At 48.6% G+C, this 115,343-nt stretch carries 94 protein-coding genes and 2 tRNA genes (2 of these 96 running past the window's edge); 85 read left to right on the forward strand and 11 right to left on the reverse strand.

Annotation, left to right across the window (positions count from 1 at the left end; translation table 11 throughout):
- The 6 genes from DXD92_RS05190 to DXD92_RS05215 form a co-directional block, all read left to right on the forward strand.
- On the forward strand, positions 1–195 hold the 3' portion of the coding sequence (locus tag DXD92_RS05190; RefSeq protein ID WP_118595171.1) for a ribulose-phosphate 3-epimerase. The gene continues 477 nt to the left of window position 1, outside the view; the window shows 195 of its 672 coding nt (coding positions 478–672); the start codon falls outside the window, past its left edge; the stop codon is at positions 193–195.
- An 80-nt stretch (positions 196–275) separates the two neighbouring features.
- A complete protein-coding gene (locus tag DXD92_RS05195) occupies positions 276–836 on the forward strand; it encodes a manganese efflux pump (RefSeq protein WP_055219426.1) in 561 nt (186 codons plus the stop codon).
- A gap of 139 nt (positions 837–975) precedes the next feature.
- The gene (locus DXD92_RS05200; RefSeq protein ID WP_117804423.1) at positions 976–1,740 is read left to right on the forward strand and encodes a glycosyltransferase family 2 protein; all 765 of its coding nucleotides are present in this window, start codon (positions 976–978) and stop codon (positions 1,738–1,740) included.
- A complete protein-coding gene (locus DXD92_RS05205) occupies positions 1,740–3,137 on the forward strand; it encodes a sugar transferase (protein WP_118595172.1) in 1,398 nt (465 codons plus the stop codon). Before DXD92_RS05200 ends, DXD92_RS05205 begins: the two co-directional genes overlap by 1 nt.
- Positions 3,130–4,005, forward strand: a complete 876-nt coding sequence (locus tag DXD92_RS05210) for a LicD family protein (RefSeq protein WP_118595173.1) — start codon at positions 3,130–3,132, stop codon at positions 4,003–4,005. The genes DXD92_RS05205 and DXD92_RS05210 overlap by 8 nt, the downstream gene beginning before the upstream one ends.
- A 17-nt stretch (positions 4,006–4,022) precedes the next feature.
- On the forward strand, positions 4,023–5,003 hold the full coding sequence (locus DXD92_RS05215) for a glycosyltransferase family 2 protein (protein WP_055219419.1): 981 nt from the start codon (positions 4,023–4,025) through the stop codon (positions 5,001–5,003).
- A gap of 58 nt (positions 5,004–5,061) precedes the next feature.
- Here the strand turns inward: DXD92_RS05215 and DXD92_RS05220 are convergent, their stop codons facing one another.
- The gene (locus DXD92_RS05220; RefSeq protein WP_158581769.1) at positions 5,062–7,308 is read right to left on the reverse strand and encodes a hypothetical protein; all 2,247 of its coding nucleotides are present in this window, start codon (positions 7,306–7,308) and stop codon (positions 5,062–5,064) included.
- A gap of 199 nt (positions 7,309–7,507) precedes the next feature.
- Between DXD92_RS05220 and DXD92_RS05225 the strand changes: the two genes are divergently transcribed.
- The 5 genes from DXD92_RS05225 to DXD92_RS05245 all read left to right on the forward strand — a co-directional run bounded on the left by DXD92_RS05225 (position 7,508) and on the right by DXD92_RS05245 (position 11,348).
- Positions 7,508–8,575 carry a DUF6077 domain-containing protein gene (locus DXD92_RS05225; protein ID WP_118640228.1) on the forward strand — a complete coding sequence of 356 codons (1,068 nt, stop codon included), beginning with the start codon at positions 7,508–7,510 and terminating at the stop codon, positions 8,573–8,575.
- 12 nt (positions 8,576–8,587) lie between these two features.
- Positions 8,588–9,424, forward strand: a complete 837-nt coding sequence (locus tag DXD92_RS05230) for a hypothetical protein (protein ID WP_055227571.1) — start codon at positions 8,588–8,590, stop codon at positions 9,422–9,424.
- Positions 9,425–9,440: 16 nt separating this feature from the next.
- Complete coding sequence (locus DXD92_RS05235; RefSeq protein ID WP_118600534.1) at positions 9,441–9,791, forward strand: EamA family transporter; 351 nt, start codon at positions 9,441–9,443, stop codon at positions 9,789–9,791.
- Positions 9,784–10,122 (forward strand): EamA family transporter, encoded by a 339-nt coding sequence (locus DXD92_RS05240; RefSeq protein WP_022462983.1) that lies wholly within the window; start codon positions 9,784–9,786, stop codon positions 10,120–10,122. Before DXD92_RS05235 ends, DXD92_RS05240 begins: the two co-directional genes overlap by 8 nt.
- A gap of 95 nt (positions 10,123–10,217) precedes the next feature.
- Entirely contained in the window at positions 10,218–11,348 is a 1,131-nt protein-coding gene (locus tag DXD92_RS05245; protein WP_055227568.1) for an acyltransferase family protein, read from the forward strand.
- Positions 11,349–11,465: 117 nt separating this feature from the next.
- Here DXD92_RS05245 and DXD92_RS05250 read toward each other — a convergent pair whose 3' ends face one another.
- Positions 11,466–13,415: a sulfatase-like hydrolase/transferase gene (locus DXD92_RS05250; RefSeq protein ID WP_243001857.1), complete on the reverse strand. Its 1,950-nt coding sequence runs from the start codon at positions 13,413–13,415 to the stop codon at positions 11,466–11,468.
- Between the two features lie 305 nt (positions 13,416–13,720).
- Here DXD92_RS05250 and rfbC point away from each other — a divergent pair, with 305 nt between their 5' ends.
- Genes rfbC through DXD92_RS05295 form a run of 9 tightly spaced genes read left to right on the forward strand, consistent with a single transcriptional unit; the run spans position 13,721 to position 24,655 of the window.
- Positions 13,721–14,281 carry a dTDP-4-dehydrorhamnose 3,5-epimerase gene (gene rfbC, locus DXD92_RS05255; RefSeq protein ID WP_022462980.1) on the forward strand — a complete coding sequence of 187 codons (561 nt, stop codon included), beginning with the start codon at positions 13,721–13,723 and terminating at the stop codon, positions 14,279–14,281.
- Positions 14,282–14,297: 16 nt separating this feature from the next.
- Positions 14,298–15,098, forward strand: coding sequence for an ABC transporter permease (locus tag DXD92_RS05260; protein ID WP_055219413.1), 801 nt, complete (start codon positions 14,298–14,300; stop codon positions 15,096–15,098).
- A 9-nt stretch (positions 15,099–15,107) separates the two neighbouring features.
- Positions 15,108–16,439 (forward strand): ABC transporter ATP-binding protein, encoded by a 1,332-nt coding sequence (locus DXD92_RS05265; RefSeq protein WP_117801715.1) that lies wholly within the window; start codon positions 15,108–15,110, stop codon positions 16,437–16,439.
- A 28-nt stretch (positions 16,440–16,467) separates the two neighbouring features.
- Positions 16,468–17,391, forward strand: a complete 924-nt coding sequence (locus DXD92_RS05270; RefSeq protein ID WP_117804382.1) for a class I SAM-dependent methyltransferase — start codon at positions 16,468–16,470, stop codon at positions 17,389–17,391.
- 4 nt (positions 17,392–17,395) lie between these two features.
- Positions 17,396–18,772: a hypothetical protein gene (locus DXD92_RS05275; protein ID WP_118600532.1), complete on the forward strand. Its 1,377-nt coding sequence runs from the start codon at positions 17,396–17,398 to the stop codon at positions 18,770–18,772.
- A gap of 2 nt (positions 18,773–18,774) precedes the next feature.
- A complete protein-coding gene (locus DXD92_RS05280) occupies positions 18,775–19,746 on the forward strand; it encodes a glycosyltransferase family 2 protein (RefSeq protein WP_022462975.1) in 972 nt (323 codons plus the stop codon).
- An 18-nt stretch (positions 19,747–19,764) separates the two neighbouring features.
- Positions 19,765–21,006 carry a rhamnosyltransferase WsaF family glycosyltransferase gene (locus DXD92_RS05285; protein WP_227093573.1) on the forward strand — a complete coding sequence of 414 codons (1,242 nt, stop codon included), beginning with the start codon at positions 19,765–19,767 and terminating at the stop codon, positions 21,004–21,006.
- Positions 20,987–22,420: an ArnT family glycosyltransferase gene (locus DXD92_RS05290; RefSeq protein WP_118640229.1), complete on the forward strand. Its 1,434-nt coding sequence runs from the start codon at positions 20,987–20,989 to the stop codon at positions 22,418–22,420. The genes DXD92_RS05285 and DXD92_RS05290 overlap by 20 nt, the downstream gene beginning before the upstream one ends.
- A gap of 21 nt (positions 22,421–22,441) precedes the next feature.
- On the forward strand, positions 22,442–24,655 hold the full coding sequence (locus DXD92_RS05295; protein ID WP_416388055.1) for a glycosyltransferase: 2,214 nt from the start codon (positions 22,442–22,444) through the stop codon (positions 24,653–24,655).
- Positions 24,656–24,849: 194 nt separating this feature from the next.
- On the opposite strand, the gene DXD92_RS05300 is transcribed toward DXD92_RS05295, so the two are convergent.
- Positions 24,850–26,157: a D-alanyl-D-alanine carboxypeptidase family protein gene (locus tag DXD92_RS05300; protein ID WP_118640230.1), complete on the reverse strand. Its 1,308-nt coding sequence runs from the start codon at positions 26,155–26,157 to the stop codon at positions 24,850–24,852.
- A 251-nt stretch (positions 26,158–26,408) separates the two neighbouring features.
- Here DXD92_RS05300 and DXD92_RS05305 point away from each other — a divergent pair, with 251 nt between their 5' ends.
- The 23 genes from DXD92_RS05305 to DXD92_RS05415 all read left to right on the forward strand — a co-directional run bounded on the left by DXD92_RS05305 (position 26,409) and on the right by DXD92_RS05415 (position 58,052).
- Positions 26,409–28,244 (forward strand): glycosyltransferase family 2 protein, encoded by a 1,836-nt coding sequence (locus tag DXD92_RS05305; protein ID WP_055219403.1) that lies wholly within the window; start codon positions 26,409–26,411, stop codon positions 28,242–28,244.
- Positions 28,232–29,206, forward strand: coding sequence for a glycosyltransferase family 2 protein (locus DXD92_RS05310; protein ID WP_117509227.1), 975 nt, complete (start codon positions 28,232–28,234; stop codon positions 29,204–29,206). The genes DXD92_RS05305 and DXD92_RS05310 overlap by 13 nt, the downstream gene beginning before the upstream one ends.
- A gap of 150 nt (positions 29,207–29,356) precedes the next feature.
- A complete protein-coding gene (locus DXD92_RS05315; RefSeq protein ID WP_117509226.1) occupies positions 29,357–30,766 on the forward strand; it encodes an undecaprenyl-phosphate glucose phosphotransferase in 1,410 nt (469 codons plus the stop codon).
- Between the two features lie 18 nt (positions 30,767–30,784).
- On the forward strand, positions 30,785–31,981 hold the full coding sequence (locus DXD92_RS05320; RefSeq protein WP_118640231.1) for an LCP family protein: 1,197 nt from the start codon (positions 30,785–30,787) through the stop codon (positions 31,979–31,981).
- A 21-nt stretch (positions 31,982–32,002) separates the two neighbouring features.
- Positions 32,003–32,956, forward strand: coding sequence for a glycosyltransferase family 2 protein (locus DXD92_RS05325; RefSeq protein ID WP_055219399.1), 954 nt, complete (start codon positions 32,003–32,005; stop codon positions 32,954–32,956).
- 173 nt (positions 32,957–33,129) lie between these two features.
- Positions 33,130–34,956: a glutamine--fructose-6-phosphate transaminase (isomerizing) gene (gene glmS, locus DXD92_RS05330; protein ID WP_118640232.1), complete on the forward strand. Its 1,827-nt coding sequence runs from the start codon at positions 33,130–33,132 to the stop codon at positions 34,954–34,956.
- A gap of 145 nt (positions 34,957–35,101) precedes the next feature.
- On the forward strand, positions 35,102–36,823 hold the full coding sequence (locus DXD92_RS05335) for a S1C family serine protease (RefSeq protein WP_118600516.1): 1,722 nt from the start codon (positions 35,102–35,104) through the stop codon (positions 36,821–36,823).
- A gap of 225 nt (positions 36,824–37,048) precedes the next feature.
- Positions 37,049–38,485 (forward strand): ATP-dependent Clp protease ATP-binding subunit ClpX, encoded by a 1,437-nt coding sequence (clpX, locus tag DXD92_RS05340; protein ID WP_022462962.1) that lies wholly within the window; start codon positions 37,049–37,051, stop codon positions 38,483–38,485.
- A gap of 80 nt (positions 38,486–38,565) precedes the next feature.
- On the forward strand, positions 38,566–39,057 hold the full coding sequence (locus DXD92_RS05345; protein ID WP_118640233.1) for a zinc-ribbon domain-containing protein: 492 nt from the start codon (positions 38,566–38,568) through the stop codon (positions 39,055–39,057).
- Positions 39,054–39,512, forward strand: a complete 459-nt coding sequence (locus DXD92_RS05350; protein WP_022462960.1) for a signal peptidase II — start codon at positions 39,054–39,056, stop codon at positions 39,510–39,512. The genes DXD92_RS05345 and DXD92_RS05350 overlap by 4 nt, the downstream gene beginning before the upstream one ends.
- A 162-nt stretch (positions 39,513–39,674) precedes the next feature.
- Positions 39,675–39,758 (forward strand) — tRNA-Leu (locus DXD92_RS05355).
- A gap of 260 nt (positions 39,759–40,018) precedes the next feature.
- Positions 40,019–40,102 (forward strand) — tRNA-Leu (locus DXD92_RS05360).
- Between the two features lie 301 nt (positions 40,103–40,403).
- Positions 40,404–41,477 carry a carbamoyl phosphate synthase small subunit gene (locus DXD92_RS05365; RefSeq protein ID WP_118640264.1) on the forward strand — a complete coding sequence of 358 codons (1,074 nt, stop codon included), beginning with the start codon at positions 40,404–40,406 and terminating at the stop codon, positions 41,475–41,477.
- A complete protein-coding gene (gene carB, locus DXD92_RS05370; protein ID WP_022462958.1) occupies positions 41,477–44,683 on the forward strand; it encodes a carbamoyl-phosphate synthase large subunit in 3,207 nt (1,068 codons plus the stop codon). The genes DXD92_RS05365 and carB overlap by 1 nt, the downstream gene beginning before the upstream one ends.
- A gap of 199 nt (positions 44,684–44,882) precedes the next feature.
- Positions 44,883–45,794, forward strand: a complete 912-nt coding sequence (locus DXD92_RS05375; RefSeq protein ID WP_117760874.1) for an undecaprenyl-diphosphate phosphatase — start codon at positions 44,883–44,885, stop codon at positions 45,792–45,794.
- A gap of 510 nt (positions 45,795–46,304) precedes the next feature.
- The gene (gene ppdK / locus DXD92_RS05380; RefSeq protein WP_118595188.1) at positions 46,305–48,935 is read left to right on the forward strand and encodes a pyruvate, phosphate dikinase; all 2,631 of its coding nucleotides are present in this window, start codon (positions 46,305–46,307) and stop codon (positions 48,933–48,935) included.
- A 145-nt stretch (positions 48,936–49,080) separates the two neighbouring features.
- A complete protein-coding gene (locus tag DXD92_RS05385) occupies positions 49,081–49,674 on the forward strand; it encodes an NUDIX hydrolase (protein ID WP_022462955.1) in 594 nt (197 codons plus the stop codon).
- Positions 49,675–49,776: 102 nt separating this feature from the next.
- Positions 49,777–51,108 carry an MATE family efflux transporter gene (locus DXD92_RS05390; RefSeq protein WP_117814222.1) on the forward strand — a complete coding sequence of 444 codons (1,332 nt, stop codon included), beginning with the start codon at positions 49,777–49,779 and terminating at the stop codon, positions 51,106–51,108.
- Between the two features lie 223 nt (positions 51,109–51,331).
- Positions 51,332–51,988 carry an IS607 family transposase gene (locus tag DXD92_RS05395; RefSeq protein ID WP_199669522.1) on the forward strand — a complete coding sequence of 219 codons (657 nt, stop codon included), beginning with the start codon at positions 51,332–51,334 and terminating at the stop codon, positions 51,986–51,988.
- Entirely contained in the window at positions 51,927–53,081 is a 1,155-nt protein-coding gene (locus DXD92_RS05400) for an RNA-guided endonuclease InsQ/TnpB family protein (protein WP_118640234.1), read from the forward strand. Before DXD92_RS05395 ends, DXD92_RS05400 begins: the two co-directional genes overlap by 62 nt.
- Positions 53,082–53,289: 208 nt before the next feature.
- Positions 53,290–55,029: an ABC transporter ATP-binding protein gene (locus DXD92_RS05405; RefSeq protein ID WP_334294900.1), complete on the forward strand. Its 1,740-nt coding sequence runs from the start codon at positions 53,290–53,292 to the stop codon at positions 55,027–55,029.
- Positions 55,010–56,854 carry an ABC transporter ATP-binding protein gene (locus tag DXD92_RS05410; RefSeq protein ID WP_118640235.1) on the forward strand — a complete coding sequence of 615 codons (1,845 nt, stop codon included), beginning with the start codon at positions 55,010–55,012 and terminating at the stop codon, positions 56,852–56,854. The genes DXD92_RS05405 and DXD92_RS05410 overlap by 20 nt, the downstream gene beginning before the upstream one ends.
- 19 nt (positions 56,855–56,873) lie before the next feature.
- Positions 56,874–58,052: a phosphopentomutase gene (locus tag DXD92_RS05415; RefSeq protein ID WP_055219378.1), complete on the forward strand. Its 1,179-nt coding sequence runs from the start codon at positions 56,874–56,876 to the stop codon at positions 58,050–58,052.
- Between the two features lie 16 nt (positions 58,053–58,068).
- Here the strand turns inward: DXD92_RS05415 and DXD92_RS05420 are convergent, their stop codons facing one another.
- Positions 58,069–58,686, reverse strand: coding sequence for a hypothetical protein (locus tag DXD92_RS05420; protein ID WP_055219376.1), 618 nt, complete (start codon positions 58,684–58,686; stop codon positions 58,069–58,071).
- Between the two features lie 168 nt (positions 58,687–58,854).
- On the opposite strand from DXD92_RS05420, the gene DXD92_RS05425 reads away from it, so the two are divergent.
- The 23 genes from DXD92_RS05425 (at position 58,855) to DXD92_RS05530 (ending at position 81,709) form a co-directional block, all read left to right on the forward strand.
- Entirely contained in the window at positions 58,855–60,186 is a 1,332-nt protein-coding gene (locus DXD92_RS05425) for an MATE family efflux transporter (protein WP_117509215.1), read from the forward strand.
- Positions 60,159–60,461 (forward strand): hypothetical protein, encoded by a 303-nt coding sequence (locus DXD92_RS18360; RefSeq protein ID WP_147326094.1) that lies wholly within the window; start codon positions 60,159–60,161, stop codon positions 60,459–60,461. The genes DXD92_RS05425 and DXD92_RS18360 overlap by 28 nt, the downstream gene beginning before the upstream one ends.
- Entirely contained in the window at positions 60,437–61,804 is a 1,368-nt protein-coding gene (locus tag DXD92_RS05430) for an MATE family efflux transporter (RefSeq protein ID WP_055219374.1), read from the forward strand. The genes DXD92_RS18360 and DXD92_RS05430 overlap by 25 nt, the downstream gene beginning before the upstream one ends.
- A 101-nt stretch (positions 61,805–61,905) precedes the next feature.
- Positions 61,906–63,456 (forward strand): Mur ligase family protein, encoded by a 1,551-nt coding sequence (locus DXD92_RS05435; RefSeq protein ID WP_055219372.1) that lies wholly within the window; start codon positions 61,906–61,908, stop codon positions 63,454–63,456.
- Positions 63,457–63,959: 503 nt separating this feature from the next.
- Complete coding sequence (locus tag DXD92_RS05440; RefSeq protein ID WP_055219369.1) at positions 63,960–64,907, forward strand: L-lactate dehydrogenase; 948 nt, start codon at positions 63,960–63,962, stop codon at positions 64,905–64,907.
- 206 nt (positions 64,908–65,113) lie between these two features.
- Positions 65,114–65,911 (forward strand): CoB--CoM heterodisulfide reductase iron-sulfur subunit B family protein, encoded by a 798-nt coding sequence (locus DXD92_RS05445; protein ID WP_022461168.1) that lies wholly within the window; start codon positions 65,114–65,116, stop codon positions 65,909–65,911.
- Complete coding sequence (locus DXD92_RS05450) at positions 65,908–66,291, forward strand: 4Fe-4S dicluster domain-containing protein (protein ID WP_055219367.1); 384 nt, start codon at positions 65,908–65,910, stop codon at positions 66,289–66,291. The genes DXD92_RS05445 and DXD92_RS05450 overlap by 4 nt, the downstream gene beginning before the upstream one ends.
- A 33-nt stretch (positions 66,292–66,324) precedes the next feature.
- The gene (locus DXD92_RS05455; RefSeq protein ID WP_055265381.1) at positions 66,325–68,313 is read left to right on the forward strand and encodes a CoB--CoM heterodisulfide reductase iron-sulfur subunit A family protein; all 1,989 of its coding nucleotides are present in this window, start codon (positions 66,325–66,327) and stop codon (positions 68,311–68,313) included.
- Positions 68,304–68,756 (forward strand): hydrogenase iron-sulfur subunit, encoded by a 453-nt coding sequence (locus DXD92_RS05460; protein ID WP_055265382.1) that lies wholly within the window; start codon positions 68,304–68,306, stop codon positions 68,754–68,756. Before DXD92_RS05455 ends, DXD92_RS05460 begins: the two co-directional genes overlap by 10 nt.
- Positions 68,741–69,709: a 4Fe-4S dicluster domain-containing protein gene (locus DXD92_RS05465; protein ID WP_055265384.1), complete on the forward strand. Its 969-nt coding sequence runs from the start codon at positions 68,741–68,743 to the stop codon at positions 69,707–69,709. The genes DXD92_RS05460 and DXD92_RS05465 overlap by 16 nt, the downstream gene beginning before the upstream one ends.
- A gap of 3 nt (positions 69,710–69,712) precedes the next feature.
- A complete protein-coding gene (locus DXD92_RS05470; protein ID WP_117801696.1) occupies positions 69,713–70,738 on the forward strand; it encodes a 4Fe-4S dicluster domain-containing protein in 1,026 nt (341 codons plus the stop codon).
- The gene (locus DXD92_RS05475) at positions 70,739–71,593 is read left to right on the forward strand and encodes an FAD/NAD(P)-binding protein (protein WP_022461174.1); all 855 of its coding nucleotides are present in this window, start codon (positions 70,739–70,741) and stop codon (positions 71,591–71,593) included.
- A 16-nt stretch (positions 71,594–71,609) separates the two neighbouring features.
- On the forward strand, positions 71,610–72,284 hold the full coding sequence (locus tag DXD92_RS05480) for a 2Fe-2S iron-sulfur cluster binding domain-containing protein (protein ID WP_055265389.1): 675 nt from the start codon (positions 71,610–71,612) through the stop codon (positions 72,282–72,284).
- Positions 72,285–72,298: 14 nt separating this feature from the next.
- Positions 72,299–73,909 (forward strand): FAD-binding protein, encoded by a 1,611-nt coding sequence (locus DXD92_RS05485; RefSeq protein WP_055265391.1) that lies wholly within the window; start codon positions 72,299–72,301, stop codon positions 73,907–73,909.
- A 126-nt stretch (positions 73,910–74,035) separates the two neighbouring features.
- Positions 74,036–74,878, forward strand: coding sequence for a fumarate hydratase (locus DXD92_RS05490; RefSeq protein WP_055265393.1), 843 nt, complete (start codon positions 74,036–74,038; stop codon positions 74,876–74,878).
- A gap of 2 nt (positions 74,879–74,880) precedes the next feature.
- On the forward strand, positions 74,881–75,444 hold the full coding sequence (locus tag DXD92_RS05495; protein ID WP_118640236.1) for a Fe-S-containing hydro-lyase: 564 nt from the start codon (positions 74,881–74,883) through the stop codon (positions 75,442–75,444).
- Between the two features lie 174 nt (positions 75,445–75,618).
- A complete protein-coding gene (locus DXD92_RS05500) occupies positions 75,619–75,939 on the forward strand; it encodes a hypothetical protein (RefSeq protein WP_022461179.1) in 321 nt (106 codons plus the stop codon).
- Positions 75,940–76,120: 181 nt separating this feature from the next.
- Positions 76,121–77,080, forward strand: coding sequence for a hypothetical protein (locus DXD92_RS05505; protein ID WP_118640237.1), 960 nt, complete (start codon positions 76,121–76,123; stop codon positions 77,078–77,080).
- 222 nt (positions 77,081–77,302) lie between these two features.
- Complete coding sequence (larB, locus tag DXD92_RS05510) at positions 77,303–78,055, forward strand: nickel pincer cofactor biosynthesis protein LarB (protein WP_118640265.1); 753 nt, start codon at positions 77,303–77,305, stop codon at positions 78,053–78,055.
- On the forward strand, positions 78,048–79,394 hold the full coding sequence (gene larC / locus DXD92_RS05515) for a nickel pincer cofactor biosynthesis protein LarC (RefSeq protein WP_118640238.1): 1,347 nt from the start codon (positions 78,048–78,050) through the stop codon (positions 79,392–79,394). The genes larB and larC overlap by 8 nt, the downstream gene beginning before the upstream one ends.
- A gap of 5 nt (positions 79,395–79,399) precedes the next feature.
- Positions 79,400–80,581, forward strand: coding sequence for a flagellin lysine-N-methylase (gene fliB / locus DXD92_RS05520; protein ID WP_118640239.1), 1,182 nt, complete (start codon positions 79,400–79,402; stop codon positions 80,579–80,581).
- A gap of 40 nt (positions 80,582–80,621) precedes the next feature.
- Complete coding sequence (locus DXD92_RS05525) at positions 80,622–81,086, forward strand: hypothetical protein (RefSeq protein WP_118640240.1); 465 nt, start codon at positions 80,622–80,624, stop codon at positions 81,084–81,086.
- Positions 81,087–81,223: 137 nt separating this feature from the next.
- On the forward strand, positions 81,224–81,709 hold the full coding sequence (locus DXD92_RS05530) for a cytidylate kinase-like family protein (protein WP_118640241.1): 486 nt from the start codon (positions 81,224–81,226) through the stop codon (positions 81,707–81,709).
- Between the two features lie 79 nt (positions 81,710–81,788).
- Here DXD92_RS05530 and DXD92_RS05535 read toward each other — a convergent pair whose 3' ends face one another.
- Complete coding sequence (locus DXD92_RS05535; protein WP_118640242.1) at positions 81,789–82,577, reverse strand: DUF975 family protein; 789 nt, start codon at positions 82,575–82,577, stop codon at positions 81,789–81,791.
- A 295-nt stretch (positions 82,578–82,872) separates the two neighbouring features.
- On the opposite strand from DXD92_RS05535, the gene DXD92_RS05540 reads away from it, so the two are divergent.
- From DXD92_RS05540 to DXD92_RS05555, 4 genes are all read left to right on the forward strand, one after another.
- Positions 82,873–83,784, forward strand: a complete 912-nt coding sequence (locus DXD92_RS05540) for a RelA/SpoT domain-containing protein (RefSeq protein WP_243104844.1) — start codon at positions 82,873–82,875, stop codon at positions 83,782–83,784.
- A gap of 32 nt (positions 83,785–83,816) precedes the next feature.
- A complete protein-coding gene (locus DXD92_RS05545; protein WP_118640243.1) occupies positions 83,817–84,044 on the forward strand; it encodes a hypothetical protein in 228 nt (75 codons plus the stop codon).
- Positions 84,041–84,595, forward strand: a complete 555-nt coding sequence (locus DXD92_RS05550; protein ID WP_022461914.1) for a hypothetical protein — start codon at positions 84,041–84,043, stop codon at positions 84,593–84,595. The genes DXD92_RS05545 and DXD92_RS05550 overlap by 4 nt, the downstream gene beginning before the upstream one ends.
- 139 nt (positions 84,596–84,734) lie before the next feature.
- Entirely contained in the window at positions 84,735–86,174 is a 1,440-nt protein-coding gene (locus tag DXD92_RS05555; RefSeq protein ID WP_118640244.1) for an alanine/glycine:cation symporter family protein, read from the forward strand.
- 10 nt (positions 86,175–86,184) lie between these two features.
- On the opposite strand, the gene DXD92_RS05560 is transcribed toward DXD92_RS05555, so the two are convergent.
- Positions 86,185–87,078, reverse strand: coding sequence for a polysaccharide deacetylase family protein (locus tag DXD92_RS05560; protein ID WP_243104846.1), 894 nt, complete (start codon positions 87,076–87,078; stop codon positions 86,185–86,187).
- Positions 87,079–87,214: 136 nt separating this feature from the next.
- Here DXD92_RS05560 and recQ point away from each other — a divergent pair, with 136 nt between their 5' ends.
- From recQ to DXD92_RS05575, 3 genes are all read left to right on the forward strand, one after another.
- Positions 87,215–89,050: a DNA helicase RecQ gene (gene recQ / locus DXD92_RS05565; RefSeq protein WP_118640268.1), complete on the forward strand. Its 1,836-nt coding sequence runs from the start codon at positions 87,215–87,217 to the stop codon at positions 89,048–89,050.
- Between the two features lie 52 nt (positions 89,051–89,102).
- A complete protein-coding gene (locus DXD92_RS05570) occupies positions 89,103–89,984 on the forward strand; it encodes a hypothetical protein (RefSeq protein WP_118640245.1) in 882 nt (293 codons plus the stop codon).
- A gap of 137 nt (positions 89,985–90,121) precedes the next feature.
- On the forward strand, positions 90,122–90,460 hold the full coding sequence (locus DXD92_RS05575) for a cyclic-di-AMP receptor (RefSeq protein WP_055227503.1): 339 nt from the start codon (positions 90,122–90,124) through the stop codon (positions 90,458–90,460).
- Between the two features lie 4 nt (positions 90,461–90,464).
- Here the strand turns inward: DXD92_RS05575 and DXD92_RS05580 are convergent, their stop codons facing one another.
- The 3 genes from DXD92_RS05580 to DXD92_RS05590 form a co-directional block, all read right to left on the reverse strand.
- The gene (locus tag DXD92_RS05580; protein WP_118640246.1) at positions 90,465–91,232 is read right to left on the reverse strand and encodes a TIGR03915 family putative DNA repair protein; all 768 of its coding nucleotides are present in this window, start codon (positions 91,230–91,232) and stop codon (positions 90,465–90,467) included.
- 99 nt (positions 91,233–91,331) lie between these two features.
- Positions 91,332–92,771: a putative DNA modification/repair radical SAM protein gene (locus DXD92_RS05585; protein ID WP_118640247.1), complete on the reverse strand. Its 1,440-nt coding sequence runs from the start codon at positions 92,769–92,771 to the stop codon at positions 91,332–91,334.
- Positions 92,772–93,093: 322 nt separating this feature from the next.
- Positions 93,094–93,573, reverse strand: coding sequence for a COG2426 family protein (locus DXD92_RS05590; protein ID WP_117814485.1), 480 nt, complete (start codon positions 93,571–93,573; stop codon positions 93,094–93,096).
- A gap of 278 nt (positions 93,574–93,851) precedes the next feature.
- On the opposite strand from DXD92_RS05590, the gene hisH reads away from it, so the two are divergent.
- Genes hisH through DXD92_RS05610 form a run of 4 tightly spaced genes read left to right on the forward strand, consistent with a single transcriptional unit; the run spans position 93,852 to position 97,565 of the window.
- Entirely contained in the window at positions 93,852–94,469 is a 618-nt protein-coding gene (gene hisH / locus DXD92_RS05595; protein WP_118640248.1) for an imidazole glycerol phosphate synthase subunit HisH, read from the forward strand.
- Positions 94,470–94,472: 3 nt separating this feature from the next.
- The gene (hisF, locus tag DXD92_RS05600; RefSeq protein ID WP_118640249.1) at positions 94,473–95,234 is read left to right on the forward strand and encodes an imidazole glycerol phosphate synthase subunit HisF; all 762 of its coding nucleotides are present in this window, start codon (positions 94,473–94,475) and stop codon (positions 95,232–95,234) included.
- Between the two features lie 19 nt (positions 95,235–95,253).
- Positions 95,254–95,946, forward strand: a complete 693-nt coding sequence (locus DXD92_RS05605; RefSeq protein ID WP_117509201.1) for a uracil-DNA glycosylase — start codon at positions 95,254–95,256, stop codon at positions 95,944–95,946.
- Positions 95,943–97,565, forward strand: coding sequence for a putative polysaccharide biosynthesis protein (locus tag DXD92_RS05610; RefSeq protein ID WP_118640250.1), 1,623 nt, complete (start codon positions 95,943–95,945; stop codon positions 97,563–97,565). The genes DXD92_RS05605 and DXD92_RS05610 overlap by 4 nt, the downstream gene beginning before the upstream one ends.
- A gap of 104 nt (positions 97,566–97,669) precedes the next feature.
- Here DXD92_RS05610 and DXD92_RS05615 read toward each other — a convergent pair whose 3' ends face one another.
- Positions 97,670–101,923: a 2-hydroxyacyl-CoA dehydratase gene (locus DXD92_RS05615; protein ID WP_118640251.1), complete on the reverse strand. Its 4,254-nt coding sequence runs from the start codon at positions 101,921–101,923 to the stop codon at positions 97,670–97,672.
- A 257-nt stretch (positions 101,924–102,180) separates the two neighbouring features.
- Between DXD92_RS05615 and tgt the strand changes: the two genes are divergently transcribed.
- From tgt to DXD92_RS05655, 7 genes are all read left to right on the forward strand, one after another.
- Entirely contained in the window at positions 102,181–103,317 is a 1,137-nt protein-coding gene (gene tgt / locus DXD92_RS05620) for a tRNA guanosine(34) transglycosylase Tgt (protein ID WP_118640252.1), read from the forward strand.
- Positions 103,318–103,440: 123 nt separating this feature from the next.
- Positions 103,441–103,785 (forward strand): preprotein translocase subunit YajC, encoded by a 345-nt coding sequence (gene yajC, locus DXD92_RS05625; RefSeq protein WP_117509198.1) that lies wholly within the window; start codon positions 103,441–103,443, stop codon positions 103,783–103,785.
- Positions 103,786–104,068: 283 nt separating this feature from the next.
- The gene (gene leuB / locus DXD92_RS05635) at positions 104,069–105,154 is read left to right on the forward strand and encodes a 3-isopropylmalate dehydrogenase (RefSeq protein ID WP_117801683.1); all 1,086 of its coding nucleotides are present in this window, start codon (positions 104,069–104,071) and stop codon (positions 105,152–105,154) included.
- 30 nt (positions 105,155–105,184) lie between these two features.
- The gene (ilvD, locus tag DXD92_RS05640; RefSeq protein WP_117801682.1) at positions 105,185–106,846 is read left to right on the forward strand and encodes a dihydroxy-acid dehydratase; all 1,662 of its coding nucleotides are present in this window, start codon (positions 105,185–105,187) and stop codon (positions 106,844–106,846) included.
- Between the two features lie 95 nt (positions 106,847–106,941).
- Positions 106,942–108,630, forward strand: coding sequence for a biosynthetic-type acetolactate synthase large subunit (gene ilvB / locus DXD92_RS05645; RefSeq protein WP_118640253.1), 1,689 nt, complete (start codon positions 106,942–106,944; stop codon positions 108,628–108,630).
- A 183-nt stretch (positions 108,631–108,813) separates the two neighbouring features.
- Positions 108,814–109,896: a 3-phosphoserine/phosphohydroxythreonine transaminase gene (serC, locus tag DXD92_RS05650; RefSeq protein ID WP_118640254.1), complete on the forward strand. Its 1,083-nt coding sequence runs from the start codon at positions 108,814–108,816 to the stop codon at positions 109,894–109,896.
- Positions 109,896–111,059, forward strand: coding sequence for a phosphoglycerate dehydrogenase (locus DXD92_RS05655; RefSeq protein ID WP_118640255.1), 1,164 nt, complete (start codon positions 109,896–109,898; stop codon positions 111,057–111,059). The genes serC and DXD92_RS05655 overlap by 1 nt, the downstream gene beginning before the upstream one ends.
- 282 nt (positions 111,060–111,341) lie before the next feature.
- On the opposite strand, the gene cysS is transcribed toward DXD92_RS05655, so the two are convergent.
- Positions 111,342–112,790 (reverse strand): cysteine--tRNA ligase, encoded by a 1,449-nt coding sequence (gene cysS / locus DXD92_RS05660; RefSeq protein WP_118640256.1) that lies wholly within the window; start codon positions 112,788–112,790, stop codon positions 111,342–111,344.
- A 984-nt stretch (positions 112,791–113,774) separates the two neighbouring features.
- On the opposite strand from cysS, the gene DXD92_RS05665 reads away from it, so the two are divergent.
- Positions 113,775–115,343, forward strand: the 5' portion of a protein-coding gene (locus DXD92_RS05665) for an ABC transporter substrate-binding protein (RefSeq protein ID WP_117509191.1). It continues 645 nt past the right edge of the window; 1,569 of the gene's 2,214 nt are visible here — the first part of the coding sequence; the start codon lies at positions 113,775–113,777; the stop codon falls past the right edge of the window.

The raw sequence follows: 115,343 nt of genomic DNA on the forward strand, positions 1-115,343 counted from the left end.
CTGCAGAAATTTCTGCAGGAGATGCACCGGGAGGACATCATTTTAGAAGTGGACGGAAACATTACGAAGGAGCACGGCGCGACGCTGCGTTCCTTTGGAGCCAGCATTTTTGTGGCGGGAACTTCGAGCATTTTCTGCACCAATGTATCGCACTTCGGAGAAAAAATCCGGGAATTCCGGAAAGCAGTGGAATAAGAAAAAGAACTGCCTTCCCGGGATGCACGGTTTGAAAAACAGACGAATACTGTAAAGTGAGAAATGACGGAGCGTGTCATATGGTAGAATTGCTTCTGCTTGCTGCGGCGCTCTCAGCCGATAACTTTGCAGTAAGCATCGGATATGGAAGCAGCAATACGAGAATTTCACCCGGCATGACGGCGCTGCTGAATCTGTTTTGCAGTGCTGCCCTGGTTGCTTCCGCGCAGTTTGGAAAAAGATTTCTGCAGTCCGCAGGACCGGAATGGGGAACCAGAGTGGGTGCGGGCTGCTTTTTTCTTATGGGAACGCTGAAAATTTTCGAAGAACTGAGAAAACGCAGAAGAAAAAAGCAGGGAAAACCAGAAGCAAGACTGGAACATCTGGAAAAACAGCTCCACCCACTGGAATTTGGCCTGCTGGCGGTTTCGATGTCGGTGGATGGAATTGTCTCCGGCGTCTTTGCCGCGGATCTTCCGGTGACAGGAGGACAGATCTTTTTTGCCTCCTTCGCGGTCGGAATGGCGGCGATGTATGCCGGAACTGCCATCGGAAAAAAGACGGGGCAGAAAAACGGCGGAAACGGAGCACTGTTCGGAGGAATTCTGTTCTATTTACTGGCGTTTTTAAAGCTCACATAGAATTACATGTAAGAAAGAAAAACCAGCAGATCCCGGCGTAAAATTGACAAGCCCGTGCAGATATGCTATAAAAGTAGGAGGTTTGCTGCTGGAAAATTTAAAAAACAGATGCAGCAGACAAAGTAAGAGAGGAAAATACATGATTTCAGTAGTAATCCCTTCGTACAACGGTGCAGAAACACTGTTTCAGGCAATCGACTCAGTCCTTTGCCAGACAACAAAAACCCCGCTGGAAATCCTGGTGATCGACGACCATTCCACGGACGATACGATGGAAAAGATGGGGCGTTACGGAGAAAATGACCGGGTACGGTATATCCGGAATGAGACAAACAAAGGAGCATCCGCATCCAGAAACCGCGGTGTACAGCTCGCAAAGGGCGATTACATTGCCTTTCTGGACGCGGATGATTACTGGGATCCCGAAAAACTGGAAAAGCAGGAAAAAGCCCTTGCAAAGACCGGTGATGTGCTCTGCTGTACGGGTCGGGAGCTGATTTACGATCAGGAACCGGAAAAGCAGAAGATTTTTTCTGTCCCGGAGCGGATCACCTACAAAATGCTACTGCGCGGCAACGTGATCGGCTGCTCGTCGGTACTGGCCAAAAGAAGCGTTCTGCTGGAATTCCCGATGGAAAAGGACGAGTGCCACGAGGATTATCTGGACTGGCTGCGGATCCTGAAAAAATACGGGACAGCCTGCGGTGTGGATGAGCCTTTGCTGAAATACCGGCTGTCCAGCACAGGAAAATCGGGGAATAAACTGCATTCTGCAGGAATGACTTACCGTGTTTACCGCGAGCTGGGAATGGGAACGTTCCGCTCCCTGTACTGTTTTGCGTGCTATGCCGTAAACGGTGTGCGGAAGTATTACGGTAAGGGCAAAAAGAGAGGAAGAGATTGATGAACTATAAAAACAGGGAACAGTACAAACATCTGATGCGTGTCCTGGCGGTCGCGGCGATTGTGCTTCTGGAATGCGCTGTTTTTTCTGTGTTCTGGGACAGATACTATGCGAGCCACCTGTGGCTGGAGCCGTTCTGGGATAAGGGAAATCAGATTATCGTCGTGATCTACGGCATTTTTCTTCTGGTTTTCATGTACATTTACGGCGGCATGAAGATCGGCTACATGAAGGGAAGCAGCATCATCTATTCCCAGATGATGACGGCATTCTGTGCCAATGCGCTGATGTATCTGCAGATTATCCTGCTGTGGCGCCACCTGCCGTACATTCTGCCGATGGTCGGCATGACACTCGTGGACTTTGCGCTGGCAGGCATTGTATCCTGGCTTTTTGAGAAGACGTTTGCGCGTCTCTTTCCGCCAAGAGAGGTGCTTCTGATTTACGGTGAATACCCGATGGAAAGCCTGGAGCTGAAGATGAACCAGCGGCCGGACAAGTATATTGTAGCACATAAGGTGAGCGTGGAAGTGGGAGAGAAAGAGCTCTGCCGCCAGATTGACGCATACGGTCAGGAGGGCGTGATCCTGGGCGATCTTCATTCGGAGCTGCGCAACCGTCTGCTGAAATATTGCTATGCGAAAGAAATCCGTGTCTATCTGACGCCGAAGCTGTCGGATATTATGGTACGGAAAGCGGAAGCGCTCCATATTTTCGATACACCGCTTCTGCTCGCGCGAAACAGTGGTCTTTCGTTTGATCAGAGATTCTGCAAGCGCCTGCTGGATCTGCTCGTATCGACGATTCTTCTTGTGATCACGTCGCCGATTATGCTGATCGCAGCGCTCTGCATCAAGCTGTATGACCATGGCCCAGTGTTCTTTAAACAGAAACGTCTCACGATCGGCGGAAAAAAATTCTATGTCTACAAATTCCGAAGCATGATCGTGGATGCCGAAAAAGACGGCGTAGCCCGTCTGGCAACGAAGAACGACAGCCGCATTACGCCGGTCGGAAAGGTGATCCGCGCGACGAGAATTGATGAGCTGCCGCAGCTTCTGAACATTTTCAAGGGCGATATGAGCGTCGTCGGACCGCGCCCGGAGCGGCCGGAGATTGCAAAGGAATATGAGGAATCGATTCCGGAGTTTGCTTACCGTCTGAAAGTAAAGGCAGGCCTTACCGGCTACGCCCAGATTTACGGAAAGTACAACACGACCGCATACGACAAGTTGAAGCTGGATCTGATGTACATAGAGAGCTATTCGATTTTAGAGGATCTGAAGCTGATTCTTGCAACCTTTAAGATTGTCTTCACAAAGGAGAGCACAGAAGGGCTCGAGGAAGGACAGACGATCAGCCTGAACGCGAAGGAAGAGGAGAAAAAAGATGTTTAATACCGAGGACGAAATTCTGCGCCGGCTGCAGGAAAAAAATCTGGAAATGGCCGTTATGTTTTACCACTGGTGCCAGAGAAATCATCTGACCTGTTATCTCTGCGGCGGCGGCTGTATCGGTGCAATCCGCCACGGCGGCTTTATTCCGTGGGACGATGATCTCGACTTTTTCATGCCGCGGAAAGATTACGAGAAGTTCCTGAAAATCTGGGATACGCAGGAGGAGAGTAAAATCTACAAGCTCGAGTACCCGAAAGAGGGCTTCTGCAATGCGCACACGTTTGCGAACATCCGCGACAGCCGCACCACGCAGGTGAAAAAGGAGCAGGTCGATATGGATCTCTGCCACGGCGTTGCGCTTGATATTCTCCCGATCGAGGGCTATGCACCGGGAAACCTTGCGCGGAAATGGCAGGTGATCGAGGGAAAGATTTTCCAGCTCTTCTGCACGCAGGTTATTCCGACCAAAGAACGCCACGGCGCGTTTATGCATTACCTGGGAACGATTCTGCTGGCGCTGGCTCCGACGCAGAAGATGCGGTACCGGATCTGGAAGCAGGCAGAGAACTATATTACAAAATTTGATATCGACAGCCCACGGGTGGACGGCATCACCGAGATGTGCGCACCGCAGGCGATTCTCCGGAAATATCCGAAAAAGATTTTTGCATCGGCGATTGAGGTTCCGTTCGAGAATGAGTGCCTGCCGATTCCGGTCGGATATGACACATATCTGCGCATGGCGTTCGGCAATTATATGAAACTGCCGCCGAAAGAACAGCAGAAAGGGCACCACGATGCGGCGTTTCTGGATCTCGATCATCCGTATGAGCAGTATAAGGGGATACACTACTGCTGTAAGAAATAAAGAAAGAGGATAAAACAATGCCGGAAATTTCAATCATTACCCCGGTGTATCAGGCAGAAAAATTTTTAAAAAAATGTGTGGATTCCATTCTCTCCCAGTCTTTTACGGACTGGGAGCTGCTTCTTGTAGATGATGGAAGCACCGACAAGAGCAGTGAAATCTGCCGGACATACGCAGAACAGGATGCGCGGATCCGTTATCACCAAAAAGAGAACGGCGGCGTCAGTTCGGCGCGGAATGCGGGCGTTGCGCTTGCAGAGGGGCGTTATATCACGTTTGTGGACAGCGACGATTTCGCAGCGGAGGATCTTCTGGAAACACTGTATCGTCTGGCGGAAAAATATGATGCCGAAATGAGTATCTGCCGCGGATACGATCTCTATGAAGGAAGGCCGGTGCCGGATCTGAAACAGGAGGGAATCGAATCTGTGACCGACAGCGAGGAGGGACTGCGCCAGGTGATGAAGGCGCGCGTGTTCGGCGTGATGCCGTGGGGCAAGCTGTATCGGAGAGAGATTTTCGAGGGCGTTGTCTATCCGGAGAAAACAATCGCCGAGGATGCATACGTCATCGTTCCGTTAATGGAGCACTGCCGGAAGGTGGCCTTTTCCACAGCACAGAAATACTATTATGTGCACCGGCGCGAAAGCCTCACGACAAGCGGTTTTCGCTGGTCAGATCTGGGTTCGGTGGAAGTATGGGATCATAATCAGAATGTCGTGGAAGAACGCCACCCGGCGCTGAAAAAAGAAGCAGGTGTGCGCTGCTGCTGGGCGCGGTTTTTCGTGCTGGACAAGCTGATGCTGTTGGAAACCATGGACGCGGAGAAAAAGGCGCTTGCGAAGAGGCTGGCAAAAGAGCTTAAAAAGCATCCGCTTCTGGTACTGGAAGGCGATCACTTCACGAATGGGCGGAAAATCGCCTATCTGACCCTGTTTCTGGGAACCGGAATTTACCGGCAGTGCGTTCGTGCACTGTTCAGGAAAAGAAATTTATAAAAAATGCGGCAGAAACGAATGAGATTTTCGTTTCTGCCGCATTTTTATATGGATTTTTCTAGCTTTCTTTTTCGGAAAGCAGAACACCGTTTTTATCAAACACATACGTTGTTCCGTCAATTTTTTTCGTCCCGGTGACGCATCCGCCCCAGCTCTGGAAATAATATGTTTTTCCATCAATTTCTGCCCAGCCGGTCTGCATGGAAGCATCATCGTTGAAGTAATACCAGTTGTTTTTATAATAGAACCACTGCGATTTTCTCGCACCGCCCCAGCTGTAGGTAAAGTACCAGACACCGTCCCGGATCACCCATTGGTTTGCCGGCATGACGCCGTTTTCATCAACAAAATAAAGATTGTTATCATACGTAAAGGCTTCATCCGTTTTCCGTGTACAGTCCTCATTAATATAATAGTATTTATTCTGAAGCAGCAGCCAGCCTTCGTGTGCGGCACCGCCCCAGCTTCTGAGATAATAATAGTTTCCATCCCATTTCAGCCACTGGTTCTGATACATTTTTCCGCTCTTATTTACAAAGTAGAGATTGTTGTCATACAGGAAACTTTCGTTCTGCTTCAGGGAACCGTCCGCATTCATAAAATACCAGGCGCCATCGATCTGATACCAGCCATTGGTTACGCAGGAATATTTCTGTACATAATACCAGGCACCGTCATGGTACAGCCAGGTGCTGCCGGAAATACCGCCCCAGGAAAGAAATTTGACGCGGTAACCGTTTAAGGTAAGTGTCGTATTGCGTGCGGCACCTCCCCATGTGTAAAAATAGTACATCGTTTTGGTCTCCGGATCAGCGTGCCATCCGGACGAATACATAATACCGGTATCCTTGGCGAGATAGTACCAGTTGTTGCTGATAAACTGCCATCCGGTCTGCATCTCACCGCTGCCGGAAAAATAATAGTAATCTCCATCAAGCAGAAGCCAGCCTGTTGCCATAACGCCGTCCGCGCCGAGGTAATACGTTTTGTGGTCGAGGGTGAGCCAGCCGGTATACGGTGTTTCATCATCGTTGTAGTAATACCATTTTCCATCCCGTTTTACCCAGCCGATGACGTGGCGTTCGTTTGTGATCACGCCGTTTTCATCGGAGGTATATTCGATGCCCGTTTCTGTGTCGCGCCAGGAAGTGGAGCATACGAGAAGATGGCTGCTGTCTGCATAATATTTCTGTCCGCCGCGGGTGAAAAATCCGCTGTACGGGATGCCGTCATGATAAGCAACGAGCTTGGAAGAACGGCCGCGGTAAATTTCATAGGTATCATCCACGTTGGAAGTGACCGCGGAACCGGAAAAGTCAGCAATGACTGCCGGAAGATCGCCGGAATATTCTGTCGTGGAAAATACGCGCAGCCCCAGAGAGGTCAGGGTCTCGACGGTATCGTTATCCATAATACGGAAGTCACCGGTCTGGATAAAATATTCCGGGTTGACGGCAGCAAGATAGTCTGCATCGACAGCATTCGGATATCCGTGATGATTGGAAGTCATCAGATCAATGCTGTACAGCCCGTAGTTCGAAACAATCCGGCTGGCATCGCCCTCGACGTCGTCGATATCGCTCGTCAGAAAAGCGCGGTGGTCGTTTGCGGAGGCAATTACACCAAGACAGAACTGGTTGGCGTCCTCTTTTGGACTTGTGAGATAATCTTCCTCGTAGTTGACAATCTGGATCTGGAAATTTCCAAAAGCAAAATCAGGAGATCCTTCTTCTGCGGAGGCGGCACCGGGATTCAGATGCTGGATCAGGGTCACGCCTTCAGTCTCTTCTGCAGCAGTAAGAAGCTGGTCGTAGACATAAAGATTGTCCCAGAGACGCGCAGTATTATAGATATAACTGTCATCATACGGGAGCAGATAAACCCGGTCGGGGGAATACAGCCGCACGATGGTATCGCCGGTTCCAATATGGTCGCTGTGCGGATGTGTTGCAACATAAAACTGCAGATTATCGGAGGTGACACCGAGGGAGTCCAGGTAGGAGAGTACCTCATCGTCGTAGCCGGTCGACGTTGTGATGCCGCTGCGCAGCGGATAACGCGGATCAGATCCGTCAGGGTAATCCCAGTCCTCGCCGGAGTCTACCATGCCGAAAATTTTCTGGCCATTATCGTCTACACTTTCCAGAACGATGGCATTGGAGCCGCTGCCGAGTGTCAGAATGTGAATTTTTGCTGTAGTATCAGCCGCATGTGTGTTTTCCGGGGTGAGAAAAAGAAAAGCAGCGGCAAGGGATGCAGCGCCGATGGAAAACACGGATCTGCGGGTATGCCGGGAAAAAGGCATATCAATGGCTCCTTTCGTAACATATATCATTAAAACAAAAAGTAAAACAGCCGGGTGGAAAATAAGCGCTCAACATCACAATTATACAAAATTTCAGGGAAAAGTCAATGTTTATTAGAATTTCGATTACTTGACGCAGACAGGGCATCATGTTAGAATGAGTGGGATTGGGAATGTAAGGAAAAGAAAGGAACCAAACATGATTACCTTATTAAAAATGCCGGCACTGTTTCTGGGAATGCTCGCAGTGTTCTGCTGCCTGGGTTCTTTTTTTATCAGAGAAAACAGGTATGAGAGCGGACATCTGGGTGAAACTGTGCTGTTTGGCTTTATTGCATATTACTTCTTATTTGAACTGATTTCTGTGCCGATGATGGTGCTCGGTGCAAAGCTGCATCTGCTCGCATGGGTATGGGCTGCTGTTGTGGCTGTCCTTGTAATTGCTTCCATCTGTCTTCATCTGGGAATGTGGAGAGAGTGGGGAAAAAGAAGCGGCGGTTTCTGGAGAGGAAAGACGGCGGCTTTTTATATGATGCTGGTGCTGATTGGAATCCAGCTGTATTTTGTTGCTGCACTGCAGGAAAACGGCAGTGCGGATGCAGCGTATTATGTGGGAAGTGTGACAACGAACCTTGCGACAGATTCCATCAGCAGCTTTGACCCATATACAGGAAAAGCACTGGATTTTTTTAACATCCGTTATGTGTTCAGCATGTATCCGGCAGCAAATGCAGTACTGTGCCGTTTAACGGGCCTTCATCCGCTCGTAGTGACGAAGGTGATTCTCTGTATGATGACGGTAGTTTTAAGTTATCTCGTCTATGCACAGATCGGAAAGGCGCTGTTAAAAGAAAAACAGATGGTATGGGTGCTCCTGTGCTTTATTAGTGTTGTGAATCTGAATTTTCATACGATCTTTTCGAATGCGTCGTTCCTGCTGACGAGGGGATACGAGGGAAAGGCCGTATTGTGCAATATCATCCTCCCGTTTCTGTTTTATCTTGGCCTGCGCATGTATCAGGAGAAAAACGGAAAGAGAGTCTGGCTGCTGTTTTTCATGACAGGCGTCGCTGCGATTGATCTTACGATGTCATCCATGATGACCGTACCGGTGGCCATGAGTGCTGTGATTCTGCCGAATCTTGTGCGGAAAAAACGCTGGGGACAGAGCGGGCTCTATCTGCTTGCTGTGCTGCCGTGTGTGCTGGTGCTTGGGGTCTATCTCCTTGGTGTGCGCGGTATCCTGCAGATTCCGGTTGTGCGGTAGAAAGGAGAAAATGTGGGCGGAATAAATCTGAATGAGAGCGGCCTCGATTTTGTGAGACAGGTCTTTGTGACGTTTGGAGGAAACACAACCGTACTGACGCTGTTTCTGCTGTCGGTGCTGTATCTCGCTTTAAAAGGAAAAAAGGAAGAGCGGTATGTGTTCGTAACAACCGCTGTTTTTCTGGCCTTTACGGTATACAATCCATTTGCGGTGAAATATATCCTGGGAAAACTTGGAATGGTCAATGTCTATTACCGGTTTTTCTGGATTCTGCCGATGGTACTGACCATCGGATATGCCTGCACGAAAGTTGTGGGCGGGCAGAAAAAAGGCTGGAGACGGTATCTGACCGCGGCTGCGCTGGCAGCGGTCATCTGTTTTGGCGGAAATTCCGTACTGGCTGGCGGACTGCCGAAGCTGCCGGATAACCAGTACAAGATGCCAGATGATCTTCTGGCCGTCTGTACGGTGCTGCACGAAGAAGCGGGAGAGGGAACCGTAAGAGTTGTCTTTGAACCGGATTTCAACCTGATCGTGCGGCAGTATGATGCTTCGTTTGAACTGGTTCTGGACCGCGATATGGTTCTGACCTATCAGGGCTCCAATACGGTATCAACCGATGCACTGACCGAGCAGGAAATTGAAGACGAAACAAAGATCCTTCAGATTATCACACAGATGGATCTGTCGCTGGATCAGAAAGAATTTTACAGAAGTCTTAGGGAAATGAATGCAGAGTATATTGTACTTTCGAGCAGTTCAGCGGCAGTATCCTATGTGGAAACAGCGGGGTGCATCCCGGTAAGAGAAGTAGAAGGGCATATCATTTTCCGCGTGGAAGAAAAGTAAGAAGGAGGACTTGTTTTTGAATAAGGCAAAAAATTATATTCAGCTGCACCTGAATATCCTGCTGTTTTCTCTGACGAGTGTGTTCTCGAAAGCAGCATCGGTTCAGCTGAACCGGGGAGGAATCAAAAATCCTCTATTATATGTATTTTTATTTCTGATGGTTGCAAACTGTGGCATTTACGCTATTGCATGGCAGAAGGTAATCAAAAAATTCTCTTTGTCAACCGCATATGCAAACCGCAGCGTCTATCTGATCTGGTCCCAGATCTGGGCCGTGCTCATTTTTCATGAAAATCTGACGGTAAAAAATATCATCGGCCTTCTGATTGTGCTGGTGGGAGTTATGGTGGTGCAGCGATATGAATAAATATATGATTTTAATGCTGATCTGTACAATGTTTTCAGCAGTATCACAGATTCTGCTGAAACAAAGCGCCAACGAGGAGCATGCATCTGCACTTCGCGAGTATCTGAACTGGCGCGTGATTGTGGCGTATCTGATTTTTGGCAGTGTACTTCTTTTAAATACGTATGCCTACACACAGGTAGATTTGAAATACGGTCCGGTGTTGGATACCTTTACGTACGTCTTTGTCCTGCTGCTTTCCTTTGGCGTTTTGAAAGAAAAGGTATCAAAAGGAAAGCTGATTGGGAATCTGATTATTATCCTGGGAGTACTGGTGTATACATTGCCGTAAAATGTTCCGATGATGGAAAGAAAGCGATATCAGCTAAGCAGTCCTTGTCCTTTGAAATAGGGGGTCTGCGTACAACAAACGAACGGCTTTTGATTATGAATAAGAAAAAAATAGATTATCGTTTTAAGATATTATATGCTGTGGCGATTCTGATGGTTGTTGCGGGACATTGTGATGGTGGTGGAATTTCTTTGGACTTTGCGCAATGGTTTCCGTATGAGGGAATCCATCTGGCGCTGTTTACTTTTTGTTCAGGATATTTTTTTAAAGATGCAGCACTGAAACGACCGGGGAGATATGTCTGTAAAAAGCTTCGTACCCTGATACTTCCAATGTATGGGTATACGATTGCGTATGGGCTGCTTGTCAGGTTATTACATCGGTGGGGCTTTCAAATCGGTGGAAAATTTAATTTGCACAATATTCTGATTTCACCTTTAAACGATGGGCATCAGTTTGTCCTTAATATGGCCGGCTGGTATATTGTGCCCTTGTTTATGGTAGAAATATTAAATTGTATGATTCGGGCATTTTTTAAGCGAAAAGGATGGCAGATACCGGAATGGATATTTTTTGCAGGGGCAGTACTTATTGGAATGGGCGGCAATTTTTTGGCGATTATGGAATATCGCACCAGCTGGTGGCTGACAGTGGTCAGAATTCTGTATTTTGCTCCGTTTTATGCAATGGGTATTTTTTATAAAAAGATACTGGAGAAATATGTGGACAGGATTCCATCTGTAGTGTATTTTGCGATTGTGTTTGCTGCAAAACTTATGATTTTTCTTCATTATAAAACTAGGTTGGCTTATACGCCAGCGTGGTGCAATGACTTTAATCAAGGACCGGTCATGCCAATTATTATTGGTTTTTTGGGAATTGCACTTTGGATGCGGATTGCAACGATAATGGAACCAGTATTTGGAAGAAAAAAGTGGATTAATCTTCTTGCAGACAACACATTTTCGATTATGGAAAATCAGTTTTTGGGTTTTTTACTTGTAAAAGTTGCTTTCGGAACAATTGCGAATGGCACAAAGCTGTTTTTGAAGTTTGACTGGTCAAGATGTAAAAGTGATATTTGGTGGTATTATATGCCGAAGGACGTAGAACAGACAAAAATTCTGTATTTATTAGCAGCGATTTTTGTTGCCTTACTGATCCAGTGGATCCTTACACAGGTGAAAAAAATGGGAAAAAACATATTTTTGTACGTAAGACAATAGTTAAGCGTATACTGCTTTAAATATTTTGCAAAATAAAAATCCCGCAGAAAAAGAAATGAAAACTTTTTCTGCGGGATTTTATTTTATATTGCATAGATCTGAATCGTTATCAAATTTTTATTGATAATCGATAGGAGACAGGTTGTGAGGATCATCTTCCGCAGAAGAGCCTAGATGTCTGATGGTTTTGGAATTATCCTCATTTTCAGAGAAATCGTCCTCATCTATTCCAGAAGAAGAACTTTCGACTGTGGAATCCAAATCGTTTTCTGTAAAAGAAGAAGCGGAGGAAATGTCACTTACCGAAGTGGAGTCGGGTGTTTCCTCTTCCAATTCAGGATTTGTATCGCAAGGACCCTCGATGAGATGGTAATCCGACTCGGAAAAATGATACCATTTCCCATCCTCAAGCTTTTGCCAGCCGGAAACCGCGTGGCCGTCCTTATCAATAAAATAAGACTGCTTACCGTCAGCCCAGAGCTGATGTGGATTGTAAGTTACCCATTCGTTATTGGCAAATCGATCTTCTTCCTTAATATAAAATTTCTGATATTCGCCATCGCCGACCCAGACGGGGGTAAGATCAGCATCAAGTTCATCGAAGAATCGGGAGCCCATAGAGAGCTGGCGATTCAGTTCATCGAAGCCAAGTTCTTCGGCAAGTGTAGGCTTGTCTGAAAAAAGATTCGTACCAAGTCCAAGACGGTCACCGTCAATGACAGCTCCAAGGCTTGCGAGAGTAGTTGGGAACATATCCATCGTGGTGAAAATCCGATTTTTTTCATGAACCGGAAGAATGGGTGAATTTAAAATAGCGTTATAAGTAGAACGTTGATAATCTTCATCGATGTTTTCACAAAAATCAGAGTCCATGGTCAGATGATCACCGGAAAGAATTATAGTCGTGTTTTCATAAAAAGGCTGTTCCTTGATCCAGTCTATAAACTCACTGACACGGGAACTGGAGCAGTCAATCACCATACCGTAGTGGTCATCTCCGTACTGCTTTTCATCACACTCGTCACATTTGTAGCCGTCCTCGAAGTGGGTGGCAACAGTCAGCATACTGAAGTTGAACGGTTCGTCATTCTTGGAAATCTCCGTCAGTTTATCTTTTGCATACTCAAACAGTTTGGCATCTTCATAGCCCCACCACTGGTAGTAGCCTTCCGGGATCAGTCCCTCGCTGATCGCCCAGTAGTAATCGTCAATTTCATAATCACCGTGCGAAGTGAAGTAATTCTTCCGTCCGCCGAATGCGGCATCGGAACCCATCATAAAGTACTGTTTGTAGCCGGCTTCATTGAGAACGTCGCCAAGTGTTGAAAGCTGCGGAAAAAAGCTGTCCTGATAAGCCATCTCATTGCCTTGAATCGAAAGCTTCAGCGGAAGACCGGAAGTCTGTGCAAAGAGACCGCCCATGGTCCAGGTGGTTCCGGTTGTCGGATAAGCGCCGCCCAGCTTGTCGGAGTTGGAAAAATTGATATTGTCCAGGGCAAGATTAGTCAGGGCGGGAATAAAATTGTGGTCGTAAGCACCGCCGTCTTTTTTATCAGAATAGGTGCTTTCCATTGATTCCAGATAAATATAGATCAGATTCCGTTTCTTTTCCGGGAATGTAATCGTTGTCTGGGACGGATTGACGTAATTATCTTCGATCAAAGTGCTGTAGCTGTTCTGAATGTGCAGGTAAGTATCGATATCCAGCGTCGTCCAGACATTATAAAGAGAATAGGAAGAAAGAGCGATTCCCAGGGCAATGCAGATGCAACCGAGAATGATTTCCACTTTCTTCCGATGGCGCAGGATAATAAAAAGCGCGATCAGAATAGCAAGAACGGCAAAAGAGATCATGCCGCAGGACCAGACGTAACTCCAGAGCACATCCTTGCTGGTACCCTCAAGGGGTGCCTTTAAGTGATAAACAAGTTCTTCCATATCAAGATGCGCCCAGGTCGCGAGCATCCAGCGGGAAGACGTAAAAAGAAGGATCCCAAGGAATCCTAACAGAACGGAAAGAATGGAAAAAAGTATCTTTCCAACATGCTGTACTTTTTTGCGAGACACAGTAAATAACCTCCAGTTTTCTTTAGTGTTTTATAATAGGTAACAAACAGGTAGCGTTAGGTATAAAATATAACTGGGAACTTACGATATTATAACAGAAACTTTACGAAAAAAATAGTATTTTCTTAAAAAATACGAGTGGAAAATGAAAATCCGGGAATTTACATAAAAAGCGGCGGGGCGGGCGTGAAAATGGGTTCTTGAGTTTCTCAGAAAAGAATGGTATAATAGCAAAGATTGTAGACACAAAAGAGGTCAAAAAAAGATCTGTTCACATTTTTGTGGAGAAGAGAAAGGAAAGAAAAATGGGAAAAATTAAAGTAGAATCTTGTGAAATTGAAGGATTAAAAGTAATTACCCCGACCGTATTCGGCGATGAGCGCGGATATTTTATGGAGACATACAATTACAATGATTTTAAAGAAGCCGGCATTGATGTCCAGTTCGTACAGGATAACCAGTCTGCATCCAAAAAAGGTGTCCTGCGCGGACTTCACTTCCAGATCAATTACCCGCAGGACAAACTGGTACGCGTGGTAAACGGAGAAGTATTCGATGTTGCGGTTGACCTTCGCGAGGGATCCAAAACCTACGGAAAATGGTTCGGCGTCCTGCTTTCGGCAGAAAATAAGAAACAGTTCTTTATTCCGAAGAACTTTGCACATGGATTTATCGTACTCTCTGATTATGCAGAGTTTGCTTATAAATGTACCGATTTCTATCATCCAAACGATGAGGGCGGTCTGTACTTTGACGATCCGGAGATCGGCGTGGAGTGGCCGATGCCGGAAGGAATGACAAAAGAAGATCTGATTATTTCGGAAAAAGATCATAAATGGGGCGGAATTAAGGATTTAAAGAAATAAGGAGTAAAAAACATTTATGAACGTATTCAAAGAACTTTATCAGAACCGGAAACTGATCTGGAAACTGTCAAAAAATGATTTCCGCAATAAATTCGCCGGAGCGTATTTTGGCATTATATGGGCATTTATCCAGCCGATGGTGACGGTTGCTGTTTACTTTGTCGTATTCCAGCTCGGACTGCGCGTGCAGCCAGCTGCCACTGGATATCCGTATATCTGCTGGCTGGTTTCCGGTATTATTCCGTGGTTCTTCTTTTCTGATGCGCTGCCAAGTGCGTCAAATTGTCTGCTGGAATACAGTTATCTGGTAAAGAAGGTCGTATTTAAAATCAGTGTACTTCCGATTGTAAAGGTGATTTCTTCCCTGTTTGTACATCTGTTCTTTATTGTGTTTGCTATTTTGATTTTTGCACTGATGGGAAAACTTCCGCCGGTTCAGATTATCCAGATCGGGTACTATACCTTTGCGGTGATCTGTCTCGTCGTTGTACTTTCCTATCTGACCTGTTCCATCACACCGTTTTTCCGCGATTTCGGCCAGATTATCAATGTAATTCTGAATGTCGGCATGTGGGCAACCCCGATTCTGTGGGATACCACAACAATTCCGAATATTCCGAACTGGCTGAACAGCCTTCTGAAGCTGAATCCTCTGTACTATATTGTCCAGGGATATCGTGACAGCTTTATGAATGGACTCTGGTTCTTCGAGCATCCATGGCACACCCTTTACTTCTGGGCTTTTGTGCTTATGGCAGGACTAATCAGTTCCAAAGTGTTCAAGCGCCTCCGGGTTCATTTCTCAGATGTATTATAGGAGGATGGAATGAGCACAGAAAATACAGAAACAGTAATTTCAATTAACCATGTCAGCAAGGTCTACAAGCTGTTTGAAAAGCCGATGGACCGTCTGAAAGAATCGCTTTCACTGACACATAAAAACTATCACACCGATCATTTTGCGCTGGAGGATATCTCACTTGAGGTGCATAAGGGCGAGTGTGTCGGTATCATTGGAACGAACGGTTCCGGAAAATCCACACTGCTGAAAATCGTCACAGGTGTCTTAAACCCGACGAGCGGAAACGTGGAGTTAAAGGGAAGAGTCAGTGCCATTCTGGAACTGGGTGCAGGCTTTAACATGGAGTATACCGGTATTGAGAACATTTTCCTGAACGGAACGATGCTTGGCTATACCGAGGAGGAGATGAAGGCAAAGCTCGACGATATCATTGCGTTTGCAGAGATCGGTGACTTTATCAATCAGCCGGTTAAGACGTATTCCAGCGGTATGTTTGCCCGCCTTGCCTTCGCGGTTGCGATCAATGTGGATCCGGATATTCTGATTGTCGATGAGGCCTTAAGCGTCGGAGACATTTTCTTCCAGTCCAAGTGTTACCGGAAATTTAACGATCTGAAAGAAGCAGGAAAAACGATCCTTTTCGTTTCCCACGATATGGGCAGCGTCATCAAGTACTGTGAGAGATGTCTTCTGATTAACAAAGGAAAACAGGTGATGGTTGGAAAATCGTCGGAGGCAGTCGATGTCTACAAGAAGATTCTTGCCAACCAGTACGATGACGAGACAAAAGAAGAGGAAGAGACCGAAGAGAGTGCAGAACAGACCGAAGAGAGAACCGAAGCAGATGCATCCGGTGCCGTATCGGCAGAAAAGCCGAAAAAAGGCCTCTGGAGAGAACGCCTGATTGCGAATGCGCAGCTGGTAGAGTATGGAGACAAGGCTGCGGAGATCGTGGACTTTGCGATTATCGACCACAAAGGTATGATTACATCTTCTGTGGATAAAAACCAGAGATTCCGCATCAAGATGAAAATCAAGTTCCATGAAACGATGGAGCATCCGATTTTTGCCTTTTCGATCAAAGACCGGAAGGGAACGGAGATTACCGGAACGAATACGGCGCTGGAGGATTACACAAAAGACGTGGTGGAAGCAGGAAAGACCGTCACGGTATGCTTTGACCAGATCATGCCGCTGCAGAGCGGACAGTATCTGATGTCGTTTGGATGTACCAGCTACCATCTGGAAGAGCTGGTGATCCACCACAGACTGTACGATGCTTGCTTCCTGGAAGTCTTCTCCATGAAAGACACCGTAGGATTTTTTGATATGAACTCTACCGTGACCTACGAGTAGGATGCGGAGGATAAACGACGGGGGTTATATGAAAGAAACAATAGGAAATGTTCTTTTGAACCTGGATTATTATGACGGCGAAGATGCTTACAGCGACGGCAGCATTGAGGACCGGCTGCTGGAGATCGTCAAGACGACGCCGAAAGAGGATTACCAGAAGGTAATCCTCACAGAAAAAAGCTGGCCGATTTTTTATCATCTCTCTCCGGAACGGGAAAATATTCTGGACTGGTATGAGTGGAAAGACGATGCTTCCGTATTTGAAGTCGGAGCCGGCTGCGGAGCCATTTCCGGCGTGCTCTGCAGAAATGCAAAGCGGGTAGTGGCAAACGATCTGTCGAAGCGGCGCAGTACGATCAATGCCTACAAAAATCAGGATGCGTCCAACCTGGAGATTATGGTTGGAAACTTTAATGTTGTTGCAGAAAAAATGGAAGAACGCTTCGATTACGTGACACTGATCGGTGTTCTGGAGTATGCAAAAAGCTATATTGGAAAGGATAATCCGTATCCGGAATATCTGGAAAAGATCAATCGTCTCTTAAAACCGGGCGGAAAAATCCTGATTGCGATTGAGAACCGTCTGGGACTGAAGTATTTTGCCGGCTGCAGGGAAGACCATGTGGGCCGGGAATTTGCCGGAATTGAAGGATATCCGGGGATCGATTTTGTCGAGACATTCAGCAAACCGGAGCTGGAGCAGATGCTGCAGGAAAACGGTTTTTCGAAGTTTAAGTTTTATTATCCCTATCCGGATTACAAATTTCCGGCGGTCATTTATTCGGATGAATATCTGCCGAAGCCGGGTGAATTGAGAAAAAATCAGCGGAATTTTGATGCTGACAGGATCACACTTTTTGACGAAGGCAAAGCATTTGACGGAATCCTGAAGTCCGGTCTGTTTCCGGTTTTTTCCAATTCCTTTCTGATTGAAGTGGAGAAAAAGGAGTAAACGTATGAGGAAAGTTCTGTATACGAAATTTTCGAGAGAACGTCGGAACGAATTTCAGATTATGACCCGGATTACAGAAGAGGATGGGATCCGGCGTGTGTGGAAGCTTCCGCTGCAGAAAGAGGGAGAACTCCACATCCGGCATATGTATGAAAACTATAGAAAGCTGGAGCATCTGTACGCCTATGCGGGCGTACAGATCTGCCCATGCGAACTGGATGAAGAAAAATGCGCGCTTGCATTTCCTTTTGTAGAAGGGGAAAGTCTGGAAACGCGCATTTCCCGTCATGGAAAAGAAAAAGATTTTGCATCGCTGAAAAAGGATTATGAACTGCTGTATCAGATCATTGCATCGGCAAAAGGGCAGAAATCCTTTGTGGAAACCGATGCGTTCTGTGAGGTGTTCGGCCATCCGGCATTGAAAGAAGGACTTGCCGCAGCGGAGATTTCCAATATTGACATGATTCCGGGCAACCTTCTTCTGGATGGAGAAAAGGTCTGGGTGGCAGACTACGAGTGGGTATTCCCGTTTGCCGTACCGATTGCATTTATCTATGCGCGGAGCGTCTTTTTACAGGAGGCGGCGAGTGCACTGACGAAGGAAGAGCAGGAAGAACTGTACGCCATTGGCGGTATTTCCATGGAAGAGATTCCGGTATACTACCATATGGAAGAGTGCTTCCAGGAATTCGCGGCCGGAAAGGGTGAGCCAAATGCGCTCGCCACGTTCTATGGAAAACTGCACCGGCACAATTATCCGCTTTCTATCTGGGAAAAAGAAAAAATGATGTACCCGGTTGTGCTCACCGAAACAGCACCGGAGGAGAGAGAACTCTATTATGAGGACTGCTTCGGCTTGGATGAGCAGAAGGTGATGATGCTTGAAAAGGCAGACGCGGACGGAGAGCTTTCCCTTCAGCTGATGCAGGAGGGGGCTGTCATTAAAATCCGTTCTCTCGCGGGCGTATGCAGCGATGGGAAGACGGAACGTATCGCTTTTTCGCACAACGCCGAGCTTGAGATTATCGACGACTATTATTTCCTTGGAACGCCGGTTCTGAAATTCCGGAATGCCGGTTATGAACAGATCCGGATTGATTACCGGATTTACTACAAAGGCGATGGCGTTACGTCCCAGTTTATTCAATATATCCGTCAGAATAAAGATCTGAGGGATGAACTGAACGGGGAGATTTATCGGAAAGGCCAGCTGCAGGCAGAAATCGAAGCAGAAAAAGCGGCACTTGCACACAGGGAAGAAGAACTCCAGGAAACGAGAAAACAGAAGCAGTTTCTGGAGGAAGAGCTGGAGCGGATGCGCCAGCGTAAGGTTGTGCGTATGGCAGATAAAGTGCAGCATGTGATAAAAAGGAGTAAATAACTATGGATGTATCCATTGTCATTCCTACCAAAAATGGTGGGCATCTGTTTGAAAAAGTGCTGGATGCCGTTTTCAAACAGAAGACAGAGTATGAATATGAAGTAATTTGCGTGGATTCCGGGTCAAAGGACGGAACTCTCGATGTGATCCGCAAATATCCATGCCGTTTGTTTCAGATTGAGCCGTCCGAATTTGGACATGGAAAAACGAGAAACTATGGTGCTTCCAAAGGAAACGGAACGTATATCATCTTTATTACGCAGGATGCGCTTCCAGCGACCGATACCTGGCTGCAGAATTTCATTGATGCCATGAAGATGGACCCGGAAATCGTGGGAGGATTCGGGATTCATTATCCGTATCCGGACTGCAATCTGCTTGACAAGCGTGATCTGGACGGCCATTTTAAAGGATTTGGAGAAACTAATACGATTTTCCACCTTGATGATCCGGAACGCTACGAAAGAGAAGAAGGATATCGTCATTATCTGGCGTTTTTCTCCGACAATAACTCCTGTATCCGAAGAGATATTTTTGAAAAATATCCGTATGAGGATGTCAACTTTGCCGAGGATCAGATCTGGGCGAGAAAGATGATTGAACTCGGATTCAAAAAAGTATACTGCCCGTATGCACCGGTATATCATTCCCACAATTTCAAACTCAGAACGTATTTCAAACGGTATTATGATGAGCAGAAGGGATTATATGAAGTTCATCAGTATATGATTGCACAGAAATGGACGCAGCTTCCGGGCATGCTGTACCGTCAGGTGAGAGGGGACTGCGTGTATATCCGTCAGCAGCCGCTCAGTAAAAAAGAGAAAATCCACTGGGCATTTTATTCCCTGTTTCGCAATTTTGACCGCTTTGTGGGCGGCTATCTCGGCGGAAAATACCATCTGTATTCCAAACGGAAACAACAGTTCCTGGATCGTCACATTTCGCAGCAGTACGATCAGAGACATGCATAGAAGAAAGGAAAAAGAAACGTGAAAAAACCAAATGTAGCATACCGTGCGTTACGGTATCTGAAGAATCATGGATTAAAAGAAACGATTGAGCGCGCAAAACAGGGCAATGAGCCGGCTGTACCGCCGAAGAACAACGTCATCGGATTTTACAGATTTGTCGTAGACAACGATCCGATCCCGTTCAATCAAAAAGAGTATGAGAAACATAAAAACGACAAGAAAAAGATCCTGAATTGGGTTGTACCGGAAATGGGACCTGGTTCCGGCGGTCATACCACCATTTTCCGTTTTATTTCCAACCTGGAGCGCCTCGGTTTCCACAGTAGAGTTTATCTCTACATGTCCCCGAATTTTCAGGATAATGCGTCCATCCGCAAATTCCTAAAAGAGTACTTCCCGCTTCTTGTGCCGGAAGTAGAAGTTTACTGCGATGTATCCCAGATGAAATTTGCACATGCAACCGTAGCAACCTCCTGGACCACCGCTTACTACGTAAGAAAATTCCAGAATACGATTTCGAAGTTTTACTTCGTACAGGATTTCGAGCCGCATTTCTATGCACACGGTTCGGAGTATGAGTTTGCAGAGAACACGTACAAGATGGGATTCCGAGGAATCACAGCAGGAGACTGGCTGCGGGATATCATGAGAAATGAATACGGCATGCAGGCAGACAGCTTCCATTTCTCCTACGATGACAAGGTATATCAGCCGAAGGAAAAGCAGGACAACGAGAAGAGAGTTTTCTTCTATGCCCGCCCGGTTACCCCGAGACGTGATTTTGAGCTCGGTATGCTGGCACTCAATGAGCTGTGCCGCAGAATGCCGGAGATCGAGGTTGTTTTCGCGGGATGGGATGTCAGCGGCTATGAGATTCCGTTCAAACACAGAAATTTAGGTATCGTAACACCGCAGGTGCTGGCAGATTCCTATGCGATCTGTGATATGTGCCTTGTTATTTCGAATACCAACCTTTCCCTCGTACCGTTCGAGGTTATGGCCTGCAACTCGGTCGCTGTCTGCTCCAAGGGTGCAAACAGCAGTTGGATGGTAAATGAGGAAAACTCCATTCTGGTTGACTATGATCCGATCCAGATCGCAGATAGAATGGAATATTACTTCAACCACCCGGATGAGCTGGCTACAATCCGCAAAAAGGGAATGGATTTCGTAAAGGGAACCTCCTGGTACAAAGAAGCCGAAAAAGTTTACGCAAGTATGCTAAAAGGAATTGAGGAAGATGAGAAAAAACTGCAGTAAGGATGTGAGCAGAGAACGCAGAATCGAGATTCTGTTTGTATTCGGCGTATTCCTGTTTTACTTTTTGTGGTCCTGTACGCAGCGATACAATTTCTCGTCGGATGAATCAATGCGGTATCAGATTCCACAGTTCATTTATGAATATGGGAAGCTTCCGCGGGGTGACGAACCGCTGATTCGGAATGAGGATTGGGGGATTTCCTATGCATTCAATCCGATTCTCTCCTATATGGCATCTGCAGTTTTGATGAAGGGGATGAGCCTGTTTTCCACGGATGAGTGGATGCTGCTCATTTCCGCCCGTTTTGTAAATGTTCTGCTGGGAGCGCTTACTGCCTGGGTGGTCTTAAAGACGGCAAAGCTGTTGTTTCCAAGACGCTACGCATGGATGTTTACGACTCTGGTGGTTTTCCTGCCGGGCAATGTGATTTTATATTCCTATGTCAACTGCGACGCGCTTGCAATGTGTTCGACGGCCATTATCTTTTATTCCTGGGTAAAGGCGTACAAAGAGGGATGGAGCTGGACCACGTGTGCGGTATCGGCCGTTGGAATGGGAATCTGTTTCTTGTCGTATTACAATGCGTATGGATTTATTCTGATGACGTTTTTCTACTTTGTGGGAACGATGCTGACGGACCAGTCGAAACCGGTCAAAGAACGATGGAAAGAAATGATCCAAAAAGGTCTTTTTATTTTGGTGATCGTCTGTGTCATTGCTCTGTGGTGGTTTATTCGAAATGCTATTCTCTATGGAGGAGATTTTCTGGGACGCCAGGCATCGAGCGCAAGCGCGGAACTGTATGCAAGATACCAGTACAAGCCGTCGCACATCAAGACCTTCCAGAAAAAAGGAGGCTCCATGTTGCATATGATCTTCTATAAGCCGAGTTTTCTGGAACATGACTGGCTGGTAACAGTGCTGTACAGCTTTGTCGGCGCGTTTGGCTACAATAAGATTTATCTTTCCACGATGATTATTGTTCCGTACCTCTGCTGTCTTCTTGTCGGTCTCATTCTGATGCGGAACTGTTGCCAGAGAGACTTTTTCTTCTGGAATGCAGACGGCACGCAGACGGCTCTTACCGGAAAAACGAAGAGAAAATGGAGTAAACTGGGATGGTTTACCTGGGCTAATGTGTTTGCCCTGCTGATCCCGAATTATCTGAATGCGTATTACTCCTACAGTTCTGATTTTCAGCCGCAGGGACGATACAGCATGCCGATGCTGATTCCGCTGATGTATTTCGTGACGAAGGGTGTGCAGGCGTTCCTGAAACGGGAGAAAAAACTACAGAAGTATGAAAAATTGTTCTGTATTCTGGTCTGTGTGGCGGCAGCGGCATTAGCGGCATTTACTTGGGCGAGAATCATCTATCCGATGTACTTGCAGAACTACTACGGATTGCGGTAAGCGGAACAGAGAAAGAAAGCGGTGAAACGTTTGGAAAAAATTTCAGTGCTGACAGCAAAATTAAAAAAAGCTGTTGCAGAAGAAGGAATCGGCGGTCTGGCTGGGCGTACGAAAGGGTACCTTGCGCGGGCAAAAAAAGAAAAAGAGTTTCAGAGAGAAAAATCCCGGGTCTACCGGGATATTCTCTTTATCAGTGGCTGCAATGAACAGCTGCCGCATCCACACCGGTACCGCGTGGTGCATCAGATGGAGCAGCTGGAGGCAGGCGGATATACGTGTGATACGGTTTATTTTCAGGAGCTGAAGCCCTGGATGGTACGTTGCTACGGCGCGTTCGTGATTTTCCGCTGCCCGATGACGGACACCCTGCGGGAATTTGCCACAATGGCAAAGCAGATGAACAAGCCTCTGTGGTACGATGTGGATGATCTTGTGATCGATACGAAATACACCGATCAGATTCCGTTTCTCGACCGGATGCAGCCGGAAGAACGGCAGGCATACGATCAGAATGTCCGAAACATGGGCGAGCTGCTTTCCCTCTGCGATGCGGCGGTTACGACGACAGCGGCGCTGGCAGAAGAACTGAAGCAGTACGTACCGGAGGTGCTGATCAACCGCAACTGTGCGTCAGATGAGATGCTGCTACTGTCCGAGGCGGTGTTAAAAGAAAAACAGAAAAAGAACGAAGCAGATGGAACGGCGAAAAAAGTACGCCTTGGCTATTTCAGCGGCAGTGCGACGCATCTGGACGACATCGAGATGATCGTTCCGGTGCTGAAACAGTTGCTTGGCAAAAATCCGAACCTGGAACTCCTCATCGTGGGAATTCTGGAACTCCCGGTGGAGCTGAAACTGTTTGCTTCCCAGATCCAGATGGAGGGCTTTGTCGATTACCAAAAACTGCCGGAGCGGATTGCGTCGGTGGATATCAACTTGGCTCCGCTTACCGATACGATTTTTAACCGTGCGAAATCGGAAAATAAATGGGTGGAAGCGGCTCTGGTGCAGACTGTGACAGCAGCCAGCAATCTCGGCGCTTTTGCTGAGATGGTACAGGATGGAGAAGACGGCGTACTCTGCCGAGACGAAGCGGAGTGGTTGGAAAAACTGCAGTGGCTGATCGACGACGAACCGGCACGAAAAGCCATTGCCGGACGGGCATATGGCCGGTGCAGCCGCGAGTGTGTCACAATCTTTCATGCCACCGGGATTTGCGAGTGGGTGGAGCGCCACTGGAATCTACGCTGTGCCTTTGTGCTTCCAGCGATGGAGATCAGCGGAGGCATCCGCGTTGCACTTCTTCATGCGGAAATGCTGGTAAAAGCAGGAGCGCAGGTCAGCCTCTTTACTCTGGAAGGGGAGGCGGAGTGGTATCATGAGGGTGATTTCCATTTTCCGGTGCTGTCGGCCGAGCGAGAGAAACTGCAGGGAACGCTGGATCTTGCGGTAGCGACGATGTGGAATACCGCAGAGTTCGTCGAACAGTCCAGCAAGATCCGAAAGAAAAAATATCTGGTGCAGAATTTTGAAGTTGGATTTTATCCGCCGGGAAGCCCGTACCGGATCGCAACTTCGGCGACTTACCGGATGAGGAGCCCGATGGAGTACGTAACCATTTCCAAATGGTGTCAGAACTGGCTGCGGGAGGAATACCATACCGAAGCAGCCTATCTTCCGAACGGCATCGATCCGTCCTTCTATCCGAAACGGGGGCGGGATCTGCAGGGAAAAATTCGGATTCTGATCGAGGGAGACTGCAGCGCGGAGCATAAAAACGTGGACGAGAGCTTCCGTATCGTGGAACAGCTGGATCTGGAAAAATTCGAGATCTGGTACATGTCCTACAATGGAAATCCGAAATCCTGGTACCGCGTGGACCGCTTTTTACACCGGGTTCCATATGAAAAAACACCGGAAGTCTATGCGGCGTGTGATATCCTGCTGAAAACAAGCCTGCTGGAAAGCTTTTCCTATCCGCCGCTTGAGATGATGGCGTCCGGCGGCTACGTCGTTGCTGTGCCGAACGGTGGCAATCTGGAATACCTGAAAGATGGGGAAAACTGTATTCTCTATCCGCAGGGAAATCTCGCGGAGGCAAAAGCGGCGATTGAGCGTATTCTGACAGATGCGGAACTGAGGAAAAAACTGGATACGGGAGCAGAAGAGACGGTAAAGGAAAGAAACTGGAAAAGAATCGAACCACAGATTTTAGAACAGTATCTTGGAAAATAAATAAGCAACAAAAAGGGCTGTCGCACTAGCAAATATTTCTGGCGGTAGCTCTGCGTTATACCCAAATGGCATCGAAATCGGTTGCGTTTTCGATGCCATTCTTTACTTCTTATAGGAAAGTTCGACTTCCGTCGAACTCTTGAATCAGGATCATCCGTTGGACGGGAGGTCCTGATTGCTTATAAATTAGAAGATCAGTGCCGTTTGTTTCGGTTATTGCGGCGTCTGTTTCTGCGTTTCCGTCTCTTTCTCGCGTTGTTGATCACGACAATGATCAGAATCAGAAAAGCGACACCGTTCAGGCCAAGCAGAATATAGAGCAGTGTGGAGAGAAAAGAAATTTTCTTGGTTTCTTCCGGTGTTGGAATATCTGTGCTGTCGGTTTCTTCTGATGAATCGGAGGAAACCGAAGAACTGTCGGAAACAGTACATGGAGCGGAAACCTCGGCTGTTCCGATGAAGTGATCATCGAAAAAATACTGGCGGGTGTACGGTTCCTCAACGGAAGCGCCGTCCGGATCGGTGTAGGTTGCAGTTTCAATTTTCGCATTCTTTGGAAGCGTTACCACACCGGAAAGACTTTCCTTTTTTGCGTTCTTCAGGGTATAATGTGTAAAATTATCATAACCGAAATCAAGTACGGTACGGGTATCGTTGATATAATCGAGGTTATCACAGGTTAAAACAACGCAGACCAGCGTCATATTGCCTCGCTTGGCAGCGGTAACGAGTGTGTTGTGTGCCTCATCGGTATAACCGGTCTTTCCGGCGAAAGCACCCTTGTATCCCCACTGACCGTCCTGGAACAGCAATGCGTGGTGGTTCTGAAGATCACGCGGTGTCGAGGTCATATTGGTCGGCTGAATTGTGTAGGTCAGATCGGACTCGATGCGGCAGAAGGTCTCGTTTTTGATGCACTCCTGCATAATGAGTGCCATATCGTGTGCACTGGTGTAGTGGTTCGGATCTGGCAGACCGTTTGCATTGACAAAATGGGTATTCGTGCAACCAAGTGCAGCGGCGCGTTCGTTCATCATGGCGGCGAAACCTTCCTCGCTTCCGGCAATGTCGATGGCAAGCTGTGTGCAGACCTCATTTGCCGAGGCAAGAAGAATCGCGTGAAGAGCATCCTCCACTGTGATCGTTTCGCCAAGCTGAACGTTGATGCGGGCATTTCCCGGAATGGATTCGCTGACAGCATGTTCGCCGAAGGTAACGGTGTCGGTCATCTGCTTGTTTTCAATGATCAGCAGAGCCGTCAGAATCTTGGTGATGCTGGCAGGATAGCGCTGCTCGTCCATGTTTTTATCGTATAAAACAGCACCAGTATCGGCATCGAGTAAACAGACAGCGCCGGAATTGTTTTCCGGTCCTTCGGGCCAGGTGGTGACTGTTTTTTTATCGGTTGTGGCAAAAATCGTCTGCGGGAGGCAGGACGCGGCAAAAACAAAAGCAAGCAACAGGCATAAAAATGTGCGGGCTGCAGAATTCTTTCTAATCATAACTCACTCCTTCTGATCCAGCGGGTACAGCTGCATAAGACTGTCCGGGCAGCGGATCTCTCTAAAATGTATTAGACACACTTTTATTATTATAACATAAAGCGAGCAGGGAAGAAACACATAATTTCTTAATATTTTCAGTCGGGATTTGCAAAATGCAGTAAAATAGAGTATAATGCGAACGAGTTCATACGGAAAAAACAAAAAACCTGAAAAACAAAAACCCCAAGGAGTTAAAAAAAGTGTCAGATATGAAATGGCTCCGTTTTATACGGAAATTGAAACCTTACAACATACAGAAGGGACTGCGTTACCTGAAACATTATGGCCCAAAGGAATTCCTGATCCGTCTTTCGGAGAGGATGGAGCCGGAGGAGGTTCCGTACGGACCGTGGCGGGAGCAGTACTGCGCAAAAGAGGAGGACCTGGCGTGTCAGAAAAATCATAAATTTTCTTATTGTCCGAAGATCAGCGTTGTTGTTCCGGCTTACCGTACGCCGGAAATTTTTCTGCGTCAGATGATCGAATCCCTGGAAAAACAGAGTTATGAAAACTGGGAACTGGTGATCGGAAATGCCAGCCCGGAGGATGAGACGATGGCGCGCATCCTGAAAGAGTATACCGGAAAAGATCCGCGCGTAAAGAACGTTCCGATTCCGGAAAATATCGGCATTGCAGAGAATACAAATGCAGCGCTTGCCGCAGCAGCGGGAAATTTCGTCGGTTTTATGGATCACGACGATCTGCTTGCGCCGGATGCACTCTTTGAAATTGCCATCCGTCTGGAAAAAGATCCGTCCATCGATGCTTTTTATACCGATGAGGACAAGGTACGGACCGATCTGTCCGAGTATTTCCAGCCGCATTTCAAACCGGATTTCAATCTGGATCTGCTGCGGTCAAACAATTATATCTGCCATTTCTTCGTTGTACGGCGGGAGATTGCGGAGAAAACCGGCGGCCTTCGTCCGGAATACAATGGGGCGCAGGATTATGATTATATCTTCCGCTGCACGGAAATGGCGGGAAAAATTGTACACATTCCGAGAGTTTTATATCACTGGAGGGTCCACAGCGCTTCCACCGCAGACAATCCGGCAAGCAAGCTGTACGCGTATGAGGCCGGAAAAAAGGCAATTGAGGGAAACCTTGCGCGCTGCGGCGAAGAGGGAACCGTCACACTGCGTTCGGATTATGGCTTCTACGATGTAGATTATAAACTGCGGGGAACGCCTCTGGTTTCGATTCTGATCCCGAACAAGGATCAGGCCGATACGTTACGCACCTGTCTGGAATCCATTAAGAAGAAGTGCATGTATCCATCCTATGAGATTCTGATTATTGAGAACAACAGCACTGAGGAAGCAACGTTTTCCTATTACAAAGAACTCGAAGCACAGGGCATCCGTGTCCTGAAGTATCCAAAACAGGGCTTTAACTATTCTGCGATCAATAATTTCGGCGTCAAAGAGGCAAAGGGAGAGTATCTCCTGTTTCTCAATAACGATATGGAAATTATCACACCCGATTTTATGGAAAAGATGGTGTCCAATCTGCAAAGACCGCAGATCGGGGCGGTCGGCGCGAAGCTGTATTACCCGGACAACACGGTGCAGCATGCGGGTATCATCATCGGTATCGGCGGCATTGCGGGCCACGCCTTTTTAGGTCTGGCGCGCGGAAGAAGCGGCTACCTGCATAAGGCATCGCTCCAGATGAATGTGAGTGCGGTGACAGCAGCGTGCATGATGATGAAAAAAGAGGTTTTTGAGGAGGTCGGCGGCTTTGAAGAAGAACTGTCCGTCGCTTTCAATGATGTTGATCTGTGCCTGCGCATTGGAAAAGCAGGTTATAAAATCGTATACAATCCGCACGTGGAGCTGTACCATTATGAATCGAAATCCAGGGGAGCAGAGGATGACGAGAAGAAGGTGCGCCGCTTCCAGTCGGAAATCGAATTTATGCGCAGCCGCTGGATTGGGCTGTTAAAGGCAGGAGATCCCTGCTACAATCCAAATTTAACGCTGGCATCGTGGAACTATGGACTGCGTGCCGACGGCAGGGGAGTAAAACCATGGACAAAGTAGCAGTTGTAATACCAAATTATAATGGATACCGGTATCTGGAGACGTGCTTTGCAGCGCTTGCAAAGCAGACCTTTACGGAATTTACCACATATTTCGTGGACAATGGTTCACAGGATGAGAGCTGTGCGTTTCTGCGGGAACACTACCCGGAGACGAAAATCATCCAGCTCGATGATAACTATGGCTTCAGCCGTGCGGTCAACGAAGGCATCCGCCAGTCGAAGGAGCCGTATGTGATCCTTTTAAACAACGACACCGAAGTGTTCCAGGACTTTGTCGAGCGCCTTTATGAGGGAATCTGTAAAAGAAAGAATGCGTTTGCATGCAGCGCAAAGCTGATTTCCTATCAGGAGCGTGATAAAATCGACGATGCGGGAAATTACTATAATATGCTGGGATGGGCATTCGCAAGAGGAAAAGGAAAACCGGTCAGTGAATTTGAAACGTCCGACCGGATTTTTGCGGCCTGCGCCGGAGCAGCAATCTACCGCCGGGAATTTCTGGAAAAGACCGGACTTTTTGACGAAGAACATTTCGCTTATCTGGAAGATACCGACATCGGCTATCGTGCGCGGCTTTTGGGCTACGAGAACTGGTATGAGCCGTCCGCGAAGGTTTACCACGTCGGAAGCGGAACGAGCGGTTCCCGGTATAACCTCTTTAAAATCCGTTATTCTTCCAGGAACAATATTTATCTGATCTATAAAAATATGCCGGTTTTACAGATTTTGCTTAACCTGCCGGCCTTTATCCTCGGTTTTTCGGCAAAACTGGTCTTTTTTGCATCGAAGGGATACGGAAAAGAATATCTGGCAGGAATCAAGAATGGTTTTTTCATCTGCCGGAAGCCGGAAAACAGAGCAAAAAAGATCCGTTTTGAGTGGAAGCGCCTCGGCACGTATTTTGTCATCGAATGGGAGCTTTTTATCAATGTGTTCCGGAGATTTCTGGAGAGGGCATAAGGATTCTTTCAAAAGATTACGAAAAAGTTAAAAAGTTTACGGAAATAAGAAGAATGTTAGAAAAATATGATTGCTCTTTTTTGGAACTTATTGTATAGTTAGGGGTAGGGAATTTTTAAATCCCGAAAAAAACAGATAAGGTGAACGAATTTGATCAACGATAATCAGAAATATTTTGACCGGATGCACGTTCTGATCGATGCCCTGGTGCTCGCACTTTCCTACGTACTGTCCTGGTACTGCTATGTGCGGCTGGGCGTTATGAATAATCATCCGGAGAGGGGAATTCTGCCGCCGGCGACGTATATGATGGCACTGCTCTATATCGTGCCCGGCTATCTGCTGCTTTACTATGCATTCAATCTCTATGCATCCAAGCGTTTTCAGGGAAGACGTCTGGAATTTGCCAATATCTTAAAAGCGAATACGGTTGGATTTCTGGTCTGGCTGGCCAGCCTTTACATGGTGCGCCAGGTTCACTTTTCCCGTGGTATGCTCTGCATCTTCTTTGTGCTGAATGTGACACTGGAAACGATCGTAAGAAATCTGATCCACTATATCTTAAGCAATATGTGGAAACACGGCCGCAACCAGAAGCAGATTCTGATGGTCGGCTACAGCCGTGCGACCGAGGAATACATTGACCGGATCATTGCAAACCCAGAGTGGGGCTATCTCGTCCGCGGAATCCTCGATGACCATGTCAAAGCGGGAACGATGTACCGCGGTGTCAAGGTTCTTGGAAGAATCAACAATCTTTCAGTCATTCTGCCGGAAAACAAACTGGATGAAATTGCCATTACCCTTGGCCTGAACGAATACTTCCGCCTGGAGGAGATCGTTGCCATGTGTGAAAAATCCGGCGTACATACCCAGTTTGTGCCGGATTACCACAACATCATTCCGACAAAGCCGTACACAGAAGACCTGCAGGGACTTCCTGTCATCAATATCCGCTATGTGCCGCTTTCCAACACGTTCAACGCGATGCTGAAACGGATTGTGGATATTTTCGGCGCGTTCGTGGCGATCATTCTGTTCTCACCGGTGATGCTGTTTTCCTGCATCATGATCAAGCTGACCTCACCGGGTCCGCTGATCTACCGTCAGACACGCGTCGGACTGCACAACAAACCGTTTGAAATGTACAAGTTCCGTTCGATGGAAGTTCAGACGGAGGAGAAAGAAAAGAAGGCATGGACCGTGAAGAATGACCCGCGTGTGACGGGATTTGGAAAATTCATGCGCCATACCAGCATTGATGAGCTTCCACAGCTCTTTAACATCTTAAAAGGAGATATGAGCCTGGTCGGACCGCGGCCGGAGCGACCTTTCTTTGTGGAAAAATTCCGGGAGGAAATCCCGCGTTATATGGTAAAACATCAGGTGCGTCCCGGTCTTACGGGGTGGGCACAGGTGAATGGATACCGGGGAGACACTTCCATCCGAAAGCGTATTGACTGTGATCTGTATTATATTGAAAACTGGACGCTGGGACTTGATTTTAAAATTCTGTTCCTGACCTTTTTCAAAGGATTTGTGAATAAAAACGCTTACTAAAAGATAAGGGGAAAAGAGATGTCGAAGAAGAATTACAAAAAGAGCAGAAAATACAAAAAAATGCGCCGCAGAAAAATAATTTTCGGAATTGAAATCACCGTTCTGCTGATTCTTTCCGGAATTCTGTTCGTCTACGCATGGATCAACCGTTCGATGGATAAGATGAATCAGGATACGCTGGACAGCTCCCAGATTCAGATCAACAGTGAAGTAAAGGCAAATACCGATCTCTCACAGATGTCCGGTACACAGGTCATCGCGCTGGTCGGCGTGGATGCCAGAGGTGTGAAAGGCTCCGAGCTGGCAGAAAGCATGAACAGTGACACTATTATTCTCTGTTGTATTGATCACGACAAGCAGGAAATCCGTATGGTGTCGATTATGCGTGACACCTGGATGAATATGGCGAAATATACCGATGAATATTATGAGTTTGACAAAGCCAATTCCGCATACAACCGCGGCGGCCCGGAGAGTATGCTCTCCATGCTGAATACAAACCTTGACTTTGCACTGACCGATTACGTTACCGTAAACTTCAAGGCACTCGCCGATGCGATTGATGTCCTGGGCGGTCTCGACATCGAGATGACAAATGCAGAGTGTGTTCATGCAAACAACTACAACAGAGAGGTATCGGAAGCACAGGGCGTAGAGTATGAAGCTATTCCGTATGATGAGGACCTTGGGGATGATTACAGCGAAGTACGTCATGTCAGCGGTGCGCTTGCTACCTCCTATGCGCGGATCCGTTATGGCGGCGGTGATGATGCAAAACGTACCAGCCGTCAGCGAATTGTTATCAATCTTATGGTACAGAAGCTGAAACAGAATCCGACCAAGATTCCGGAAATTCTGGACAAGGTGATGGGAAATGTCAGCACCAGTCTTACCAAGAATGAAATCCTGGAACTTGGTATGCATGCGGTAACGTATACGATGGGAACCTCCTATGCCTATCCGTTCCAGCTCTGCTATGGTGAAAATGTAGTGAATGCCATTGGTGAGGATGTTGTAATTCCGGTTACGCTGGAGTTCAATGTAAGAGAGCTGCATGAATATCTGTATCCGGGTCTTTCGTATGAACCGTCTGCGGCTGTTACAGAGTACAGCGACTACATTGCAAGAAAGAGCGGTTACGATGAAGATATGATCGGCTATGTGCTGAACCAGGGGCCTGGTGCAGAGGCAGATTCGGTGATCGCAGGCGACTAAATACGAGGGAGAAAACCAGACATGAAATTCTATACCGTTGATGTTATGATACCAACGTATAAACCAGGGCAGGAGTTCGCCGAGCTTCTGCCCCGCCTTTTGGAACAGACTTACCCGATCCGGTCGATCCGGGTTGTAAACACAGGGAAAAAGTTCTGGAACCCGGCGTGGGAGCAGTTATCGGATAAAATTATGGTAGAGCATATCCGGCCAAGCGAATTTGACCACGGCGGAACGAGAAGGGCGATGGCAGAAAGTTCGGATGCGGATCTTCTGCTTTTTATGACCCAGGATGCCATGCCGTACGACAATGCGTGCGTGGAACATCTGGTGGAAAAATTTTCACTGCCGCATGTGAAGGCGGCCTATGCGCGGCAGCTTCCGCGGGATGACTGCCGTACACTGGAACGGTTTACGAGAGGCTTTAACTATCCGGAGGAGAGTGATATCAAGGATGCCGGTGATCTGCCAAAACTTGGTGTTAAGACTTTTTTCTGCTCCAATGTCTGTGCAATGTATGACCGCAGGACATATGAAGAGCTGGGTGGATTTGTAGAAAGCACCTTGTTTAACGAAGATATGATCTATGCCGGGCATCTTGTGCAGGCGGGCTATGCGATTGCCTATGCGGCAGATGCGAAGGTGGTACATTCCCACAATTACGGTTGTCTGGCACAGCTTCACCGCAATTTCGACCTCGGTGTATCCCAGGCACAGCATCCGGAGATCTTTGATGCGTATCCGTCTGAGGGTGAGGGAATCCGTATGGTGAAAAAATCGGCATCCTACGTCTGCAAAATTCATAAGCCGTGGCTGCTCGTCACGTTATTTTTTCAAAGCGGATTCAAATATGTGGGATACTTCCTCGGAAAACGATACAAAAGCCTTCCGGACGGTGTGATCCGCTGGTGTACCTCAAACAAAACGTGGTGGGAATATCACGGAAAGATAAGAAAAAAACGAAATAGAAGATAAGTGAAAGTAAAAAACAAAAATAAAAAGATTTTGTAAGTAAATACGAAATGCTCCATAAGGTTGACAGAGAACGGAGCAGCGTGGTAAAAAAGTAAAGAACAAGAAATTAGAAGGCGGCATAACCTGAAAACAGAACAAGGGTGCCGCCTTTTGCTGTTAGGAGGAAAAAATCTATGTGTGGAATTGTTGGATATATTGGAACCTGCCAGGCTGCCCCGGTGCTGCTGGACGGATTGTCAAAGCTGGAGTACCGCGGATACGATTCGGCCGGAATTGCTGTATACGATGGAAACAAAATTCAGATGCAGAAAGCAATGGGCCGTCTGAAGGTGCTTGAGGAAATGACACAAAATGGAGCGACACTTCCGGGTACCGTAGGAATCGGACATACGAGATGGGCAACGCATGGGGCACCTTCCGATCTGAATGCACATCCGCATTTCAATAAAGACCACTCGATTGTCGTTGTACACAATGGAATTATTGAGAATTATCTGAAATTAAAGAAAAAACTGATGTCCAAAGGATATGAGTTCCTTTCGGAGACAGATACCGAGGTAATTGCCCATATGCTGGATTACTATTATAACGGCGATCCGCTTGCAACGATCACAAAGGTTATGCACCGCATGGAGGGATCGTATGCACTGGGTATCCTGTTCCGCGACCATCCGGATGAGGTGTATGCGGTCCGTAAAGACAGCCCGCTGATCGTTGGTACAAGTAAGAGCGGAAACCTGATTGCATCCGATGTTCCGGCTGTCCTGAAATATACAAGAGATGTCTATTTTCTGGAAAATGAGGAGATCGTGAAACTGACCCGCGATGGCCTTCACTTCTACAATATTGACGAGGAGGAGCTGGAGAAAGAGGCAACCCACATCGACTGGGATATGAATGCGGCAGAAAAAGGCGGCTATGAGCATTTCATGCTGAAAGAGATGCATGAGCAGCCAAAAGCCGTAAAAGATACCCTGACGCCGCGTATTAAGAACGGTGATGTTGTGATCGAAGAACTCGGCATGACCGATGAGGAGATCCGCGCGATCCGCAAAATCTTTATCGTTGCCTGCGGTTCTGCATACCACACCGGTGTAACCGCAAAATACGTCTTCGAAAAGCTGGCAAGAATCCCGGTTGAGGTAGATCTGGCAAGCGAATTCCGCTACCGTGATCCGATTCTGCAGGAAAATACGCTCGTGGTCATCGTCAGCCAGTCGGGTGAGACGGCCGATACCCTCGCGGCTCTCCGCCTTGCAAAAGAAAAGGGCGTGCGTACCCTTGGCATCGTAAACGTAGTTGGAAGTTCGATTGCAAGAGAGGCAGACAATGTCATGTATACCTGGGCCGGTCCGGAGATCGCTGTTGCGACAACGAAAGCGTACAGCACACAGCTTATCGCGCAGTACCTTCTGGCGATGAAGTTTGCCAAAGTACGCGGAACCGTTTCACAGAATGACTTCGATGCGATGATCCAGAGCCTTGAGCGCCTGCCGGAGCAGATTTCCCTGCTGCTGTCCCACAAGGAGAACGTACAGCGTTTTGCCAACCGTTATCTTGCGGCAGAACACGTCTTTTTCATCGGACGCGGCATCGACTATGCAATCTCGATGGAGGGCTCCCTGAAGCTGAAAGAGATTTCCTACATCCACTCCGAGGCGTATGCAGCCGGTGAGCTGAAACACGGAACCATTTCCCTGATTGAGGACGGACGCCTTGTCGTAGCCGTGCTGACCCAGCCGGAGCTCTACAAGAAAACGATCAGCAATATTCAGGAAGTGAAGACACGAGGCGCGTTTGTCATGGCGGTAACGACCGTTGGCAATACAGAAGTGGAAAAAGTAGCCGACTACGTAGTTTACCTGCCGGAGACAAATCCGATTTTTGCAAACTCCCTGGCGATCATTCCGCTGCAGCTCTTTGGCTACTACGTATCGATCGGCAGAGGCCTCGATGTGGATAAACCGAGAAACTTGGCGAAATCGGTTACGGTAGAATAAAAACCGCAGCATAAAATTCCTCTTTTTTCAAAATTATCACAGTTTCAACACAATTCTAACGTACAATAGGCAGTAGAAAATGAAGAAAGAAATAAGAGCACTGTGTATTGGTGCCTGAGATAGAAAAGAGAAAGAGGGATCAGCCATGAGTGAAGAATTCAAAAAAGAAGAAATAAATGGTGAGGCAGCAGAGAAAACCAAAGCTGCAGAGCATACAGAAGAAGTAAAAGCAGAAACGACAGCAGAGCAGAGTGCAGCAGAGACGGAAAAACCGCAGGAAACCGCAGAAGCGCCGAAGGCGGAAGAAAAGAAAACGACAACCTACAGCTGGGTGAATCCGAAAATCAGCGGAAAGACCGGCGAGGAGAATAACAGCGCTTCCTACACCGGAGAACCGGACCCGTCGGAGGCAAAGGCAGAGCGGACATCTTCTGCAAAGACAGAACATTATCAGTACCAGTCACAGACACAGAGTGCTCCGAAGCAGGAAAAACCACAGTTTTCTGCCGTTCCGCAGCCGCAGGATCACAAAAAGAAAGCGAAAAAACCAATGTCAGCCGCAAAAAAATGGGGCATGACACTTGCCATGGCAGCGTGCTTCGGACTCGTGGCAGGCGGTGTTTTCATTGGGACTGCAGCAGTCGGTACGAAAGTGATCGGTACAGCAACAGAGCAGAAGCAGGAAGTTACAATTCCGACGACCACCACAACAACGGCAGCAGACAGCAGTGATACCTCCGATACCGTAAAAGCAACCGGCGAGATGTCCGTGAAAGATGTTGCATCGAGTGCGATGCCGTCTCTGGTAGCAATTTCTACGACAACGGTGGAAGAAGTTGAGACATTCTTCGGAACCACAAGCCAGGAAGTTCCTGCAAGCGGAACCGGAGTTATTGTCGGACAGAACGACGATGAGCTCCTGATTGCGACAAACAACCACGTTGTCAGCGGTGCGACGTCTCTTTCCGTCAGCTTTATCGACGATGAGACGGTAGAAGGCCAGATCAAAGGTACCGATGCGGACAATGACCTTGCTGTTGTTGCAGTAAAACTTTCCGACATCAAGGACGAGACAAAGAGCCAGATCAAAATTGCCGTGATGGGAAATTCCGATGACCTTGAGGTCGGTGATCAGGTTGTGGCAATCGGAAATGCACTGGGAACCGGCCAGTCCCTGACGAGCGGATATATCAGTGCAAAAGACCGTACGATCTCCAGTCAGGATGAGAGTACCGGCGAGACGATTACTTCTGAGGGACTGATCCAGACCGATGCAGCCATCAACCCTGGAAACAGCGGCGGCGCCCTTCTGAACATGAACGGTGAGCTGATCGGCATTAACGAAGCAAAATACAGCTCCACACAGGTCGAGGGCATGGGCTTTGCGATCCCGATTTCGAAAGCGGAGCCGATTCTGCAGAACCTGATGAACCTGACAACAAGATACAAAGTCAGCGATGATAAGGCCGCTTATATCGGAATCAACATGGCGGATGTCAGCGCAGATGTTTCCCAGAACTACGGTATTCCGACCGGTGTCTGCATCATGAGCGTTGTGGACGGCAGCCCGGCAGCCGATGCGGGCTTCAAGAAAGGCGATGTTATCACCACGTTTGATGGAAGAAGCATCTCGAACGCCAAAGGCTTAAAAGAGACACTGACCTATTATGCGGCAGGCGAGACCGTAGATGTCACCGTACAGCGTGCGGACAACGGTGAGTACAAAGAAGTAACACTGACGCTGACCCTTGGCTCTGCAGCAGATATGCCGCAGACGAGCGGAAGCAGCAACGGAACCACAAACGATGGAACCGGAAGCTCCGATCAGAATGACCAGGGTATTCAGAATCCGTTTGGCAACAGATAAAAACTCGAAATAACTATTTCCTAAGAGAAAAAAGACGGACAGCACAGGAATATGAACGCCTGGCTGTCCGCCTTTTTTTGCATTTTTTGATATAATTTTTTGAATTTGTAAAATTCTTAAAAAAGTTGGTAATTTTTAAGAAAGTTTTTACTTGTGACCCTATGGCTTTTGGGCTATAATCAAGCTAGACCAAGCGATCTATTACAGAAAGGAATTTGAAAAATCATGTCAGAAGAGAAAGACAGAGTGGACGGTACCGCGGACGAAACTAAGGCGGAAACAAAAAGCTCTGACCATCATACAGAAGATACCTATGAAAAAGTCTGCTTCATGTGCCGCAGACCGGAGAGCAAAGCCGGAAAGATGATTACCCTTCCGGGAAACATCAATATCTGCCCGGACTGCATGCAGAAGAGCTTTGATACCATGAACCAGAACCCGGGCCAGATCAATGAGATGATGAATAATATGAACAACATGCCGAATATCGGCATGCTCGATCTCTCCGGGCTTTCCAACCAGATCCCGAACCGGCAGCGGGTAAAGAAAAAAGAAGAAAAGAAGAAAACAAAAGAATTTTCCATCAAGGACATTCCGCCGCCGCACCGGATCAAGGCGATGCTTGACGAATACGTTATCGGCCAGGACCGTGCAAAGAAAGTCATGTCGGTTGCCGTTTACAACCATTACAAACGTGTCTTTGCACCGCAGGACGGAAATATCGAGATCGAAAAATCCAACATGCTGATGATCGGACCGACCGGTTCCGGAAAAACGTATCTGGTGCAGACACTGGCACGCCTCTTAGATGTGCCGCTTGCCATCACGGACGCCACATCCCTTACCGAAGCGGGTTATATCGGTGATGATATTGAAAGCGTGGTATCTAAGCTTTTAGCGGCCGCAGACAACGATGTGGAGCGCGCGGAGCACGGTATCATCTTCATTGACGAGATCGACAAGATTGCGAAAAAGAAAAATACAAACCAGAGAGACGTCAGCGGAGAAGCCGTACAGCAGGGAATGCTGAAGCTCCTCGAGGGCAGCGACATCGAAGTTCCGGTGGGAGCCAACAGCAAAAATGCGATGGTTCCGCTCGAGACCGTCAATACCAGAAACATTCTCTTTATCTGCGGCGGTGCCTTCCCGGATCTGACGGACATCATCAAGGAGCGTCTGAACAAGACAGCTTCCATTGGCTTCCAGGCGGATCTGAAGGACAAGTATGATGGGGATAAGAACCTGCTGTCACAGGTGACCTTAGAAGACCTTCGGACTTTCGGTATGGTGCCGGAGTTCCTTGGCCGTCTGCCGATCGTATTTACGCTGGAGAGTCTCAATGAGGATATGCTGGTCGAGATCTTAAAAGAACCGAAAAATGCGATCCTGAAGCAGTATAAGAGACTGCTCGAACTCGACGAGGTGAAACTGGAATTTGATGATGATGCACTTCGCTCTATTGCAAGAAAAGCGCTGGAAAAAGATACCGGTGCGAGAGCACTCCGTTCGATCATCGAGGATTTCATGCTGGATATCATGTATGAGATTCCAAAGGACAGCAGCATCGGAGAGGTTATCATCACAAAAGACTATATTGAAAAGACCGGCGGGCCGACGATTCTCCTGCGCGGTCAGGAAGTTCCAAAGTTAGAGCAGAAATAAGGTAACTGGAAAACACAGCGGAGCAGACGTGAAACTGGCGTTTTCTTGAAATAAGAGATAAGAAAGAGAGGGTTTTAACTATGGCAGAGGATTTTTTTGGAAATTTAAGTAAAACACTGAAAAAAACAGTGGATACTGTGGGAAAGAAAACAGATGAATTCGTAGAAATTCAGAAGATCCGCACCCGTCAGCATGCGCTTGAGGATCAGATTGAGAAGAATTACCAGGATATCGGACAGATCATCTACAACCGCTATCTGAACGGCGAAGCATTCGACGAGAATCTTGCCGGCATCTGCAAAGATATCACCGATCTGGAAAAAGAGATTGCAGACTGCAGGGAAGACGTGGCAAACAAGAGAGGCCGCATCGTATGCCCGGCCTGCGGCGCAAGTGTTCCGAAAGATGCAGCTTTCTGCATGCGCTGCGGTGCTGCTATGCCGGAGAAGGAAGAAGAGCCGGAGGATGCCGAGTTTGTACACGTAGAACCGGAAGAAAAAGCAGAAGAAACCGAAGCAGCAGCGCCGGAAGAAGAGCCTGAAAAAGAAGCAGAGGTACCGGAAGAGGAATGATCTGGACCCTGCTGCCGGGAGCGGTTTTCCTTGCAGACGGATGCCTGAAAAAGAAGGCAGAAGAGGAGTTAAAGGAAAATGAGCAGATCCCGGTCTGCAAAGGACATATTGTCCTGCGGAAATGTCATAACCGCGGCGTAGCGGGCGGCGGCTTCGCGGACAGCACGAAGAAGGTGGAAATTCTCACCTTCTTTTTGCTGTCCGGACTGTGGGCGCGTCTCGGAGCGCTGGCGGGCAGACGTAAGTGTAAGGCGAAGAAGCTTGGGCTTGCGCTTACGATTGGCGGCGGCATGTCGAACTGGTATGACCGGCATAAGAGAGGTTACGTGACCGACTATGTCAGCTTCCGGTTTGGACCGGAGAAGTTCCGCAGACTTGTGTTCAATGTTTCTGATTTCTGTATTTTCTTCGGACTTGCGCTGCTGACGGCAATTTCCTGCCGGGAGTCCAGGTGATGCAGGATCTCCCGAAAAGCCCTGCGGATGGCGGGCTTTTCGGGGCAAAAAAGAAAATTTGAAATTTTTTGAAAAAATTTGAAAAAAGCTGTTGACAGATTCGGAATCATCTGGTAATATATGTTTTGTTGAACGGCACATGAGAGCCGCAAGACAAGAAATGCAGGAGTGGCGGAATTGGCAGACGCGCAGGCTTCAGGTGCCTGTGGTCGCAAGATCGTGTGGGTTCAAGTCCCATCTCCTGCATTATTTTTTACCCTGCCTGGAATGATGCAGAAACTTCCCGGCAGGGTCTTTTTATTTCTGTGCGGAGAAGATGTGCAGACGGGGAAAGAAAAACAGACGAATCTCAGACAGTGTAAAATTGTTTAAAATTATCACTATTATCCATATTTTTCATAAAATCAAAAAAATTAAAATTTTTTCAAAAAAAGTGTTGACTTTTCTTTAGAAAGCTGTTATTATCTATCTTGTCAAGCGGACAACCGCTAAGACAACTAAGAAATGCAGGAGTGGCGGAATTGGCAGACGCGCAGGCTTCAGGTGCCTGTGGTCGCAAGATCGTGTGGGTTCAAGTCCCATCTCCTGCATTATTTTTTCGCTTTGCGTATCAAGAATTGGTCCGGTGGACCAATTCGGATTGCCCTGATGGGAAGTGTGAAAACTTTCCGTCAGGGTATTTTTATTTTTCCAGAAAAGAAAATAATTCCGACAGGACATTTTATGCCCAATACACACTTCAAAAGTATTCCAGAAAAGAAATTTCCGTAATTCGACAAAAATAGTTGAAATGTTTCCCTGGTTGTGATAGAATCTGAAAGATTAAAGTATGAGATGCATATTTCATACAAACTCAAAACCGAACGAAAAAGAAAGGAAAACGGTGGAATGATGAAAGCTTTTCTAATCTTAGAAGACGGGCATGTCTTTACCGGAACCAGCATTGGTTCACAAAAAGAAGTGATCAGTGAAATCGTATTTAATACATCCATGACTGGATATCTCGAAGTGCTGACTGACCCATCCTATGCGGGACAGGCAGTATGTATGACGTATCCTCTTATTGGAAACTATGGAATTTGTTATGATGATCAGGAGTCCTTAAGACCCTGGCCGGATGGCTATATTGTAAGAGAATTATCCCGTCTCCCCAGCAACTTCCGTTGCCAGGACACCATTCAGAATTTCCTGAAAAAGTTCGATATTCCCGGAATCGCCGGAATCGATACTCGTGCTCTCACCAAAATTCTTCGTGAAAAAGGTACCATGAACGGTATGATCACGACCAACGAAAATTATCACCTCGATGAAATTATTCCAAAATTAAAAGCGTATAATACCGGAAAAGTTGTAGAAAAGGTAACCTGCTCTGAAAAATCAGTTTTAAAAGGAGAAGGCTTTAAAGTTGCACTTCTGGATCTTGGCGCAAAGAACAACATCGCACGTTCCTTAAATGAGCGCGGATGCGAAGTGACCATTTATCCGGCGCTTACTACAGCAGAAGAGATCCTCACCGCAAATCCGGACGGAATCATGCTGTCCAACGGCCCTGGAGATCCGAAAGAGTGCGTATCCATTATCAAAGAGATTAAAAAACTGTACGATTCCAATGTACCGATCTTTGCAATCTGTCTTGGACATCAGCTGATGGCACTGGCTACCGGCGCAGATACCCACAAGATGAAATACGGCCACCGCGGCGGAAACCACCCGGTCAAGGATCTGGCAACCGGAAGAGTTTACATTTCTTCCCAGAACCACGGCTACGTCGTAGATACCGATACCCTGGATCCGAATGTGGCAGTTCCGGCCTTTGTGAACGTCAACGACGGCACCAACGAGGGACTCAAATACGTCGGCAAAAACATCTTTACCGTACAGTTCCATCCGGAGGCATGCCCTGGCCCGCAGGATTCCGGATACCTGTTTGATCGATTCCTTGAGATGATGGGAGGTAACAAATAATGCCAAAGAATCCGAATATTAAAAAAGTTCTGGTTATCGGTTCCGGTCCGATCGTCATCGGACAGGCAGCAGAGTTCGACTACGCAGGAACACAGGCGTGCCGTTCCCTGAAAGAAGAGGGAATGGAAGTTGTTCTTCTGAACTCCAACCCGGCAACCATCATGACCGATAAAGATATCGCAGACCGCGTTTACATCGAGCCGCTGACCGTAGAAGTGGTAGAGCAGCTCATCCAGAAGGAAAAACCGGACAGCGTTCTTCCGACTCTGGGAGGCCAGGCAGGACTGAACCTTGCGATGGAACTCGAAGAAAAAGGCTTCTTAAAAGAAAACAACGTACGCCTGATCGGTACCACAGCACAGACCATCAAAAAAGCAGAGGACCGTCAGGAATTCAAAGATACCATGGAAAAAATCGGCGAGCCGGTAGCGGCATCCCTGGTTGTCCATGATGTACAGGCTGGTATCGATTTCACCAACAAGATCGGTTATCCGGTTGTACTGCGTCCGGCTTACACCCTCGGCGGAAGCGGCGGCGGTATCGCTTACAACGAAGAAGAGCTGATCGAGATCCTCTCGAACGGACTCCGTCTTTCCCGTGTCGGCGAAGTACTCGTTGAAAGATGTATCGCCGGATGGAAAGAGATCGAGTACGAGGTAATGCGGGACAGCGTAGGAAACTGCATCACCGTCTGCAACATGGAGAACATCGACCCGGTCGGCGTTCACACCGGAGACAGTATTGTCGTAGCACCATCCCAGACCCTGGGAGATAAAGAGTATCAGATGCTGCGTACTTCTGCACTCAACATCATCACCGAGCTTGGCATCACCGGCGGATGCAACGTACAGTATGCGTTGAATCCGGACAGCTTCGAGTACTGTGTTATCGAGGTAAATCCGCGTGTCAGCCGTTCTTCCGCACTGGCTTCCAAAGCGACCGGTTATCCGATTGCAAAGGTTGCTGCAAAGATCGCACTTGGCTACACTCTGGATGAGATCCCGAACGCCATTACCGGAAAAACCTACGCAAGCTTCGAGCCGATGCTGGATTACTGTGTTGTAAAAATCCCGCGTCTGCCGTTCGATAAGTTTATCAGTGCAAAACGTACCCTGACCACACAGATGAAGGCAACCGGTGAGGTTATGAGTATCTGCAACAACTTCGAGGGCGCGCTGATGAAAGCCATCCGTTCCCTGGAACAGCACGTAGATTCCCTGATGTCCTATGACTTCAGCCACTTGTCCAAAGACGAGCTGATCGAAGAGCTTCACATCGTAGACGATATGAGAATCTGGAGAATCGCAGAGGCGATCCGTCAGGGCATCTCCTACGACGAGATCCACGAGATCACCAAAATCGATGTATGGTTCATCGATAAGCTGGCTATCCTCGTTGAGATGGAGCAGGCATTACAGGCCAAAGAGCTGGATGAGGATCTGCTGCGCGAAGCAAAACGCCTTGAGTTCCCGGATTACCTGGTGGCAAAACTGGCAGGAAAGACCGAAGAAGAAGTAAAAGCGTTAAGAAAACAGTATGATATCACCGCAGCTTACAAGATGGTAGATACCTGTGCCGCTGAGTTCGCAGCAACCACACCGTATTACTATTCCGTATACGGCGGCGAAAACGAAGCTGTCGAGACAAACGACAGAAAGAAAGTCCTCGTCCTTGGTTCCGGCCCGATCCGTATCGGACAGGGTATCGAGTTTGACTTCTGCTCCGTACATTGTACCTGGGCATTCAAGAAAGAGGGCTATGAGACCATCATCATCAACAACAACCCGGAGACCGTCAGCACCGACTTCGATATCGCAGATAAACTGTATTTCGAGCCGCTGACACCGGAAGATGTAGAAAATATCGTCAACATCGAGCATCCGGACGGAGCCGTTGTACAGTTCGGCGGCCAGACTGCGATTAAGCTGACCGAAGCACTCCTGAAAATGGGTGTGCCGATCCTTGGAACATCTGCAGAGAACGTAGATGCCGCAGAGGACCGTGAGCTGTTCGATGAGATCCTGGAGCAGTGTGAAATCCCGCGTCCGAAGGGACACACCGTATTCACTGCAGAAGAGGCGAAAAAAGCAGCCAACGAGCTCGGCTATCCGGTACTCGTCCGCCCGTCCTACGTCCTTGGAGGACAGGGTATGCAGATCGCCATCAGCGATGAGGACGTCGATGAATTTATCGGCATCATCAACCGGATCGCACAGGAGCATCCGATCCTGGTTGATAAATATCTGCAGGGCAAGGAGATCGAGGTTGATGCAGTCTGCGACGGCACCGATATCCTGATTCCTGGTATCATGGAGCACATCGAGCGCGCCGGCGTTCACTCCGGAGACAGTATCTCCGTTTATCCGGCACAGAGCATCAGCCAGCATGCAAAAGACACCATCGTAGAGTATACGAAACGTCTGGCAAGATCCCTGCATGTCATCGGTATGATCAACATCCAGTTCATCGTATGCGGTGAGGATGTTTACGTCATCGAGGTCAACCCGCGTTCTTCTCGTACCGTGCCGTACATCAGCAAGGTAACCGGAATCCCGATCGTGCCGCTGGCAACGAAAGTCATCCTTGGCCACACGATCCGCGAGCTTGGCTACGAGCCGGGTCTGCAGAGAGAGGCAGATTACATTGCCATCAAGATGCCGGTATTCTCCTTCGAGAAGATCCGCGGCGCAGATATCGCCCTTGGACCGGAGATGAAATCCACCGGTGAGTGCCTTGGTATTGCAAAGACCTTCAATGAGGCTCTTTACAAAGCATTCCTCGGCGCCGGAATCAACCTGCCGAAATACAAAAACATGATCATCACCGTAAAGGATGAGGATAAAGAGGATATCGTTCCGATCGCACAGAGATTCCAGGCTCTCGGCTACAAGATCTATGCGACGAGAAATACCGCGAAAGCCCTGAACGAGAACGGCGTCAATGCGATCCGCACCAACAAGATCGAGCAGCCGTCCCCGAACCTGATGGACCTGATCCTCGGCCACAAGATCGACCTCGTCATCGATACTCCGTCCCAGGGTGTTGAGCACTCCAAAGACGGATTCGTCATCCGCCGGAACGCGATCGAGACAGGTGTCAACGTACTGACCTCTCTGGATACCGCAACCGCACTCGTAACCAGTCTGGAAAATACAGATGTGAAGAAGCTGACCCTGATTGATATCGCAACGATCGACAAGAGATAAGCATGATAGAAGCATAAAGCAAAGAAAAGCTCTCTGCTGCAGAAACAAAGCGGCAGAGAGCTTTTTTGGCCGAATGTGGGTTATGGATTTTACAAAAAAGAAAACGTGACGCGCTTGTGTTTTTGGCATAAGTATGATAGATTTTTAATAGAATGCCAGAAAAGGGCATCCAATTCAAAAAGAGAAAGGTACATATCGTATGAACATCATTGAGTGGTTAAAGGTTATCCTGCTGGGTATCGTAGAGGGCATTACCGAGTGGCTTCCGATCAGCAGCACCGGCCACATGATTCTGGTAGATGAGTTTATTAAGCTGAATGTGACAGCTGATTTCAAGAATGTTTTTGAAGTTGTCATCCAGCTCGGTGCAATCCTTGCGGTTGTCGTCATCTATTTCTGGGATCTCTGGCCGTTTCATGGCAAAAGCAAAGCGAAAAGCAAGAGCTATTTTGCCAATCCAAGCGACAACAAGGTCTTTGCAGGGATTCAGAACTTTGTAGACAATTACTGTTATCTGGACAAAATTATCATGTGGTTCAAGATTGTCGTATCGTGTCTGCCGGCAGCCGTGATCGGACTGGCATTCAACGACTGGATCGAGGCCCATCTGATGAATTACGTGATCGTAGCACTGATGCTGATCATCTATGGTGTCCTCTTCATCATCATTGAGAATTACAACAAGACGAGAACACTGTCTGCAACAAAAATCAAAGAGATTACCTGGAAAAATGCGCTGTATATCGGTGTTTTCCAGCTCCTTTCCATCGTACCGGGAACTTCCCGTTCGGGAGCAACCATCATCGGCGGTATCCTGCTGGGATGCTCGAGAGAGCTGGCATCGGAGTACACGTTTTTCCTTGCCGTTCCGGTTATGTTTGGCGCGAGCCTTTTAAAACTGGTAAAACACGGCTTTGCCTTTACCGGTGTTGAGGTGGCGATCATGATCGTCGGCATGCTGGTGGCATTTGCGGTATCGATTTTTGCCATCAAATTTCTGATGCAGTACATCAAGAAGCACGATTTCAAAGCCTTCGGCTGGTACCGTATCGTACTCGGTGTGATTGTGCTGCTGTATTTCGTAATCAAAACCGTAATTCTGAAAGCATAAAATCGAACAATTCCGAAAATTTACCGGGGAAAATAGAAGAAGAAGTATCGTAAAATGAAAAAAAATTGTGCGATACTTCTTTTTTTACGCGAAAATTACAAAAAACCCTGTAAAAAGTAACCAAAAGCTGATATAATAGGACATAACAGGGGCACAGACGATACAGTTCACCCGCGCCATTCGCAAAACTGCGCTTTCAGCGCTTTCCGCTGCTGCGCAGCTCCTTTTGCTCATTTCTCGGCGCTCCCTTCGTGTGTTCTTGCAAACAAATTTTCATGCAAGCATGAAATTTGCCCGCCAGAACACACGAGTGAACTGTAAATTAAAAAAAATACCGAAAATTTGCCATATTTTTATTGACTAAAGATATTCTTATGGTAAAATAAATGTGTGCGCCCGAGAATATCTTTCTTTTCGGTGCAATCAGTATAGGGTGAACGTATCATCCAGGGCAATCTGGAAATACTTTACTATAACCTATCAAAATTACAAGTAGGAGGAAAAGTAACAATGGCAAAATGGGTTTACATGTTCACTGAAGGTAATGCAGACATGCGTAACCTTCTCGGTGGAAAAGGCGCAAACCTGGCTGAGATGACAAACCTGGGACTTCCTGTACCACAGGGATTCACGGTAACAACCGAGGCTTGTACACAGTACTATGAGGATGGCAGACAGATCAACGACGAGATCATGGGTCAGATCATGGAAGCAATCGATAAAATGGAAGGAATCACAGGAAAGAAATTCGGAGACGCTAAGAATCCGCTGCTCGTTTCTGTACGTTCCGGAGCAAGAGCTTCCATGCCAGGTATGATGGATACCATCCTGAACCTTGGTCTGAACGAAGAGGTTGTTGAAACTCTGTCACAGGCTTCCGGCAACCCACGTTGGGCTTGGGACTGCTACAGAAGATTCATTCAGATGTTCTCTGACGTAGTTATGGAAGTTGGTAAAAAATACTTCGAAGAGCTGATCGACAAGATGAAAGAGGAGAAAGGCGTAAAACAGGACGTAGATCTTGACGCAGATGACCTCAAAAAACTGGCTGAGCAGTTCAAAGCTGAGTACAAAGCTAAAATCGGTGAGGATTTCCCGACCGATCCTAAGGTACAGCTGATGGAGGCTGTTAAAGCCGTATTCCGTTCCTGGGACAACCCGAGAGCAAACGTTTATCGTCGTGACAACGACATCCCGTATTCCTGGGGTACCGCTGTTAACGTACAGATGATGGCATTCGGAAACATGGGAGATGACTGTGGTACAGGTGTTGCCTTCACCCGTGACCCTGCTACAGGAGAAAACGGACTGTTCGGTGAGTTCCTTACCAACGCACAGGGCGAGGACGTAGTTGCCGGTGTTCGTACACCTATGCACATTTCCGAGATGGAAGAGAAATTCCCGGAAGCTTTCAAACAGTTCAAAGAAGTTTGCAAAACTCTGGAAACACACTACAGAGATATGCAGGACATGGAGTTCACTGTAGAGCACGGTAAACTGTACATGCTGCAGACACGTAACGGTAAGAGAACAGCAAAAGCTGCTCTGAAAATCGCCTGCGACCTTGTAGATGAGGGAATGAGAACAGAGGAAGAGGCAGTTGCAATGATCGATCCTCGTAACCTTGACTCTCTGCTTCATCCGCAGTTCGATGCAAAAGCACTGAAAGAGGCTACTCCAATGGCAAAAGCACTGGGAGCATCTCCGGGAGCTGCTTGCGGTAAAATCGTCTTCACAGCTGATGACGCTGTTGCATGGGCTGAAAGAGGAGAAAAAGTTGTTCTGGTTCGTCTTGAGACATCCCCAGAAGATATCACAGGTATGAAATCTGCACAGGGTATCCTGACTGTTCGTGGTGGTATGACTTCCCACGCAGCCGTAGTTGCCCGTGGTATGGGAACCTGCTGTGTATCCGGTTGCGGTGATATCGTAATGGACGAGGCAAACAAGAAATTCACACTGGCTGGCAAAGAGTTCCACGAGGGAGACTGCATCTCTCTGGATGGTTCTACAGGATGCATCTATGACGGACTGATCCCGACCGTAGACGCTACCATCGCTGGCGAGTTCGGAAGAATCATGGGCTGGGCAGATAAATACAGAACCATGAAAGTTCGTACAAACGCTGATACTCCGGCAGACGCTAAAAAAGCTCGTGAGCTTGGCGCAGAAGGTATTGGTCTTTGCCGTACAGAGCATATGTTCTTCGAAGGCAACAGAATCGATGCATTCCGTGAGATGATCTGCGCTGAAACCGTAGAAGAGAGAGAAGCAGCACTTGCTAAGATCCTTCCGGAGCAGCAGGGAGACTTCGAGAAGCTGTATGAAGCTCTGGAAGGCAACCCGGTTACCATCCGTTTCCTGGATCCGCCGCTTCATGAGTTCGTTCCGACTGAGGAAGAGGACATCAAGAAACTGGCTGACGCACAGGGCAAATCTGTTGAGCAGATCAAAGCAATCATCGCTGGTCTGCATGAGTTCAACCCGATGATGGGTCATCGTGGATGCCGTCTTGCTGTAACTTATCCGGAAATCGCTAAGATGCAGACAAGCGCAGTAATCCGCGCAGCCATCAACGTGAAGAAAGCTCATCCGGATTGGAATGTTAAACCGGAAATCATGATCCCGCTTGTTGGCGATATCAAAGAGCTGAAATACGTTAAGAAATTCGTAGTAGAGACCGCTGACGCTGAAATCGCAGCTGCAGGCAGCGACCTTGAATACGAAGTTGGTACCATGATCGAGATCCCGAGAGCAGCTCTGACTGCAGATGAGATCGCAAAAGAGGCAGACTTCTTCTGCTTTGGAACCAACGACCTTACTCAGATGACTTACGGATTCTCCCGTGACGATGCTGGTAAATTCCTGAACGCTTACTATGACGCTAAGATCTTCGAGAACGATCCATTCGCAAAACTCGATCAGGACGGCGTTGGCAAGCTGATGAAGATGGCTATCGATCTTGGAAGACCGGTTAACTCTTCTCTGCACGTAGGTATCTGCGGTGAGCACGGTGGAGATCCGAGCTCCGTAGAGTTCTGCAACAAACTGGGTCTGGACTATGTTTCCTGCTCACCGTTCCGTGTGCCGATCGCCCGTCTGGCAGCAGCTCAGGCAGCTATCGCTCAGAAGAACGCTTAATTTAAGCAGAATCTGTCCGAATCAGGATTTTCATGCAATAGCATGATTTGTGTTCAAACGTAAGGAGACCCCGGCGGTCTGTAGAAATACAGGCGCCGGGGTCTTTTTTATCAATCGTTTAAAATCAAAGTGGGAGGGAAAACGGATGCAGAATGAAACAGCCAAAGAAAACCTGCTGCGGCAGATCCGGGAATACCGTCCGTACAATGAGCAGGAAGAGCGGGATCGGGCGATTCTGCTGAAATGGATGGAGAGCGGATGCGATATTTTGACGCGGGAAAATGAGACCGCACATCTGACTGCCTCCGCCTGGGTCGTAAGCCCGGATCGGAAGCAGGTGCTGATGGCGTATCACAATATTTACCATTCCTGGGCATGGCTCGGCGGCCACGCGGACGGAGATGCGGATCTTTGCAGCGTGGCGGTAAGAGAAGTGAAGGAGGAATCCGGGATTGAAGAGGTGAAGCTCTTATCGGATCAGCCATTCTCGCTCGAAATCCTGTCGGTGGACGGCCATGTGAAGCGCGGAAAGTACGTGACGACACATCTCCATCTGAATGTGACATATCTCATGGAAGCAGACCCGGTACAGGAAATCCGCTGCAAGCCGGATGAAAACAGCGCAGTCGGCTGGATTCCGGTGGAGCAGATCGCAGAAAAATCGACAGAGCCATGGTTTGTGGAGCGTGTGTATGGCAAGCTGTGTGAGAAAGTGAAAAGAGATTTCTGTGAAGTGTAATATGCAATCCGCGTATGAACTGCCATTTAGAATAAGCATTAGACAAATGAGCTGTTAGATGTCTAAAATAGAGACAGAAAGAAAAATGGCAGGAGGGGTTTTATGTTTACAAATCAGGATTTGAAAAAGCTGATTATTCCGCTTTTCCTAGAGCAGCTTCTGGTGGCTCTGGTCGGAATTGCGGACGTGTTTGTTATCGGATTTGTCGGAGAGGCGGCGGTTTCCGGTGTGTCACTGGTCAATGCGTTTAATATGATCTTTATCAATCTGTTCACAGCGCTGGCATCCGGCGGTGCGGTGGTCATCAGCCAGTATATCGGAAAGAAGGACAAGGAGCAGGCGGGAGCGGCAGCTTCCCAGCTTCTGACGGCATCGGTATTGCTGTCGGTTGTTATTTCTGTAGTGGTACTGGTTGCCAACGAACAGCTGATGCGTTTGATGTTCGGCAAGGTTGAGGATGATGTCATGGCGGCATGCGTGACGTATCTGCGTATCTCGGCATATTCCTATCCGGCAATGGCGATTTACAATGCGGGAGCGGCTTTGTACCGCAGTTTTGGAAAAACCAGCACGACGATGTACCTTTCGATTGCATCGAATGTGATCAACGTAGTCGGAAACTGTATCGGCGTCTTTGCTTTGCATACAGGTGTGCCTGGCGTTGCGGTTCCGTCGCTGATTGCGCGTATCTTTTCCGCAGCTGTTATCACGGTTCTCTGCTTCTCAAAGCGAAATCCGGTGCAGTATCTGAAAGAGTGGATTTTTAAAGTAGACTTGAGCTTCCAGAAAACGATCCTCAGTATCGCAGTTCCGAACGGTATCGAGAGCGGTATTTTCCAGCTCGTCAAAGTAGCACTTTCCAGTGTGGTAGCACTGTTTGGTACCTACCAGATTGCCGCAAACGGCATTGCCCAGAGTATATGGTCCATGGCGGCACTCACAAGCAGTGCACTTTCCCCAGTATTCATCACCGTCATCGGACAGTGCATGGGCGCGGGAGATACTGATCAGGCGGAGTATTATTTCCGCAAGCTGATAAAAATCACACTGATCATTGGAGTGGCATGGAATGCGCTTGTCTTTGCAGTCACACCGTTTGTCCTTTCCTTCTATGCGGTGTCCGAGGAGACGAAGCGGCTGACACTCTGGCTGGTACTGCTGCATAATATTTTCAACGGTATTGCACTCTGCTACGCCGGACCGCTTGGAAGCGGCCTTCGTGCGACAGGAGATGTAAAATTCACAATGGGAATTTCCCTCTTCACGACCATCGGCGTCCGCCTGATTTTCTCTGTGATTTTTGCAATCTGGATGAACATGGGCGTTATGGGAATCGCTCTTGCGATGTGCCTCGACTGGTCCGTGCGCGGCATCATCTTCTGGTGGAGATTCAAACAGGGCAAGTGGAAAACGTTTCAGGTTATCCGTGAGTGAAAAAACGATCCTCTTTTTCTGACGACAGAAAAGTTGTTGGGAAAAGGGGATTTTTGGGGTAAAAGGGATTATTTCGGCGCGTTGAAAATCATGCCGGGGTATGGTAAAATGGACTCCGAAAAACAGCAAAAGGAGGAAAATATAAGTAACTAAATATATTGTCAAATGTGATATAATGTGTTTAAACATACAAAAGGAGAATCATATTATGAACACATCAAATATCACAAACTACAAGCCGAAGGATTTTGCTGAATTGTTAGGGATATCTGTTAAAACGCTACAGCGTTGGGACAGAGAAGGGATTTTAAAAGCAAATCGAACTCCAACTGACAGGCGTTATTATACGTATGACCAATATCTTCAATTCAAAGGCATAAATATCGAAAATGATAAACGTCAGGCAGTTATTTATGCCAGAGTATCTACAAAAAATCAAAAAGACGATTTGCAAAACCAGGTCGCATTTTTGCGACAGTTTTGTAATGCCAGAGGAATCATTGTAGACCAATGTATCGAAGAGTATGGAAGTGGTCTTAATTACAACCGCAAAAAGTGGAATAAATTATTAGATGAAGTAATGGAACAGAAAGTAAAAACGATCATCATAACCCACAAAGACAGATTTATCCGATTCGGTTATGATTGGTTTGAAAAATTCTGTATGAAATGCAACACAACGATCGTGGTGGTAAACAACGAAGAATTATCACCACAGGAAGAACTTGTACAGGATATTGTTTCCATACTTCATGTGTTCTCCTGCAGGCTGTATGGACTTCGTAAGTATAAAAAACAAATAGAGAGGGACGAGGAAATTGCTAAAGAGCTTCAAGACGGAAATCCATCCGACAGAAGAGCAGAAAGTCAGGATTCATAAAACAATAGGAACTTGTAGATTTATTTACAATTTCTATCTGGCCCATAACAAGGAACTTTATCAAAATGGCGAAAAATTCATGAGCAGCAGTAAATTCAGAGTCTGGCTGAATCATGAATACCTTCCACAACATCCAGAATATTTATGGATTAAGGAAGCATACTCAAAAGCGGTGACCCAGGCAGTAAATCATGGACAGACTGCATTTAAAAAATTCTTTAATCATGAAAGTGCTTTTCCGAAGTTCAAAAAGAAAGGCAGATCAGATGTGAAGATGTATTTCGTAAAGAATAATCCGAAAGATTGTCGCTGCGAGAGACACCGAGTTAACATTCCATCACTTGGATGGGTTCGTATCAAAGAAAAAGGATACATTCCTACGACGAAAGAAGGATATATCATAAAAAGCGGCCATGTTTCCATGAAAGCGGGCAGATATTATGTTTCGGCTCTTATAGAAATTCCTGATAATAAAACTGCTGATCTTTCTAACGAAGGAATCGGCATCGACCTGGGGTTAAAGGATTTTGCCATTGTTTCAAATGGTAAGACATATAAGAATATCAACAAATCAGCAAGATTAAAGAAATTAGAAAAACGACTCGTTCGGGAACAGAGATGTCTCTCCCGAAAGTATGAAAATCTAAAGAAAGGAGAGTCCACTCAAAGAGCGAATATACAAAAACAAAAACTTAAGGTACAAAAACTTCATCATAAAATAGACAATATCCGTACGGATTACATCAATAAGACAATCGCAGAGATCGTAAAAACCAAACCATCTTATATAACGATTGAAGACTTAAATGTATCGGGGATGATGAAGAACAAACATCTTTCAAGAGCAGTTGCTTCGCAGAAGTTTTACGAATTCAGAATAAAGCTTAAGGCGAAAAGCAGGGAAAATGGTATTGAGCTTCGGGTTGCAGACAGATGGTATCCATCATCAAAAATCTGCCATTGTTGTGGAACGATCAAGAAAGATTTAAAACTTTCCGATAGAACATTTCGATGTCATTGTGGCTATGTCGAAGACAGGGATTTCAATGCGGCACTGAATCTGAGGGACGTAAAAACTTACAAGATTGCATAAGGAAGCAAATGTAAGTATGTACCGAAGGCTATTTCGGGAATTAACGACTGTGGAGTGTACATGGACCTACGAGTAGATATGATTTCGGTCAATCAAAAGTATACACACTGAAGCAGTAAGTAAGATTCGTGAGAACTTACATTATCTCGATGTGATAAGTATATTTAATCACATTTTGAGTGGCAGGACATGACAGAAGATGAATGATATGAAGCGTCTGCTCTCGTATGCAGGTCCCTACAAGCGGGATATGATTTTCGGAGCAGTGCTGGTATTGGTAGAAACGTGTTTTGAACTTTTTATTCCGATTCTGATTTCCAATCTGATTGACATCGGCGTTGCGAACGGCGATATCCCTTACATTTACCGCAAGGGAATCCAGATGGGAGTCTGCGCGCTCTGTGCGCTTGTGACCGGAATTTTATACGCGCACTTTGCGGCGCGGGCGACGTACGGCTGGGGAGCTGAGATCCGGAAGGCGGAGTATGAGAAAATGCAGCAGTATGCATTTTCCAACCTCGACCACTTTGCGGTATCATCCCTGATCACCCGTATGACGACGGATGTTACCGTCATCCAGAATATGGTAAGCGCCGGCTTCCGCCCGATCACGCGCGGACCGTCGCTTCTGATTATGGGAATCGGCCTTTCATTCTATATGAATCCGCGGCTGGCATTTGTATTCCTTGTATGTACCCCGCTTCTTGGCTTTATTCTCTCCCTGATTGTGCGGAGAGTTGCCCCGATGTACACAAAACTGCAGTCCATGGTGGACCGCCTGAACAACGTTGTCCAGGAGGGGCTGACCGCGATCCGTGCCGTCAAAGCTTTCGTGCGGGATGAGTACGAGGAAGACAAATTCAACGAGGTCAACACCGACCTGACCGCAGCGAGCGAGCAGACGTTCCACTACGCCGTGCTGAATCTGCCGGCATTTCAGGGCGTCATGTATACCGCGATCGTGCTGATTCTGTGGTTCGGCGGAAATATGATTCTGAAAAAACAGCTTGCCGTCGGAAACCTGACCGGATTTCTAAGCTACGTCATGCAGGTCATGAACTCGATGATGATGATTGCAAACGTCTTCCTGCTTCTGACCCGTTCCATGGCGAGCGCACACCGGATTGTCGAGGTGCTCGATGAGAAAATCGTGCTCACCTCGCCGGAAAATGGTGTAACAGAAGTGACAGAGGGCAGCGTGGAGTTTGACAACGTATCGTTTAAATACAAAGAAGAAGCAAAAGAGTACGCACTCTCCGATGTTACGCTGAAGATCAAAGCTGGTCAGACGGTAGGAATCCTCGGAGGAACAGGTTCTTCGAAAACGACGCTGGTGCAGCTCATTCCGCGTCTGTATGATACCAGCCGCGGCACCGTCCGCGTCGGCGGAAAGGATGTGCGCGCGTACGATCTTGCCGCTCTCCGCGATGCAGTCAATATCATTCTGCAGAAAAACGTGCTGTTCTCCGGAACCGTGCGTGAAAACCTGAAATGGGGCAATGTGGATGCATCCGATGAGGAGATCTGGGAAGCATGCCGCGCGGCGTGTGCGGATGAATTTTTGAACCGCATGCCGGACGGCCTCGACACCGTGCTCGAGCAGGGCGCAAGCAACCTCTCCGGAGGCCAGAAGCAGCGTCTCTGCATCGCGCGTGCGCTGATCGGAAAGGCAAAAATCCTGATCTTCGATGATTCGACAAGTGCGGTCGACACGGCAACGGAGAAAAAGATCCGCGAGGCACTGGCGGCGCGGAAGAATGTCACAAAAATTATCATTGCGCAGAGAGTAACATCCGTCATGAATACGGATCAGATCATCATTCTTGATGACGGAAAAGTACACCGGATCGGCACGCACGCTGAACTGCTGGCGGATGACCCGATTTATCAGGAAATTTACGCCTCACAGATGAAGGGAGGAGACGAAAATGGCAGCGAGAGCTTATAGCGGAAAGAAACCAAAGAACCTGAAACACACGCTGCGCGTCTTCCTGTCTTATCTGGGACGGCACAAAAAAATGCTCGCAGTCGTAGCGGTACTGGTAACAATCAGCGCGGGAGCCAACCTCCTTGGAACGTATATGATCCGCCCGGTAGTCAACGGACTGGCGGACGGAGATGTGCACACACTGCTGCGCGGCGTGCTGATTACGGCACTCATTTTCGGGTGCGGCGCACTCGCAGCATACGGCTACACGCAGACCATGGTAAAAGCAGCACAGCAGGTTGTCTTTGATATCCGCCGCGATCTGTTCGAACACGTCCAGACACTGCCGCTGCAGTTCTTCGACAGCAGACGCCACGGCGATATCATGAGTCTTTTCACGAACGATATCGACACGATGGCAGATGCTCTGAACAACAGTTTTGCGATGGTTATCCAGAGCTTCATCCAGATTGTGGGAACACTGACCTTGCTGTATATCCTGAACTGGCGGCTCTCACTGATTGTAACGGTGTGCTACGGTATCATGTTCTGGTATATCAAGTTCAGCGGAAAGCGCAGCAAGGGTTATTATACGAAGCAGCAGAACAGCCTCGGAGAACTGAACGGCTATATTGAGGAGCTGATCACCGGACAGAAAGTCGTCAAGGTGTTCCACCACGAAGAAGAGAGCTTTACGGAATTCTGCAAAAAGAATGAGGAGCTCCGGAAAGCGGGAACCGGCGCGCAGGGGTATGCGGCGACGATGGTTCCTGTCGTTGTCAGCATTTCGTATGTCAATTATGCGATTGTGGCAGTGCTCGGCGGCCTTCTCGCCCTGCACGGAAAAGCCGATATCGGAAGCCTGGCAAGCTACCTTGTCTTTGTCCGCCAGGCGGCGCTTCCGATCAACCAGTTCACCCAGCAGAGCAACTTCCTTCTCTCAGCGCTCGCCGGTGCGGAGCGTGTCTTCGACGTGATGAGCCTGGAGCCGGAAATCGATGAGGGAAAAGTGGAACTGGTCAACGTAAAAGAAGAGAACGGCGCACTTGCCGTCTGCGAAGAGACAACAGGCCGCTGGGCATGGAAGCGCCCGGACGGAACGATGACGGAATTAAAGGGCGATGTGCGTTTTGAAAACGTGGATTTCGGCTACACGGCAGACCGTCTGATCTTAAAGAACATCAGCCTGTATGCCAAACCAGGTCAGAAAATTGCTTTTGTCGGTTCCACAGGAGCCGGAAAAACGACGATCACGAACCTGATCAACCGTTTCTACGACGTCCAGGGCGGCGCGGTTGTCTACGACGGCATTGACGTAAAAGATATCGAAAAAGACGCTCTGCGCCACTCCCTCGGTATCGTTCTGCAGGATACCCATCTGTTCACGGGAACCGTAGCAGAAAACATCCGTTTTGGAAAACTCGATGCCACGCAGGAAGAAATTGAACATGCGGCCAAAATTGCGAATGCGGATTCCTTCATCCGCCGTCTGCCGAACGGCTACGACACGATGCTGACCTCCGACGGAGCCAACCTCTCCCAGGGCCAGCGCCAGCTTCTCGCGATTGCCCGTGCCGCCGTTGCCGATCCGCCGGTGCTGATTCTTGACGAGGCAACATCTTCCGTTGACACCAGAACCGAGGCGCTGATCGAAAAAGGAATGGACCAGCTCATGGAGGGCAGAACCGTATTTGTCATCGCCCACCGCTTAAGCACCGTGCGAAACGCCAATGCGATCATGGTGCTGGAGCAGGGAAATATCGTAGAGCGCGGCGACCACGACGCACTTCTGGCACAGAAAGGAAAATATTATCAGCTCTATCATGGAATGTTTGAGCTGAGTTAAAAAGAAAGGAGTAAAGAGTATGAGAAAATATAACCGTATTTTTCTGATCGTCCTGGATTCTCTCGGAATCGGGGCGATGGCGGATTCGGAGAAGTTTGGGGATGTCGGTGTCAATACCTTCGGCCACATCTGGGAGAGTCAGGGAGGCCTTGAAATCCCGAACCTGCGCCGCCTCGGCATGGGAAATCTCTGCGGTGTGACAGAGGATGAGGCAAAGGGTTACGCCAGAAGACTGAACGAGGCGAGCAACGGAAAAGACACCATGACCGGCCACTGGGAGATGATGGGAATTTACACGACAAAGCCGTTCGTTACGTTCACCGACCACGGATTTCCGAAAGAACTGATCGACGAGCTGGAAAAACGAACCGGCAGAAAGATCATCGGCAATAAGGCGGCGAGCGGAACGGAGATCCTCGATGAGCTGGCAGAGCGCGAGATCGAAAACGGAGAACTGATTGTCTATACCTCGGCGGATTCCGTACTGCAGATCTGCGGCAACGAGGAGACGATGGGACTGGAGACGCTGTATCATTACTGCGAGATTGCCCGTGAGCTGACCATGAAAGACGAGTGGAAAGTCGGCCGTGTCATTGCAAGACCGTACGTCGGAAAGAAAAAAGGAGAGTTCGTCCGCACCGCAAACCGTCACGACTACGCTGTCAAACCGACGGGAAAAACCGTGCTCAACGCGATGCAGGAGGCAGGATATGATGTCATCAGTATCGGAAAAATCAACGATATTTTCTGCGGCGAGGGCATCACGGAGAGTCTGAAATCCAAGAGCAGCGTCCACGGCATGGAGCAGACGATTGAGACGGCAGGAAAAGATTTTACCGGACTGTGCTTTGTCAACCTCGTCGATTTCGATGCACTCTGGGGCCACAGAAGAAACCCGGAAGGCTACGGAAAAGAGATTGAAAAATTCGATGTGAACCTTGGAAAGCTGCTGGAGCAGTTAAAAGACGACGATCTGCTCCTGATCACGGCAGACCACGGCAACGACCCGACTTATACCGGAACGGACCACACCAGAGAACAGGTGCCGCTCCTTGCGTACTCACCGTCTATGAAGGAGAGCGGCCTTCAGGAGACGAAGGACACCTTCGCTGTGATCGGCGCATCCGTTGCAGAGAACTTCGGCGTAAAAATGCCGGAGGGAACGATCGGAACATCGATCCTGGAATCGTGGAAATAAGGAAGCGATGGCGTTTTCAGCTGAGGCGGTAAGAACCTTTCGAAAGTTTCACAAGCTGTCCTTCTTCGAGCAGCTTCTTTAAAACCCGCTGGAGCTGGCGGCGGCTGCAGTGGAGCTGCATGGCCATCTTTTCCACGCCGGAAAACGTCTGATCCGGACAGCGCTCTGAGAGATAAGAGAGGAAGGATTCCTCGAGCGTGGAAAAATTCGACTGGGAGCTGGAATAAAGCATCAGCTTTTCGGTGACAGAGTTTAAAAGATATCGTAAAAAGCGGTTGTCGTTCAGCAGAAGCTCTTTCGTGGAAGCGAGCGGCAGAACAATACAAAGCGCGGTGGTGCGTGCCTCGATCTGGTGCGTATCATCGCGTTTTCCGCAGAATTCCATATCGCCGATGCAGGTAAAGCCGTCGAGATAGCCGATCGGGTAGCTCGTGCCGTCGGCGCGGTTGGCGCTGATCTCGATGGAACCGTCCACGAGGAACGAGAGGTATTCCTCCGGATTCAGCGTGTCGAGCCGTTCGCCCTTTTCAAACTGATACAGAGAAAATGCGAGATCCGGGGTATCGAAAAGAGATGGGATCTCATGTTTCTGAAGATAAAAGTCCAGCAGAGCCGGATCAAAAATTCGTTTCATAGGAAAATCCTTTCACAGAAAAATTTTTTGGAAAACTTTTTCTTTATTGTGACATATGACACAAGAAAAAGCAAGAAAGTCTGCTAAGATAAACCAGAATGAAAAATGTTACAGTTTGCTGGGTACCAGTGAACTGTAACCGAAAAAGAGGAAAGGGGAGTTTTCAAAATGGAAAACGAATTATTTGAGAAAACAAAAGTGTCCAAAGCATATATGACGCTCGCACTTCCGGTCGTGCTCGGCATGGTCGTGTCGCTGATCTATAATATGGTAGATACTTTTTTCATCGCGCGGACCGGAAACACGGCACTGATTGCCGGCGTATCGCTCGGCACACCGATTTTCACGCTGATGATTGCACTCGGTGACATCTTCGGCGTCGGCGGCAGTTCCGTCATTTCGCGCCTCTTCGGTAAAAAAGAGTACGAGGACGGAAGACGGATCAGCGTATTCTGCTTTTACGCAGCGATTGCTGTCGGCATTGCGGTCAGCATCATCCTGCTTGCCGCCAAACAGCCTATCCTTGGCCTGCTTGGCTGTGATGAGACGACGTGGCAGTATGCGGGGGACTATTACCAGTGGATTGCACTCGGCGCACCGTTTATCATCCTGCAGCTGACGCCGAACAATCTTCTTCGGACCGAGGGCTTCGCAAAAGCCTCGATGATCGGAACAATGCTGGGAGCCGTTGTCAACATCATTCTTGACCCGATCTTTATTTACACGCTCGGCATGGGAGCAGCCGGAGCAGCGATTGCAACGGTGATCGGCAACATCTGCGGTGATATTTTCTATGTTATCTTTATGATAAAGAAATGCCGCTATCTCTCCGTCGATTTCCGAAAACTGAAAATGACCGGAGCAGAGGTGCTCGCCGTTCTTGCCATCGGCATTCCGGCATCCGTCACAAACTTCATGCAGAGCATCGGCGTGACGCTGACGAACCGATTTTTGCAGCCGTATGGAACGGACAAAGTTGCAGCGATGGGAATTGCTTTGAAAATTATTATGATTTCTGTTCTTGTGATGGTCGGTTTCGCTTTTGGCGGACAGCCGCTGGTCGGATACAATTATGGAGCGAAAAATAAAAAACGTCTCAGTGAGACGATCCGCTTTGCCTTCCTCCTGGAAGTGCTGACCGGTGCCGGAATGGCGGTTGTGCTCGGTGCGGCGGCTCCGCTTCTCGTGGGACTGTTCTTAAAAGAGGCGGATGTCATTGCAGTGGCCCAGCAGATCCTTCGCGTCCAGCTCATTGGTATGCCGTTTGTTGGTATCGTACTCGCATCGACCTGTATTTTCCAGGCGATCGGAAACGGGGCAGGAGCAATGATTCTTTCAGCAGGACGTCAGGGCGTGATTTTTGCCATTGTAATTTTCTGCGCTTCAAAACTTGCCGGTTTTTCCGGTGTTATTGCCTCCCAGCCGGTTTCTGATTTTCTGACCGCATCGGTGGCTGTGATGATTCTGCTTCAGTGGAAAAAGAAAGAATTTGCAAAATAAGAAAGAACAGCAAAGCTGCTGCGGCACAGCGTTCCGGAACGGGAACCTGCCGCAGCCGCTTTTGGCGTGCGCAAAAAAACAGAATTCCTGCACAGGCGGCCGCTATGTCAAAAACACGTAAAAGTGATGAAAAAACGTCTCTTAATTCGGCAGTATTACGGGATTGCATTCTGAGAAAACAAGATATAAAATGGCATGAGATTCGACAAAAAGGGGAAGCAAAAACATACGACAATAGGGAGGACATCACATGGCAACAAAGAAAAGTGCAGTAAAAGATCTGACAAACGGCAGTCCGGTAAAACTGATTCTGGGGTTTGCACTGCCGCTGCTGCTCGGCATGTTGTTCCAGCAGTTTTACAGCATGGTCGATACGATTATTGTAGGAAAATTCTTAGGCGCGAAAGCGCTCGCGGCTGTTGGAAGCACAGGTTCGATCAACTTTATGATCGTGGGATTCTGTATGGGAGTCTGTAGCGGATTTGCAATTCCGGTTGCGCAGATGTTCGGGGCAGGAGACCGGAAAGCGCTGTGCCGGTATGTAGGAAATGGAGCCGTCCTGGCCGGTATTCTTTCCGTGGTGATGACCGTTCTTGTCTGCATCTGGTGCCGCGACATTCTGATTCTGATGAAAACCCCGTCCGATATTCTGGACGGTGCATACGCTTACATCTTTGTTATTTTCCTCGGAATTCCGCTTATGGTGCTCTATAACCAGACATCAGCAATCATGCGGAGCCTCGGCGACAGCCGCTCCCCACTGATTTTCCTCGGTATCTCTTCAATACTGAATATCGTGCTAGATCTTGCGCTGGTCCGCCCGATGGGAGTAGCGGGAACCGCGTGGGCGACGATTATCGCGCAGGGAGTCTCTGGATTCCTGTGTCTCTTTTATATGAAGAAAAAATTCACCATCCTTGCTTTTACGAGAGAGGACTGGAAGCTGCACAAGCATTATGTGCTTAATCTGTGCAATATGGGAATCCCGATGGGACTGCAGTATTCAATCACCGCGATCGGAAGTGTTATTTTGCAGACCGCTGTCAACGGCCTTGGTTCCACTGCGGTTGCATCTGTTACGGCTGCCGGTAAAATTTCCATGTTCTGCTGCTGCCCGTTCGACGCGCTCGGCTCCACTATGGCGACGTATGCCGGACAGAACGTCGGTGCGAAGAAGATGGATCGTGTCAACACCGGTATTTTGACAAGTTCCATTATTGGAAGCGTGTATTCCGTGGTCATTTTAGGAGTCATGTTTCTGTGGTCCCGCCAGATTTCGCTTCTCTTTGTAGATGCATCTGAGACGGTCATCCTCGACCAGGCGCGTCAGATGCTGCTGATCAACATGGTATTTTACATTCCGCTGACCCTTGTCAATGTCGTACGCTTTACCGTGCAGGGCATGGGCTTCAGCAAATTTGCAATCCTTGCCGGCGTCTGCGAGATGATCGGCCGTTCGGTGGTAGCCTTTTTCCTGGTTCCGTATTTTGGTTACACCGCAGTCTGCTTCGCAAGCCCGGTGGCATGGATTCTCGCCGATCTGTTTCTCGTTCCGGCGTACCTGTACTGCGCAAAAACGCTTCGTTCTCTTTTTGAGAAAAATGCGCAGATGATGTAAGCCGTGCCGCAAGATGGACAAGCTGTTTCAATTCTGGTATAATGGAGCCTGGATTTTAGGAAAGCTGAAAAAGAATCCCATAGAAGAGAGGAAGATATCCTATGAAACAGTCGGTATTAGAATATAAGAAACTTCTGGAGCAGGAAGGCCTTCTGGTGGAATTTGCAGAGCCGGAAGGAAAAGAAGGAGAGGACAGACCCGTTACCCTCGTAACGTATTTTTCGGGCGGAGCGGATCAGGGAACGCTGTTTCTCTGCAAAGGAGCTGCATTCAAAGAGGCATACTTAAAAGACGCCGTAAACCGCGGTGCTGTTGCCTATGTAAGTGAAAAAAAATACGAAGCGGGAAAAGAAATTCCGGCGCTCATCGTCAACGATGCCAGAAAAGCACAGTTTGTGCTGGGTGAGGCGTTTTACGATTATCCGGCAAAGTCGCTGCATGTCACGGCGCTGACCGGAACAAAAGGAAAGACAACGACAGCCTACTACCTGCAGTCGATGCTCGATGCCTGCCTGAAAAAACAGGGCGGAAACGGATGTGCACTGTTAAGTTCGATTGAATATTACGACGGAAAGACGAGAGAAGCATCAACGCTCACCACGCCGGAATCCCTGGAGCTGTGCCGTCATATGCGCAATGCCGTAGATGCAGGCCTTTCCCATATGGTGATGGAAGTATCCTCCCAGGCGCTCAAATACGAGAGAGTCGGAAACACGCATTTTGATACCGCCATTTTCCTGAACATCTCCAAGGACCACATCAGCCCGACGGAGCACAAGGATTTTGATGATTATTTCCAGTCGAAATTAAAGATCTTCGACCGCTGCACCTGCGCCTGCGTGAACCTGGACAGCGACCATATCGGGGAAATCCTGAAAGCTGCGGCAAAATGTGAGCGCGTCGTTACGTTTGGATCGAAAGAAAATGCTGTAATCCGCGTGAGTGATATCAAGCCGGGCAGAGGAAAATTCTATTTCCATGTGGCAGGACCGGATTTCTCGGAAGATTTTACCCTGCCGGTGCACGGAGCCTTCAATGTGGAGAATGCCGTAGCTGCCATTGCGGCTGCCTGGTCGATGGGAATCCCGGTTTCGCTGATCAAGGAAAGCCTCCTTGGCGTCACCGTTCCGGGAAGGATGGAGACGTATGAGAGCAGCGCGGGCGAGGTCACGGCGATCGTGGATTTCGCGCACAATGGCCTGAGTTTTGAAAAAATGTTTGATACCGTAGCACTCGAATACCCGGGGAGCCGCGTAAGCGTTGTGTTCGGAACCCCGGGCGGAAAAGCATTCAACCGCAGAAAAGATATGGGTGAGATTTCCGGAAAACGGGCGGACCGGATTTTCCTCGTACCGGATGATCCGGGAAACGAAGATCCGCAGGCGATCTGTGAGGAGATCGGCGGGTACATAGCAAAGGAAGGTGCATCCTTCCAGATCCGCATGGACCGCGGAGCAGCAATCCGGGAGGCGATTCTTGGCGCCGTACCGGGAGAGGTTGTTCTGATCCTTGGAAAAGGCGCGGACGTGACGATGCACGTCGGAAACGGAAATGTGCCGTACCGGTCAGATGCCGTCTATGCAAAAGAGGCGCTTGCCGAATATGGAAATGCATTTGCCGAAGCGGCAACGGCCCGTGAAACAGAAGAATAGAAGCAAAAACAGAAAAAACAGAGCAAAAAAGACACGGAACAGAAAAATCCGTGTCTTTTTTGCGTCTGGCGGCAGCAGAAATGAAAATCAGACAGGAAATTTGGCGGATACATCCTACAAAATGTAGAAAAGAAGGACAGAAACTAGCCCGTATGACGAAAAGTTGTTAAAAATATAACGAACGAAAGTTAGACGTGTGAAACTAAACACAGAAAGCAAAAACCCGGGAACCATGCGGAAAAAGACGAATTCTGCGGGATGAAGGACAAAGCTGTAAGTTTTTGGAAAGAATTCTTGTGAAAAAGAACAAAAAATGGTATAATTGTATTGAAATATATCCAGAACACCCCTTCTGGAAGCGTACGGGCTCAGTGAGAAAAAAGATTTCACGAAAATGCTCGAAAAAAACACTTGTTAAATTCTTGTCATAGTGCTATGATAAGGAAAGTGAAAAATTTATCAATCACAAAAACCAACTAGGGGTATTTTAGAAAGGAGTATTTATGAGCAGCAAGATTACCATCATTGGAGCTGGAAGCGTTGGATCTACGATCGCCTATACACTGTCGAACGAAGACATCGCGTCTGAGATTGTTCTCATCGATATTAACAAGAAAAAAGTAGAGGGAGAGGTTATGGATATCGCGCAGGGTACCTGCTTCCGCGATCCGGTCTCCATCATCGCAGGTGAGTATGAGGATGCCAAGGACTCTGATATCGTAATTATTACTTCCGGTATTGCAAGAAAGCCTGGCCAGACCCGTATTGAGCTGACCCAGACCAACGTAAACATCTTAAAATCCATCACACCGGAAATCGTAAAAGCGGCTCCGAATGCCATCTACATCATTGTAAGCAACCCGGTTGATATCATGACCTACGTGTTTACAAAGATCTCCGGACTTCCGGAAAACCAGATCCTTGGTTCTGGTACCATGCTGGATTCCGCGAGACTTCGCTGCGGACTGTCTGAACACCTCAACATTGCCCAGAAAAACATCCACGCTTACGTATTCGGTGAGCACGGCGATACTTCCTTCATTCCGTGGAGCGGCGCTTACGTTTCCGGTGTCAGTCTGGACGAGTACTACGAGACCGTAGAAAAAATGGGCAGGAACGTAACCAAGATCGACAAAGATGCTATGCTGGAGTACGTAAGAACTTCCGGCGGACAGGTTATTGCAAACAAAGGAGCTACTTTCTATGCAGTATCTGTTGCAGTATGCAAACTGGTAGCAACCATTCTTTCTTCTTCCGATTCTGTAGCAACCGTATCTTCCATGATGCACGGTGAGTACGGCATCGAGGATGTATGCTTAAGCACACTGACCCTCGTTGGACCGAAAGGCGTACAGGGCAAGATTCCGATGCGTATGACAAAAGAGGAAGTAGAAAAACTCAAAGCAAGTGCCGACGCATTAAAAGCAGTTATCGCACAGATCGAGCACTAAGAGCGGGCAATAAGCTCAAAACATAAAATTTATGGCAGTGGCAGAAAGTGCGAAAGAGCGGTATCTCCCACTGCCTTAACGTGCGCCTGAAGAAATTTTCCGCCGGGTGTACATAAAAAGAGTACCGGAAATTTTTCCGGTGCCGGACAGAAGATACCGCAGGAAAAATGGAAACCAACAGGAGCAAGTAAGAAAGGAGCAATTCCATGACCTACAGTTATTTTCCGGGCTGTACGCTGAAGAACAAAGCAAAAGATCTGGATCATTATGCCAGAGAGTGCGCAAAAGTTCTGGGATTTGAACTGGAAGAAATTGAAAACTGGCAGTGCTGCGGAGCTGTGTATCCACAGGCATCCGATGAAATCGCCACAAAACTTTCTTCGGTTCGCGCCTTAGCAGACGCCAAAGAAAAAGGACAGGATCTGATCACAGTCTGTTCCGCCTGTCATCACGTGATCAAACGCGTAAACGATGACATGGCGAATGTAGAAGACATTCAGACAAAAGTAAACAACTACATGGCTCTTTCCGAGCCATATCTTGGCGAAACGAAAGTACTTCATTATCTGGAAGTGCTGCGTGACGTCGTTGGATTTGACAAGATCAAAGAGAAAGTGGTAAACCCATTAAAAGGAAGAAAAATCGGCGCATATTACGGCTGTATGCTGCTTCGTCCGAGCACCACAATGCAGTTTGACGATCCGGAAAATCCGACAATCATTGAAGACTTTATCAAGGCCCTTGGCGCAACACCGGTCGTATATCCGATGAGAAATGAGTGCTGCGGCGGCTACATATCCCTCAAAGAAAAGAAAATGGCATCCAACATGGTAGACCAGATCATGGCATCCGCATCCTACAAAGGAGCAGAAGAACTGATCACTGCATGTCCGCTTTGCATGTACAACCTGCGCAATAACGGAACAAAAGAAGGTCTTCCGGTTACCTACTTTACCGAGCTTCTTGCAGAAGCACTCGGCATCAAAGAGGAGGTGCAGGCATGAAAATTGCAACATCCGATGAAATCCGTGCCATCGCCGGTGTGGATACCAGAAAATGTATGAAATGCGGTAAATGTTCCGCATCCTGTCCTGCTTATAACGAAATGGACATCCGTCCGCATCAGTTTGTATCTTACGTACAGAACGGCGATGTGGAAGCACTGATGAACTCCAAGTCCATCTGGAAATGCCTCTCCTGCTTCGCATGTGTAGAGCGCTGTCCAAGAGACGTAAAACCTGCCAAACTGATCGAGGCAGTTCGTCTTTCCGTGATCCGTCAGAGAGGAGAGAATTATCTTTCTCCGGATGAAATTCCGGCTCTTCTGGATGATGAGACTCCGCAGCAGCTTCTGATGAGTGCATTCCGTAAATATAGAAAGTAAAAAACAACCCATCCACAGAAAGGTGAGAGAAAAGTGCAAAGAATAGGAGTATTTGTCTGCCACTGCGGTACAAATATTGCGGCTACGGTTGATGTCAAAAAAGTTGTTGACGTCATCAGCAAAGAGCCGGGTGTTGTTCATGCAGAGGATTATCAGTATATGTGTTCCGAAACGGGTCAGCAGAAAGTGATCGATGCCATTCAGAACGAGCATCTGACCGGCGTTGTCATCTGTTCCTGCTCTCCGCGTATGCATGAAGGAACGTTCCGCAAAGCAGCAGAAAAAGCGGGCCTGAACCCGTATCAGCTGGAGATTGCAAACATTCGTGAGCAGTGTTCCTGGATTCATAAAGACATGGAAGAGGCTACCGAGAAGGCCGTAATTCTGGCCCGTGCAGCCGTTGCTAAAGTTATGCTGGATACCCCGCTTACCCCGGGCGAGAGCCGCGTTGTAAAACGTGCGCTGGTGATCGGAGGCGGTATCGCAGGTATTCAGACTGCACTGGATATCGCAGATGCAGGCTATGAAGTAGATATCGTAGAGAAGACCCCGAGTATCGGCGGAAGAATGTCACAGCTTGACAAGACATTCCCGACCCTCGACTGTTCTTCCTGTATCCTGACTCCTCGTATGGGAGAGGTAAACGCGCATGAGAAGATCAACATCTATACCTACAGTGAGGTAGAGAGCGTTGGCGGATTCGTCGGTGATTTCAAAGTAGACATCCGTAAGAAAGCAAGATACGTAGATATGGACAAATGTACCGGATGCGGACTCTGTCAGGAGAAATGTCCTTCCAAGAAGAACCTGAGCGAGTTCAACAGAGGCCTGTCCAACCGTACTGCAATCTACACACCGTTCGCACAGGCAGTTCCGAACGTACCGGTTATTGATACTGCAAACTGTATCCACTTCAAAACCGGAAAATGCGGTATCTGCTCCAAAGTCTGTGCAGCAGGTGCAGTAAACTACGACCAGAAAGATGAAGTAATCACCAGAGAGTACGGCGCAATCGTTGTGGCAACTGGTTTCGATACCATCAGTCTGGACAAGTTTGACGAATATTATTACAACCAGAGCAAAGACGTAATTACCTCCCTTGAGATGGAGCGTCTGATGAATGCTGCCGGTCCGACAGGCGGTAAAGTAGTACGTCTTTCCAACGGCGAGCATCCGAAGGATATCGTATTTATCCAGTGTGTCGGTTCTCGTGACGTGACCTGCAGAGGAAAGAGCTACTGCTCCAAGATCTGCTGTATGTACACCGCAAAACAGGCTATGCTGGTGCGTGACCATTATCCGGATGTCAATGTACATGTCTTCTACATTGATGTTCGTACCCCGGGTAAAAACTTCGATGAGTTCTATCGCCGTGCGGTAGAAGAGTTTGATGTAGACTACATCAAAGGCCAGGTAGGAAAAGTATCCGAGGCTCCGAACGGACGTCTTCTGGTACAGGGTTCCGACCTGCTTGACAACCGTCAGATCAAAATGGAAGCAGACCTTGTTGTCCTTGCAACTGCCATCGAGCCGAGCAAAGATGCAAGAAAACTGGCTACCATGCTGACCGCAAGTATGGATACCAACGATTTCTTTACTGAGGCACACGCAAAGCTGCGTCCGGTAGAGTCCCCGACCGCAGGTGTCTTCCTCTCCGGCGTATGCCAGGGACCGAAAGATATCCCGGAGACCGTTGCACAGGCAGGAGCTGCTGCTGTCAAAGTAGTCGGACTGCTGGCAAAGGACAAACTGACCACCAACCCGTGTACAGCAGAATCCAATCCGCTGTTCTGTAATGGATGTGCATCCTGTGAAAAAGTCTGCCCATACGGCGCAATTTCCTACGAAGACCGTCAGGTCAACGACCATGGAATCCGTGAAACCAGACATGTGGCAGTCGTTAACGGCGCACTTTGCCATGGATGCGGTGCATGTACCGTTGCATGTCCGTCCGGCGCTATGGACCTGAAAGGATTCTCCAATAGACAAATTCTCGCGGAGGTAGATGCAATATGCCGATAGATAACAACGAAAACAAAGAATTTAAGCCAGTCATCGTGGCATTCTGCTGCAACTGGTGCTCCTACGCAGGAGCAGACCTGGCAGGTTCCAGCCGTCTTTCCTATCCGGCAGACGTAAAGATCATCCGTGTTCCATGTTCCTGCCGTGTCAATCCGCTCTTCATCTTAAGAGCATTCCAGAAGGGCGCTGACGGAGTCATCCTCTGCGGATGCCATCCGGGAGACTGCCATTACAGCACAGGAAACTATTATGCAAGAAGACGTATGACCCTGCTGTTCTCCATGCTGGATTACATGGGCGTTGAGAACGGACGTACCCGTGTGGAATGGGTATCCGCCGCAGAAGGTGTGAAATTCTCCCAGACCATGAACGAGTTCATCGAGCAGGTTACAAGCCTTGGTAAGAATGTCAGATTGGAGGATTTACGATGCAAGAAAAATTAGTATCCCGCGCAAAAGAGCTTCTGTCTGACGGTACCGTAGTCCGTGTTCTTGGCTGGAGAAAAGGTGACACTGATTTCAGTGCAGAGCCTGCATTCTTCGAGACTGCCGAGAGCCTTTCCGAGTTTACCTACGACGGATTCTGCGGCGCAAACCTTAGCAAATACATGATTAAAGCATCGAAAGAAGAAGGAAAAACACTCGTTTTCTTAAAACCGTGTGATACTTACAGCTTTAATCAGTTAATCAAAGAGCATCGTGTGGATCGCGAGAAAACCTATATCGTCGGCATCGGCTGCGATGGAAAACTCGATATCGAAAAGATCCGTGAAGCAGGATGCAAGGGTATTACCGCTGTAACAGAAGACGGCGATACCATCAAAGTGGCAACTGTTTACGGCGACAAAGAGCTCGCAAGAGAGGATGTTATCCTGGAAAGATGCAAAGCCTGCAAGGGCGGAAAACACGTTGCCTACGACGAGCTGGCAGAGAACTGCGACGAAGAGAAACCGGCAAAAGAAGGCCGTTTTGAACTGGTTGAGAAGCTCGAGGCAATGGCTCCGGAAGAGCGTTTCGCATTCTGGCAGAACGAACTGTCCCGCTGTATCCGCTGTAATGCATGCCGTAACGTATGTCCGGCCTGCAGCTGTATCAAATGTGTCTTCGATAATGACCGTTACGATACCGCACAGAAAGCAAATACGACTACATTTGAAGAGCAGATGTTCCACATTATCCGTGCATTCCACGTTGCCGGACGCTGCACCGACTGTGGCGAGTGTTCCCGTGTATGTCCGCAGCACATTCCGCTGCACCTGCTGAACCGTAAATTCATCAAAGATATCGACGAGTTCTACGGAGAGTATCAGGCAGGCGCCGATACCGACAGCCGTGCACCGCTCACCAACTTCACACAGGAAGATGTAGAGCCAAGTATCGTTAAGGAAAGGGGTTAAGGGATGTATCAGATTAGCAGAGAAAAAATGCCGGAGCTCCTTGCCGCTGTTGCAAAGGAGATGGATCTTTTCCTTCCGGTACAAAACAATGGAATTACCAATTTCGGTTTCTGGACCGAGGACGCAGACGTGGATCTCGATACCTTAAAAACCGTAAAATCCCCGAAAGATGCCTTTTTCCCGCAGAGTGAAATTCTTTACTCCTGCTATCAGAAGGCAAATAAAACCAGCATTGAACCGGCTGCCTTAAAAGACGCACCGTTTGCTATCTTCGGCGTTCGTCCGTGCGATGTCAGAGCGTTCGATGTTCTGGACCGCGTTTTCTTAAGCGAGCCTGCAGACGTTTACTATGCAGCAAGAAGAGAGCACGGCATCGTTGTTTCCCTGGCTTGTCATGAGCCGGAAGACAGCTGCTTCTGTAAAACCTTCGGCATCGATGCTGCAGAACCGGCAGCAGATGTTGCTATGTGGCAGGTAGCTGACGGTTATGCATGGGAAGCAAAAACCGAAAAAGGCCAGAAACTGACCGAGCTTGTAAAAGCTTACCTGACCGAGCAGGATCTTACCAAAGAAGTAGAGGCTGAGAAAGAAGCAATCCGTACTCTGATCGACAAGATGCCAAACAGCAACCTTTCCCTCGAGGGATGGGGCGTTGGCAAGACAAAAGAACGTTTTGACGATCCGAAGTGGAAAGAACTTTCCGATGCCTGCTTAGGCTGCGGAACCTGTACGTTCTCCTGCCCGACCTGCCAGTGCTACGATATCAAAGACTTTAACACCGGAAACGGTGTACAGCGTTACCGCTGCTGGGATTCCTGCATGTACTCTGATTTCACCATGATGGCAGCAGGAAACAACCGTACCACACAGCTGCAGCGTTTCCGTCAGCGTTTCATGCACAAACTGGTATACTTCCCGGACAACAACGACGGAATGTATTCCTGCGTCGGATGTGGACGCTGCGTAGAGAAATGCCCGCAGTCGCTGAACATTGTCAAAGTAATCAAACGCATGGGAGGTACCAAGTAAATGTGCAATTGTAGTTGTGGAAGCGAAGAAAAGAAAAACGCTTTGCTGCCGCAGGTCGGTATCATCACAGATATCCGCCGCGAAACACCGGACGTAAAAACATTCCGTATCGTTCGTCCGGACGGCACCAAGCTGTTTGAACATATGCCTGGCCAGTGCGCAATGCTCTGTGTACCGGGTGTCGGAGAGGCACTGTTTTCCATTACCTCTTCCCCGACAAACAAAGAGTACCAGGAGTTCTCCATCAAGGAGTGCGGTACTTTAACGAATTATCTTCACAACATGTCCGTAGGAGATGAAATCCTGGTTCGTGGACCGTATGGAAATCATTTCCCGGTAGAAACCGTATTAAAAGGACAGGATCTGCTGTTCATCGCCGGAGGTATCGGACTTGCTCCACTGCGTTCTGTTATTAATTACGTACTGGACAATCGTGATAACTACGGTACCGTAGATATCGTTTACGGTTCCCGTTCCAAAGACGATCTGGTACAGTTAAAAGAGATCCAGGAAGTATGGGCGAAAGCAAAAGATGTCAACGTGCATCTGACGATTGACCGTGAACAGGAAGGCTGGGACGGCCATGTAGGATTCGTTCCGAATTATGTGAAAGAACTGAACATGTCCGTTGACAAAACAGCTCTGATCTGCGGACCGCCGATCATGATCAAATTTGTTCTTCAGGGACTTCAGGAGCTGGGCTATGAGAAAACACAGGTTTACACCACTTTGGAGCTTCGTATGAAATGCGGTATCGGAAAATGCGGCCGCTGCAACATCGGAGACAAATACGTCTGCAAAGACGGCCCGGTTTTCCGCTGCGACGAGATTGACGAATTACCGAACGAATATTAAACGGAGGTTGAAGAAAATGCAGGAAATGGTAAATATTTACGTTTACGGCAAAAAGTATTCCGTACCTGGCGATCTGACCATCATGACCGCTATGGAGTACGCCGGATATCAGTTAAAACGCGGATGCGGATGCCGTCACGGATTCTGCGGTGCATGTGCGACCATCTACAGAATCAAAGGAAAAAATGAACTGAAAACCTGTCTGGCATGTCAGACACAGGTAGAAGACGGCATGTATATCGCAAGCCTTCCGTTCTATCCGATCGACAAGAGAACATACGATATCGAAGAGATCAGCGCAGAGCAGAGAGTCATGATGGATCTGTATCCGGAAATCTACAGCTGCGTTGGATGTAATGCATGTACCAAAGGATGTCCGCAGAGCCTGAACGTTATGCAGTATATTGCATACGCACAGAGAGGCGACTTCAAGAAATGTGCAGAAGAGTCCTTCGACTGCATCGGCTGCGGAATCTGTGCATCCCGCTGTCCGGCTGGTATCTCCCATCCGATGGTAGGAGAGCTGGCAAGACGTCTGAACGGAAAATACATTGCTCCGAAGTCTGAACATGTAAAGAACCGTGTAGCAGAGATCAAAGAAGGAAAATTCGATGATCTGATCGAGCAGGTTATGCAGAAACCGATCGAAGAAATGCAGGAACTTTACAACAACCGTGAGATCGAGAAATAAGGAGGGAATTTCGAATGTATACACTGGCCAATATGCAGGACTCTATTAAAAAGGTAGAAGCTACCAGAGCCCAGAGAATGGCAACAGAGCCAAGAAGAATGACAGCGGATGAGAAAGATGCCCTTCTTGCAGCATATCATCCGGACTATAAAGAGGAAGGCTTCATCACCCTGAAAGTCGGCCCGAACAAAGGTGAGAAAGTTCCGACAGAGCTCGGCTATCTGCTGGAGTCCAACAGCCGTATCCTCGGTGTTGACATCGACCTTGACAAAGTAGATTATGACGTAGATGTACTGGTTATCGGTGCCGGTGGAGCAGGTTCTTCTGCAGCTATCGAGGCTCACGAGGCTGGCGCAAACGTTATGATTACCACCAAACTGAGAATTGGTGATGCAAACACCATGATGGCAGAAGGTGGAATCCAGGCAGCGGACAAAGAAAACGATTCCCCGGCACAGCATTATCTGGATGCGTTCGGCGGCGGACACTTTGCTGCAAGACCGGAACTGCTCCGCAAACTGGTTATGGAAGCTCCGGATGCAATCTCCTGGCTGGAAAACCTGGGCGTTATGTTTGATAAAGATGAGAATGGCCGTATGGTAACTACGCACGGCGGCGGAACTTCCAGAAAACGTATGCATGCATGCCGTGACTACTCTGGAGCAGAGATCATGAGAACACTGCGTGATGAAGTCATCAACCGCGGTATTCCGGTGATCGAGTTCTCTTCCGCAGTAGAGCTGATCAAAGACGATAAGGGACAGGTTGCAGGTGCTGTTCTCCAGAACATGGAGACTGGCGAGTACCAGGTAGCAAAGGCAAAAACCGTTATCATCGCAACAGGTGGTGCGGGACGTCTTCACTACAACAACTTCCCGACATCCAACCATTACGGTGCAACCGCTGACGGTCTGATCCTTGGATACCGTGCAGGCGCTCCGCTTCTGTATCAGGATACCATTCAGTACCATCCGACCGGAGCTGCTTACCCGGCTCAGATCTTCGGTGCTCTGGTAACCGAGAAAGTACGTTCTCTGGGCGCAATGCTCGTAAACGTAGACGGCGAAGCATTCATGCATCCGCTGGAAACCCGTGATGTATCTGCAGCAAGCATCATCCGCGAGTGCTCCGACGACCGCAACGAGGGCGTTGAGACTCCACAGGGCAAGGCTGTATGGCTGGATACTCCAATGATCGAGCTGATCCACGGAGAAGGCACCATTGAGAAGAGAATCCCGGCTATGTTCCGTATGTTCATGCAGTATGGCATCGATATGAGAAAAGAGCCGATCCTGGTTTACCCGACGCTGCATTATCAGAACGGTGGACTGGAAATCAACGGCGAAGGCTTTACCAACACCGTAAGCAACCTGCTCGTAGCAGGTGAGGCAGTTGGAGGAATCCACGGAAGAAACCGTCTGATGGGTAACTCTCTGCTGGATGTTATCGTATTTGGCCGTGATGCAGGAAAAGCTGCAGCAGCAAAAGCAAAAGACGTAACACTTGGAAAGATGAATCTGGATCATGTGGAGAAATATGCTGAGACCTTAAAAGAGGCAGGCATTGACACCGGTATGGTATCTCCGCAGCTTCTGCCGGATTATGCAGGAAAGAGACACCTGTAAAATGCAGTAACCGCGAAAAAGCGTGGCCCGGGGCAGAAATACTGTCCCTGGACACGCTTTCCGTGCTGAAAATCCATTGGATGATCGGTATGATAAAATAGCAAGGAAAGAAAGGTGGAGAATCCCATGCGTGAAATTCAGGCTAGTACCATTACGGATGTGGTAGAGAAACTTTGTATCGAAGCAAACTACCATCTTCCGGAAGACGTAAAATGTGCCATCACAGGCTGCCGTGCCTGCGAGGATGGCGAGATTGCAAAAGGTGTTCTGGACAAAATCGTAGAAAATTATGAGATCGCAGACGCACAGAACGTGCCGATCTGCCAGGATACCGGAATGGCATGTGTTTTCCTGGAAATCGGACAGGATGTGCACATCGCAGGAGGAGATCTTGCAGAGGCAGTCAACGAAGGTGTCAGAAGAGGATATGACAAAGGATACTTAAGAAAATCCGTTGTCAAAGATCCGGTCAGAAGAGGAAACACCGGCGACAATACACCGGCTATGCTCTACACCGAGATCGTTCCTGGCGATCAGATCAAAGTAACCGTAGGCCCGAAAGGCTTCGGAAGCGAAAATATGAGTATGATCCGTATGTTCAAGCCGTCCGCAGGTCTTCAGGGAATCAAGGATTTCATCCTGGAAGTTGTTGAGACAGCAGGCCCGAACCCATGCCCGCCTATGGTAGTCGGCGTTGGTATCGGCGGAACCTTCGATAAATGTGCACTGCTTGCGAAAAAAGCACTGATGCGCCCGATCGATTCCGAGAACCCGGATCCGTTCTACGCAGATCTGGAAAAAGAAATGCTGGAGAAAGTCAACAAACTCGGCATCGGACCGCAGGGCTTTGGCGGAAAAACCACAGCCATCGGCCTCAATATCGAGACAATGCCGACTCATATTGCGGGAATGCCGTGTGCAGTCAACATCAACTGCCATGTTACCCGTCATAAAACGGAGGTGATCTGATCATGGAAAAACATATTCAGCTGCCTTTAACAGAAGAACTGGCAAAAACACTGCATGCCGGAGATACCGTATATCTGACCGGAACTATCTATACTTCCCGTGACGCCGGACATAAGAGAATGTGTGAAGCGCTCGCAAGAGGAGAAAAAATCCCGTTTGATCCGACAGACGCTACGATTTACTACGTAGGACCGACCCCTGCAAAACCAGGCCAGGTCATCGGATCTGCAGGTCCTACCACCAGCGGCCGTATGGATGCGTATGCTCCGACCATGATGTCCGTAGGCGCAAGAGGAATGATCGGTAAAGGCGCACGTCTTCCGGAAGTTGTAGAAGCCATGAAGAAATATCATGGCGTATACTTCGGAGCCATCGGCGGAGCCGGCGCACTGCTTGCAAAATGCATCAAAAAAGCAGAGCTGATCGCATACGAAGATCTTGGCGCAGAGGCACTTCGCCGTCTGGAAGTAGAGGATATGCCGCTTTTCGTTATCATCGACTGTGAGGGAAATAACCTGTATGAGATGGGAAGAAAAGAGTATTTAGAAGCGCATAAAGAAGACTAAAGGTTATGCTTCGACGGGTATCTGTGAATGATGATAACGACGAAATAGCATAATACAAGAGAGACCATAGAGCTGTCTGAAAAAATCAGACAGCTCTCAAGCTGAAAAGGCATCAGGGCATTGACACTTGCAAGCGACTTTCGGCAGAAAAAGAAATGAAAGAGGAAGAAAAACATGACTGTAGAAATGATAAGCCACTTACTGGAAGCACTGATGATCCTGTGCTTTGGCCTGTCCTGGCCGCTGTCCATTTATAAATCCTGGACTTCAAGAACAGCAAAAGGAAAGAGCCTTTACTTTGAGGTGTTCATCTGGATCGGATATATTTTCGGTATTGCCAACAAATTCATCAGCTATATGAACAACCCGGACAAAGACTGGATCTTTTTCCTTGCGTGGGCTTTCTATTTCCTGAACATTGCAGAGATCACGGTAGATATGGTGCTGTACTTCCGCAATGTAAAACTGGATAAGAAAAGAGAAGCAGAGAAATAAAGCAGCGGAATACAGTTAAACGAATCCCCGTCCGTGCGGCAGATTATGCTGCATGGGCGGGGATTCTTACGTTTGTCTTAAGTTGCCTTACGATTTCTAAGATGGATTGCATGGTGGGGAGATCGTTTGATATAATGGGAGTATCAGAAACGAAAGCCAAAAATCGGAAGGGAGGATTTTTATGAGACGGTATGCATGGGTAACAGCAGTGTGTCTGGCGGCACTGATGGCAGGCGGATGCGGAAATCAGACAGGGCAGGAAACCAAACAAAATTCGGTGAGCGTATCGGAGAGTGCAGCATCCGGTGAACCAGAGGCAAAATCAGATGATGTGGGATCGGATGGAGATGCGGTGAAAGAGGCCGGGGATGGTTTGGAGAACGACGAAGAAGGAAAAAACGAAAAAGGAGCTTCCGCCGTAAAACTGGAAGAGGGAGAAATCTACCGGGATGATCTGGACGGGGATGCGTCAGAGGAAGAAGTTTCTTTTTCTTTTGAGGGTGATGGGAAAAATGGTCATGACTTCGAAAACTATAAGTATATTCTGACGCTCAACTATGGAGAGCATGTGAAGCAGTTCGAGATCCTGGGCGGATATGAAGCAACCTGGATAATACGAACAAAGAGTGGTGGCCACTATTTGTATCAGGAATCGTATCACGAAGACGGACTATATTCGGTAACCGTTTTCCGGGTATCATCGGATGAAGCTGTGGACCTTGGCTGTCTGGATGGAAGAATTGGAGATAACGGTATAGAAGATGTCAATGCGTTTTCCTGGGTGGAAAGAATCAATCTGCTGGGAACGTATAAAGGGGAACGGAATGTCGGGATCGGAAGCGAGGGGCTCCCGGAGGCGAAAGAAGATGCGTGGAAAATTATCTGGGACAAAAAACCGCTCGTTCTGAAGCAGGAACTGGAAGTTATCGTTCAAAACGAAGACGGAAGCACAGAAAACAGAGTCCTTCCGGCAGGTACGGAACTGATCCCACAGGAAACCGATAAAGAAACGTATCTGGATGCAGAAACTTCGTATGGAACACAGTGCCGGATTGAAGTGGAGACAGAAGACGGATATACTTATATGATTCACGGGGTAGATGAGCATGCATATTTTGCAGATCTTCCGTATGCCGGATAAAGCCGCGAAAAGAAGGGATTGCAGGAACGGGAAAAGAACGGTATACTGTGTATAGAATCTGCTTGACTTAAAGTGCACTTTATAGTTTAGAATAAAGAAAGCTGGAGATTTGCGGTGTCAGAAAAGAGAAGGTTCTGACAAAGCAGAGGTTTCGGCTTTCTTTTTATGTTGTATTGTATGTGGGTGTGAAAAAAAGGAAAAAACGAAAACGAGGTGAATGCTTTGGAGGCAAGAGAGGTATTAGAAAAAGTAAAAAACAACGAAATTTCGATCGAGGAGGCAGAAAAATATTTCAAAAAAGAGCCATTCGAGGAGATGGGATATGCGAAGCTGGATACGCACCGTGAAATCCGGAGCGGATTTGCGGAGGTCATTTTCTGTGCACGGAAGGCGGATGAACATCTGCTGAAGATTTTTACGCGTCTGTACGAGCAGGATGGGGAGGTCTTCGGAACGAGAGCCAGTGAGCATCAGTATGAGCTGATCCGGGAAAAGTTTCCGGAAGTGGTGTATGATCCGCTGTCCCATATTTTGAAAATAGAAAAAAAAGACAAGAAGCGGATCGGCAAAATCGCCGTCTGCACGGCTGGAACCGCGGATATTTCCGTTGCCGAGGAGGCGGCGCAGACCGCAGAATACTTTGGTGCAAACGTTGCGCGTATCTACGATGTCGGTGTGAGCGGTATCCACCGCCTGCTGTCGCGTCTCGATACGATTCAGAGCGCCAACTGCGTTGTAGCCGTTGCCGGTATGGAAGGAGCGCTGGCGAGCGTGCTCGGCGGCTTGGTGGACAAGCCGGTGATTGCTGTTCCGACATCCGTTGGCTACGGGGCCAGCATGAATGGTCTTTCGGCGCTGCTTACGATGATTAATTCCTGTGCGAACGGAATTGCTGTCGTAAACATCGACAACGGTTATGGGGCCGGATATATTGCAACACAGATTAACAGAATGGGAGTGCATAAAGATGAGTAAAAGTTTATATCTGGAGTGCGGGAGCGGAATCAGCGGGGATATGACCGTTGCGGCTCTGCTCGATCTGGGAGCAGACCAGGAGGTACTGGAGAAGGCACTGGCAAGCCTTCAGCTGCCGGGATACAAAACTGCCGTTACGAGAGTGAAAAAATCGGGGCTGGATGCCTGCGACTTCAATGTCATTCTGGATGCGGAGCATGAGAACCACGATCATGATATGGCGTATCTGCATGGGGATATGGCGAAAGCGCATGCACATGGAGAGGAGCATGTACACCATCATGAGCATACGCACGATCATGAGCATGTACATGACCAGAAACATACACACAGCCATGACCAGGAACACGCAGGAGAGCATCAGCACCATCATGAGCACCGCGGCCTGCCGGAGATTCTTGCCATTATCCGCCGCGGTGATCTGACACCGGGAGCGAGAGCTCTGGCAGAGCGGATTTTCCAGATTCTTGCAGAAGCAGAAGCAAAAGCGCACGGTGTGCCGCTCGATCAGGTGCATTTTCACGAGGTAGGAGCGGTCGATTCCATTGTAGATATTGTTGCCGCCGCCGTCTGCCTGGACAACCTGGCGCCGGACGAGGTGATTGTGACGGGGCTCTGCGAGGGAAGCGGTTTTATCCGATGCCAGCATGGACTGATCCCGGTTCCGGTACCGGCCGTTTTAAATATCGTGCAGACGCACGGCCTGACGCTTATTCCAACCGGAATCAAGGGCGAGCTTGTTACACCGACCGGTGCAGCTATTGTTGCTGCTATCCGAACAAAAGAGAAACTTCCGTCCTCATTTAAATGCACGAAAACAGGTCTTGGAGCCGGAAAACGGACGTATGAGCGGCCGTCACTTTTACGGGCTATGATGCTGGAAACCGAGGAAAATGACGAAAAAGATACGATCTGGAAGCTGGAATGCAATATCGACGACTGCACCGGTGAGGCACTCGGTTACTGTATGGGAAAACTGCTGCAGGCAGGTGCAAGGGATGTTCATTATATTCCGGTCTATATGAAGAAAAACCGTCCAGCATATCAGCTGGATGTGATCTGCGAGGAAGAAAAGCGGGAAACACTGGAGAATATTATTTTCACGGAGACAACCACGATCGGAATCCGTCGCTGCCAGATGGAGCGTACCGTGATGAAACGCGAATTTGCAACGATCACGACCGAATACGGGGATGCCGCTGTCAAGATCTGCCGTCATGGAGAGATAGAAAAAGTTTACCCGGAGTACGAGAGTGCCGCACTCATTGCTGAAAAAAGCGGTATGCCGGTTGGTGAGGCCGGTGCGTGGATCGTACAGAAATATAAAGAAGGAAAGTAAAAAACATGAGATATTTGAAACCACATTTTTACGATCAGTTTACATGCACAGCAGGAGATTGTCCGGATACCTGCTGCGCCGGCTGGCAGATTGTGATCGACGAGGATTCTCTGGAGCGGTACGGAAAGGAGCAGGGCGAGTTTGGAAAACGTCTGCGCAATTCCATCGACTGGGAAGAGGAGTGTTTCTATCAGAAGAACCGCCGCTGTGCTTTTTTGAATGATGAGAATCTCTGTGACCTCTACAAGGCACTGGGCCCGGATGCGCTTTGCGATACGTGCCGTCTGTACCCGAGACATACGGAAGAATATGAGGGACTGCGGGAGCTTTCCCTGTCCCTTTCCTGCCCGGAGGCGGCGCGAATCATTCTGTCCTGCCAGGAGCCGGTGCGCTTCCTTGCGGAGGAGACCGACGAGGAGGATGATTTCGAAGAGTTCGATTTCATGATGTTCTCGCAGCTGGAAGATACCAGAGATGTTCTGTTCAAAATTCTGCAGAACCGTACGATGCCGCTGCAGGAGCGCATGAGGGCGGCGGAACAGCTTGCCGAACAGTATCAGATCTGCATGGAAGAACAGCGGGAATACGATATTGATGATCTGCTTCGGAAATATGAGAAGCATTTGGAAGAGGGAACCTTAAGCGAGTGCGCGGCGGAAAGTCTGGCCCAAAAAGGTGTGGACGCTGCGGGATTCCACGTATGGGAACGTCAGAGAAAAGAACTGGCTGTTCTCCGAAGCCTCGAGCGCCTGCGCCCGGAATGGGATGAGGTGCTTGACGGTACAGAAAAAGTGCTGTACCAGAACGGCGAATCTGCTTACCAGGCCATCTGTGAAGAATTCCACCGCACCTTTGGAGCGAAAAGCAGCCGTCGTGCCGAGTGGGAAAACATAGGCGAGCAGCTTCTGATGTTCTTCGCCTATACCTATTTCTGCGGTGCCGTCTACGATGATATGGTCTGTTCCAAAATGGAACTTGCCCTTTTCTCCGTTCGCTGGATCCAGGAAATCCTGCTTGCGCGGTGGCTGGAAAACGGAAAAACACTTTCCATGCATGACGTTGAGGAGCTTTCCTGGCGTTACGCACGCGAGGTTGAGCATTCCGACGATAACCTGAATGCGCTCGAGGACTGGCTGTTTGAGACTTACGCGCCGGAAGGATGTGTACTGGAAGAAGAACAGGAATAGAAGAGGAAGAAAAATCATGCAGGAAAAGCAAAAGAAATAGATGCTGCGTATTGCGCTTTATCTGGTTGGAATTATTGTGCTGGCACTTGGCATCACATTGAATACAAAGACGAACCTCGGCGTGTCGCCCATCATCTCCATTCCGTACGCTGTGGCACAGATTTTTGGCTATGAAACAGGAACGGCAGTCTTTGTGGCGTATCTGATCTTTATCGTATTGCGGATTGTGCTGCTGAAAGGAAAATTTCCACCGTTCCAGCTCTTACAGGTTGCGGCCAGCTACCTGACCAGCGCCTTTATTACCATCTTTGACCGGGTTCTCCCGGTACCTGAACAGATGGGAAGCCGGCTTCTTGTCCTTGCCCTTGCTATCGGAATGATCGGTGCAGGACGACCGGTGGGAATCGGAATCGGCACTGTTGTAGCCATGGTCTGCACGGGAAGAGTGATCGCGCTGTTTAACCATTTTGGAAAGAAGAAAATAGAAGAAATCACAATCGCATAGCACGCCAATACCCCTGTCGAAAAACCTTGAGTTTTCGGTGGGGGTTTGTTATAATGAAAGACAGCGAAAGAAAAATTTTTTGATTTGTCATAAGGCGTTTGTTTGCGTTATGAGAAGTGCGAAGGAGGAAGTGGCAAATGAACTTAGTTATTACGATGAGCCGCCGGTTTGGCACAGGGGCGAGTATTATTGCAAAAGAACTTTCCGAGAGACTGCATATCCCGGTATATGATAAGGACGATGTAGAGCACGGCATGCGTGAAAATGCCTTTGAATCTGAGGCGGATGCGATCCGCGAACTGGCAAAACAGCCGTGTATTATTATTGGACGGTGCGCTTCGGAGTTTCTGAAAAATAAGAGCAACGTCATTAATATTTACGTTTGCGCGGACAAAGAGGATCGCATCAATCGTATCATGAAGTTGTTTTCTCTGACAAGAGAAGCTGCTGAGGTGATGCTGGAAGAGACCGATAAGCAGCGTGCCGAGTATTATTACAAGAATACCGGAAAAACATGGGGAGATGTGAATAACTATCATATGATCCTGAATACATCGGATCTTGGCATCGAGAACTGCGCAGATATTCTGATGCGGTATTTTGAAATGAAAGATTATATCTAAACGAGATACAGAAAAAGTAAGAGATTATAAAAAATCAGGTGTTTCCCAAAAAGAGAAGCACCTGATTTTTTGATCCCATTTAGTAAGTCTGATACGTATTGCTGTAACTGCGGCCAGAGAAGTAATTCTGTTTCAGAATCAGAAACAGTTCGGCATCGGTTGCGTACTCATACGGATTCGCATAGAAGAGACCGACAAGACCGCAGGTGATGGAAGAGAGAATCTTCCATCCGATAAAGGAAAGATCCAGGATGAAGGCATTCATTTTTTCACCATCCATCATTTCACGGCTGATCCGAAATGCGTCCTCTGTGGAAAGATCCGGGCAGTCGGCTAAAAGATACGGTACCATACGGTATTCATAAGATTTTACAATTCCAGGAATAATAAGAAGCAGCGACCAGAGGAAAGTGTAAAGCTTCATCAAAAACAGAGTCCAGACTGTTTTTCCGTAGGCGCCATTCTGGAATCCAGACAGCATATAGCCAAGTCCCGCTTTTTCCATTGAGTTTTCGATGAAAAACCTTGCGCCTCCGACTTCGAAGGGAGCCAGGATAAAAATGTCGATGAGAATAAATGCAAGTCCGATGATAAGAAGCACAATACCACCGAAAACAGAAAAAACAAATTTAACCGGACCAAGCGGGGTGAATCTTTCAGCAAAAGATGCAACATTAAGGTTATCGGAAGAAATGGTAAATCCGGATATACTGGACGTATTGTGCTGATTTCCATTATTGGAATTTCCGGAATTGGAAGTACCGCTTCCGACCAGCAGCGTCAGAATCAGGGCTGCTACCACACAGATCCAGTAATTGCGTAAAAATGCGGCTTTTCCGCGGGTTTTCAGTTGCTCTCGTGTCCACATAAAAAGACCTCCCTCTTAATGTAAGTGTAAACAGCAGACAATTCTGCCAAGTCACGATTATCTTACCATGGGGCAGGTGAAACATCAAGACAGCTTAAGGAAAGTTTAAGAAATTGGCAGAAAGATTAAAGTGGAAATGTGCATTCTTAAATAAAGATTTTACTTGTGAAGCGGGGATGAATGTGCTATAATCTCTCCGGTGCGTCAGAACGCAGCGGGGCCGGGTTTCTCCGGGGTGCGTTCTGAAAAAAAAGAAACCTGTACGTTGAATTGACAAAGAGAGCGAGGAATTTACGTGTATCTGACAAAGGACGAGTTTCTGCAGAAATTTGGAATTCTGCCGCAGGAATTTGAAGAAGCAGATATTTCCTGGGAAGAACTGCTGGAAATTGCGGATGATTATGAACGGCGCCGGCCGACGCTGGAAAAGATCCGAAAAGAATTTGTGGCAGAATTTCTGCAGGACAAGGAAAAAGAGATCGGACTGCAGTCGTACCACAGCCGCCTGAAGGACACCGAACACCTGGTGGAAAAGCTGGTGCGCAAGCGTCTGGAAAATTATGCAAAATACCGGAAAATGGATGCGACAAACTATATGCGTTATGTGACAGACCTGATCGGAATCCGGGGACTTTTGCTGTATCGGGAGGACTGGGTAAACTTCCATAAATATATTACCCACTGGTTTAAAAACGATCCGGAAAAATACATCCGTGATTACGGCCGCGACTACGACAAAAATGCGTCGGGCTATATGGCAGAGCCGCCGAAAGTCCATACAAGACTTGGCGATTACGCCGACATCTATGTGAACTGGATTCCGGAGGAGAACATTCTGGACCGGAAACATTACCGTGCGGTGCATTACATTGTCGTTTACCGCGGCGTCTATATTGAAATTCAGATTAAGACGCTGTTCGAGGAGGGCTGGGGAGAGATTGACCACAGCATTCTTTATCCGCGGCGCAAGGGAAACGCCATGCTGACCGAGTTTTCCGAGCTGCTGAACCGTCTGGCGGGCATGGGAGATGAGATGGGATCGTTCTACCGCCGTCTCCAGGTTGTGCCGGATGAGAAGTTCCAGAGCAAGGAAACGATCGTGCGCAAGCGTGAATTAAAACCGCAGGTCAAGGCAGCGGTGGAAAAACGCGATCTGAACGAAATTCATACGATGGATGATGCCGTCTGGAGCATACTGAAAGAATAAAACTGCTTTTCAGAAATGGGAAAGGATAAAAAATGGATGGAAGAAACACGGGCCGTATGGGATTCTCCCATGCAGCGGAGAATTCTGCGGAGAATATGATGGCGGCAGTCAAAGCCGGAAAAATCCGAAAACATCTGATGGGAAATACTTCGCCGATCCGCTATGGAACGATGGAAAAACGCGAGATGACCGAATATACCGACTTTGTCCGGACGAAACTCTGTTATGAAATTCTGAATCTGCCCGGGGAGGAAAAATGAATACAATAGAAAAAATATATACAAACTACGACGGACTCCTGGAAGAATTTTCTGAGGAAGTGATTCAGAGCCGTTATGCCGTTTTTTATGAAGAGATCGAAGAATTTGCCAAAAGTCTCGGCATTCGCGAGAAAATCCAGATCAGTGAATCGCTGTTAAGCCATGCGGTGCTGGACTATTTCACGGATATTTCCCGCCTGAAACATTTTCACCAGGCGAAACATATCAATTCGCTGAAAGTAATCTCTTATGAGACATACTGGCTGCTGCGGAGAAAACCGATCCAGATTCTGGTGGAGGATGAGACATCGGATGCGATGGCATTTCTGAATGAAAAATTTGTCTTTTCCCGCATTGCAAAGTATCTGATGGGTGACGGAAAACGGGTGATTTTAAGCCCGGAAACGAAAAAGGGCTTCTTGAACTATCTGGATTCTCTGTTTTATTACTTGAAATACCGCAATTACGATGCGGAAATGCTCGAGATGATGCTGATGGGCTTCAAAGCGGGCGTTCTGGTGGCGGACGATTTAAAAGAGCAGGAATCCTGAGAACGGGCGAAAGCAGAATACAGTAAAATAGGATGAACACAGAAAGAACCGGACGGGGCTGCAGGCCGCTGTCGGGTTCTTTTTTTGCACAGCTCTGCATAAAGTGCAAAGAAAACGTTGTGATGTACGGGGAAGGAAAATGAGTGCAGACAATCTGGAAAAAATCCATGCATTTCTAAAAAAGGCGAATGAAATCGCCTGGGGGCCGCCGCTTCTTTTTCTGCTGCTTGGGACAGGCATTTTTCTGATGATCCAGCTTCGTGCGCTGCCGGTTCGCCGTCTGGTTTTTGCACTTCGGACAGCGTTTGGCCGCAGAGCGAGGCGCACCGGGGAACCAACAGAAGCAGGTGTTTCGCCGTTCGCATCGTTGATGACGGAACTGGCAGCAGAGATCGGGACAGGCAATATCGTGGGCGTTGCCTCGGCGATGGCACTTGGCGGTCCGGGAGCACTGGTGTGGATGATGCTGGCAGCGGTGATAGGACTTGCACTGAAATTTTCGGAGAGCTTTCTTTCTGTGAAGTACCGGATGCAAAAGAAAGACGGGACCTACTGCGGTGGTCCGATGGTAACGCTGACGAGAGCCTTTCCAGAGGAAAAACTGGCAAAGGTGCTGGCTGTATTTTTTTCCGGGAGTGCCGTTCTAGTATCGCTCGGAATGGGAAATATGACGCAGGCGAACTCGATTGCGCTGGCGATGCAGGATACCTTTGGCGTGGAAAGAGAAAAAAGTGCACTGGTACTGACGATTCTTCTGCTGCTCGTTGTGACAGGCGGACTGCGTTCCATTGCAAAAGCGGCGGAGGTGCTGGTACCGGGGATGGCGCTCTTTTATCTGTGCGGGGCAGGAATTGTGATCTGTCTGCATGGTGGCGAGCTTCCGCGAACGCTGTCCGAGATGGTGCAGAATGCATTTTCTTTCCGGGCGGCATCGGGAGGCGCAGTGGGAGCCGGAATTGCCCTGCTGCCGCCGGCTCTGCGGTATGGGGTTTCCCGCGGTGTGTTTTCCAATGAAGCGGGGCTGGGAGCAGGCGGAATCAGTGCCGCTGCGGCGCAGACGGACGATCCGGTGCGGCAGGGATATATCAGTATGACCGGTGTGTTTGTTGATACCATGGTAATCTGCCTTGTGACCGGTCTTGCCGTCGGAGTGACCGGGGCGGCAGAGCGGGCAGCGGAAGCGGAAAAAGCGGATGGCGCGGCGATGGTAATCCGGGCATTTGAAAGTGTGTTCGGACCGGCGGGAGGTTATCTTGTTACGATCGGGATTCTGCTGTTCGCGTTTGCAACGATGGCGGGCTGGGCCTACCAGGGGGAGCAGGCGTTTGTCTGGCTGGTGAAAAAGGAGAGTTTCGGAATGGTTTACCGTGTTTTCTTCTGCTTTGCAGCATCAGCAGGATGTGTCTGTGTGGCAGAAATCGTCTGGAACTTTGCAGAGCTTGCCAATGCCTGCATGGCGGTGCCGAACCTGATTTGTGTGCTGCGGCTCTGGAAAACAGTAAAAGAAGGGGCAGTCAGGTTTGAGAGCAGCATAAAAAAGTCGGAACAGAGGAAAAACGGAGGCAGGGGAGGAACATGAGAAAACGTATTCAGGCAGATTTCACGGTGAGCTGGTTCAGAGAGCCAAAAGAATAGCCCATTTCTTCCCACTTTGTCAGCAGCTCATCGAGAATCTCCGCGTTGGTTGAGGAGGTGTTATGAAGCAGAACGATGGCGCCGGGATGAATGCGTCCGGTCAGCTTTTCGAAAGCCTCCTCGTGGGTTGGCTGCTGATCCTGGTACCAGTCTACATAGGCGAGACTCCAGAAAAACGTATGGTATCCGAGGTCCTTTGCCATCTGCAGGTTCTGTGTGCTGTATTTTCCCTGCGGCGGGCGGTAAAATTTCACCATTTCCTGGCCGGTGGTCTCCTGATAAAGAGTGGAGACTCGGTTCAGTTCTTCGGAGAAGGCTTCCTGCGTGGAGATTTTGGACATATCCGGGTGCGACCAGGTGTGGTTTCCGACGATATGGCCTTCTGCCGCCATGCGTTTGACAAGATCCGGCTGGTCGGAGAGAAAATTGCCGACGACAAAGAACGCTGCGGGTGCCTGATGCTTCTGGAGTGCGTCAAGGATCGCCGGGGTGTTGCCGTTTTCATAGCCGCAGTCAAACGTCAGATAGATGATGTTTTCTTCCGGTGAAGCGGCAAACCAGGCGTTGTAGGCGGCAAGCTCTTCGGATGTAGCATTGCCGACGGGAGTCTTCCCTTTTTCCGGGAAGGAGAGCCCCCAGTTTTCGGCAGCAGAGGAGAGGACGGGCATCGAAACGGAAGAAACAGGTGTCTCCGGCGCAGCAGAGAGAAAAACTGGGGCTGCCTTTCGGAGCGCACGGCAGGTAAAGTGGGACAGAACAGAGCCAAAAAGAAAAGCGGAGCAGAAAAAAGCGGCGGCGATACCGGCTTTTTTCAGGATCCGGCGGGAAAGGGGTGAAAGAGAACGCATAAAATCCCCCTCCAGGACTTTTTGAGACAATATATGTATGGATGAAAGAAAACATGCGGCACACATCTGTTTGACTTTACCTGCAATCTATGTCACAATGGAGGTAGAGTGGATGGAAAGGGCAGAGAAAAACAAGATGACAAAATATGAGGTTTTAAAAAAGTACTTCGGTTACGATTCCTTCCGAGAGGGGCAGGAGATGCTGGTGGATGCGCTTCTGAACGGACAGGACGTGCTCGGCATTATGCCGACCGGAGCAGGAAAATCGCTGTGTTATCAGATTCCGGCGCTTCTGCTGCCAGGAATTACCCTGGTGGTATCACCGTTGATTTCTCTGATGAAGGATCAGGTATCGACCCTGAACCAGGCGGGGATTCACGCTGCGTTTCTGAACAGCTCCTTAAGTGCGGCGCAGTACCGGAAGGCACTCGGCTTTGCCATGGAGGGCCGGTACAAGATTATTTATGTCGCCCCGGAACGCCTTCTGACACCGGAATTTTTGTGCGCGGTGCAGTCGATGGAAATTTCGATGATTAGTGTTGATGAGGCACACTGTATTTCCCAGTGGGGTCAGGATTTCCGCCCAAGCTACCTGAAAATCACAGAGTTTGTCGAGCAGCTTCCCGCACGGCCGGTGATCGGTGCCTTTACGGCAACGGCAACAAAAGAGGTACGGGATGATATCGAAGCACTGCTGTCTTTGCGTGATCCGGTACGTCTGGTCACAGGCTTTGACCGGAAAAATCTGAAATTTACGGTACAGCAGCCGAAAGATAAATTCGCAGCCGTGGAATCATTCCTTGCAGAGCACGAGGCGGACTGCGGAATTATTTACTGTCTGACCAGAAAAAATGTGGAGGAGGTCTGTGAGAAACTCGAGCAGAAAGGATATTCTGTCACAAGATACCATGCGGGTCTTTCTGACCTGGAACGGCAGGAAAACCAGGAAGATTTTATTTATGACCGGAAGCAGATCATGGTAGCGACAAACGCTTTTGGTATGGGAATCGATAAATCGAATGTGCGGTACGTCATCCATTATAATATGCCGAAAAATATGGAAAGCTATTACCAGGAGGCCGGCCGTGCGGGACGGGATGGCCTTCCGGCGGAATGCATTCTGCTGTACGCGGGACAGGATGTGATCACAAACCAGTTTTTTATCGAAAACATGGCGCAGGAGAGTGAGGATCCCGAGACGACAGCGCTGATCCGTCAGCGGGAGGAGGAACGGCTGAAGAAAATGACGTTTTACTGTTTCACCCATGAGTGTCTCAGAGATTATATCCTGCGGTATTTCGGGGAATACGGTTCCAATTACTGTGGAAACTGTTCCAGCTGCCTCTCGGAATTTGAAACGGTGGATGCGACAGCGACGGCAAAGGCAATCCTTGGCTGTGTGCGGGAATGCCGTCAGCGGTACGGCACGACGGTGATTCTCGATACCCTGCACGGTGCGAATACCGCGAAAATCCGCCAGTACCGCATGGATGAAAACTCCCATTACGGGGAACTGGCAAAAGAGCCGGTCTACCGGCTGCGGCAGATCTTAAATGAACTGCAGGTTCGGGAATATCTCTATGTAACGGCCGACACATACAGCATTGTGCGCCTGTTGCCAAAAGCGGCGGAGCTGCTGGATGAGGACGGCACGATGCTGATGAAGATGGCAAAAGAAGAAAAACGGATTCCGAAAGCCGCAAAAGAGAAGACAAAGACAAAAACCTCGGCAGCGGCAAAGGAGCTTTCCAACGAGGAGGCCGTGGTATTCGAAAAACTGCGGGCACTTCGGATGGAGCTTGCAAAGGAGCATAAAGTGCCTCCGTATATTATCTTTTCGGATAAAACACTGATCCAGATGGCGGTAGAGAGACCGTCAAATAAAGAGGAAATGCTGGCTGTTTCCGGGGTCGGCGAGAGCAAGTTTGAAAAATACGGGGAGCAGTTTCTTGCATGTCTTGCAGAAAGATAAAACAAGTCGTGTAAAAAAAACGGGAAAACAACAGGAAAGGAAGAATACGCTTATGAAAAAAGAAAACGCAGTTATTTTTGGAGTGACCGGTGTTGTAGTTGCCGCCGTGCTGATTGGAGGCGGAATCTATATGAAAACGGAACGGGACCGAAATCTGAATGCAGATACAGAAAGTGCTGCAGAGGACAGCAATAGGGCAGAAGAAGTACAGAAAGCCGTATTTCTTGCAGAAGATTCCGGGTTATGGTACCTGGGAGATCTGGAACACGGAAACATCTATGTGACACATACACCGTCCGACACACTTTACGATGAAAATGGAAATGCCATTGATCCGTCCGAGATCAAAAAAGGAGATTTTCTTCAAGTGGAGGGCGACGGTATTATGCTGAACTCCTATCCGGGACAATATCCGGGTATCAGCCGTATTATGAGAATCAGCGGCGGTACGGAGGCGGATGCAGAAAAATTCGATGAGGAACTTTCCCAGATTCTGCCGGAAAAGGATCCATCGGAAATTCCGTTTCTGAATCTGTGCTACACACAGCCAAATGCCCAGGTGACAGCTATGGCAACACAGGGAGGTTATACCTGGTCTTATGTTGATGAGGACGGCAATGGTCAGAACGTCGTTGCGGACAGTGCGTTCATTCTGGAATGGACGGAACTGAGTGATCTGAATATAGAAAATGACGAAGGAAAAACCGATCTGGAGCTTGTCTTCTCGGAGGAGCCGGATTCTGTCACAGCAGAAAGATGGCCGGCCGAAGACCGGGGGCAGAACTTTGGCAATGGTTACCCGGAGGGAGAAAGCGTTTCTGTGGAGCATGCGGAGAGCTGGAGCATTCCGGGAGCCGAGGCCGGCTACATCTACGAAGTGGACGCGGTATTCGAAAATGGAACCGTGTCATACGGATTTGAAGTGAAAAAGTAAAAAAAGACTTTCTTTTTCCGTGATATTATGCTATTTTTACTGTGAAAACAGAAAAATGCAATGTGCCATACGGCATAAGCAGCTGACTTTTCAAAAATCAGAATCCGTTTGACCGGAGGATGCGAGGAGGAATTTGTATGAAGTTAATTGTTGCTGTATTACGGAAAGAGGACGAGGCAGACACCATTGCCGAGTTGAACAAAAAAGGCTTTTTTGTGACGGAGCTTGCCACGACCGGCGGTTTCCTGAAGGAGAAGAACACAACACTGCTGATCGGAACCGATGATCATAAGCTCGACGCTGTGCTTGCGATCTTAAAACAGGAAGCAGGGCTTCGGAAAACAGTTACCTATGCGGCCACCCCGATGGAAAGCGGAAACTTCTGCCCGGGCGGAAATTACTCTGTTCCGATTGATACCCAGACAGGAGGCTGTACTGTGTTTGTGCTGAACATGGAACAGCTGGAAAAATTCTAAGACTCTAAAGATTTTTAAATTCCGGCATATGATTCTGGTAGTGGAGCGGCAGATGCGTACGCTGACAGTCGGGATTGGAACGCTCTTTGATGGCAATTGCGGTGAAAAATCCTTTCCAGAGTTCTTCGTAAGGATCCGAAGTGGATTCCGTGAGGGAAAGGCGTTCTATTTCACCCGGAGAAAGACGGGTCAGATAAAAGGGCCGGTCAGCGGGATGCACGACGGCAAGCTGCCGGTTATCATCGAGAATCATCCAGTTTTCTGAGGGGAGCCGGTCAGAAAAATGGGGAGCGACCAGGGTCAGCACATTAGCTTTCGGGGAAATATGCGAGACCAGGATCGGAAAACCGGAGGAAATATTTGCAAAACGGATAAATTCCCGGAACAAATGCGCTTCATTTGTGACCTGACGGGAAACTTCAAAAGCGTGGAATACCGCCGGTTCCTGCAGCATATGCAGAGTATCCTTTCCATAGGAAAAGCCGTAGAGCAGAAAACGATAAATGATGTCGGGAGCGTCGCTTCTCTCGGACATTGCACAGAGATAGACGAGCCGCCAGGCTGCTGCGCCGATCTTCTTTTGAATGGATCGCGTGACGCTGGCGGCTTTTTCTGTGTCCGGCTCAACATGGCAGTAATCGCAGAACAGCTCCAGATTGCCGACTGGTTCCGTCATCAGCCGTACATTGCGGTAGCCGACACGGGAATTCCAGGCTTCATAGATGCAGGTCAGGATCGACGCAAGATCCGGGCTGCAGGTGTAAACAGTCATAATAAAATCCTTTCTGAAATCAATTGATACAGACAACAGCCTTCTGCAAAAAAGCGCAGATACAGCAAAAAGGCTTTTCCATGAAAAGAACGCCCGGGATTATATATGCCCAGGTACGGCAGCATCAAACAGAGAAAGCTGCTGATACTGTTCCGGATGGGAAACCTCCCAGTTGGAGGCGGCTTCCTCTCCCGTGAGCTGCCGGGTCAGAAACTGCTGTTCCAGCCGCATGTGATACATCATTTTTCCCTCGCAGGTGATAAAATATTTGGCGCGTTTCAGCACCACACCGATCTTTTTCAGGTGCTCAAAGGAAAGATGGGAGCTTCTGCGGCTCTTTACAATCCGCATGGCCGATTTCGGCCCGATGCCGGGAACGCGCAGAAGGTCGGCATACTCAGCCGTGTTGATCTCCACCGGAAACAGCTCCATATGGCGCAGTGCCCAGTCGCATTTCGGGTCGAGCTGTGCATGGAAGTTCGGGTGGGCTTCATCGAGCAGTTCATCCGCCTGAAAACCGTAGAAGCGGAGCAGCCAGTCTGCCTGATAAAGGCGGTGTTCCCGAAGAAGCGGCGGCTTGGTTTCACGTGAGGGCAGGGCGGAATCCTCGTTGACCGGAATGTAGGCGGAGTAAAAGACGCGCTTCAGGTCATACTGCTGGTAGAGAAGCTGTGAGGTGGAGAGAAGCTGGTAATCGTTTTCCTTTGTCGCACCGATGATCATCTGCGTGCTCTGGCCGGCAGGAACGAAGGGAGCAGAGCGTTCCTTTTCCGGCAGCGACCGCGCGGAGGAAGAAGAGATCCAGCCCAGATCGGCAGCGGAGGCGGAAATCTGTTTTCGTGTATCGAAAATGGAGTGGGAGAGATAGCGGTTTCCCGAGGAACGCTCTAAAAAAGCACTTTTCCCTGCGGTCAGCCGGTAATCTACAATACCGGACTGGATCTGGCGCATGGGTTTTATAATCGCTTTCTGTGTCTTCTGCGGGGCCAGTTTCTGCAGCCCTTCTCCGGTCGGGAGTTCCAGATTGACGCTCATGCGGTCGGCGAGATAGCCGGTCTTTTCGATCAGCTCGGCGGGTGCACCCGGGATAGCTTTGACGTGGATGTAGCCGTTAAAGCGGTAACGATTACGTAAAAGATGCAGAGTGCGGTACATGAGCTCCATCGTATGGGCAGGATTTTTGCAGACGGCGGAACTTAAAAAGAGTCCCTCAATATAGTTTCGGCGATAAAATTCCGTGACGAGTGTACAGACCTCCTCCGGTGTAAACGTGGCGCGCTGCCGGTCATTCCCGGCGCGGTTGACACAGTATTTACAGTCGTAGATACAGTCGTTGCTCTGCAGAATTTTCAACAGAGAGATACAGCGTCCGTCGGAAGAAAAGCTGTGGCAGATACCGCAGGAGACCGAATTGCCGAGATGTCCCTGTTTTCCGGCACGGTTCACACCGCTGGAAGTGCACGCAACGTCGTATTTGGCCGCGTCAGCGAGAAGATTCAGCTTCTCGGAGAGAGAAAGTGTTTGTGATGATAACTGCATGGCAGAAAAATTCCTTTCTATGTCCAAATGAATACGAATAAAAGTAAAACAATAAGATAACAGGTATTTTACAAAAAGAACAACTGTTCGATAAAGAAAGTGTAACATAAATCGAACGAATGTTCAAGAGAAAAAATGAAAATAGCACAAGAAAATACTGGAAGAAAAGAAACAGAATTCGATCCGGAAAAACGTGAACAGGAAACAGCAGGGAAAATTTCTGTTAGAAAAAAGTTATACAAAAACAGCCGCACAGATCGGAAAAACAAATCTGTGCGGCTGTAAGCCAAATTTTATGGAATTGAAACGGAATCAGAGCCGTTTACGTCAGAAGCGCTCCAATTGCCCCGAATACGCCGGAACTTGCAAGCAGCATGATGACGCTTGCGAGGAGAACACCGCCCATGACGGCGAGAACGCTGGTCTTAAAGTCCATATCGAGGATACTTGCGGCCAGTGTGCCGGTCCATGCGCCGGTTCCCGGGAGCGGGATGCCGACGAAGAGCAGCAGGGCGAGCGGAAGTCCGCGACCGGCTTTTGCTTTCAGTTTTTCCCCGCCTTTTTCGCCTTTTTCCAGACACCAGGTGAAGAATTTTCCGATATACTTTTTATCACATCCCCAGACAAGAACCTTTCGAGCGAACAGGAAAATAATCGGAACCGGAAGCATATTTCCGATGACGGCGATCAGATAGGCCGGAAGCGTCGGAATATGGAAAGCTACCGCGTACGGAATCGCACCACGCAGCTCGATGAGCGGAACCATGGAAATCAAAAATACAATCAGATATTTGGTAATCATATACACCTCTCGTTTTTCACAAAATGTTATCGTTTCTTAGTGCAACGCTCTTATTGTAGCGTGATGCCCGCCATTTGTCCAGTATAAAAAGAAAGAAAGGAGCGGGAGTAAAAGAAATCTTAAGAATTTCTGCATTTTTGTATAATTTTATAACCTTCAAAATTTGAATTTTAGAAAACGGTATGTTAGAATGAAGTGTACTGTTTGCAAAAGAACAGCAGAGATGCCCCCAATGACAGGGGGCGTGGACTGAAATAACAAACGAGGAGGACCCACCTATGATTGCACTGATCGACTATGATGCCGGAAATATAAAAAGCGTGGAAAAAGTCTTTCAAAGCCTTGGAAAAGAGGTTGTACTGACCAGGGATCCAGACGTGTTAAAACGCGCAGATCACGTCGTTCTGCCGGGTGTCGGCAGCTTTGGAGATGCGATGGAAAATCTGAACCGCTATCATCTGGTACCGGTTATTCATGAAATCGTAGAAAAAGGGACTCCGTTTCTTGGAATCTGCCTCGGACTTCAGATCCTGTTTGAACGCAGCGAAGAGAGCCCGGGCGTTGCAGGCCTTGGCCTGTTAAAAGGAGAAATTCTCCGGATTCCGGACAAAGAGGGCTTAAAGATTCCGCACATGGGCTGGAATTCCATCCATCTGCAGAACGGTGGACGCTTATTCAAAGGCATCCCGCAGGAATCGTATGTTTACTTTGTCCACTCCTACTATCTGAAAGCAGAAGAGGAGGAAATTGTAAAAGCAACGACAGAGTACAGTACACACATCCATGCATCTGTGGAAAAAGGAAATCTGTTCGCCTGCCAGTTCCACCCGGAAAAGAGCTCAGATCTTGGGCTTGCCATTCTGAAAAACTTTGCGGAAATTGGAGAGGAGGACTGACGGATGTTTACAAAACGAATTATCCCATGCCTGGATGTAAAAAACGGAAGAGTCGTAAAAGGTGTTAATTTCGTCGATTTAAAAGATGCCGGCGACCCGGTGGAGATCGCAAAAGCGTACGACAAGGCAGGAGCCGATGAGGTTGTTTTTCTTGATATCACGGCCTCCTCCGATCAGAGAGGAACTGTTGTTGATATGGTGCGCAAAGTAGCAGCAAACGTTTTTATCCCGTTCACCGTCGGCGGCGGAATCCGTACCGTGGATGATTTCAAGATGCTGCTCCGCGAAGGAGCCGATAAAATCTCGATCAACTCCTCTGCCATCAACAATCCGCAGCTCATCCACGACGCGGCACAGAAATTCGGCAGCCAGTGCGTGGTCGTTGCGATCGACGCCAAGAAAAGAGCGGAGGGAAGCGGCTGGAATATCTATAAAAACGGCGGCCGCATCGATGTCGGCATCGATGCCGTTGCGTGGGCAAAAAAAGCAGAAAGCCTTGGCGCCGGAGAAATCCTGCTCACCAGCATGGACTGCGACGGAACAAAGGCGGGATACGATATCGAGCTGACAAGAACGATCGCAGAGAGCGTCGGCATCCCGGTCATCGCATCCGGCGGCGCAGGAACGCTGGAGCATTTTTATGATGCCTTAACCGAAGGAAAAGCCGATGCTGCACTTGCCGCATCTCTGTTCCACTACAAAGAACTGGAAATTCGTGAAGTCAAAGAATATCTGGCAGGCCGCAATGTGCCGGTCCGCCTGTAAAAGGAAGGGAGAAAACGATATGCCGCCTCTTAGCGGAAGCTGGGCCAATGCCCTGAAAGGAGAATTCTCCAAAGATTATTATAAAAAACTGTTTCAGACGGTGGGAGCGGAGTACAAAACCCACACGATTTACCCGCCGGCTGATGATATTTTCAATGCGTTCCACTTTACCCCACTTGAGCAGGTAAAAGTAGTCATCTTAGGCCAGGACCCGTACCACGAGCCGGGACAGGCACACGGACTCTGCTTTTCTGTAAAACCGGAAGTAGACATTCCGCCGTCCCTGGTCAACATTTATAAGGAACTCGAAGACGATCTGGGATGCTACATCCCGAACAACGGCTATCTCGAAAAATGGGCACGGCAGGGTGTTCTGATGCTGAACACGGTGCTGACTGTGCGTGCGCATCAGGCAAATTCCCACAAGGAAATCGGCTGGGAGCAGTTCACGGACGCGGCAATCAAAGTGCTCGCCGGGCAGGACCGCCCGATGGTCTTCATCCTCTGGGGACGTCCCGCACAGCGCAAAAAAGAGATGATCCACAATCCAAAACATCTGGTGCTGATGTCCGCTCATCCGAGCCCGCTCTCTGCATACCGCGGATTTTTCGGCAGCCATCCGTTTTCCAGAACGAACGAATATCTGGAAGAAAACGGTCTTGCGCCGATTGACTGGCAGATCGAAAATGTAATCCGGGGAGCGAAAGAATGAGTAAAAAGAAAAATACGTTACTGAGAAATACTTCTATCTTGATGGCTGCAACGATTATCTCGCGTGTGATCGGTCTTTTATACCGGTCGCCGCTCGGCGAAACCATCGGAAATGAGGGACTTGGTTATTACAGTACAGCGAGCAATCTGTATACGATCCTGCTGCTGATCTCGTCCTACAGTATTCCGATGGCAGTATCGAAAATCGTATCCGAACGCCTAGCATTAAAAGAGTACCGGAACGCACACCGCGTTTTCCGCGGAGCCCTCCTTTATGCCGTAATCGTGGGAGGAATCGCTGCACTGGTGGCGTTTTTCGGCGGAAAATTCCTTCTGCCATATAACCAGCAGAATGCCATCCTGGCCCTGCGCGTACTGGCACCGACCATCTTCTTCTCGGCGATTCTCGGCGTCCTGCGCGGCTATTTCCAGGCCCACAGCACGATGATGCCGACTTCGATTTCACAGATCATCGAGCAGATATTCAACGCTGCTTTCAGTATCGGTGCAGCCTGGTTCTTTATCCAGCAGTTTGCGACAAATGACACCGAGCGTGCGAAATTCGGTGCTGCCGGCGGAACCCTCGGAACGGGAGCCGGTGTGCTGGCAGGCCTTTGCTTTATGCTGCTCGTTTACGGGGTAAACCGGAAAAGCATTCTGCGAAAAGCAGCCAAAGACACACGCCACCGCGAAGAATCCTACCGCGAAATCTTTCAGGTACTCTTTCTGATGGTAACACCGGTCATCTTCACGACCTTTATTTATAACTGTAACGCTTACCTGGACAACTATCTGTTCTTTACCATCCTCGGATGGCACGGCGAAAACCAGAAAGCGCTGAACGCTGCATACGGCGAGTTTTCCAACTATTACGTTACGCTGATTAACGTCCCGCTTGCCATGGCAAGCGCATCCGCATCTGCGATGATGCCGGAGGTGTCTTCCTGCTACGCAACCGGTGACCTCGACGAGGCAAACGACAAAATTCTGGAAACGATCCGCCTGACCATGTTCATCTCCATTCCGGCTGCCGTCGGCCTTGGAGTTCTGGCATTCCCGATTACAGGCGTTCTGTTCCCGTCAAGCTCAAGCCTTTCCGGCAAACTGCTGATGATGGGTGCCGTATCGGTTGTCTTTTCTGCACTGTCCACCATTACCAACAGTGTACTGCAGTCGATCGGGCAGCAGAAGAAAGCCCTGCACAATGCGGCAATTTCCCTTGGGATGGATCTTATCGTTCTGGCGCTGATCCTTGCAGTTTTCCCAAAGACAAACATTTATGCTGTCGTCTTTGCGGGAATTCTGTTCTCCCTTAGCATGTGTGTATTGAATAACCTTTCGATCCGCAAGCACCTGAACTTCCGCAATGAGTTCAAAAACACGTATGTAAAACCATTGATCGCCGCTGCCATCATGGGTGTTGTAACCTGGGTTGTTTATTATGGCCTGTTCGCCATCACAAAACGCCCGTCGATCAGTATGCTGGCCGCAATTCTGATCGCAATCGTGGTATACCTGATTGCTTTCGTAGTCGTAACCGGCACAACCGAAGCCGAAATGCGCCGCATGCCAATGGGAACCAAACTGGTAAAAGTTCTCCGTATCCTGCGGATTTACTGATAAAAACAGAAGATACACCTTAACAAAGAAGACCCCGGTCGGAAAACATGAAAAACTGTTTTCCGACTGGGGTCTTTTGAAATGAAAAAGGATTATGTAATTTTTTACGCGTTTTTCTCTCCGTCAAGTTCCTGTTTCAGGTTCTTGTTCGCGGTAGAAAGCATCAGCTTAATACGGTTCAGCTGGTTAACCTCCGAAGCGCCTGGATCGTAGTCAACTGCCACGATATTTGCCTTCGGATACTCCTTGCGAATGGCTTTAATAACACCTTTACCGACAATATGATTCGGCAGGCACGCAAACGGCTGGATGCAGACGATATTGTAAACGTCGCTGTGGATCAGCTCCATCATCTCGCCTGTCAGGAACCATCCCTCACCTGTCTGGTTACCACAGGAAACAATCGGAGAAGCATACTTCGCCAGATCCCGTACATCAGCCGGCGGATCAAAGTGTTCGCTCTTCTTGAACTCTGCAACTGCCGCGCTCCGCAGCCAGTTGATCAGCTTAATGCCCGTATTTCCGAGCATCGAAGAGCTCTTCTTGAATCCAAGGTGCTCTACCTTGAAATTCGTATTGTAGAAGCAATAGCAGAAGAAATCGATCAGATCCGGCACAACCGGCTCGGCGCCTTCGCTTTCGAGAAGCTCCGCCAGATGGTTATTGGCCGCCGGAAGGAACTTAACCAGAATTTCGCCGACAATACCGACACGCGGTTTTTTCTCGTCCGTAATCGGAATATGGTCAAAGTCGCGGATCATCGTGCGGCAGATCTGTTTAAACCGGGTATGGCTCAGGTGTTTGGAAGAAATGAAATCAATACAGATTTTCTCCCATTTTTTGTGAATCCGGTCTGTTGTACCCTTCTTCTGCTCATAAGGACGCATCCGGTAAATACATTTCATCATGATATCGCCGAATTCTGCCGCATAGCAGAGACGGATCGCAAGATCCGGTGTAATCTTAAAGCCCGGATTTTCTTCCAGACCGCTTAAGTTAATGGAGATTACCGGAATCTGTGTCATATCGGCTTTCTCCAGGGCACGGCGGATAAATCCGATATAGTTCGAAGCACGGCAGCCGCCGCCGGTCTGGCTCATGATGACAGCCACTTTGTTCAGGTCATACTTGCCGGAGAGCAGCGCCTGCATAATCTGTCCGACTACCATCAGAGACGGATAGCAGGCATCGTTGTTAACGTATTTCAGTCCGACATCAACCGCCTCTTTGTTGTCGTTCGGAAGCACTTCCAGATTGTATCCGGCTGCGTTGAACGCCGGCTGCAGAATCGAGAAGTGGATCGGTGACATCTGCGGGCAGAGGATGGTGTAGTCTTTCCGCATTTCTTTCGTGAAGACCGGTTTCTGGATCGAGGACGGAAGAATCTCGCGTACCGCCTGTTTCCGGTCATGTGCACGGAGGGCAGCGAGCAGAGAGCGGACACGGATTCTGGCAGCGCCGAGGTTGTTGACCTCATCAATCTTCAGGCAGGTATAAATCTTGCCGCTTCTGGTCAGAATCTCATAAACCTCATCGGTGGTAACGGCGTCGAGACCGCAGCCGAACGAGTTCAGCTGAATCAGGTCAAGATCGTCGCGTGTCTTTACATAGTTTGCAGCTGCATACAGACGGGTGTGGTACATCCACTGGTCATTGACACGGAGCGGACGCTCGAGCGGTGCCAGATGGGAAACAGAGTCCTCCGTCAGCACGCACAGTCCGTAGGAGTTGATCATATCCGGGATACCGTGATGGATTTCTGGATCGATGTGGTACGGACGGCCGGCAAGCACGATGCCTCTGCGGCCGGTTTCTTTCATATACTGAAGCGTTTCCTCGCCTTTTTTCTGCATATCGCGTCTTGCAGCGCCAAGCTCTTCCCATCCGGCATGAACAGCAGCACGGACTTCATCCTCCGGCAGACCGGAGAACTCTTTGACAAGACCATCGGCAAGCACCTTTTCACTCGTAAACGCAAGGAACGGATTGCGGAACGTAATGGAATCGTCCTGCAGCTCGTCCACGTTGTTTTTGATATTTTCCGCATACGAGGTAACGATCGGGCAGTTGTAGTGGTTGATGGCTTCCGGGAACTCGGTGCGCTCGTACGGGATACACGGGTAGAAGATGAACTTCACACCGTGGCGTAAGAGCCAGGTCACATGGCCGTGCGCCAGTTTGGCCGGATAGCACTCGGATTCACTTGGAATCGACTCAATACCGAGCTCGTAGATCTTGCGGCTCGAGGTCGGAGAGAGTACCACGCGGTATTTCAGCCGCGTAAAGAAGGTGTACCAGAACGGATAATTCTCAAACATATTGAGGACTCTCGGAATGCCGACCTCTCCGCGGATCGCTTCATCCTGCGGCAGCGGCTGGTAGCCGAAGATCCGTTTGTATTTGTATTCGAACAGGTTCGGAATATGATCTTTGTTTTTCTCTTTTCCGATACCGCGCTCGCAGCGGTTTCCGCTGATGTACTGACGGCCGCCGGAGAATTTGTTGATGGTCAGACGGCAGCTGTTCGTACATCCCTTACAGTTTGCCATCGTGGTCGAATATTTCAGCTCGTTGATCTTTTCAATGGAGAGCATCGTGGTCTCCTGATCGGCGGAGTAGCGCTCTCTTGCGATCAGCGCCGCACCGAACGCACCCATGATGCCGGCGATGTCCGGGCGGATGGCTTCGCAGTTGGCGATCCGCTCAAAGCTTCGGAGAACAGCGTCGTTGTAGAATGTACCGCCCTGTACGACGATGTGGCGTCCCAGCTCGGTGGCATCCGAAACTTTAATTACCTTATATAATGCGTTTTTAATAACGGAGCAGGCAAGTCCGGCAGAAATATCGGCGACGGATGCGCCCTCTTTCTGCGCCTGTTTTACCTTGGAATTCATAAATACGGTACAGCGGGTACCAAGATCGATCGGGTGTTTTGCAAACAGCGCCTCATGCGCGAAATCCTGCACGCTGTAGTTCAGGGACTGCGCGAACGTCTCGATGAAGGAACCGCAGCCTGAGGAACATGCCTCGTTCAGCTGTACGCTGTCTACGGTGCCGTTTTTGATCTTGATGCACTTCATATCCTGGCCGCCGATGTCGAGAATACAGTCGACTTCCGGATCGAAGAATGCGGCAGCGTAATAATGGGAAATCGTCTCTACCTCACCCTCGTCCAGCATCAGTGCAGCTTTGATGAGCGCCTCGCCGTAACCGGTCGAACAGGACCAGGCGATCTGTGCGGAATCCGGCAGTTTGGAGTAGATCTCCTGGATCGCGCGGATCGATGTGCCGAGCGGATTTCCGTGGTTGTTGCTGTAGAAGGAATAGAGAAGAGCACCATCTTCGCCGACGAGAGCAGCTTTGGTCGTCGTGGAACCGGCATCAATACCGAGATAGCAGTTTCCTTCGTAGGTGGAAAGATCGGCGGTCACGACGTTGTTGACACTCTGGCGCGCCAGAAATTCGTCATACTCGGCCTGATCTTTAAACAGCGGCTCAAGACGGGCAACCTCAAAATCGATAGCAACTTTCTCTTCGAGCCGTTTTTTCAGTGCGAGAAGGGAAATTTCGGTTTTTCCGTCTGCATTCATCGCAGAACCGATGGCTGCAAACAGGTGGGAGTTGTCCGGTACGATTGTATGCTCGTCATCCAGTTTTAAGGTACGGACGAATGCTGTCTTTAATTCCGAGAGGAAGTGCAGCGGGCCGCCGAGAAAGGCAACGTGGCCGCGGATCGGTTTACCGCAGGCAAGACCAGAAATGGTCTGGTTGACAACTGCCTGGAAAATGGAAGCGGAAAGATCCTCTTTTGTTGCACCGTCGTTGATGAGCGGCTGGATATCGGTTTTTGCGAATACACCGCAGCGTGCTGCGATCGGATAAATCGCCTGGTAATGCTTCGCGTATTCGTTGAGTCCGGTTGCATCGGTCTGCAGAAGAGAAGCCATCTGGTCGATGAACGAACCGGTGCCGCCGGCGCAGATACCGTTCATACGCTGCTCCACATTGCCGCCTTCAAAATAGATGATCTTGGCATCCTCACCGCCGAGCTCGATGGCAACGTCGGTCTGCGGAGCGAGTGCTTTTAACGAAGTGGAAACCGCGATAACTTCCTGCGTGAACGGGATGCCGAGGTGGTTGGCAAGAGCAAGTCCGCCGGAACCAGTGATGACCGGCTGCAAGGTCAGTTCGCCCAGCTTTTCGTGTGCTTCCCCGAGCAGGTGGGCAAGGGTTTCCTGAATGTTTGCAAAATGGCGCTCGTAATCGGCAAAGAGAAGCTGGTTCTCTTCGTCGAGGATCGCAATTTTAACAGTGGTGGAACCGATGTCGATTCCGAGAGTATATTTTTTATCAGTCATGAATCAAACTCCTTTTATAATAAGAAACAATCTCAACACATTATACGACAAAAAATAAGGAAATACAATTGGAAAAAAGGCGATGTCTTATGAAAAAAGTATAAAGCCCTTGTGAAAAATGGAGAAACCAGGAGGGAAAAAGGCAGAAAAAAGAAAATTCAGGCATTGTCAAAAACGGGTTTTGCCTGTATACTAAAAATAGTATGCCCTGTATGAAAAACAGGCGGCAGGGATCATGAGAAAGGATGAAAAGCGTTATGTATAAAATTCTGAAAATGGAAGGAAGAGCGAAGCGCGCCCACATGGAAACCGTGCACGGCAATATCGAGACGCCGGTATTCATGAATGTCGGAACCGCGGCAGCGATCAAGGGAGCCGTTTCCACTGAGGATCTCCAGCAGATCGGCACGCAGGTAGAGCTCTCCAACACGTACCACCTCCACGTGCGTCCGGGCGATGAGGTTGTAAAGAAGATGGGCGGACTCCACAAGTTTATGGTCTGGGATAAACCGATCCTGACCGACTCCGGCGGATTCCAGGTATTCTCTCTTGCAGGCCTTCGGAAAATCAAGGAGGAGGGAGTTTATTTCCACTCCCACGTAGACGGAAGAAAGATCTTCATGGGACCGGAGGAGAGTATGCAGATTCAGTCCAACCTGGCATCCACGATTGCGATGGCCTTCGACGAGTGCCCATCGAGTGTGGCGGACCGCCGTTATGTGCAGAATTCCGTGGACCGTACGACAAGATGGCTGCAGCGATGCAAGGATAAAATGCAGGAACTGAACCAGAGAGAGGATACCATCAACAAGCACCAGCTGCTGTTTGGTATCAATCAGGGAGCAATCTATGAAGATATCCGTATCGATCATGCAAAACGGATTTCCGAGATGGGTCTTGACGGATATGCCGTCGGCGGTCTTGCGGTAGGAGAGACACACGAGGAGATGTATCATATTCTCGATGAAGTGGTTCCGTATCTGCCAAAAGAAAAACCGACATATCTGATGGGTGTCGGAACACCGGCCAATATTCTCGAGGGTGTAGAGCGCGGCGTTGATTTCTTCGACTGTGTATATCCGAGCCGGAACGGACGTCACGGTCACGTTTATACAAATCATGGAAAAATGAATTTGTTCAACCAGAAATACGAATTGGATCCGCGTCCGATCGAGGAAGGCTGCCAGTGCCCGGCGTGCCGTCACTACAGCAGAGCCTACATCCGTCATCTGCTGAAAGCAAAAGAGATGCTCGGCATGCGGCTCTGTGTTCTGCACAACCTGTATTTCTACAACAATATGATGACAGAAATCCGGACCGCGCTGGACGAGGGCAATTTTGCTTCCTACAAACGGGCAAAACTCGCAGGATTTGAGGAATACGACAAAAAGTAATCGGGAAAGTATGAAATCTTTGGAAAATATCCGAAAAAGACTTGCCCATCGGTTCCGGATTGTGTATTATGATAGGTGTGTCTAAAGAACGGGATGTACTCTCGAATAACAGGAGGAAAGAAAATGTTTTTAGCAACAACAACAGCAGCAAACAGCGGTGTGATGAGCACTGGTATGTTAATTATGTGGCTGGTCATCATGTTCGGTATGATGTATTTCTTAATGATCCGCCCGCAGAAGAAAGAGCAGAAAAAACTGCAGGCAATGCTGAATGACCTCGCAGTCGGCGATGCAGTCATCACAACAAGCGGTTTCTACGGCGTAGTCATCGATATCACAGACGACGATGTCATCGTAGAGTTCGGAAACAACAAAAACTGCCGTATCCCGATGCGCAAAACAGCCATCACAGAGGTTGAAAAACCGGAGACAGCAGTCGTTGAAGAGAAAACAGAAAAGAAAAAATAATTTCACACGGCGAAAAGCCAGGAAAAACGCAGGTATTCAAAAAGAACGAATGCCTGCGTTTTTTTCGCCCCCGAAACTTCTTCGGCGGAACACGGCGAAAACGGGGAAAAATGCCGCGTATTTTTCTTTTAAATGGCAAAAAAGCAAAAAGATTATTGCGTTTCGTCCGATGCAAAGAAATTTCGTGTTGAAATTACCGGAAAAATGGCGTATAATTTAGAAATGCTATAGACGCAGAGAAAATAGAACGGTTTTTCAGCCGGAAGAAAAGAGGGAGAAAGATATGGAATACCGTATTGGATTAATTCACGGTGACGGAATCGGACCGGAAATTGTAAAGGAAGCAAAAAAAGTTCTGGACGCTGTCTGCGAGAAATATGGACATAAGTTTGAATATACCAACCTTCTGCTGGGCGGAGCCTCCATTGATGTGCACGGCGTGCCGCTGACAGATGAAACCATAGAAGAAGCAAAGAAATGCGACGCTGTCCTGATGGGCTCCATCGGAGGAGATGCAAAAACATCCCCATGGTACAAATTAAGCCCGGACAAGCGCCCGGAGGCAGGACTCTTAAAAATCCGGAAATCGTTAGGTCTGTTTGCAAACCTGCGTCCGGCTTACCTGTATCAGGAATTGAAAGATGCCTGCCCGTTAAAAGAAGAGATCATCGGCGAGGGCTTCGACATGCTGATTATGCGTGAGCTGACCGGCGGCCTGTACTTTGGAGAGCGCAGCACTGTAGAAGAAAACGGCATCCGGAAAGCAACCGATACGCTGACCTACAGCGAGACCGAAATCCGCCGCATTGCAATCCGTGCATTCGACATCGCCATGAAGAGAAAGAAAAAAGTAACGAGTGTAGATAAAGCAAACGTTCTCGATTCCTCCCGTCTGTGGAGATCCGTGGTAGAGGATGTTGCAAAAGATTACCCGGAAGTTACCTTAGAGCATATGCTGGTCGACAACTGTGCGATGCAGATCGTCCACAATCCGTGCCAGTTTGACGTCGTTCTGACCGAGAACATGTTCGGAGATATTCTTTCCGATGAGGCAAGTATGGTAGCAGGCTCGATCGGAATGCTTTCTTCCGCCAGCCTGAACGAGACAAAATTTGGTCTGTACGAGCCAAGCCACGGCTCTGCACCGGACATCGCAGGAAAGAACATCGCAAACCCGATTGCAACGGTTCTGTCCGCAGCCATGATGCTCCGCTATTCCCTGGATCTCGATCAGGAGGCAGAGGCAGTCGAAAATGCTGTACAGAAAATTTTAAAAGACGGATACCGCACCGTAGACATTATGTCTGAGGGATGTACCCAGGTATCTACATCCGAAATGGGAGATCTGCTGGTAAAAGCACTGGCATAAAACTGTAAGATAAGAAAAGAGGAAAAAATCATGAGAAGTGATGCTGTAAAAAAAGGAATCGCACAGGCGCCACAGCGTTCTCTGATGCGTGCGCTGGGTCTGACCGAAGAAGAAATGAAAAAACCGCTCGTAGGAATTGTAAGCTCCTACAATGAGATCGTACCGGGTCATATGAACCTGGATAAAATTACAGAAGCTGTAAAAATGGGCGTTGCCATGGCAGGCGGAACACCGATCGTGTTCCCGGCCATTGCAGTCTGTGACGGTATTGCCATGGGCCACATCGGAATGAAATATTCCCTCGTTACCCGTGACCTGATCGCCGATTCCACCGAGTGTATGGCAATGGCTCACCAGTTTGATGCACTGGTATGTATCCCGAACTGTGATAAGAACGTACCTGGCCTTTTGATGGCAGCAGCAAGAGTCAATGTTCCGACCGTATTTGTCAGCGGCGGTCCGATGCTTGCCGGCCATGTAAAAGGTGAGAAGAGAAGTCTTTCCAGCATGTTCGAGGCGGTTGGATCCTACGCAGCCGGAACTATGACAGAGGAAGATGTTTATGATTTTGAGTGCAATGCATGCCCGACCTGCGGTTCCTGCTCCGGTATGTACACGGCAAACAGCATGAACTGTCTGACCGAGGTTCTCGGCATGGGCTTGAAAGGAAACGGAACGATTCCGGCCGTATATTCCGAGCGTCTGCGCCTGGCCAAGAGAGCCGGTATGCAGGTTATGGAGCTGTTAAAACAGAATATCCGTCCAAGAGACATTATGACAAAAGAAGCATTCTTAAATGCTCTGACCGTCGATATGGCACTTGGATGTTCCACCAACAGTATGCTGCATCTGCCGGCCATCGCGCATGAGGCAGGCGTAGAGCTGAATCCGGAGATGGCAAATGCCATCAGTGAGAAGACCCCGAACCTCTGCCATCTGGCTCCGGCAGGATACCACTACATCGAGGAGCTGAACGAGGCCGGCGGTGTTTATGCCGTTATGAACGAGCTGAATAAACTAGGACTTCTGCACACCGAGTGCATGACCGCAACCGGAAAGACCGTTGGCGAGAATATCAAAGGCTGTGTCAACAAAAACCCGGAGATCATCCGTCCGGTAGAAAATCCATACAGCAAGACCGGCGGTATTGCTGTCCTGAAAGGAAACCTGGCACCGGATACCGCAGTCGTCAAACGTTCTGCCGTTGTACCGGAGATGCAGGTTCACGAAGGACCGGCCAGAGTCTTCGACTGTGAGGAGGATGCCATCGAGGCAATCCGCGGCGGCAAGATTGTGGCAGGCGACGTTGTTGTCATCCGTTATGAGGGACCAAAGGGAGGTCCTGGTATGCGTGAGATGTTGAATCCGACCTCTGCGATTGCAGGTATGGGACTTGGCTCTTCCGTAGCTCTGATTACAGACGGCCGTTTCTCCGGCGCATCCCGCGGTGCATCCATCGGCCATGTCAGCCCTGAGGCAGCAGAAGGCGGTCCGATCGCGCTCGTTGAGGAAGGCGACCTGATCCGCATCAATATTCCGGAGCACAAGCTGGAGCTTGCCGTATCGGATGAAGAGCTGGCACGCAGAAAAGCTGCATGGACTCCGAGAGAGCCGAAAGTAACCACAGGCTATCTGAAACGCTACGCAAAGATGGTTTCCAGCGCAAATAAGGGAGCCATTCTGGAGTTCTAATAGAAAAAAATCATATCAGCCGTCCGAACGTGCATTTTCATCGGATGGCTGATTTCATACACAAAGCCAAAAGATAAGGAAGGAATCATACAGACATGGAATTAACTGGATCACAGATTGTTATTGAGTGCCTGAAGGAGCAGGGCGTGGACACCGTGTTCGGCTATCCGGGGGGAACGATTTTGAATATCTATGATGAGCTTTACCGTCATCCGGAAATCCACCACATCCTGACCTCCCACGAGCAGGGTGCTGCCCATGCGGCAGACGGGTATGCGCGTGCGACCGGAAAAACAGGCGTATGTATGGCAACAAGCGGCCCTGGCGCGACAAATCTTGTCACTGGAATTGCAACTGCCTACATGGATTCTACCCCGATGGTAGCCATCACCTGCAACGTAGGAAAGGCACTGCTTGGAAAAGACAGCTTTCAGGAGATTGACATTGCAGGCGTTGCGATGCCGATCACAAAATACAGCGTGATCGTAAAAGATATCACGGTTCTCGCAGACACGCTGCGCCGTGCGTTTTCGATTGCAAAGAGCGGAAGACCGGGCCCGGTTCTGGTGGATATCACGAAAGATGTCACGGCGGCAACGTATGAATATGAGCCAAAGACACCGGAAGCAATCGCACCGTCTACCGAAAAAATCACAGAAGAAGGACTGGATCACGTTGTATCTCTGATCCGGGAGTCGAAAAAACCGTATATTTTCGTGGGCGGCGGCAGCATCATCTCCGGTGCGGCCGAGGAAGTGCGTGAACTGGCACACCATATACAGGCGCCGGTCTGCGATACCCTGATGGGAAAAGGCGCTTTTCCGGGAACCGATAAGCTGTACACCGGTATGCTCGGTATGCACGGAACAAAAACATCGAACTATGGCGTGACGAAGTGCGACCTGCTGATCGTGCTCGGTGCAAGATTTTCCGATCGTGTCACCGGAAACGCCGCAAAATTTGCAAACAATGCAAAAATCGTTCAGATCGATGTAGATGCGGCAGAAATCAACAAGAATGTTGTTGTCGAGTCGAGCATCATCGGAGACGTCAAAGAAGTCTTAAAACGCCTGAATGCGAAGCTGGAGCCGATGCATCATGACGAGTGGATTGCCGAAATCGAGGCAATGAAAGAAAAATTCCCGTTAAAGCATGAAGAAGGCCTTACCGGACCGTTCGTGATCGAGGAGATCTATAAGGCAACCGACGGCCAGGCTGTCATCACGACCGATGTCGGACAGCATCAGATGTGGGCGGCGCAGTATTATCGGTATACGAGCCCGAGAACCCTTTTAACCTCCGGCGGTCTTGGAACCATGGGATTCGGTCTTGGAGCTGCCATGGGCGCCAAAATGGGACGCCCGGACAAAACCGTTATCAACATCGCAGGCGACGGCTGCTTCCGCATGAATATGAACGAACTGGCAACCCTTTCGAGACACAACATTCCGGTGATCGAAGTCGTTGTCAACAACCATGTACTCGGTATGGTACGCCAGTGGCAGACACTGTTCTATGGAAAACGGTATTCCAACACTGTTCTGCAGGATCAGGCGGACTTTGTCAAGGTTGCTGAGGCGCTCGGCGTAAAGGGCATCCGCGTGACGAAGAAAGAGGAGATGGGACCTGCCATCCGTGAGGCGATTGCGAGCGGAAAACCGGCACTGATCGACGTATGGATCGACTGCGATGAAAAAGTATTCCCGATGGTTCCGGCCGGAGCACCGATTGAGGATGTCTTCGATGCAGAGGATCTGGCAAAAAAGGAACAAGAAAAGGATTGACATATTTCTAACAAAGAGGTATCATAGTTTCAACGTGGTAAAGTAATACCGTATTACCATATGAATTGCAGACTTGTAAGAAAAACTGCAATACAGGTACAAACGATTACAAGGAAAACCACCGGCATAGGAACGGTGGTTTTCCAGTAATATAAAGTAGCAAGAGAAACAGGAGGATGAAAAATGAGCAGAGTTTATAATTTTTCCGCAGGACCGGCAGTTCTGCCAGAGGAAGTGTTGAAAGAAGCCCAGGAGGAAATGCTGGATTACCGCGGATGCGGCATGTCCGTCATGGAGATGAGCCACCGTTCCAAAGTATTCCAGAATATCATCGATGAGGCAGAAGCAGACCTTCGTGACCTGATGGGAATTCCGTCAAATTACAAAGTTCTGTTTCTTCAGGGCGGTGCCTCCCTGCAGTTTTCCATGATTCCGATGAACCTGATGAAAAACGGTGTCGCTGATTACATCGTAACGGGACAGTGGGCAAAGAAAGCATATGCAGAGGCGCAGAAATACGGAAAGGCAAACAAAATTGCCTCCTCTGAGGATAAAACATTTTCCTACATCCCGGACTGCAGCGATCTTCCGATCAGCCCGGATGCCGATTATGTTTATATCTGTGAAAACAACACCATTTACGGAACCAAATACAAAAAACTGCCGAATACCAAGGGCAAAACCCTGGTGGCAGATGTCTCCTCCTGTTTCCTCTCCGAACCTGTTAATGTCTCCGATTACGGCATCATCTACGGCGGTGTCCAGAAAAACATCGGACCTGCCGGAATGGTCATCTCCATTGTCCGTGACGATCTGATTACCGACGATGTCCTGCCGGGAACACCGACCATGATGAAATTTAAAACGCATGCAGATGCCGGCTCTCTGTATAACACGCCGAACTGCTACTGCATCTACATGTGCGGCAAAGTGTTCAAATGGCTGAAGAAAATGGGCGGACTGGAAGTCATGAAACAGCGCAACGAAGAAAAAGCAAAACTGCTGTATGATTTCCTGGATCAGAGCAAGCTCTTCAAAGGAACCGTTGTACCGGAAGACCGTTCTCTGATGAACGTTCCGTTTATCACCGGAAATGCAGATCTGGATGCCAAATTCGTCAAAGAGTCCAAAGAAGCCGGACTTGAGAACCTGAAAGGTCACCGTACCGTCGGCGGTATGCGTGCAAGCATCTACAATGCAATGTCGAAAGAAGGCGTAGAAGCACTCGTAGCCTTCATGAAAAAGTTCGAGGAGGAAAATCTCTAATGTTTCAGTATCATTGCTTAAATCCGATTGCAGGCGTAGGCCTTGCAAATTTTAATGAAAACTATCAGCAGAGTGAAAGCCTGGAGGGAGCCGATGCGGTTCTCGTCAGAAGTGCAGCCATGCACGGTATGGAGCTGCCGAAAAGTATTCTTGCCGTAGCAAGAGCAGGAGCCGGTGTCAATAACATTCCGCTTGCCGACTGCGCAGAGCAGGGTATCGTTGTATTCAACACACCGGGAGCCAATGCAAATGGCGTCAAAGAGCTGGTGCTTGCCGGCATGCTGCTTGCATCCCGCGATATCGCAGGCGGTATTGAGTGGGTGAAGAGCGACAAAGAAGACGGCGACATTGCAAAGACAGCAGAAAAACAGAAAAAGAAATTTGCCGGCTGTGAGATCAGCGGAAAGAAGCTCGGTATCATCGGACTTGGCGCGATCGGTCAGCTTGTAGCAAATGCAGCAACCCATCTTGGCATGGAAGTATACGGATACGATCCGTACATTTCTGTCGATGCGGCATGGAATCTGTCCCGTGACATTCATCATATCCAGAACGTGGAAGATATCTACCGTACCTGCGATTATATCACCATCCATGTTCCGCTGATGGACAGCACAAAAGGTATGATTAACAAGGCAGCGATCGATGAGATGAAAGACGGCGTGGTTCTTCTGAACTATGCAAGAGACCTCCTGGTTGATGAGGATGCTGTTCTGGAAGCATTAAAGGCCGGAAAAATGAAAAAATATGTGACTGACTTTGCGAACCCGAAGGTAGTCGGCGCAGAGGGAACCATCGTTACTCCGCATCTTGGAGCATCGACCAAAGAATCCGAAGATAACTGTGCTGTCATGGCAGTTAAAGAAATCCGTGATTTTCTGGAGAACGGAAACATCAAAAACTCCGTCAACTTCCCGAACTGTGATATGGGTGTATGCACAGGAGCAGGCCGTGTGACCATCTGCCATAAGAATATTCCTGGTATGCTGGGTGCATTTACCACCGTTATGGGTAACGCCGGTGTCAACATTAGCGACATGACAAACAAAGGTAAAGGCGATTACGCTTACACCATGATGGATCTGGAAAGCGAAGCAACAGAAGAGATCGTAAAAGCGCTGGAAGCAGTAGACGGCGTGTTAAGGGTTCGTATTATTAAATAAAGAAACAGCCATCCGAAAGAAACAAAAAAGGCGGTATCCGGAAAATGGATGCCGTCTTTTTTTCGATGCCCTGCATCCGAAGGAAGCCGCAAGCAGCAGGTGAAAAAGCATAAAAAAGAGAACTGCCGCATCAGAGCAGTTCTCTTTGGAAGAAGTTTAATAGAAAGTGCAGCCGCGTTTTCACAGGTAATATACTGGTCGGTTGTTGCTTTCAGCACATGAAATTCCCTGTTTCCTTCGTAGGAAATGAAGAAGAAAATCAGAGTTCCTCTTTCGTGCAGATCAGATCCGTTTCCAGACGGCTCCGCCGCGTACATCAGCAACTTCAATGCCCTGGGATTTCAGGTCATCGCGGATTTTATCTGCTTCTGCAAAGTTTTTGGCTTTTTTTGCCTCATATCGTTTCAGAACAAGAGCATCAATTTCCGGATCTCCTTCGCCGGTAATCTGATAGCCGGACGCGGTGGAAGCAGAAGTTGTCTTTGCAGCCTCTTTTCTCTTCGCATCTGCATGAGCGAGAAGGGAAAGACCGAGTACCTGATCGAAACTGTCGAGAAGCGCCAGCTTTGCAGCATCATGCATGTCTGCTTTTAACACATCGTACAGCGTTGTGATGGCAAGCGAGGTGTTGAGGTCGGCATCGAGCGCTTTCTGGAATTTCTCTTTTAAAGCAGTCATAGAAGCTTCCTCGGCCGGTCCGTCTTTCGGGTCTAAAGCGGCGATGCGGGCGATCAGCTTGTCGTAGGCAATTTTGGCGTTGTCCAGGTTTTCCCAGGTGAAGACAAGCGCCTTACGGTAATGGGACTGGAGGCAGAAGAAACGGTAGACGAGAGGATCATAACCTTTTTCCTCAAGAAGAGAAACGGTTAAAAACTCACCTTTCGATTTCGACATCTTTCCAGTCGATGTATTCAGGTGATGCACATGGAACCACTGCGGGCACCAGGCGTGGCCGAGGTAGCTTTCGGACTGTGCGATCTCGTTCGTGTGGTGCGGGAATGCATTGTCTACGCCGCCGCAGTGCAGGTCAAGGTATTCGCCATTGTATTTCATGGAGATACCGGAGCACTCGATGTGCCATCCCGGATAACCGACGCCCCACGGGGAATCCCATTTCAAGGCCTGGTTCTCAAATTTGGATTTCGTAAACCAGAGAACGAAATCATTTTTGTTGCGTTTGTTTGTATCTTCCTCTACGCCCTCACGCACACCGACCGCGAGGTCATCCTCGTCGTGATCGTTGAACACATAGTAGTGGTCGAGACGGCTGGTGTCAAAGTAAACATTTCCGCCGGCAAAGTAAGCGTAGCCGGTGTCCATCAGTTTTTCAATGATTTTGATATATTCGTCAATGCATCCCGTTGCAGGCTGTACGACATCCGGGCGCTTGATGTTCAGCTTTTTGCAATCCGCAAAGAATGCATCGGTGTAATACTGTGCGATTTCCATGACTGTTTTGTGCTCGCGCTTTGCACCTTTGACCATCTTGTCCTCGCCGGTGTCCGCATCGGAGCTTAAATGGCCGACATCGGTGATGTTCATGACACGGTTGACGTCGTAGCCTTCATAGCGGAGTGCCTTTTCCAGGACATCCTCCATAATATAACTGCGCAGGTTTCCGATGTGCGCAAAATGATAAACGGTAGGTCCGCAGGTGTACATTTCTACACGGCCCGGTGTGTGTGTCAGGAATTCAGCTTTTTTATGGGTTGCAGAATTATAAAGATACATAAAAGAAGTCTCCTTTTTTCTTTTCGTGCGGATACGGATGCAGAAGTGATGATACACAAGAAAGCAAAAAAGCGTCTGCTGTATCCGACAAGGATATCAGAGACGCCGCGTGCGGTGCCTGTTTTCCGTGTACTGCACTGGTTCCTTATTAAAATTAATATTAGCAGGATTTTTTTTTGATGTCAATAGTCCGGAGACTGTCGAAGACAAAAAGTAAGAAAGTGTTACTGTTCACACGCTACTATCCCGCGAGGCGTTTTGGCATGAATATGTCAAAATCCCGAGACATACAGCGCGAATTTATGCGGTTAGCATAAATTCTGTGCATCGCGAAGCGTGTTACTGAGAACGGAGTGAACAGTAACAAGAAAGTGATTTCGGTGTGAGCGGTCTTCATGGAAGGCTTTGCTTTGTAAAAGAAGGAAACGAAAGTAAAAAACGAAAGTAAAAAACGAAAGTAAAAAACAGTATGACGCTCTTAAATAAGAAGAAATGTGATTTTCAGAAGTCTGTTTTTGCGTCCGGCAGGATTCTTTCCCGGAGCAAAATCTGAAACAAATACAAAAAGACAGTGCTGCAGAACGCAAATGGAAAGAAACAATTATTTGTGTAATCTTTTTTTATTATAAAACCGAAGAATACAGGAAAATAGAAAAACAGCATCAGAACAATACCCAAAAAGAGGAAAATAGAGGATTTTGATGACTTTAAATGCAGTTTATACACTTTTCTCCTGCATCGGATATTGACAAACAGAGAGAGTTCTGGTTATAATGAACCCAGTTGTTTTTGGACAAACGGACAAATGTACGGGCATGAGGGATGAAGAAAACAAATCTTGTTGGACGCATCTCCTTTTTGTACTATTCGTTTTGATGTGGTAAAGTGCCAAAATGAAAAACGGTGGAATGGCGAAGCCGTTCCGGTAAATGTCCGGATGATGCAAAAACAACGCGAATCCATGAAAGGAGTTAGGAAGAAATTATGAAAAGAAAAATTGTAAGCGCATTACTTGTTATGAGTATGACTGCAAGCCTGGTTGCCTGTGGAAATTCCGGCAGCGGAAGTTCTGATCCGGCGGATGAGAGTGTAAGCGTAAGCAGCAGCGCATCTTCCGAAAGCAATGCAAGCGCATCTGCAAGCAGTGAGAGCGAAGCCGAGGCAGAGGAGTCCGAAATGCCGGAAGGATACGATGAGACCAGCACAGAGCTCTATAACGAGGCACTGGGCGATTTCAACGATGCACTTGCTACTGCAAAGGAAGCAGAAACGGTGGATGAGAGATATGCCCTGATGGCAGTTGCCGAGGGAAAACTGATGGAGTCCGCCATGATGTACCCGCTCACCTCAAGAGGTGGTACGTACGCGATGTACAGAATGGCTCCGCGCACCAAGGACTATACCCTTTGGGGAAGCGATAAAGACCGTTATCATCAGTATGTTGTAACAACTGACTTTATCAAGGCAGAAGATTACAACGAGATGAGAGCAAAATGGGATGAGCTTAAAGGAACAGGAACCTATGAGAGCTGGGTAAAAGAATATCTGGCAGGAAAAGGTTACACCTTAAAAGACAGCTTCTCCATGCCGTATGCGAGCGATCCGGTAACATGGGACGGACTTGCAACTTCCCGTGCGGCAGATACCGATGCGATCATCAATACCTATGACGGACTGATGGAGTACGATGTAGAGGGAACTCTGCAGCCGGCACTGGCAGAATCCTATGAAGTATCTGATGACGGACTGACCTATACCTTCCACCTTCGTAAAGATGTAAAATGGACCGATTCCCAGGGACGTGAAGTGGATACTGTAAAAGCAGATGACTTCGTGGCCGGAATGCAGCATATGTGTGATGCACAGGGCGGTCTGGAATACCTGGTACAGGGCGTGATCAAAAACGTATCCCAGTACATCAGCCGTGAAGTTACCGATTTCGACGAGGTTGGTGTAAAAGCTGTTGATGACTATACCGTAGAGTACACACTGGAAGAGCCATGCAGCTACTTCATGACCATGCTTGGCTACACCATCTTCATGCCGATGAGCAGAAGCTACTATCAGTCCCAGGGCGGTAAATTTGGTGCTGAGTACGATTCCTCCGCAGCAGATTATCAGTACGGAAAAGATTCCAACTCGATCGCATACTGCGGACCGTACCTGGTAACCAACGCTACAGCGAAAAATACCATCGTATTTAAACTGAGCGATTCTTACTGGAACAAAGACAACGTAAACATTAAAACCCTGACCTGGCTGTTCAATGACCAGTCTGATGTTACCAAAATGTACACAGATGCAAAAGCAGGTACCGTTGACTATGTAAACCTGAACACCTCCACTATGGAGACAGCAAAATCCGAAGGTCTGTACGACCAGTACGCAGTAGTTTCAGATACCGATGCTACTTCTTTCATGGCATTCTACAATATCAACCGTACTGCGACTGCAAATGCCAACGACGGAACAACAGCAAAGAGTACAAAGTCTGACGAAGAAATCCAGAGAACGAACAAAGCACTGCAGAACGTTCACTTCAGAAGAGCGATC

The sequence above is a fragment of the Blautia sp. TM10-2 genome (assembly GCF_003480845.1).
Lineage (GTDB): Bacteria > Bacillota > Clostridia > Lachnospirales > Lachnospiraceae > Fusicatenibacter > Fusicatenibacter saccharivorans.

Bases quoted from the DNA above. Each gene is read 5' to 3' on its own strand.
- DXD92_RS05195 (WP_055219426.1), top strand. From the start codon at position 276: ATGGTAGAATTGCTTCTGCTTGCTGCGGCGCTCTCAGCCGATAACTTT.
- DXD92_RS05200 (WP_117804423.1), top strand. From the start codon at position 976: ATGATTTCAGTAGTAATCCCTTCGTACAACGGTGCAGAAACACTGTTT.
- DXD92_RS05205 (WP_118595172.1), top strand. From the start codon at position 1,740: ATGAACTATAAAAACAGGGAACAGTACAAACATCTGATGCGTGTCCTG.
- DXD92_RS05210 (WP_118595173.1), top strand. From the start codon at position 3,130: ATGTTTAATACCGAGGACGAAATTCTGCGCCGGCTGCAGGAAAAAAAT.
- DXD92_RS05215 (WP_055219419.1), top strand. From the start codon at position 4,023: ATGCCGGAAATTTCAATCATTACCCCGGTGTATCAGGCAGAAAAATTT.
- DXD92_RS05220 (WP_158581769.1), bottom strand. From the start codon at position 7,308: ATGCCTTTTTCCCGGCATACCCGCAGATCCGTGTTTTCCATCGGCGCT.
- DXD92_RS05225 (WP_118640228.1), top strand. From the start codon at position 7,508: ATGATTACCTTATTAAAAATGCCGGCACTGTTTCTGGGAATGCTCGCA.
- DXD92_RS05240 (WP_022462983.1), top strand. From the start codon at position 9,784: ATGAATAAATATATGATTTTAATGCTGATCTGTACAATGTTTTCAGCA.
- DXD92_RS05245 (WP_055227568.1), top strand. From the start codon at position 10,218: ATGAATAAGAAAAAAATAGATTATCGTTTTAAGATATTATATGCTGTG.
- rfbC (WP_022462980.1), top strand. From the start codon at position 13,721: ATGGGAAAAATTAAAGTAGAATCTTGTGAAATTGAAGGATTAAAAGTA.
- DXD92_RS05260 (WP_055219413.1), top strand. From the start codon at position 14,298: ATGAACGTATTCAAAGAACTTTATCAGAACCGGAAACTGATCTGGAAA.
- DXD92_RS05265 (WP_117801715.1), top strand. From the start codon at position 15,108: ATGAGCACAGAAAATACAGAAACAGTAATTTCAATTAACCATGTCAGC.
- DXD92_RS05270 (WP_117804382.1), top strand. From the start codon at position 16,468: ATGAAAGAAACAATAGGAAATGTTCTTTTGAACCTGGATTATTATGAC.
- DXD92_RS05275 (WP_118600532.1), top strand. From the start codon at position 17,396: ATGAGGAAAGTTCTGTATACGAAATTTTCGAGAGAACGTCGGAACGAA.
- DXD92_RS05280 (WP_022462975.1), top strand. From the start codon at position 18,775: ATGGATGTATCCATTGTCATTCCTACCAAAAATGGTGGGCATCTGTTT.
- DXD92_RS05290 (WP_118640229.1), top strand. From the start codon at position 20,987: ATGAGAAAAAACTGCAGTAAGGATGTGAGCAGAGAACGCAGAATCGAG.
- DXD92_RS05300 (WP_118640230.1), bottom strand. From the start codon at position 26,157: ATGATTAGAAAGAATTCTGCAGCCCGCACATTTTTATGCCTGTTGCTT.
- DXD92_RS05305 (WP_055219403.1), top strand. From the start codon at position 26,409: ATGAAATGGCTCCGTTTTATACGGAAATTGAAACCTTACAACATACAG.
- DXD92_RS05310 (WP_117509227.1), top strand. From the start codon at position 28,232: ATGGACAAAGTAGCAGTTGTAATACCAAATTATAATGGATACCGGTAT.
- DXD92_RS05320 (WP_118640231.1), top strand. From the start codon at position 30,785: ATGTCGAAGAAGAATTACAAAAAGAGCAGAAAATACAAAAAAATGCGC.
- DXD92_RS05325 (WP_055219399.1), top strand. From the start codon at position 32,003: ATGAAATTCTATACCGTTGATGTTATGATACCAACGTATAAACCAGGG.
- glmS (WP_118640232.1), top strand. From the start codon at position 33,130: ATGTGTGGAATTGTTGGATATATTGGAACCTGCCAGGCTGCCCCGGTG.
- DXD92_RS05335 (WP_118600516.1), top strand. From the start codon at position 35,102: ATGAGTGAAGAATTCAAAAAAGAAGAAATAAATGGTGAGGCAGCAGAG.
- clpX (WP_022462962.1), top strand. From the start codon at position 37,049: ATGTCAGAAGAGAAAGACAGAGTGGACGGTACCGCGGACGAAACTAAG.
- DXD92_RS05345 (WP_118640233.1), top strand. From the start codon at position 38,566: ATGGCAGAGGATTTTTTTGGAAATTTAAGTAAAACACTGAAAAAAACA.
- DXD92_RS05350 (WP_022462960.1), top strand. From the start codon at position 39,054: ATGATCTGGACCCTGCTGCCGGGAGCGGTTTTCCTTGCAGACGGATGC.
- DXD92_RS05365 (WP_118640264.1), top strand. From the start codon at position 40,404: ATGAAAGCTTTTCTAATCTTAGAAGACGGGCATGTCTTTACCGGAACC.
- carB (WP_022462958.1), top strand. From the start codon at position 41,477: ATGCCAAAGAATCCGAATATTAAAAAAGTTCTGGTTATCGGTTCCGGT.
- DXD92_RS05375 (WP_117760874.1), top strand. From the start codon at position 44,883: ATGAACATCATTGAGTGGTTAAAGGTTATCCTGCTGGGTATCGTAGAG.
- ppdK (WP_118595188.1), top strand. From the start codon at position 46,305: ATGGCAAAATGGGTTTACATGTTCACTGAAGGTAATGCAGACATGCGT.
- DXD92_RS05385 (WP_022462955.1), top strand. From the start codon at position 49,081: ATGCAGAATGAAACAGCCAAAGAAAACCTGCTGCGGCAGATCCGGGAA.
- DXD92_RS05390 (WP_117814222.1), top strand. From the start codon at position 49,777: ATGTTTACAAATCAGGATTTGAAAAAGCTGATTATTCCGCTTTTCCTA.
- DXD92_RS05405 (WP_334294900.1), top strand. From the start codon at position 53,290: ATGAAGCGTCTGCTCTCGTATGCAGGTCCCTACAAGCGGGATATGATT.
- DXD92_RS05410 (WP_118640235.1), top strand. From the start codon at position 55,010: ATGGCAGCGAGAGCTTATAGCGGAAAGAAACCAAAGAACCTGAAACAC.
- DXD92_RS05415 (WP_055219378.1), top strand. From the start codon at position 56,874: ATGAGAAAATATAACCGTATTTTTCTGATCGTCCTGGATTCTCTCGGA.
- DXD92_RS05420 (WP_055219376.1), bottom strand. From the start codon at position 58,686: ATGAAACGAATTTTTGATCCGGCTCTGCTGGACTTTTATCTTCAGAAA.
- DXD92_RS05425 (WP_117509215.1), top strand. From the start codon at position 58,855: ATGGAAAACGAATTATTTGAGAAAACAAAAGTGTCCAAAGCATATATG.
- DXD92_RS05430 (WP_055219374.1), top strand. From the start codon at position 60,437: ATGGCAACAAAGAAAAGTGCAGTAAAAGATCTGACAAACGGCAGTCCG.
- DXD92_RS05435 (WP_055219372.1), top strand. From the start codon at position 61,906: ATGAAACAGTCGGTATTAGAATATAAGAAACTTCTGGAGCAGGAAGGC.
- DXD92_RS05440 (WP_055219369.1), top strand. From the start codon at position 63,960: ATGAGCAGCAAGATTACCATCATTGGAGCTGGAAGCGTTGGATCTACG.
- DXD92_RS05445 (WP_022461168.1), top strand. From the start codon at position 65,114: ATGACCTACAGTTATTTTCCGGGCTGTACGCTGAAGAACAAAGCAAAA.
- DXD92_RS05450 (WP_055219367.1), top strand. From the start codon at position 65,908: ATGAAAATTGCAACATCCGATGAAATCCGTGCCATCGCCGGTGTGGAT.
- DXD92_RS05460 (WP_055265382.1), top strand. From the start codon at position 68,304: ATGCCGATAGATAACAACGAAAACAAAGAATTTAAGCCAGTCATCGTG.
- DXD92_RS05465 (WP_055265384.1), top strand. From the start codon at position 68,741: ATGCAAGAAAAATTAGTATCCCGCGCAAAAGAGCTTCTGTCTGACGGT.
- DXD92_RS05470 (WP_117801696.1), top strand. From the start codon at position 69,713: ATGTATCAGATTAGCAGAGAAAAAATGCCGGAGCTCCTTGCCGCTGTT.
- DXD92_RS05475 (WP_022461174.1), top strand. From the start codon at position 70,739: ATGTGCAATTGTAGTTGTGGAAGCGAAGAAAAGAAAAACGCTTTGCTG.
- DXD92_RS05480 (WP_055265389.1), top strand. From the start codon at position 71,610: ATGCAGGAAATGGTAAATATTTACGTTTACGGCAAAAAGTATTCCGTA.
- DXD92_RS05485 (WP_055265391.1), top strand. From the start codon at position 72,299: ATGTATACACTGGCCAATATGCAGGACTCTATTAAAAAGGTAGAAGCT.
- DXD92_RS05490 (WP_055265393.1), top strand. From the start codon at position 74,036: ATGCGTGAAATTCAGGCTAGTACCATTACGGATGTGGTAGAGAAACTT.
- DXD92_RS05495 (WP_118640236.1), top strand. From the start codon at position 74,881: ATGGAAAAACATATTCAGCTGCCTTTAACAGAAGAACTGGCAAAAACA.
- DXD92_RS05500 (WP_022461179.1), top strand. From the start codon at position 75,619: ATGACTGTAGAAATGATAAGCCACTTACTGGAAGCACTGATGATCCTG.
- DXD92_RS05505 (WP_118640237.1), top strand. From the start codon at position 76,121: ATGAGACGGTATGCATGGGTAACAGCAGTGTGTCTGGCGGCACTGATG.
- larC (WP_118640238.1), top strand. From the start codon at position 78,048: ATGAGTAAAAGTTTATATCTGGAGTGCGGGAGCGGAATCAGCGGGGAT.
- fliB (WP_118640239.1), top strand. From the start codon at position 79,400: ATGAGATATTTGAAACCACATTTTTACGATCAGTTTACATGCACAGCA.
- DXD92_RS05525 (WP_118640240.1), top strand. From the start codon at position 80,622: ATGCTGCGTATTGCGCTTTATCTGGTTGGAATTATTGTGCTGGCACTT.
- DXD92_RS05530 (WP_118640241.1), top strand. From the start codon at position 81,224: ATGAACTTAGTTATTACGATGAGCCGCCGGTTTGGCACAGGGGCGAGT.
- DXD92_RS05535 (WP_118640242.1), bottom strand. From the start codon at position 82,577: ATGTGGACACGAGAGCAACTGAAAACCCGCGGAAAAGCCGCATTTTTA.
- DXD92_RS05545 (WP_118640243.1), top strand. From the start codon at position 83,817: ATGGATGGAAGAAACACGGGCCGTATGGGATTCTCCCATGCAGCGGAG.
- DXD92_RS05550 (WP_022461914.1), top strand. From the start codon at position 84,041: ATGAATACAATAGAAAAAATATATACAAACTACGACGGACTCCTGGAA.
- DXD92_RS05555 (WP_118640244.1), top strand. From the start codon at position 84,735: ATGAGTGCAGACAATCTGGAAAAAATCCATGCATTTCTAAAAAAGGCG.
- DXD92_RS05560 (WP_243104846.1), bottom strand. From the start codon at position 87,078: ATGCGTTCTCTTTCACCCCTTTCCCGCCGGATCCTGAAAAAAGCCGGT.
- recQ (WP_118640268.1), top strand. From the start codon at position 87,215: ATGACAAAATATGAGGTTTTAAAAAAGTACTTCGGTTACGATTCCTTC.
- DXD92_RS05570 (WP_118640245.1), top strand. From the start codon at position 89,103: ATGAAAAAAGAAAACGCAGTTATTTTTGGAGTGACCGGTGTTGTAGTT.
- DXD92_RS05575 (WP_055227503.1), top strand. From the start codon at position 90,122: ATGAAGTTAATTGTTGCTGTATTACGGAAAGAGGACGAGGCAGACACC.
- DXD92_RS05580 (WP_118640246.1), bottom strand. From the start codon at position 91,232: ATGACTGTTTACACCTGCAGCCCGGATCTTGCGTCGATCCTGACCTGC.
- DXD92_RS05585 (WP_118640247.1), bottom strand. From the start codon at position 92,771: ATGCAGTTATCATCACAAACACTTTCTCTCTCCGAGAAGCTGAATCTT.
- DXD92_RS05590 (WP_117814485.1), bottom strand. From the start codon at position 93,573: ATGATTACCAAATATCTGATTGTATTTTTGATTTCCATGGTTCCGCTC.
- hisH (WP_118640248.1), top strand. From the start codon at position 93,852: ATGATTGCACTGATCGACTATGATGCCGGAAATATAAAAAGCGTGGAA.
- hisF (WP_118640249.1), top strand. From the start codon at position 94,473: ATGTTTACAAAACGAATTATCCCATGCCTGGATGTAAAAAACGGAAGA.
- DXD92_RS05605 (WP_117509201.1), top strand. From the start codon at position 95,254: ATGCCGCCTCTTAGCGGAAGCTGGGCCAATGCCCTGAAAGGAGAATTC.
- DXD92_RS05610 (WP_118640250.1), top strand. From the start codon at position 95,943: ATGAGTAAAAAGAAAAATACGTTACTGAGAAATACTTCTATCTTGATG.
- DXD92_RS05615 (WP_118640251.1), bottom strand. From the start codon at position 101,923: ATGACTGATAAAAAATATACTCTCGGAATCGACATCGGTTCCACCACT.
- tgt (WP_118640252.1), top strand. From the start codon at position 102,181: ATGTATAAAATTCTGAAAATGGAAGGAAGAGCGAAGCGCGCCCACATG.
- yajC (WP_117509198.1), top strand. From the start codon at position 103,441: ATGTTTTTAGCAACAACAACAGCAGCAAACAGCGGTGTGATGAGCACT.
- leuB (WP_117801683.1), top strand. From the start codon at position 104,069: ATGGAATACCGTATTGGATTAATTCACGGTGACGGAATCGGACCGGAA.
- ilvD (WP_117801682.1), top strand. From the start codon at position 105,185: ATGAGAAGTGATGCTGTAAAAAAAGGAATCGCACAGGCGCCACAGCGT.
- ilvB (WP_118640253.1), top strand. From the start codon at position 106,942: ATGGAATTAACTGGATCACAGATTGTTATTGAGTGCCTGAAGGAGCAG.
- serC (WP_118640254.1), top strand. From the start codon at position 108,814: ATGAGCAGAGTTTATAATTTTTCCGCAGGACCGGCAGTTCTGCCAGAG.
- DXD92_RS05655 (WP_118640255.1), top strand. From the start codon at position 109,896: ATGTTTCAGTATCATTGCTTAAATCCGATTGCAGGCGTAGGCCTTGCA.
- cysS (WP_118640256.1), bottom strand. From the start codon at position 112,790: ATGTATCTTTATAATTCTGCAACCCATAAAAAAGCTGAATTCCTGACA.